Source organism: Aurantiacibacter aquimixticola (assembly GCF_003605475.1).
Classification (GTDB): Bacteria; Pseudomonadota; Alphaproteobacteria; order Sphingomonadales; family Sphingomonadaceae; genus Alteraurantiacibacter; species Alteraurantiacibacter aquimixticola_B.
In genome coordinates, this window is sequence record NZ_RAHX01000001.1 from 111,056 (window position 1) to 223,383 (window position 112,328).

112 protein-coding genes, 2 tRNA genes and 1 other RNA gene (2 of these 115 running past the window's edge) are annotated in these 112,328 nt (G+C 63.0%); 60 read left to right on the forward strand and 55 right to left on the reverse strand.

Going from position 1 to position 112,328, the window contains the following annotated elements; translation table 11 throughout:
• Positions 1-63, forward strand: partial view of a hypothetical protein gene (locus D6201_RS00585; protein WP_120046943.1) — the 3' portion only. The gene continues 471 nt to the left of window position 1, outside the view; only the last 63 of its 534 coding nucleotides appear in the window; its start codon lies off the left edge, out of view; its stop codon occupies positions 61-63.
• On the opposite strand, the gene miaB is transcribed toward D6201_RS00585, so the two are convergent.
• The 8 genes from miaB to D6201_RS00625 all read right to left on the reverse strand — a co-directional run bounded on the left by miaB (position 42) and on the right by D6201_RS00625 (position 5,683).
• Positions 42-1,403 (reverse strand): tRNA (N6-isopentenyl adenosine(37)-C2)-methylthiotransferase MiaB, encoded by a 1,362-nt coding sequence (miaB, locus tag D6201_RS00590; RefSeq protein WP_120046944.1) that lies wholly within the window; start codon positions 1,401-1,403, stop codon positions 42-44. The genes D6201_RS00585 and miaB overlap by 22 nt on opposite strands.
• Before the next feature lie 13 nt (positions 1,404-1,416).
• Positions 1,417-2,193: a lysophospholipid acyltransferase family protein gene (locus tag D6201_RS00595; protein ID WP_120046945.1), complete on the reverse strand. Its 777-nt coding sequence runs from the start codon at positions 2,191-2,193 to the stop codon at positions 1,417-1,419.
• Positions 2,194-2,204: 11 nt separating this feature from the next.
• Positions 2,205-2,627 (reverse strand): Fur family transcriptional regulator, encoded by a 423-nt coding sequence (locus D6201_RS00600; RefSeq protein ID WP_120046946.1) that lies wholly within the window; start codon positions 2,625-2,627, stop codon positions 2,205-2,207.
• A 135-nt stretch (positions 2,628-2,762) separates the two neighbouring features.
• Positions 2,763-3,212, reverse strand: a complete 450-nt coding sequence (locus D6201_RS00605; protein ID WP_120049103.1) for a Ros/MucR family transcriptional regulator — start codon at positions 3,210-3,212, stop codon at positions 2,763-2,765.
• A gap of 142 nt (positions 3,213-3,354) precedes the next feature.
• Entirely contained in the window at positions 3,355-3,810 is a 456-nt protein-coding gene (locus D6201_RS00610) for a GNAT family N-acetyltransferase (protein WP_242447376.1), read from the reverse strand.
• Entirely contained in the window at positions 3,807-4,424 is a 618-nt protein-coding gene (tsaB, locus tag D6201_RS00615) for a tRNA (adenosine(37)-N6)-threonylcarbamoyltransferase complex dimerization subunit type 1 TsaB (RefSeq protein ID WP_120046947.1), read from the reverse strand. The genes D6201_RS00610 and tsaB overlap by 4 nt, the downstream gene beginning before the upstream one ends.
• A gap of 19 nt (positions 4,425-4,443) precedes the next feature.
• Positions 4,444-5,037 (reverse strand): malonic semialdehyde reductase, encoded by a 594-nt coding sequence (locus D6201_RS00620; protein ID WP_120046948.1) that lies wholly within the window; start codon positions 5,035-5,037, stop codon positions 4,444-4,446.
• A 64-nt stretch (positions 5,038-5,101) separates the two neighbouring features.
• The gene (locus D6201_RS00625) at positions 5,102-5,683 is read right to left on the reverse strand and encodes a NifU family protein (RefSeq protein WP_120046949.1); all 582 of its coding nucleotides are present in this window, start codon (positions 5,681-5,683) and stop codon (positions 5,102-5,104) included.
• Between the two features lie 97 nt (positions 5,684-5,780).
• On the opposite strand from D6201_RS00625, the gene D6201_RS00630 reads away from it, so the two are divergent.
• The 8 genes from D6201_RS00630 (at position 5,781) to D6201_RS00665 (ending at position 17,384) form a co-directional block, all read left to right on the forward strand.
• Entirely contained in the window at positions 5,781-8,690 is a 2,910-nt protein-coding gene (locus tag D6201_RS00630; RefSeq protein WP_120046950.1) for a M16 family metallopeptidase, read from the forward strand.
• A 112-nt stretch (positions 8,691-8,802) separates the two neighbouring features.
• Positions 8,803-10,188, forward strand: coding sequence for a class II 3-deoxy-7-phosphoheptulonate synthase (locus D6201_RS00635; RefSeq protein ID WP_120046951.1), 1,386 nt, complete (start codon positions 8,803-8,805; stop codon positions 10,186-10,188).
• A 102-nt stretch (positions 10,189-10,290) separates the two neighbouring features.
• A complete protein-coding gene (locus tag D6201_RS00640) occupies positions 10,291-12,102 on the forward strand; it encodes a sensor domain-containing diguanylate cyclase (RefSeq protein WP_120046952.1) in 1,812 nt (603 codons plus the stop codon).
• A gap of 102 nt (positions 12,103-12,204) precedes the next feature.
• On the forward strand, positions 12,205-13,464 hold the full coding sequence (egtB, locus tag D6201_RS00645) for an ergothioneine biosynthesis protein EgtB (protein WP_120046953.1): 1,260 nt from the start codon (positions 12,205-12,207) through the stop codon (positions 13,462-13,464).
• Positions 13,464-14,450 carry an L-histidine N(alpha)-methyltransferase gene (gene egtD, locus D6201_RS00650; protein WP_120046954.1) on the forward strand — a complete coding sequence of 329 codons (987 nt, stop codon included), beginning with the start codon at positions 13,464-13,466 and terminating at the stop codon, positions 14,448-14,450. Before egtB ends, egtD begins: the two co-directional genes overlap by 1 nt.
• On the forward strand, positions 14,447-15,382 hold the full coding sequence (locus D6201_RS00655) for a DUF5996 family protein (protein ID WP_120046955.1): 936 nt from the start codon (positions 14,447-14,449) through the stop codon (positions 15,380-15,382). Before egtD ends, D6201_RS00655 begins: the two co-directional genes overlap by 4 nt.
• Positions 15,383-15,425: 43 nt before the next feature.
• Entirely contained in the window at positions 15,426-16,100 is a 675-nt protein-coding gene (locus D6201_RS00660; RefSeq protein ID WP_120046956.1) for a retropepsin-like aspartic protease family protein, read from the forward strand.
• A 39-nt stretch (positions 16,101-16,139) separates the two neighbouring features.
• A complete protein-coding gene (locus tag D6201_RS00665; protein ID WP_120046957.1) occupies positions 16,140-17,384 on the forward strand; it encodes a lipopolysaccharide biosynthesis protein in 1,245 nt (414 codons plus the stop codon).
• 6 nt (positions 17,385-17,390) lie between these two features.
• On the opposite strand, the gene D6201_RS00670 is transcribed toward D6201_RS00665, so the two are convergent.
• A tRNA-Gln gene (locus D6201_RS00670) sits at positions 17,391-17,465 on the reverse strand.
• A gap of 46 nt (positions 17,466-17,511) precedes the next feature.
• Positions 17,512-18,357, reverse strand: coding sequence for a glutathione-dependent disulfide-bond oxidoreductase (gene yghU / locus D6201_RS00675; protein ID WP_120046958.1), 846 nt, complete (start codon positions 18,355-18,357; stop codon positions 17,512-17,514).
• A 160-nt stretch (positions 18,358-18,517) separates the two neighbouring features.
• On the opposite strand from yghU, the gene D6201_RS00680 reads away from it, so the two are divergent.
• The gene (locus D6201_RS00680) at positions 18,518-19,534 is read left to right on the forward strand and encodes a DNA topoisomerase IB (protein ID WP_120049105.1); all 1,017 of its coding nucleotides are present in this window, start codon (positions 18,518-18,520) and stop codon (positions 19,532-19,534) included.
• Complete coding sequence (locus D6201_RS00685) at positions 19,534-20,547, forward strand: NADP-dependent oxidoreductase (protein ID WP_120046959.1); 1,014 nt, start codon at positions 19,534-19,536, stop codon at positions 20,545-20,547. Before D6201_RS00680 ends, D6201_RS00685 begins: the two co-directional genes overlap by 1 nt.
• Here the strand turns inward: D6201_RS00685 and D6201_RS00690 are convergent.
• The 3 genes from D6201_RS00690 to D6201_RS00700 form a co-directional block, all read right to left on the reverse strand.
• Positions 20,544-21,629: a branched-chain amino acid aminotransferase gene (locus D6201_RS00690; protein WP_120046960.1), complete on the reverse strand. Its 1,086-nt coding sequence runs from the start codon at positions 21,627-21,629 to the stop codon at positions 20,544-20,546. The genes D6201_RS00685 and D6201_RS00690 overlap by 4 nt on opposite strands.
• A gap of 390 nt (positions 21,630-22,019) precedes the next feature.
• Complete coding sequence (locus D6201_RS00695) at positions 22,020-22,442, reverse strand: hypothetical protein (RefSeq protein ID WP_120046961.1); 423 nt, start codon at positions 22,440-22,442, stop codon at positions 22,020-22,022.
• A gap of 140 nt (positions 22,443-22,582) precedes the next feature.
• Positions 22,583-23,110 (reverse strand): hypothetical protein, encoded by a 528-nt coding sequence (locus D6201_RS00700; RefSeq protein ID WP_133303914.1) that lies wholly within the window; start codon positions 23,108-23,110, stop codon positions 22,583-22,585.
• A gap of 95 nt (positions 23,111-23,205) precedes the next feature.
• Between D6201_RS00700 and D6201_RS00705 the strand changes: the two genes are divergently transcribed.
• The 6 genes from D6201_RS00705 to D6201_RS00730 all read left to right on the forward strand — a co-directional run bounded on the left by D6201_RS00705 (position 23,206) and on the right by D6201_RS00730 (position 27,934).
• Positions 23,206-23,976 (forward strand): TlyA family RNA methyltransferase, encoded by a 771-nt coding sequence (locus D6201_RS00705; RefSeq protein ID WP_120046963.1) that lies wholly within the window; start codon positions 23,206-23,208, stop codon positions 23,974-23,976.
• Positions 23,977-24,070: 94 nt separating this feature from the next.
• Entirely contained in the window at positions 24,071-24,622 is a 552-nt protein-coding gene (locus D6201_RS00710) for a TspO/MBR family protein (RefSeq protein WP_120046964.1), read from the forward strand.
• 169 nt (positions 24,623-24,791) lie between these two features.
• Positions 24,792-25,049, forward strand: a complete 258-nt coding sequence (locus D6201_RS00715) for an accessory factor UbiK family protein (RefSeq protein WP_120046965.1) — start codon at positions 24,792-24,794, stop codon at positions 25,047-25,049.
• Between the two features lie 24 nt (positions 25,050-25,073).
• Positions 25,074-25,673, forward strand: a complete 600-nt coding sequence (recO, locus tag D6201_RS00720) for a DNA repair protein RecO (protein ID WP_120046966.1) — start codon at positions 25,074-25,076, stop codon at positions 25,671-25,673.
• 94 nt (positions 25,674-25,767) lie between these two features.
• Positions 25,768-26,826: a 3-isopropylmalate dehydrogenase gene (gene leuB, locus D6201_RS00725; protein WP_120046967.1), complete on the forward strand. Its 1,059-nt coding sequence runs from the start codon at positions 25,768-25,770 to the stop codon at positions 26,824-26,826.
• Position 26,827: 1 nt separating this feature from the next.
• Complete coding sequence (locus tag D6201_RS00730; protein ID WP_277949471.1) at positions 26,828-27,934, forward strand: glycosyltransferase family 2 protein; 1,107 nt, start codon at positions 26,828-26,830, stop codon at positions 27,932-27,934.
• Between the two features lie 3 nt (positions 27,935-27,937).
• Here D6201_RS00730 and D6201_RS00735 read toward each other — a convergent pair whose 3' ends face one another.
• Complete coding sequence (locus D6201_RS00735) at positions 27,938-29,212, reverse strand: glycosyltransferase family 39 protein (RefSeq protein ID WP_120046969.1); 1,275 nt, start codon at positions 29,210-29,212, stop codon at positions 27,938-27,940.
• Between the two features lie 78 nt (positions 29,213-29,290).
• On the opposite strand from D6201_RS00735, the gene D6201_RS00740 reads away from it, so the two are divergent.
• The 3 genes from D6201_RS00740 (at position 29,291) to apaG (ending at position 33,036) form a co-directional block, all read left to right on the forward strand.
• Positions 29,291-30,499: a trans-sulfuration enzyme family protein gene (locus D6201_RS00740; RefSeq protein ID WP_120046970.1), complete on the forward strand. Its 1,209-nt coding sequence runs from the start codon at positions 29,291-29,293 to the stop codon at positions 30,497-30,499.
• Positions 30,500-30,561: 62 nt separating this feature from the next.
• The gene (locus D6201_RS00745; protein ID WP_120046971.1) at positions 30,562-32,571 is read left to right on the forward strand and encodes a S9 family peptidase; all 2,010 of its coding nucleotides are present in this window, start codon (positions 30,562-30,564) and stop codon (positions 32,569-32,571) included.
• 63 nt (positions 32,572-32,634) lie between these two features.
• Positions 32,635-33,036: a Co2+/Mg2+ efflux protein ApaG gene (gene apaG, locus D6201_RS00750; protein ID WP_120049106.1), complete on the forward strand. Its 402-nt coding sequence runs from the start codon at positions 32,635-32,637 to the stop codon at positions 33,034-33,036.
• 3 nt (positions 33,037-33,039) lie between these two features.
• On the opposite strand, the gene D6201_RS00755 is transcribed toward apaG, so the two are convergent.
• Positions 33,040-35,646: a M14 family metallopeptidase gene (locus D6201_RS00755; protein ID WP_120046972.1), complete on the reverse strand. Its 2,607-nt coding sequence runs from the start codon at positions 35,644-35,646 to the stop codon at positions 33,040-33,042.
• A 113-nt stretch (positions 35,647-35,759) separates the two neighbouring features.
• Here D6201_RS00755 and D6201_RS00760 point away from each other — a divergent pair, with 113 nt between their 5' ends.
• Positions 35,760-36,572: a LysR family transcriptional regulator gene (locus D6201_RS00760; RefSeq protein WP_120046973.1), complete on the forward strand. Its 813-nt coding sequence runs from the start codon at positions 35,760-35,762 to the stop codon at positions 36,570-36,572.
• A gap of 73 nt (positions 36,573-36,645) precedes the next feature.
• The gene (locus tag D6201_RS00765; RefSeq protein WP_120046974.1) at positions 36,646-37,872 is read left to right on the forward strand and encodes a PPC domain-containing protein; all 1,227 of its coding nucleotides are present in this window, start codon (positions 36,646-36,648) and stop codon (positions 37,870-37,872) included.
• A 73-nt stretch (positions 37,873-37,945) separates the two neighbouring features.
• Here the strand turns inward: D6201_RS00765 and D6201_RS00770 are convergent, their stop codons facing one another.
• From D6201_RS00770 to D6201_RS12875, 12 genes are all read right to left on the reverse strand, one after another.
• The gene (locus tag D6201_RS00770; RefSeq protein ID WP_120046975.1) at positions 37,946-38,353 is read right to left on the reverse strand and encodes a SufE family protein; all 408 of its coding nucleotides are present in this window, start codon (positions 38,351-38,353) and stop codon (positions 37,946-37,948) included.
• A gap of 24 nt (positions 38,354-38,377) precedes the next feature.
• Complete coding sequence (locus D6201_RS00775) at positions 38,378-38,614, reverse strand: hypothetical protein (protein ID WP_120046976.1); 237 nt, start codon at positions 38,612-38,614, stop codon at positions 38,378-38,380.
• 37 nt (positions 38,615-38,651) lie between these two features.
• Positions 38,652-38,912: a hypothetical protein gene (locus D6201_RS00780; protein WP_120046977.1), complete on the reverse strand. Its 261-nt coding sequence runs from the start codon at positions 38,910-38,912 to the stop codon at positions 38,652-38,654.
• A complete protein-coding gene (locus D6201_RS00785) occupies positions 38,909-39,208 on the reverse strand; it encodes a hypothetical protein (protein WP_242447377.1) in 300 nt (99 codons plus the stop codon). Before D6201_RS00785 ends, D6201_RS00780 begins: the two co-directional genes overlap by 4 nt.
• Positions 39,205-39,456 carry a hypothetical protein gene (locus D6201_RS00790; RefSeq protein WP_120046978.1) on the reverse strand — a complete coding sequence of 84 codons (252 nt, stop codon included), beginning with the start codon at positions 39,454-39,456 and terminating at the stop codon, positions 39,205-39,207. The genes D6201_RS00785 and D6201_RS00790 overlap by 4 nt, the downstream gene beginning before the upstream one ends.
• Positions 39,456-39,767 (reverse strand): hypothetical protein, encoded by a 312-nt coding sequence (locus tag D6201_RS00795; protein ID WP_120046979.1) that lies wholly within the window; start codon positions 39,765-39,767, stop codon positions 39,456-39,458. Before D6201_RS00795 ends, D6201_RS00790 begins: the two co-directional genes overlap by 1 nt.
• Positions 39,767-40,114 carry a hypothetical protein gene (locus D6201_RS00800; protein ID WP_120046980.1) on the reverse strand — a complete coding sequence of 116 codons (348 nt, stop codon included), beginning with the start codon at positions 40,112-40,114 and terminating at the stop codon, positions 39,767-39,769. Before D6201_RS00800 ends, D6201_RS00795 begins: the two co-directional genes overlap by 1 nt.
• On the reverse strand, positions 40,114-40,425 hold the full coding sequence (locus D6201_RS00805) for a hypothetical protein (RefSeq protein WP_120046981.1): 312 nt from the start codon (positions 40,423-40,425) through the stop codon (positions 40,114-40,116). Before D6201_RS00805 ends, D6201_RS00800 begins: the two co-directional genes overlap by 1 nt.
• A 23-nt stretch (positions 40,426-40,448) precedes the next feature.
• A complete protein-coding gene (gene pspC, locus D6201_RS00810) occupies positions 40,449-40,832 on the reverse strand; it encodes an envelope stress response membrane protein PspC (RefSeq protein ID WP_120046982.1) in 384 nt (127 codons plus the stop codon).
• Positions 40,829-41,131 (reverse strand): envelope stress response membrane protein PspB, encoded by a 303-nt coding sequence (gene pspB / locus D6201_RS00815; RefSeq protein WP_120046983.1) that lies wholly within the window; start codon positions 41,129-41,131, stop codon positions 40,829-40,831. Before pspB ends, pspC begins: the two co-directional genes overlap by 4 nt.
• Before the next feature lie 3 nt (positions 41,132-41,134).
• On the reverse strand, positions 41,135-41,893 hold the full coding sequence (pspA, locus tag D6201_RS00820) for a phage shock protein PspA (protein WP_422664711.1): 759 nt from the start codon (positions 41,891-41,893) through the stop codon (positions 41,135-41,137).
• 71 nt (positions 41,894-41,964) lie between these two features.
• Positions 41,965-42,120: a hypothetical protein gene (locus D6201_RS12875; RefSeq protein WP_165853464.1), complete on the reverse strand. Its 156-nt coding sequence runs from the start codon at positions 42,118-42,120 to the stop codon at positions 41,965-41,967.
• A gap of 155 nt (positions 42,121-42,275) precedes the next feature.
• Here D6201_RS12875 and pspF point away from each other — a divergent pair, with 155 nt between their 5' ends.
• The 9 genes from pspF (at position 42,276) to D6201_RS12880 (ending at position 50,885) form a co-directional block, all read left to right on the forward strand.
• On the forward strand, positions 42,276-43,304 hold the full coding sequence (gene pspF / locus D6201_RS00825; RefSeq protein ID WP_120046984.1) for a phage shock protein operon transcriptional activator: 1,029 nt from the start codon (positions 42,276-42,278) through the stop codon (positions 43,302-43,304).
• 142 nt (positions 43,305-43,446) lie between these two features.
• Entirely contained in the window at positions 43,447-44,004 is a 558-nt protein-coding gene (gene rimP / locus D6201_RS00830) for a ribosome maturation protein RimP (RefSeq protein WP_120046985.1), read from the forward strand.
• The gene (gene nusA, locus D6201_RS00835) at positions 44,004-45,713 is read left to right on the forward strand and encodes a transcription termination factor NusA (RefSeq protein WP_120046986.1); all 1,710 of its coding nucleotides are present in this window, start codon (positions 44,004-44,006) and stop codon (positions 45,711-45,713) included. Before rimP ends, nusA begins: the two co-directional genes overlap by 1 nt.
• Positions 45,694-46,422: a DUF448 domain-containing protein gene (locus D6201_RS00840; RefSeq protein ID WP_120046987.1), complete on the forward strand. Its 729-nt coding sequence runs from the start codon at positions 45,694-45,696 to the stop codon at positions 46,420-46,422. The genes nusA and D6201_RS00840 overlap by 20 nt, the downstream gene beginning before the upstream one ends.
• A 29-nt stretch (positions 46,423-46,451) precedes the next feature.
• Complete coding sequence (infB, locus tag D6201_RS00845; protein WP_120046988.1) at positions 46,452-48,959, forward strand: translation initiation factor IF-2; 2,508 nt, start codon at positions 46,452-46,454, stop codon at positions 48,957-48,959.
• 143 nt (positions 48,960-49,102) lie between these two features.
• The gene (locus tag D6201_RS00850) at positions 49,103-49,525 is read left to right on the forward strand and encodes a PaaI family thioesterase (protein ID WP_120046989.1); all 423 of its coding nucleotides are present in this window, start codon (positions 49,103-49,105) and stop codon (positions 49,523-49,525) included.
• The gene (gene rbfA, locus D6201_RS00855) at positions 49,525-49,917 is read left to right on the forward strand and encodes a 30S ribosome-binding factor RbfA (protein ID WP_120046990.1); all 393 of its coding nucleotides are present in this window, start codon (positions 49,525-49,527) and stop codon (positions 49,915-49,917) included. Before D6201_RS00850 ends, rbfA begins: the two co-directional genes overlap by 1 nt.
• Positions 49,918-50,037: 120 nt before the next feature.
• On the forward strand, positions 50,038-50,619 hold the full coding sequence (locus D6201_RS00860; RefSeq protein WP_120046991.1) for a thymidine kinase: 582 nt from the start codon (positions 50,038-50,040) through the stop codon (positions 50,617-50,619).
• A gap of 20 nt (positions 50,620-50,639) precedes the next feature.
• Positions 50,640-50,885, forward strand: a complete 246-nt coding sequence (locus D6201_RS12880) for a hypothetical protein (protein WP_165853465.1) — start codon at positions 50,640-50,642, stop codon at positions 50,883-50,885.
• A gap of 24 nt (positions 50,886-50,909) precedes the next feature.
• On the opposite strand, the gene D6201_RS00865 is transcribed toward D6201_RS12880, so the two are convergent.
• Genes D6201_RS00865 through D6201_RS00875 form a run of 3 tightly spaced genes read right to left on the reverse strand, consistent with a single transcriptional unit; the run spans position 50,910 to position 54,662 of the window.
• Entirely contained in the window at positions 50,910-51,401 is a 492-nt protein-coding gene (locus D6201_RS00865) for a flavodoxin family protein (RefSeq protein ID WP_120046992.1), read from the reverse strand.
• On the reverse strand, positions 51,398-52,981 hold the full coding sequence (locus D6201_RS00870) for an AbgT family transporter (RefSeq protein WP_120046993.1): 1,584 nt from the start codon (positions 52,979-52,981) through the stop codon (positions 51,398-51,400). The genes D6201_RS00865 and D6201_RS00870 overlap by 4 nt, the downstream gene beginning before the upstream one ends.
• Before the next feature lie 22 nt (positions 52,982-53,003).
• Complete coding sequence (locus tag D6201_RS00875) at positions 53,004-54,662, reverse strand: AbgT family transporter (RefSeq protein WP_120049109.1); 1,659 nt, start codon at positions 54,660-54,662, stop codon at positions 53,004-53,006.
• A gap of 146 nt (positions 54,663-54,808) precedes the next feature.
• Between D6201_RS00875 and truB the strand changes: the two genes are divergently transcribed.
• The 4 genes from truB to D6201_RS00895 all read left to right on the forward strand — a co-directional run bounded on the left by truB (position 54,809) and on the right by D6201_RS00895 (position 59,296).
• Complete coding sequence (gene truB, locus D6201_RS00880) at positions 54,809-55,789, forward strand: tRNA pseudouridine(55) synthase TruB (RefSeq protein ID WP_120046994.1); 981 nt, start codon at positions 54,809-54,811, stop codon at positions 55,787-55,789.
• A 27-nt stretch (positions 55,790-55,816) separates the two neighbouring features.
• Positions 55,817-56,086: a 30S ribosomal protein S15 gene (gene rpsO, locus D6201_RS00885; RefSeq protein WP_120046995.1), complete on the forward strand. Its 270-nt coding sequence runs from the start codon at positions 55,817-55,819 to the stop codon at positions 56,084-56,086.
• 170 nt (positions 56,087-56,256) lie between these two features.
• Positions 56,257-58,545 (forward strand): polyribonucleotide nucleotidyltransferase, encoded by a 2,289-nt coding sequence (pnp, locus tag D6201_RS00890; RefSeq protein WP_120046996.1) that lies wholly within the window; start codon positions 56,257-56,259, stop codon positions 58,543-58,545.
• A 67-nt stretch (positions 58,546-58,612) separates the two neighbouring features.
• Positions 58,613-59,296 (forward strand): polyamine aminopropyltransferase, encoded by a 684-nt coding sequence (locus tag D6201_RS00895; protein WP_120046997.1) that lies wholly within the window; start codon positions 58,613-58,615, stop codon positions 59,294-59,296.
• Positions 59,297-59,299: 3 nt separating this feature from the next.
• Here D6201_RS00895 and D6201_RS00900 read toward each other — a convergent pair whose 3' ends face one another.
• Positions 59,300-59,818, reverse strand: coding sequence for a DUF1993 family protein (locus tag D6201_RS00900; RefSeq protein WP_120046998.1), 519 nt, complete (start codon positions 59,816-59,818; stop codon positions 59,300-59,302).
• Positions 59,819-59,956: 138 nt separating this feature from the next.
• Positions 59,957-60,631, reverse strand: coding sequence for a GcrA family cell cycle regulator (locus tag D6201_RS00905; protein WP_120046999.1), 675 nt, complete (start codon positions 60,629-60,631; stop codon positions 59,957-59,959).
• Between the two features lie 84 nt (positions 60,632-60,715).
• Between D6201_RS00905 and D6201_RS00910 the strand changes: the two genes are divergently transcribed.
• Positions 60,716-61,615 (forward strand): ABC transporter permease, encoded by a 900-nt coding sequence (locus D6201_RS00910; RefSeq protein WP_120047000.1) that lies wholly within the window; start codon positions 60,716-60,718, stop codon positions 61,613-61,615.
• Positions 61,616-61,618: 3 nt separating this feature from the next.
• Here the strand turns inward: D6201_RS00910 and hspQ are convergent, their stop codons facing one another.
• On the reverse strand, positions 61,619-61,999 hold the full coding sequence (gene hspQ, locus D6201_RS00915) for a heat shock protein HspQ (RefSeq protein WP_120047001.1): 381 nt from the start codon (positions 61,997-61,999) through the stop codon (positions 61,619-61,621).
• 163 nt (positions 62,000-62,162) lie between these two features.
• Here hspQ and D6201_RS00920 point away from each other — a divergent pair.
• Positions 62,163-62,253: transfer RNA gene (locus tag D6201_RS00920), tRNA-Ser, on the forward strand.
• Positions 62,254-62,257: 4 nt separating this feature from the next.
• Here the strand turns inward: D6201_RS00920 and D6201_RS00925 are convergent.
• On the reverse strand, positions 62,258-62,530 hold the full coding sequence (locus D6201_RS00925) for a hypothetical protein (protein ID WP_133303915.1): 273 nt from the start codon (positions 62,528-62,530) through the stop codon (positions 62,258-62,260).
• Between the two features lie 107 nt (positions 62,531-62,637).
• On the opposite strand from D6201_RS00925, the gene D6201_RS00930 reads away from it, so the two are divergent.
• The gene (locus D6201_RS00930; RefSeq protein ID WP_120047003.1) at positions 62,638-63,180 is read left to right on the forward strand and encodes a glycosyltransferase family protein; all 543 of its coding nucleotides are present in this window, start codon (positions 62,638-62,640) and stop codon (positions 63,178-63,180) included.
• Here D6201_RS00930 and D6201_RS00935 read toward each other — a convergent pair.
• The 4 genes from D6201_RS00935 to D6201_RS00950 are packed head-to-tail and all read right to left on the reverse strand — an operon-like array spanning position 63,098 to position 67,375.
• On the reverse strand, positions 63,098-64,495 hold the full coding sequence (locus D6201_RS00935) for an efflux transporter outer membrane subunit (protein WP_242447378.1): 1,398 nt from the start codon (positions 64,493-64,495) through the stop codon (positions 63,098-63,100). The genes D6201_RS00930 and D6201_RS00935 overlap by 83 nt on opposite strands.
• Positions 64,492-65,523 carry an efflux RND transporter periplasmic adaptor subunit gene (locus tag D6201_RS00940; protein WP_120047004.1) on the reverse strand — a complete coding sequence of 344 codons (1,032 nt, stop codon included), beginning with the start codon at positions 65,521-65,523 and terminating at the stop codon, positions 64,492-64,494. The genes D6201_RS00935 and D6201_RS00940 overlap by 4 nt, the downstream gene beginning before the upstream one ends.
• Positions 65,523-66,242 carry an ABC transporter ATP-binding protein gene (locus D6201_RS00945; protein WP_199798169.1) on the reverse strand — a complete coding sequence of 240 codons (720 nt, stop codon included), beginning with the start codon at positions 66,240-66,242 and terminating at the stop codon, positions 65,523-65,525. Before D6201_RS00945 ends, D6201_RS00940 begins: the two co-directional genes overlap by 1 nt.
• Positions 66,239-67,375 (reverse strand): ABC transporter permease, encoded by a 1,137-nt coding sequence (locus tag D6201_RS00950; RefSeq protein ID WP_120047005.1) that lies wholly within the window; start codon positions 67,373-67,375, stop codon positions 66,239-66,241. The genes D6201_RS00945 and D6201_RS00950 overlap by 4 nt, the downstream gene beginning before the upstream one ends.
• 96 nt (positions 67,376-67,471) lie before the next feature.
• On the opposite strand from D6201_RS00950, the gene D6201_RS00955 reads away from it, so the two are divergent.
• From D6201_RS00955 to D6201_RS00965, 3 genes are read left to right on the forward strand one after another with little or no spacing between them, the layout of a single operon-like run.
• The gene (locus D6201_RS00955) at positions 67,472-68,098 is read left to right on the forward strand and encodes a TetR/AcrR family transcriptional regulator (RefSeq protein ID WP_120047006.1); all 627 of its coding nucleotides are present in this window, start codon (positions 67,472-67,474) and stop codon (positions 68,096-68,098) included.
• Positions 68,099-68,146: 48 nt separating this feature from the next.
• Positions 68,147-69,166, forward strand: a complete 1,020-nt coding sequence (locus tag D6201_RS00960; protein WP_422664712.1) for a phosphotransferase family protein — start codon at positions 68,147-68,149, stop codon at positions 69,164-69,166.
• 10 nt (positions 69,167-69,176) lie between these two features.
• Positions 69,177-69,962 carry an SDR family oxidoreductase gene (locus tag D6201_RS00965; protein WP_120047008.1) on the forward strand — a complete coding sequence of 262 codons (786 nt, stop codon included), beginning with the start codon at positions 69,177-69,179 and terminating at the stop codon, positions 69,960-69,962.
• On the opposite strand, the gene D6201_RS00970 is transcribed toward D6201_RS00965, so the two are convergent.
• From D6201_RS00970 to D6201_RS00985, 4 genes are all read right to left on the reverse strand, one after another.
• Positions 69,959-71,200: an acyl-CoA dehydrogenase family protein gene (locus tag D6201_RS00970; protein ID WP_120047009.1), complete on the reverse strand. Its 1,242-nt coding sequence runs from the start codon at positions 71,198-71,200 to the stop codon at positions 69,959-69,961. The genes D6201_RS00965 and D6201_RS00970 overlap by 4 nt on opposite strands.
• A gap of 43 nt (positions 71,201-71,243) precedes the next feature.
• Positions 71,244-72,626: an alpha-amylase family glycosyl hydrolase gene (locus tag D6201_RS00975; RefSeq protein ID WP_120047010.1), complete on the reverse strand. Its 1,383-nt coding sequence runs from the start codon at positions 72,624-72,626 to the stop codon at positions 71,244-71,246.
• A complete protein-coding gene (locus tag D6201_RS00980; RefSeq protein WP_422664688.1) occupies positions 72,619-74,190 on the reverse strand; it encodes an MFS transporter in 1,572 nt (523 codons plus the stop codon). Before D6201_RS00980 ends, D6201_RS00975 begins: the two co-directional genes overlap by 8 nt.
• Positions 74,191-74,320: 130 nt before the next feature.
• A complete protein-coding gene (locus D6201_RS00985; RefSeq protein ID WP_120047011.1) occupies positions 74,321-75,355 on the reverse strand; it encodes a LacI family DNA-binding transcriptional regulator in 1,035 nt (344 codons plus the stop codon).
• 296 nt (positions 75,356-75,651) lie between these two features.
• Here D6201_RS00985 and D6201_RS00990 point away from each other — a divergent pair, with 296 nt between their 5' ends.
• From D6201_RS00990 to D6201_RS01040, 11 genes are all read left to right on the forward strand, one after another.
• Positions 75,652-78,420 carry a TonB-dependent receptor gene (locus D6201_RS00990; protein ID WP_120047012.1) on the forward strand — a complete coding sequence of 923 codons (2,769 nt, stop codon included), beginning with the start codon at positions 75,652-75,654 and terminating at the stop codon, positions 78,418-78,420.
• Positions 78,421-78,542: 122 nt separating this feature from the next.
• On the forward strand, positions 78,543-80,057 hold the full coding sequence (locus D6201_RS00995) for a tryptophan halogenase family protein (RefSeq protein ID WP_120047013.1): 1,515 nt from the start codon (positions 78,543-78,545) through the stop codon (positions 80,055-80,057).
• Positions 80,054-81,919 carry an alpha-amylase family glycosyl hydrolase gene (locus tag D6201_RS01000; RefSeq protein ID WP_422664689.1) on the forward strand — a complete coding sequence of 622 codons (1,866 nt, stop codon included), beginning with the start codon at positions 80,054-80,056 and terminating at the stop codon, positions 81,917-81,919. Before D6201_RS00995 ends, D6201_RS01000 begins: the two co-directional genes overlap by 4 nt.
• A complete protein-coding gene (locus D6201_RS01005) occupies positions 81,916-83,505 on the forward strand; it encodes an alpha-amylase family glycosyl hydrolase (RefSeq protein ID WP_120047014.1) in 1,590 nt (529 codons plus the stop codon). The genes D6201_RS01000 and D6201_RS01005 overlap by 4 nt, the downstream gene beginning before the upstream one ends.
• Positions 83,502-85,535, forward strand: a complete 2,034-nt coding sequence (locus D6201_RS01010) for a glycoside hydrolase family 97 protein (protein WP_120047015.1) — start codon at positions 83,502-83,504, stop codon at positions 85,533-85,535. Before D6201_RS01005 ends, D6201_RS01010 begins: the two co-directional genes overlap by 4 nt.
• Complete coding sequence (locus D6201_RS01015; RefSeq protein ID WP_242447379.1) at positions 85,532-86,449, forward strand: alpha/beta hydrolase; 918 nt, start codon at positions 85,532-85,534, stop codon at positions 86,447-86,449. The genes D6201_RS01010 and D6201_RS01015 overlap by 4 nt, the downstream gene beginning before the upstream one ends.
• Positions 86,446-87,936: a tryptophan halogenase family protein gene (locus D6201_RS01020; RefSeq protein ID WP_120047016.1), complete on the forward strand. Its 1,491-nt coding sequence runs from the start codon at positions 86,446-86,448 to the stop codon at positions 87,934-87,936. The genes D6201_RS01015 and D6201_RS01020 overlap by 4 nt, the downstream gene beginning before the upstream one ends.
• 64 nt (positions 87,937-88,000) lie before the next feature.
• The gene (locus tag D6201_RS01025; RefSeq protein WP_120047017.1) at positions 88,001-91,354 is read left to right on the forward strand and encodes an amidohydrolase family protein; all 3,354 of its coding nucleotides are present in this window, start codon (positions 88,001-88,003) and stop codon (positions 91,352-91,354) included.
• An 82-nt stretch (positions 91,355-91,436) separates the two neighbouring features.
• Entirely contained in the window at positions 91,437-91,877 is a 441-nt protein-coding gene (locus tag D6201_RS01030) for a lasso peptide biosynthesis B2 protein (protein ID WP_165853466.1), read from the forward strand.
• Between the two features lie 25 nt (positions 91,878-91,902).
• Positions 91,903-93,639: an ATP-binding cassette domain-containing protein gene (locus tag D6201_RS01035; RefSeq protein ID WP_120047019.1), complete on the forward strand. Its 1,737-nt coding sequence runs from the start codon at positions 91,903-91,905 to the stop codon at positions 93,637-93,639.
• A 64-nt stretch (positions 93,640-93,703) separates the two neighbouring features.
• Entirely contained in the window at positions 93,704-94,324 is a 621-nt protein-coding gene (locus tag D6201_RS01040) for a LuxR C-terminal-related transcriptional regulator (protein WP_242447380.1), read from the forward strand.
• A gap of 166 nt (positions 94,325-94,490) precedes the next feature.
• Here D6201_RS01040 and D6201_RS01045 read toward each other — a convergent pair whose 3' ends face one another.
• The 4 genes from D6201_RS01045 to D6201_RS01060 are packed head-to-tail and all read right to left on the reverse strand — an operon-like array spanning position 94,491 to position 97,278.
• A complete protein-coding gene (locus D6201_RS01045; protein WP_120047021.1) occupies positions 94,491-95,027 on the reverse strand; it encodes an NUDIX hydrolase in 537 nt (178 codons plus the stop codon).
• Between the two features lie 21 nt (positions 95,028-95,048).
• Complete coding sequence (locus D6201_RS01050) at positions 95,049-95,723, reverse strand: TPM domain-containing protein (RefSeq protein ID WP_120047022.1); 675 nt, start codon at positions 95,721-95,723, stop codon at positions 95,049-95,051.
• Positions 95,723-96,589 (reverse strand): TPM domain-containing protein, encoded by an 867-nt coding sequence (locus D6201_RS01055; protein ID WP_242447381.1) that lies wholly within the window; start codon positions 96,587-96,589, stop codon positions 95,723-95,725. Before D6201_RS01055 ends, D6201_RS01050 begins: the two co-directional genes overlap by 1 nt.
• An 8-nt stretch (positions 96,590-96,597) precedes the next feature.
• Positions 96,598-97,278 (reverse strand): LemA family protein, encoded by a 681-nt coding sequence (locus D6201_RS01060; RefSeq protein ID WP_242447382.1) that lies wholly within the window; start codon positions 97,276-97,278, stop codon positions 96,598-96,600.
• A gap of 133 nt (positions 97,279-97,411) precedes the next feature.
• On the opposite strand from D6201_RS01060, the gene mscL reads away from it, so the two are divergent.
• Positions 97,412-97,846 (forward strand): large conductance mechanosensitive channel protein MscL, encoded by a 435-nt coding sequence (gene mscL, locus D6201_RS01065; protein ID WP_120047024.1) that lies wholly within the window; start codon positions 97,412-97,414, stop codon positions 97,844-97,846.
• A gap of 65 nt (positions 97,847-97,911) precedes the next feature.
• Positions 97,912-98,256: a transfer-messenger RNA gene (ssrA, locus tag D6201_RS01070) on the forward strand.
• A 45-nt stretch (positions 98,257-98,301) separates the two neighbouring features.
• Here ssrA and D6201_RS01075 read toward each other — a convergent pair.
• From D6201_RS01075 to D6201_RS01110, 8 genes are all read right to left on the reverse strand, one after another.
• Positions 98,302-98,541: a hypothetical protein gene (locus D6201_RS01075; protein ID WP_120047025.1), complete on the reverse strand. Its 240-nt coding sequence runs from the start codon at positions 98,539-98,541 to the stop codon at positions 98,302-98,304.
• A 116-nt stretch (positions 98,542-98,657) separates the two neighbouring features.
• A complete protein-coding gene (locus D6201_RS01080; protein ID WP_120049116.1) occupies positions 98,658-99,902 on the reverse strand; it encodes an N-succinylarginine dihydrolase in 1,245 nt (414 codons plus the stop codon).
• Complete coding sequence (locus D6201_RS01085) at positions 99,902-100,912, reverse strand: arginine N-succinyltransferase (RefSeq protein ID WP_120047026.1); 1,011 nt, start codon at positions 100,910-100,912, stop codon at positions 99,902-99,904. Before D6201_RS01085 ends, D6201_RS01080 begins: the two co-directional genes overlap by 1 nt.
• Positions 100,909-102,120: a hydrolase gene (locus tag D6201_RS01090; protein ID WP_120047027.1), complete on the reverse strand. Its 1,212-nt coding sequence runs from the start codon at positions 102,118-102,120 to the stop codon at positions 100,909-100,911. The genes D6201_RS01085 and D6201_RS01090 overlap by 4 nt, the downstream gene beginning before the upstream one ends.
• A 33-nt stretch (positions 102,121-102,153) precedes the next feature.
• Positions 102,154-102,984, reverse strand: a complete 831-nt coding sequence (gene rsmA / locus D6201_RS01095; protein WP_120047028.1) for a 16S rRNA (adenine(1518)-N(6)/adenine(1519)-N(6))-dimethyltransferase RsmA — start codon at positions 102,982-102,984, stop codon at positions 102,154-102,156.
• A 10-nt stretch (positions 102,985-102,994) separates the two neighbouring features.
• The gene (pdxA, locus tag D6201_RS01100) at positions 102,995-103,804 is read right to left on the reverse strand and encodes a 4-hydroxythreonine-4-phosphate dehydrogenase PdxA (RefSeq protein WP_242447383.1); all 810 of its coding nucleotides are present in this window, start codon (positions 103,802-103,804) and stop codon (positions 102,995-102,997) included.
• Positions 103,805-103,925: 121 nt separating this feature from the next.
• Positions 103,926-105,299, reverse strand: coding sequence for a peptidylprolyl isomerase (locus tag D6201_RS01105; RefSeq protein ID WP_120047030.1), 1,374 nt, complete (start codon positions 105,297-105,299; stop codon positions 103,926-103,928).
• A gap of 133 nt (positions 105,300-105,432) precedes the next feature.
• A complete protein-coding gene (locus tag D6201_RS01110) occupies positions 105,433-107,733 on the reverse strand; it encodes an LPS-assembly protein LptD (protein ID WP_120047031.1) in 2,301 nt (766 codons plus the stop codon).
• Positions 107,734-107,894: 161 nt separating this feature from the next.
• On the opposite strand from D6201_RS01110, the gene D6201_RS01115 reads away from it, so the two are divergent.
• The 6 genes from D6201_RS01115 to D6201_RS01140 all read left to right on the forward strand — a co-directional run bounded on the left by D6201_RS01115 (position 107,895) and on the right by D6201_RS01140 (position 111,431).
• On the forward strand, positions 107,895-109,358 hold the full coding sequence (locus tag D6201_RS01115) for a leucyl aminopeptidase (RefSeq protein ID WP_120047032.1): 1,464 nt from the start codon (positions 107,895-107,897) through the stop codon (positions 109,356-109,358).
• A 6-nt stretch (positions 109,359-109,364) separates the two neighbouring features.
• Complete coding sequence (locus D6201_RS01120; protein ID WP_120047033.1) at positions 109,365-109,517, forward strand: DUF2256 domain-containing protein; 153 nt, start codon at positions 109,365-109,367, stop codon at positions 109,515-109,517.
• Positions 109,517-109,954 (forward strand): DNA polymerase III subunit chi, encoded by a 438-nt coding sequence (locus tag D6201_RS01125; RefSeq protein ID WP_120047034.1) that lies wholly within the window; start codon positions 109,517-109,519, stop codon positions 109,952-109,954. The genes D6201_RS01120 and D6201_RS01125 overlap by 1 nt, the downstream gene beginning before the upstream one ends.
• Before the next feature lie 90 nt (positions 109,955-110,044).
• Positions 110,045-110,467, forward strand: a complete 423-nt coding sequence (ndk, locus tag D6201_RS01130; RefSeq protein WP_120047035.1) for a nucleoside-diphosphate kinase — start codon at positions 110,045-110,047, stop codon at positions 110,465-110,467.
• Positions 110,468-110,595: 128 nt separating this feature from the next.
• Positions 110,596-111,018, forward strand: coding sequence for a nuclear transport factor 2 family protein (locus D6201_RS01135; RefSeq protein ID WP_165853467.1), 423 nt, complete (start codon positions 110,596-110,598; stop codon positions 111,016-111,018).
• Positions 111,019-111,023: 5 nt separating this feature from the next.
• Positions 111,024-111,431 (forward strand): nuclear transport factor 2 family protein, encoded by a 408-nt coding sequence (locus D6201_RS01140; RefSeq protein ID WP_120047037.1) that lies wholly within the window; start codon positions 111,024-111,026, stop codon positions 111,429-111,431.
• On the opposite strand, the gene D6201_RS01145 is transcribed toward D6201_RS01140, so the two are convergent.
• Positions 111,428-112,328, reverse strand: the 3' portion of a protein-coding gene (locus D6201_RS01145) for a sulfotransferase family protein (RefSeq protein ID WP_242447385.1). Its footprint extends 329 nt past the window's final position; the window shows 901 of its 1,230 coding nt (coding positions 330-1,230); the start codon falls outside the window, past its right edge; it ends in the stop codon at positions 111,428-111,430. The two genes, D6201_RS01140 and D6201_RS01145, sit on opposite strands and share 4 nt — an antisense overlap.

The window sequence follows — 112,328 nt, forward strand, 5'->3', positions numbered from 1 at the left end:
ACCAGTCGTCGCGGCGACGTGCTGATCTCGGAAGATCCGGATTACCGCGAACTCGTTGATTGAGCTGAAACCGGCTCCGAAGCGCGCGCGCCGAGCGAATTGGCACCGGCTTCCACCAGCTCTACGCGGACCATGTCACCGATGGCGGCTTCGGCAGTGAAATGGACCGATTGCAGCCAGGGCGATTTGCCGAGCCATTGCCCGGATAGCTTGCCCTTGCGCTCGACCAGCACATCACAGGCGCGCCCAATGCTTGCTTCGTTAAAGGCCAGCTGATCGCGGTTCAGCGCGGCCTGCAGGCGCTGCAGCCGCTCGTCCATGACCTCGCGCGGAATCTGGCTGTCCATCGCGGCGGCAGGCGTTCCGGGGCGAGGAGAATATTTGAAACTGAACGCCTGCGCGTAACCGACCGTATCGACGAGTTTCAGCGTCTCTTCGAAATCGGCATCCGTTTCGCCAGGAAAACCGACAATGAAATCGCCGCTCAGCGCGATATCGGGGCGCGCGGCGCGTACGCGGTCGAGCAGGTGCAGATAGCTTTCTGCGGTGTGGCTGCGGTTCATGGCTTTCAGCACGCGGTCGGACCCGCTCTGCACCGGCAAATGGAGGAATGGCATAAGCTTCTCCTCCTCGCCGTGACAGCGCACCAGGCCGTCGGTGAAATCGTTCGGATGGCTGGTTGTATAGCGGATGCGCTCCAATGACGGCAGCTTGGCGATCGCTCTGATGAGCCCATCGAGACCCTGCGCGTGGCCAATGGCGTCCTCGCCCGACCACGCATTCACGTTCTGCCCCAGCAGCGTGATTTCGCGCGCACCTTGATCGACCAGCCGCTTTGCCTCGTCCACCAGCTCTGTGAAGGGGCGAGAGATCTCCGCGCCGCGGGTATAAGGCACCACGCAATAGGTGCAGAACTTGTCGCACCCTTCCTGGACGGTGAGAAATGCGGTCGGGGAGCGCGTGCCGCGCGACGGAAGCTCGGCGAACTTTGCATTCTCCGGCATGTCTGTGTCGGTGCTGCGCTCTCCCAAGGCGGCGCGATCGACCATATCGCCGAGGCGATGATAGGCCTGCGGCCCGACCACCATGCCCACGCCCGGCGCGCGCTTCATGATTTCCTCGCCCTCTGCCTGCGCCACACAGCCTGCCACGGCAATCATCGGCGTCTTTCCGGCAAGGCGGCCCGCCTTTTCGATGCGACCGACATCGGAATAGACCTTTTCAGTCGCCTTTTCGCGGATATGGCAGGTGTTCAGCACGACCAGATCGGCATCTTCGTCTTCCCGTGCGGGTGCGATGCCCTTCGCTTCGAGCAGTTCGCCCATGCGTTCGCCATCGTAGACGTTCATCTGGCAGCCGAAGCTCTTGACCCTGTAGGTCCGTGGTTTGTCCGTGCTTTTCATGAGGCCCACGTCTTTAGGATAAATTGCGGCGTGATGAAAGCAGTGCCCGCTCGATCTGCCCACGCGCGGCAGCGGTCATGGTCTTGCGATTGGTCAGTTCCTCACCTTCGAGCGGCTGAAAGAAATGCACATCGATGCGCAACGGTTTAAGCCGCGCGAGGATTCGCTTGAAATTGTCGAGCCCCGGCTCCTCTCCGACCCAGGCGATCTGCGGTGCATCGGCATAGTCGAGCAAGACGGGCTGCACGCTGGCGCCCTCGGGCAGGGGTTCCAGCGCGCCGAGCAGACTGGATTTGAAGGGCAGCAGAACTGTGCCATCCGCCGTGGTGCCTTCGGGGAACAGCGTCAGAGTGCCACCGTGGTCCAACGCGGCGCGGATTTGAACGGCCTGCTTGGAAACCTCGGCGCGGCGATGGCGGGCAACGAAGACCGTTTCGTTCATCTCGCACAGCCATTTCAGGAAGCCGAACCGTGCCAAGCCATCATGGGCGACATAGGCGCTGTTCGCGGCTTGCGAGAGGGCCAGGATGTCCATCCAGCTGACATGGTTGGCCAACAATAATGCGCCCGGCACACGCTTGCCTTGCCGACGGATGCGAAGACCGATGACGAAGCCGACGCCGGTCAGGAACACGCGCGGCCAAGTCCGGTCCAGCCCCAGCATCCGCCACAGATAATGCAGCGGCACGCAGATCAGCAGCAGTGCCAGCATCAGCGGCAACCGGAGCGCGATCAGAAGATAGCCGATGAGTGAGATGTGAGCGGTCTGAGCGGCAACGGCCTTCGACATTGCGGGTGCGCTCAGCCCTTTTTCTCTTCACGATCGAGGCGGACGGCATAAAGCTCCATCCGGTGATCGACGAGGCGGTATCCGAGCCGCTCGGCAATGACTTTCTGAAGCGCTTCAAGTTCCGGATCGACAAATTCGACAACCTTGCCGGTTTCCACGTCGATCAAGTGATCATGATGCGCTTCGGGCGCAGCTTCATAACGCGCACGGCCATCGCCGAAATCGTGGCGATCGAGAATACCCGCCTCTTCGAACAGGCGCACGGTGCGATAGACGGTGGCGATGGAAATCTTCGGATCGATCGCGGAGGCGCGCTCGTGAAGCTTCTCGACATCGGGATGATCATCGCTCTCGGACAGAACTTTCGCAATCGTCCGACGCTGATCGGTGATGCGCAAGCCGCGTTCGGCGCAAAGGGCTTCAAGGTCGATCATCGTGCTGCTTCGTCCACCTTTTCAATTCGATCGGTGCGCGCAAGAGAAAAGCGCCCCGAAGCCTTATCGGCCAGAGGCGCTTCACTCAAGCTCGACCCGGAACGAAGTCCCGGATCGCTGGAAGGGCCGTGGCGATTAGCTCGCCTTCTTCCGTGTGGTGCGCTTGCGCTTCACCTTTTCGCCCGGTTTGCGACCCAGGCCGATTTTCTTGGCGAGTTCACGGCGCTTTTCAGCGTAGTTGGGCGCGACCATCGGATAATCGGCGGGCAGGTTCCACCGCTCGCGATATTCCTCGGGGGTCATGTCGTAATTCGTGCGTAAATAACGCTTCAGCATTTTAAGCTTCTTGCCGTCTTCCAGGCAGACAATGTAGTCCGGCTTTACCGATGCGCGCACGGAAACGGCTGGCTCGGGCCGTTCCTCTTCCTTATCCTGCTCACCCAGACCCGACAGCGCGCCATACACCTGTTGTATCAGGGACGGCACAGAATCGACCTCGACGTCGTTATTCGCGACATGCGCTGTTACGATGTCCGCGGTCAGCGTGATCAGCATTTCGTTCGTATCGTTTTCCATGACTTCCATTTCGTTTTCTATTTGCATCCCGCTTTTCGTTCGGCCTGCAAGTGACCGTGTGCTACGCATTTTGCCGGATAAGTGTTCAAAATTCAATGCCGCTTGAAACTATTGCGCAAATCACGCCAGTTTGGGGCAGAATATTGGCTGGTTACACTTCGCGCGCAAAAGTAATCGCGTCGATCGGGCCGCCGACCGCGCCACGATAGTAGCCACGCCGGGTGCCGACACGAGCAAAGCCGAACTGCGTGTAAAGGTGCTCTGCAGGATTGCCCTCGCGCATTTCCAGGAAAAGCCGGGTGACGCCGTTTGCTGCGGCGCGTGTGGCGAACTCCTCCAGCAGCCTGCGACCGACACCCTGTCCACGAAATTGCGGACGCACGGCGATCAACAGCAATTCCTCTTCGTCGGCCGCCCGCCGCGACAGGACGAAGCCCTTTGCATCTTCTGGAACGACATGTTGCGCCGACCCGCCGGCAATCAGGTAATGCGTGTTCGGAGTGATAAGAGCGTCTGACACCTGCTTGCGCGTCCACGCCTCGCCATAGCGCGGTTCGAACGCGTCATGCATCACCGCCATGATTGTGTCGAGCGCGTCGATGGTCATGGTGCGGCTGGTTTGCGTGCGTCAGGCGCGCGGCCGTAAATCGGTTTGAGGTCGGCGATTGCCAAAGACGGCGGCAGGTTTCCGGCTTCACGCGCGTCGGGAAGAATGTGCAAGGCGTCATGAGACGTGCTCAGCATCGCATCGAGCGCATCGGCTTTGCTACCGGCGATGGTTTCGTTACCGCCGCGTGCGGCAGCATCCGCAGGTGCGAGCGATTGGACATTGCCCGCCGGAAAGCCATTCTCGGCGAAATCCTGGACGAAATACTCGCCATGCCCGCCGCTCATGCACACGGTGACCGGGCCTGGTCGTTTTGCCTGCGCCATGGCTGCGACCAGGGCCAATGTCGGATAGCCCAGAACCTGCGCGCCCCACGCGAGACCCAGCGCACGTGCGGCTGCAATGCCGATGCGTGTGCCGGTGAAGCTGCCAGGGCCGAGCGAGACGAGGATGCGATCCGCCCGGCCACGCCGCGGCAATTCGGCAATCATGGGGACGAGCCGCTCGGCATGACCGCGACCCAGGATTTCCCAGCGCCCATCGAGCAGCATTTCATCCTCGAACAGCGCCGCCGAACAGGCTTCCGTCGCACAATCTATTGCCAGCACTCTCATCGCGAGAGCGCCTAGCGCGTCAGATGACTTTGTTGAAGAGGTCGAATTCAGGACGCGGGCTGCGATCGAAAATGGTGGTGCGATCGCCATAGCCGACCGCACATAGCCAGTCGGCGCGGTAGCGCGGCTGATCGGCAAAGAATTCCTTCGTCGTCTTGTCCTGATCGAAGCCCGACATCGGCCCGCAATCTAGGCCGAGTGCCCGAGCGGCGATCATCAGATAGGCACCTTGCAATGCGGAATTGCGGAACGCGCTTTCCTTGCGGCCTTCCTCGTCGCCCTCGAACCAGCTCTTCGCGTCGGTGTGCGGAAAGAGCCAAGGCAAGTTTTCGTGAAAATCGAGATCGTAGCCTATAATGACGACGGCCGGCGCAGTAAGCACCTTGTCGGTATTGCCGTCGCTCACGCATTCGGAGAGGCGCTTCTTGGCATCGTCGGATGTGCACCAGATGAAGCGACCGGGCTGCTGGTTGGCCGATGTAGGGCCCATCTTCACGAGCTCGTAGATCTGGTGGATCTGCTTTTCGGTTACGGGCTTGTCGTGCCAGCCATTGTAGCTGCGCGCCTCGCGAAAAATCAGATCGAGGGCGTCATCGGAAAGTGTGTCGGTCATTGCTGCTCCGTTGCAGGAAGATAGTTTATCGCCACTACGCAGCGGAAGGGCATTTGTTCACAAGTCAGGCCGCGCGCACTTCTTTCACTTCGGGCACGTAGTGCTTCAGCAAACCTTCGATCCCGTGCTTCAGTGTGGCGGTCGAGCTGGGGCAGCCCGAGCATGCGCCCTGCATCTGGAGAAAGACGACTCCGTCGCGAAAGCCGCGATAGCGAATGTCGCCGCCATCGCTGGCGACAGCCGGGCGCACGCGGGTTTCCAGTAATTCGTTGATCTGGGCAACCACGTCTTCCGTGCCCTCGTCATCGCCAAGATGCTCTTCTTCGGCCTCCAGCGGGACGAAAATTCCGCTCGCATCGCCGCCTGCGAAAAGCGGTGCTTCGGAAACGAAATGATCGAGCAGGACCGCGACGATTTGCGGTTTCAAGTCCGGCCAGGCAACGCCCGGTGCGGCGGTAACGGAAACGAAGTCGTGGCCGAAAAACACGCCGGTGACTTCGCCCGTATCGAACAGGGCCTGCGCCAGCGGGCTCACTTCGGCCTCCTCAGGCGTGGCGAAATCGCGTGTGCCGGACGGCATCACCTGCCGCCCAGGCACGAATTTAAGCGTTGCGGGGTTCGGCGTGGTTTCGGTCTCTATGAACATGCCTTGCGATGTAGGGAGCGCGCCGCGCATGGGCAATGCAGGTTTTCGTGGTAAACATTCACCGGACCTTCATTCCTTTCCCGACAGTTGAGTCCCCATGCACCTTCTCCACCGCGCGCCGATCGCCCTCGTTTCCTTCGCACTCCTCGCTCCGCTTCCCGCGCTGGCGCAGGATTGCGTCATCCAGGCTACGCAGGCCGACCAGCCGGCGTATGCCCGTCCGGACGATCCCTGGATCTATCGCGGTACGGATATCCCGGTCGATGAACAGTGGCTGTTCGGCGAGATGCCGAATGGCGTTCGCTACGCCGTGCGTCAGAACGATGTGCCGCCCTGCCAGATTTCACTTCGGGTTCGCATCGATGCCGGCTCTCTGCACGAGGAAGACGATGAGCGCGGCTTCGCCCACCTGCTGGAGCACATGGTGTTCCGCGAAAGCGCCACTTTCGGCCCGGGTGAGGCAATCCCGCATTTCCAGCGGCTAGGTGCGAGCTTCGGCTTCGACACCAACGCCTCCACCAGCCCGACGGCAACGACCTACAACCTCAATCTGCCCAACGCCAATCGCCAGACGCTGGATGATAGCGTCCGACGGTTTGCGGGAATGGTCACCGCGCCTGTACTTTCGCCGGAAAATCTCGCCCAGGATGTTCCGATCGTGCTGTCTGAGCGGCGCGAGCAGGCGGGCGCACAGCGCCGCGTGGCCGAGGCGACGACGGGTACGTTCTTCGCCGGACAACGCCTTGCAGAGCGCAGCCCGATCGGCACGGTCGAGACTTTGCAGGGCGCAACGGCGGAAGCGGTCGAGGCCTTCCACGCGCGCTGGTATCGACCCGAGAATGCCGTCGTGGTGCTGGTTGGCGATGCCGACCCGCGTGTCCTCGCGGCGACGGTCGAGCGACATTTTGCAGATTGGGAAGGCGAGGGCCCCTTTGTCCCGGCACCGGATTTCGGCGATCCCGTCGCGCCCGCGGGCGCCAATCCGGAAAACCCGGTGGGTGAAGTCGATGTGATCGTCGAACCCGGCCAGCCGCGCGGTTTGACCTATGCCGTGCTTCGCCCGTGGGTCGAGGTCGTCGACAATATCGAATACAATCGCCGCAACCTGCTGGGTCAGGTGGCCGCAGCGGTCGTCAATCGTCGTCTCGAGAACCGTGCGCGTGCCGGGGGTTCCTTCCTTTTCGCCGGTATCGGGCGCGACAAGATCAGTCGTTCGGCCGACGGGACTTTCGTATCGCTTGCGCCGCTGACCGATGACTGGGAAGCAGCATTGGACGATGTGCGCAGCGTCATCGCCGATGCGCTGTCGCAGCCGCCGGCGCAGTCCGAAATTGATCAGGCCGTCGCACAGTTCGATGTGGCCTTTGTCGACATGGTTGAACAATCGCGCATTCAGGCCGGAAGCGATCTCGCTGATCAGATCGTCGGTGCGGTCGACATCAGGGAAGCTGTCGCCAGCCCCGAAACCTTTCTGCAGGTGTTCCGCTCCGTCGCGCCGCGTTTCACGCCGGACGACGTGCTCACCGCGACGCAGGAACTGTTCGAAGGCGACGTTATCCGCGCGATCATGCTGACGCCCGAGCCAGGCGAAGCGACTGCGGCAGAACTGCGCACCACACTGGCCACTCCAGTGGCCGCTAACGGAATCGCCCGCGACGATGCCGAAGCCATCGACTTTGCGGACCTTCCGCCCGTGGGTGAACCCGCCAGCCCGATCTCTCGCGATCAGCTCGGCGTGCTCGACCTCGAACAGGTGGTCTTTCCAAATGGCGTCCGCGCGCTGCTGATGGATCGCAATAATGAACCTGGACGGGTCACCGTGCGAGTACGTTTTGGCGGAGGCTGGCAAGCCATTGGCGAGGACGAGGCTGTCTACGCCGAACTCGGTCCGATGGCCCTCGTCAATTCGGGCATCGGCCCGCTGATGCAGAACGATCTCGATCGCATCGCTGCGGACCGCAAACTCAGCTTTGATTTCAGTATCGAGGATGGTGTGTTTGAATTCGAAGGGCTGACCCGGCAGGAAGACCTGGAGGAACAACTCTATCTGTTCGCGGCAAAGCTCGCCATGCCAAGCTGGGATCCGAATCCGGTGGAGCGCGCCCGCGCTTCTGCCCTAATCGCCTATGACAGCTATAACCGCGATCCGAGCGGTGTGCTCAATCGCGATCTCGATTACCTTCTGCGCGGCGACGATCCGCGCTACGCTACGCCATCGCCCGAGGAAATGCGCACGGCAACGCCGGAACGTTTCCGCGAAGTGTGGGAGCGACTGCTCTCGCAAGGCGATATCGAGGTTGCCGTTTTCGGCGATATCGATCCCGATGCCACCATTGCGGCGCTGGGCCGCACTTTTGGCGCGCTGGAAACGCGCGAGCCCGTGCCTGCCGCCATTCGAGCGCAGCCAATCGGCTTTCCCGAAATCACCGACAGTCCGCAGACGCTCACTCATCTTGGCGACGCGGATCAGGCCGCAGCCGTGGTTGCATGGCAGCTTGGCGGCGGTTCGGAAGGCATCGTGCAGCGGCGCAAGCTCGACCTGCTCTCGCAAATCTTTTCGAACCGCTTGCTCGATGGGCTGCGCGAGCGTGCCGGTGCGGCTTATTCGCCGTTCGTGACCTCCAGCTGGCCCCTCGACGTGAACAGCGGCGGTGTGCTTTTTGGTCTCGTGCAGATCGAGCCGTCACTGCTGCCTGCCTTTTTCGAGGAGGCGGAAGAAATCGCACAGGATCTCGCCACGAATGGCCCCACGCCCGACGAGCTCGAGCGCGTGGTCGAACCCGCGCGCCAGTTCCTGATGCGCGCTCAGACCGGCCACACTTTCTGGCTCAACCAGTTGGAAGGCGCCGCCTTCGATGCCAATCGTCTCGCCTATTTGCCCAGCATCTACGCCGATTACGACGAGGCGACAGTGGCGGAAATGCAGGCTTTGGCGCAGCGTTATCTGTCCTCGCCGGGATGGCAATTGCAGATCGTGCCTGCTGAGAGCCGCGACGCGGGGCGCTGATCCGTTTCGCAAGTAACCTTTGCGTGGGGTGCCCGGCGTAGGTAGTAACCGCCGATCACCCCGCATCGAAGGTTTCGACAACGCGCCCGGCGGGGCGGGCAGGCGATGGATTATGGACGTGGCACAGGATTGGACACCGGCAGGCTGGCAGCAGGATCGCTTTACCGCGAAGCACCTGCCTACCTATGAGGACGCAGAAGCGCTTACCGCAGCGACCGAAACGCTTTCCGGATTTCCGCCGCTTGTCTTCGCCGGAGAAGCGCGGCGCTTGAGGGGCGATCTAGCCGACGTGGCGAGAGGCAAAGCTTTCCTGCTGCAAGGTGGCGATTGCGCGGAAAGCTTCGCCGAGTTCAGCCCGAACAACATCCGCGACACGTTTCGCGTCATCTTGCAGATGGCCGCAGTCCTCACCTTCGCCAGCAAGCTGCCGGTGGTGAAGGTCGGCCGCATGGCGGGGCAATTCGCCAAGCCGCGCAGCGCCGATACTGAGACGAAGGACGGCGTCACCTTGCCGAGTTATTTCGGCGACAATGTGAACGGCATCGAGTTCTCTCACGAAAGCCGATACAACGATCCCGAGCGCATGGTTCGCGCCTACAGCCAAAGCGCCGCGACGCTGAACCTGCTGCGGGCCTTCGCCAGCGGCGGCTATGCCAATTTGCGCGAGGTGCATCGCTGGACTCTCGATTTCATGGGCCGCAGTCCGTGGGCGGACAAGTATCAGGCGATCGCTGACCGCATCGGCGAAGCGCTCGATTTTATGGAGGCTTGCGGTGTCGATATTGAGGACGATCCGCATTTGAAGGGCACCAGTTTCTACACCAGTCACGAAGCCCTGCTGCTGCCTTACGAGCAGGCGATGACGCGGCAGGATTCGATCACCGGCGACTGGTACGACACCTCCGCGCATTTTCTCTGGATTGGCGATCGCACCCGCTTCGAAGGCAGCGCGCACGTCGAATTTCTGCGCGGGGTGAAGAACCCTATCGGGATCAAATGCGGGCCGAGCCTCGATCCCGATGTTCTGCTTGGGCTGCTCGACACGCTTAATCCTGTACGAGAGCCTGGGCGGATCACGCTTATCAGCCGGTTCGGGCACGACAAGGTGGAAGCAGGCCTGCCGCCGCTCGTGCGCGCCATCCAGCGCGAGGGCCAGCCGGTGGTGTGGAGCTGCGATCCAATGCACGGAAATGTCGTCAAGAGCGAAAGCGGCTTCAAGACGCGTCCGTTCGAGCGCATCCTTGCCGAAGTGCGCGGTTTCTTTGCGGTACATCGCGCCGAAGGCAGCCATGCTGGTGGCATCCATCTCGAAATGACCGGACAGGACGTGACTGAATGCACTGGCGGCGCGGCGGCAATCACGGATGAGGGCTTGAACGACCGCTATCGTACGCATTGCGATCCACGTCTCAACGCGGCGCAGTCACTGGAGCTTGCCTTCCTCCTTGCCGAAATGCTCAACATGGAGCTTGGCGAGAGCAATCGCGCGGCAGCCTGAACATTCGTGATTGCCGACTTAGGGCATTGTCCCTAAGCGGCTCTAGAGCGGCTCTTACAGCAATCGCCCTAAACCCGCGGACACCACACCGGGGGGACCATTTTGCTGCACGATATTCGCCGCCACTGCCAGGAGCCGGTGCTTTTCGCGCTCGCCTGGATCGTGGTTGCGGCAGCCAGCATGGCCCTGCGCGCCTATGGCGAGGCCGCGGTGCTATTGTGGCTGCCATCGGGCGTGGCGGCGGCGGCATTCACCGTCGTTCCGGTAAAGCGGTGGTGGATACTCATTCTGACCATGCTCGCCGCCCAAATCTTCCTATCGCTGGTGTTCGGATCCCGCTGGAGCGACGCGCTCTCGTATTCGATAATCGCGATTGTGCAGGCGATAATAGCTGCTGGGTTGGGCCTGCGTGCCCTCGGCGGACAGCACCGTGCACCTGCGCGCTTTGCGGCAGTTCTTGGTATATTTGGGGCCGCCGTGACGGCTGCGCTCATCGGTGCGGCGCTGGCGCTGCCGATCCGGGCAGATCAGACATTGTCGGAATTCTTCTGGTGGTTTTCCGCCAATGTGATCGGCATTCTGGTCGCAACACCCCTAATCCTGCGGGCCCGTCGTCTGCTGCAGGAGAGCGATGAGGCCGACTATGATCGCATTCTGCCGACAATCCTTGCCGTGTTGTGCCTGGCAGTGCTTGGCACGGCGGTGCTTGTGGCTGGCACTGTCGCTCTTGCCCCGGCAGTAGTTACCGCCGCCGTCTTCATTACCTTTCGCTTCGGCCATACGTCCTCAGCACTTTGCGTGCTCGCCTTCGGTGCCATGTCAACGTTTCTAAGCACCGGCGGAAACAGCCCTGCGCCCGGTGCGGATCTGTCCGTTCGCGATGCCACGCTGGCCGTACAAAGCTGGATGCTGCTAATGATGGCGACCACGCTTCCAGTCGCGGCGATGCTGATGAAGCGGGAAGAACTGCAGTTGCAGCTGATTGGCCGCAATGCGGGCATGCACGAAAATTTGATGCTGCTGGATCTTGCGGAGGAGCTCGCCGGGATCGGGCGATGGCGCTTCGACATGGTTACTGGCCAACAGAACTGGACGCCGCGCATGCTGGAACTGTGCGGGCTTTCGCCCGATCTTGCTCCCGATCCGGGCGATGTGCGCGACCTCCTCCCGGATCGCGCGCGCCCGCTTTTCAGCGAGATTACCGCTAATCGAGAGGCGCGGGAGACCTATTCCTTCGATTACCAATTCAGGCTGGCCGGCAATGCGGAGAAAATCCTGCGCATCTCTGTCCTGAATGAATTCGATATCGAAGGGCGCAGGGTGGCGCTTTTCGGCGTTGCGATGGACGTCACCGATCAGGTGCAGCGCGAACAGGCGCTTGATCTTGCCCGAGGCCGTGCCGTGAAGCTGGCAGCGGAAGCGCAGAAGCTTGCCAATACCGACCCGCTCACCAGTCTCCCCAACCGCCGCTGCACCTTTGCGCGGCTGAAGACGATGGTTGATCTCGCTGGACAGCGTAGCACGCCGCTCACAGCGCTGATGTTCGACATCGACCACTTCAAGACCATCAACGACACGTATGGTCACCAGACCGGTGACGAGGTGATCGTGCAGGTGGCGGAACTCGCTCGCAGGCAAGCGCGGCACGGCGACGTCGTCGGACGGATTGGCGGCGAAGAATTCGTCTGGCTCCTGCCGGGTGTCGGTGGCCCGGCGGCGAGACGCCTTGCGGAACGACTGCGCGGTGCAGTGGAAAGCGGGCTCGAGGGCTCTACGCTGCCCAATGTCACGATCAGCATCGGGCTGGCGCAATTTCAGTGCGGCGACACAGGTGATCAACTCCTCGCGCGCGCCGATGCCGCGCTGTATGAAGCGAAGGAGCATGGGCGCAATCAGGTTCGCCGCGCTGCCTGAGCATCATGGTCGGAACGTCCCGAGTTCGCAGGGGGTTACATTCGCGCGCGCCATTTGCCATGCTGATGTGCGACGGATCGTAATCGCCTATAGGAGAGGGCTTTGCCCCACGCCCATCCCCGCCCGGTATCGCAAGAAACAGGCTCGATTGCCGACCGCTATCGTGCCACACGCGCGCTCACGGCGGCGCTGATCGAGCCGCTAAGCGAGGCCGACGCCACGATCCAGTCGATGGAAGATGCGTCGCCCGCCAAGTGGCATGCGGCCCATACGACGTGGTTTTGGGAAACCTTCCTGCTGCGCGATCATGCTCCCGACTACGCGCTGTTCGACGAGCAATTTCCGTTCCTTTTCAACTCCTATTACGAGGCCGAGGGTGATCGCATCCTGCGCGGACGAAGGGGGTTGATAACGAGGCCCACCATGGCTGAGGTCATGGACTGGCGCGCTCACGTCGATGAAGCGATGGCACGGTTGCTGGACGATCCCGCGCATGGCGATCTGATTGCGCTCGGCATCGCTCACGAACAGCAGCATATCGAATTGTTGCTGACCGACATAAAGCACGCTTTTAGCAAGAACCCAATCGGACCGGCGATGTGGCAGGACGCGCAGCGCGCCTCGTCCGGCCAGCAGAGGGGCTGGATCGATCATCCCGGTGGAATCGCCCGCGTGGGCCAGCAATCGGTCGGTTTCGCCTTCGACAATGAAGGTCCGGCGCATCGCGTGCTGCTCGAACCGTTCGCACTTTCCCGGCGTTTGGTGACGAATGGCGAGTGGGGAGAATTCATCGCCGATGGCGGCTATTCGGATCATCGCCTCTGGTTGTCCGACGCATGGGCCTGGCTATCCCGCTGCAATATCTCTCGCCCGCTCTATTGGCGCGAGGAAGAGCATTTCACGCACACGGGCTGGCGCGAGCGTGATGCCGACGCGCCTGTCAGTCACATCTCCTATTACGAGGCGGATGCTTTCGCTACATGGGCGGGGCACCGGTTGCCTACCGAATTCGAATGGGAAGCGATTGCCCGCGGACAGGACGCGCCCGAGGAGAGCCCGCGCTTCGACGCGAACGCGGGGAACCAACTGGACGAGGCTGCGCCGCCAGCGCCCACGGGCACGGGCGAGCTGTTCGGCGATGTCTGGCAGTTTACTCGCTCGGCCTATCTGCCCTATCCGCGTTTCGCGCCCGCACCGGGAGCAGTTGGCGAATACAACGGCAAGTTCATGGCCGGGCAATGGGTGCTCAAGGGCGCAAGCTGTGCCACCGTGCGCGGGCATTCGCGCGCGAGTTACCGGAATTTCTTCTATCCGCAACAGCGCTGGCAGTTCACCGGCTTGCGGCTCGCAAAGGACAATTGATGACCGAAGCCGAAGGTATCCGTCTCGTCGATCTAGACGAGGATGGTGTAGACCGTGCTTTCAGGGCCGATGTTATCGCCGGATTGTCTGAGGAGCAGAAGGCGATTCCGGCGCGCTGGTTCTACGATGAACGTGGCTCGCAGCTGTTCGAGGACATCACCCAGGTCGAGGAGTATTATCCGACCCGCGCCGAGACCGAGATCCTGCGCGAGCAAGGGCAAGACTTTGCGAAGCTTATCGGACCGAGCCGCGCGGTGGTGGAATTCGGCTCTGGTTCCTCGGTGAAAACTCCGCTGCTGCTTTCTGCAATCGAGCCCGGCGCTTACGTGCCGCTCGATATCTCGGGCGAATTCCTTCGGGCCGCCGCCGCCGATTTGGCGCAGAAGTTTCCGGAACTGCCGGTTCATCCGGTGGAAGCCGACTTTACCAAGCCTGTGCAACTGCCGAATCAGGTGGCGGACATGCCCAAGCTCGGTTTTTTCCCTGGTTCCACGATCGGCAACATGGTGCCGCGAACGGCGGTCGACCTGCTTCGCAATATGCGAGAAATATTGGGCGACGGCGCGTCGCTGCTCATCGGCATGGATCTGATCAAGGGCCGCAAGATGCTGGAAGCCGCCTATGACGATGCCGAAGGCGTGACGGCGGCATTCAATCTCAATCTGCTCACGCGCATCAACCGGGAGCTCGGCGCAAATATCCCGGAAGACGCTTTCCGCCACGAAGCGCGCTGGAACGATATGTTCGCGCGTATCGAGATGCATCTGGTGGCAGAGCGGGACGTGAACTTCACAATTTCGGGGCGCGACTTCTCGATCCGCGACGGTGAGAGCATACACACGGAAAACAGCCACAAATTCGGTAAGCGCAGCGCCAACACGCTGCTGCTCGCCGGGCACTGGACGCCGCTTGAACGCTGGACCGACAGCCAGGAGCGCTTCTCGATCCTGCTGGCCGAAGCGACCGTTGCCCGCAGCGCACCATGACAGCCTGGCCGCATCTCGATTACACCGCCGACAGGCCGACAATCGAGAGCTGTCACATGGTATCGCAGCTGGTCGGCAAACTGCCCACCCGCTTGCACCCATGGGTCAATCACGGCTGGCACGTCGCGTTGCGGGTGAGTCCGCGCGGCTTCGTTACGCGATCCATGCCAGCAGGCGACGGTCGGAGTTTCACGGTCGAGATAGACATGCGCGACGGCTGCCTTCGGATCGCCTGCGACAATGGCGGCGCTTGGCAGGTCGGCTTCGTCGGCAAGACGATCGCCGTATTGCAATCGGATCTCCGCAAGACGCTCGAGGACGCGAGCCTGCCCGCGCCACTGCACGGTGGACCGAACGAGGTAATCGACGCCGTGCTCTTCGCCAGAGACGATACCGCGCGGCCTTGGGACGCCGATGCCGCGCTCCGTCTGCATGGTGCCTTCGCGGCGGCAGACCGGGTCTTCAACGCGTTTCGCAGTCTGTATCTCGGCAAATCGTCTCCCAGCCATATGTTCTGGGGAAGCTTCGACTTAGCCGTGACGCGCTTTTCGGGACGGCGCGCTCCGCCGCATCCAGGCGGATTTCCCAATCTGCCGGACCACGTGACACGCGAGGCGTATAGTCACGAAGTGATCAGCGCAGGCTTCTGGCCCGGTGGCGGCGGCGTGGATGAGGCCGCATTCTATGCATACGCTTATCCATCGCCGGATGAATTGGGCGACGCGGCTGCCTCTCCCGAGAGCGCCTATTGGCACGCCGATCTCGGCGAATTCGTCATCACCTACGCCGATGTGGCAGCTTCGAACGATCCCGACGCTGCGCTGATGGCCTTCCTGCAATCGACATACGATGCGGCTGCTGAGCGGCTCGATTGGCCAACCGATTGCGCCGTAAGGCAGCCCAGCTACGGCAGTCCGGCGCAGACGGTCTGATGGGCAGGTCGCAAACCGTGCAATCCCGCCCTATATAGCCCGCATGGACTTCGCGCCCGTCTTCGACCAGCTCGCTCACTCGGTGCGCGAATTGCCGAAATCGGGGCTGCTGCTGGCCGCCGTCGGCGCGATGATCGCTGGCGTGATCGGATCGGCGCTGATGACCCGCGTGCCAGCGCTTGGGCGGATATTGCGCTTGGGCAGTACTCTTTGCCTTGTTGGCGTATTGCTGCTGGTCGTTTTGCAGTTGTCGCGCATGGATCCGCGCTTTTCGCTCGCGGTGCCCGAAATCGGTTTGCCAGAGCAGATTGTCGAGGGGGCGGAGACGCGCATTCCGAGGCATGTCGACGGCCATTATTGGTTGGAGGCGGAGATCAATGGCCACCGCGCCGCATTCCTTGTGGATACCGGCGCGACTTTGACTGCCGTTTCACAGTCTACGGCCGATGCCGCGGGCCTCAAAGAGCGCGATGGCGGCCTGCCGATCCGCCTCAACACCGCCAACGGCACGGTTGCGGCTTACATGACCAATATCGATGAAATGCGTTTCGGAAATGTCGCGGCGCGCGGTCTCGATGCGGTGATTGCACCGGGACTTGGCGAAACGAATGTCATCGGCATGAACTTGCTAAATCGCCTCGCTTCGGTGCGGATCGAGCAGGGCGAACTCATTCTTACTCCGAACAATCCGCAGCCCGCACTGGAAAGCGCACGCTAGGCTCTGGCCTTTGATTACGCGCTGGGGCAGGGCGAAAACATGATCCGCCGCGCTCTCACCAATACCGGTTGGCTGATGGGCGCCCGCGGTATCAATGCGGTCCTCAGCCTCGTCTACCTCGCCATCGCAACCCGAGAGCTGGGGCCGGAACGTTTCGGCATATTCGTCATCGCTTTCACCTTCGCCCAGCTGGTGGTTGGTTTCTGCAGCTTCCAGACCTGGCAGGCCATCATTCGCTGGGGCCAGGACAGCGACGACCGGAAGACGGCGACAGGCTTTGCGCTGGCGCTGGACAGCCTGACGATTGTGGTCGGCGCAATCTTGGCTGCGCTAGTGCTGTTTAATTTCCACGGCGTGCTGCTGCTGCCGGACAAGATGGTGGTGCCGACATACCTGTTTACTCTCGCATCGCTCGTTTCGATCCGCTCCACGCCAACAGGCCTGTTGCGCCTGCACGATCGTTATGACAGGGCCGCCATCGCCGATGCCACGACATCGATCATCCGCGTCGTGGGCGCGGTCATCGTGGTATTCGTAAAGCCGAGCATTCAGAGCTTCCTGATTGTTTGGGGCACCGCCGAAGTCGCAACAGCGGCAATTTACTGGTGGCTCGCTGCGCGGACCGAGCCGATCCACTGGCGCCGCTTCAGCCTGACGCGTCTTCCGCGGGAACAGTCCAGAGACGGCGAGACCGCGTGGAGTTTCGTCGCGGGCACCAGTCTCACCGCCATGCTGACGATAGCCAGCCGCCAATTGATGGTGCTGCTGGTCGGTGTGCTGGGCGGAGCGGCGCTGGCGGGGATATACCGCGTGGCGGCTCAGCTCGGCGAAGGACTGCTCAAGCTCGCACAGGCTTTGCTTCGCTCCGTATATCCAGAACTGGTGCGCCAGCCCGACAAGGCGCGCGAATTGGCGGGGCGTATCACCCGCATCGCCATCTTCACCGGCATTGCCGTCGTGATGCTTGCCATGCTGGCGGGCGAGTGGGTGATCTTAGCCATAGCAGGCAGCGCATTTCTTGCCGCCTACTGGCCCATGATCCTGCTGAGCGCTGCCGCCGCGCTGGAACTGGCCGGGGCGAGCCTTGAGGCGTTACTGGTCGCGCGCGGCAAGGCCATCTTGAATTTCGCGCTGCGCGCGGCGCCTACTGCGGCGGCGCTGCTCGCGCTGCCTTGGCTGGTGGGTAACTTCGGCGCCGCAGGGGCGGCGATGGCTGTGCTGATTGCAAGCGCGCTCAGCGTTACCGGCTTCGTACTCGCAAACCGCGCGGTACGTAAGAACTGAAAGAAGTGGCTGGGGTGGCAGGGATCGAACCTGCGAATGGCGATACCAAAAACCGCTGCCTTACCACTTGGCTACACCCCAGCAGGTGCGGGCCGATATAGCGGCCCGTGCCGACGGCGCAAGAGCACTAGAGCTTGCCGTCGAAGTCGCTGGTTGAATGCCTTTCGCGAAGCTGCGCGTCCTCCTCGCCCCATGTGCGATTGACCATCCGACCACGTTTCACTGCCGGGCGTTCAAGCAGTTCTTGTGCCCAGCGCGCGACGTTTTTGTATTGATGGATCGAGAGGAATTTCTGCGCGTCGCCATAGATATCGCCGGTCACGAAGGGCGCGAACCAAGGGAGTGTGGCAATGTCGGCGATGGTATAGTCCTCGCCGCCGAGATAGCGCGTTTCGGCAAGCCGCTTGTCCGCGACATCGAACAACCGCCTGGTTTCCATCGCATAGCGGTTGATGGGATACTCATACTTCTCCGGAGCATAGGCGTAGAAATGTCCGAACCCGCCACCGATGAAAGGTGCGCTGCCGATCTGCCAGAACAGCCAGCTCAGCACTTCGGCGCGGGTGTGGTCGGTCGGCAGGAATGCGCCGAACTTTTCCGCCAGGTGCATCAGGATCGCTCCGCTTTCGAAGACACGGACCTCTGTGTCGCCGCTGCGATCGAGCAAGGCGGGGATCTTGCCGTTGGGATTGAGCGCGGTGAAGCCGCTTGAGAATTGGTCGCCTTCGGAAATGTCGATCAGCCAGGCATCGTATTCGGCATCCGCATGGCCCGCCTCGAGCAATTCCTCGAACATGACCGTCGCCTTGACCCCGTTTGGCGTCGCCAGCGAATAAAGCTGGAAGGGGTGCTCGCCCTGCGGCAGCTCCTTGTCGAAACGCGCGCCAGCCGTGGGTCGGTTGATGTTGGCGAATTTGCCGCCGCTCTCCGTCGGTTGCCAGACTTCGGGCGGGGTGTAGGTCGGATCGGCCATGCGCGGTGTGCTCCTTTAATGTGGTCGTGCGATGCATGAAATGGAGCGACGCGCGCGCGCCTGCAACCGCCAGCATTTCTTGCCCAAAGCGAAGCTGAACTTGGTAGGCAGAGCATTCCGGCAGGAACTCCAATGCCTTGTCGGCGGTTTGACAGCCACCATGGCTTCCGCCCCGCACCAGCTGATCTATGTCGACGACACCCAGCCCGGAATCACGCGCAAGGGTGCGGGGAAGGGGTGGGCCTATTACATGCCCGATGGTAGCCTGATCGGCGATAGGACGGAGCGCGAGCGGCTCAACGCCATCGCCCTTCCGCCCGCCTACAGCAACGCCTGGTTTTGCCTGAATTGCAACGGCCATATCCTTGCCACCGGCATGGATGCGCGTGGGCGCAAGCAATATCGCTACCATCCCGAATTTCGGGTGTGGCGCGAAAGCGAGAAATTCGATCGCTGCGCGGAGTTCGGGCGTGCGCTTCCCGCGCTGCGGGAGAAGGTCATCAAGGACATGCGTTCCCCGAAACTGGGGCGGGATCGTGCAGTCGCGGCGCTGGTCAAGCTCCTGGACCTGGGTGCGATCCGCGTGGGCAACACGCAATATGCGAAACACAACAAGAGTTACGGCGCGACGACATTGCAGCACCGCCATGCGGAGGTCACCGGCCGAACGCTGCGTTTGCGCTTCACCGGCAAGGGCGGAAAGGAGCGCGACGTGAAGCTCTCCGATGCCTCGCTCGCCCGCGTAGTGAAGCGCATGCAGGACTTGAACGGGCAGGAATTGTTCGCTTGGGTCGGTGACGACGGCACACCGCAGGACGTCAATTCCGGCCATGTGAACGAATATCTGCGCACCGCAATGGGAGAGACTTTCAGCGCCAAGAACTTCCGCACCTGGCATGCCAGCGTCATGGCGCTGCGTCTTCTGGGCGAGGCGAAAGAGAAGCTGACGATCAAGGCCGTGCTGGAGCAGGTAGCCGACCATCTCGGCAATACGCCCGCGGTGACCCGCAAGAGCTACGTTCACCCGGCCGTGATCGAGCTGATCGGCCGACAGGAAGAATGGCGGGCCGGCTTGAAATTGCCGCGTGCTTTGCCGCATGCCAATGAGTGGGAGCGCGCATTGCTCGAATTGCTTGACATGTCCCCGAGCGCGCAGGAATTGCTGGAGGCCGCCTGATGCGCGCATTCGTCCTGACCGGGTACGGTGGACCTGAGAATACCGAATTGCGCGACATGCCGAAACCTATGCCCGGCGCGGGCGAGGTTCTGGTCAGAGTCGCTGCCGCTGGGCTTAATCCGGTCGATTGGAAGATTCGCGAAGGACAATTGCGCACGGTGCTGCGGCCTGATCTACCCGCCACCGCCGGCAACGAGCTTGCTGGAACGGTGGAAGCGGTAGGCAGCGCTGCCAAGAAGTTCGTCGTCGGTGACAAGGTCTATGCTCGAACCGGCAAGGATGCGCTGGGCGCATTTGCGGAATATGCCGTGGTGGATGAAGACCATCTCGCCGCCATGCCGGAATCTCTCGATTTCGTTGAGGCCGCTGCCATTCCGCTCGCCGCTTTGACGGCGCTGCAGGCGATCCGCGATGAATTGCAGGTGGGACAGGGCTTCCGTCTCCTGATCACGGGCGGCGCTGGCGGCGTCGGCACGTTCGCAATCCAGATCGCGAAGGCGCTTGGCGCGCACGTGATCACCACCGCTTCACCGCGGGGGCGCGAACTGGTCGAGAGCCTCGGTGCGGACGAGGTCGTCAATTACGAGAATGTCCAGTTTGAGGATGAGATCGCACCGGTCGATGGCGCATTCGACCTTGTAGGCGGCACGACGCTCAGCCGCTGTTTCGAAATCGTGAAGAAGGGTGGTCGCGTCGTTTCTGTCGCCGGAATGCCCGAGCCGCGCACCGCAAGACAGGACATGGATGGCGGCTCCGCGCTCGTAGCTCTGTTCTGGGTCGCCAGCGCGAAATACCGAATGCAGGCGCGGCTGGCGGGCGTCGATTATCGCTACCTCTTCATGCATCCCGGCGGAAGCGAGCTCGCCGAGCTGGCGCGCATGGTCGAATGTGGCAAGCTTCGCCCGGTGATAGACAGCACCTATGCCTTCGCAGAAATCGCCGACGCGATGGCAGAACTCGAACGCGGCCACGCGAAGGGCAAGATCGTCGTGACGATGGGCGGCGAGAGTTAGTCCAGTTTCATCACCCAGCCGTGGCGATCCTCGATCGCGCCGCGCTGGATACCGACTAGCTCTTCGCGAAGGCGATTGGTCAGCTGCCCAGGCCCCCCGCCACCGATAGTGAATTCGCCGTCGCGGCTGGCCACCTTGCCGACCGCGGTGACGACCGCAGCGGTTCCGCAAGCGAAAGTTTCCAGCAGCTTGCCGCTTTCCGCATCAGCGCGCCACTGGTCGAGCGAATACATCTCCTCGCGCACGTCGAGGCCCTGTTCCCTGGCAAGCGTCAGGATGGAATCACGCGTGATGCCGGGCAGGATCGTGCCGCGCAAAGGCGGGGTAATGAGGCGACCGTCGTCGAGGGCGAAGAAAAGGTTCATGCCGCCGAGCTCCTCGATCCATTTCCGCTCTGCGGCATCGAGAAAAACGACCTGGTCGTGCCCGCGTTCGAACGCTTCGCCCGTGGGCACAAGGCTGGCAGCATAATTGCCGCCGCACTTGGCCTCGCCCGTACCGCCCGGCGCTGCGCGGGTATATTCGCTGACCCACACGCTGACGGCGGGCGCGCCCGATTTGAAGTAGTTGCCGGCGGGGCTGAGGATGACGAGAAATTTGTATTTCTTCGCCGGACGCACGCCCAAGAAATGCTCGTTCGCGAACATGAAGGGGCGGATATAGAGCGAACCGCCCTCGACGCCGGGAAACCAATCCTTGTCCGCCAGCACCACCTGCCGGATCGCCTCGACGAAGACGTCCTCCGGCAGATCGGGCATGGCGAGGCGCGCGGCGGAGCGGTTGAAGCGGGCGGCATTGGCTTGCGGACGAAACAACGCCATCGTGCCGTCCGCCAGGCGATAGGCTTTCAGCCCTTCGAAGATTTCCTGCGCGTAATGAAGCACACTAGCGGCAGGATCGAGCTTGATCGGTCCGCGCGGGCCTAACGTCGCCGAATGCCAGCCCCTGTGGGCGTCGTACTCGATCGACACCATGTGATCGGTGAACACCGTGCCGAAACCCGGATCGGCGATCGCCTGATCGCGTGTCGCGCCCGGGACAGGCGCGGGATGGGGCAGGCGGGTGAACTCGAATTCGGCCATTGTTTTGCTCTCTCCTCCGGGGCGCGATTAGGCCGCGGCGAAAGGAGAGGCAAGAGGTGGCGGACCCCACAAATGAGAAGGGCGGGCCTCGCATTTGCGAGACACCGCCCTCCGCATGGTCAGCGGTCAGTTAGACCGCCCACGAAGCCTTACTCGGCGAATTGGAAATTACCGAATATGCTCCGCATGGGTCATCACCGACCTCCCTGCTGAACCATGAGACATCGGATCACCTCCTTTCGCGCTTTGAGAGCCAGGACCGCTCGTATCACCGGGGTCCAAGACCTGCGTGCTTCGCGGGTCTTGAGGGCATATGTGAATCGGGTTCGAGCGTTAGACAAGCCCCTATTTTCTCTTTTTCACAGAGGTGGGGTGAGCGGTGCTTCTGTTTCACCTTCGGCAATCCTCGATCACCCGCGTGATTTCGGGATAGGCGGGCAGATAGACGGGAAGCGTTGCGCCGGTTTCGACGGCGAAGCGGCCCTTGGAAAAGGCGATGGCGTCGAGCAGATTGTCGTTGGGCGATAGCTCCGCGACCAGAAGATCGGCCGCGCCTCTGGTGGGGCTCGCTGTCAGGAGGCGATCCTGCGTTTCGGTTCGGACGAGCATTTCAACCTGGCCTTGCGCTATACCGGCGCGGGCGAGTGAGATGCGCCGTGCGGCAAGATTGCAGCGCACGATGAATTCGGTCGTGTCCGCCGCGCGGCCCACGGCGAAGATTGCCAGCGTCTCGCTTGGATCGGCGACATAGTTCCAATTGCCCGGCGTGGCGGGCGCGTCCTGCCAATTATCGTAGGTCGGCGTCACGACCATCGGCGGTGCGGCGGCGGGCTGAGGTTGAGCGGCAGGGGTCGGGGAAGGTGCAGGTGTCGGCTCGGGAGCGGGCGGGATGCACGCCGCAACTGCCAGCGCGCCAGAAATTGTGGCAGCGGCGGATAAGAGGCGGATTCGGCTTAGGTGCATGCGGCAATAACCCTTCTGATGCCCGGATGTGTCGGGAACTGGCGGCGCTGGCCGTCGGGCGATGTCAGCGCGAATGTCTGGCCCGATGCGCCCAGCGCATTGATGATAGCGAGGCCTTGATCGACATAGGCCTCAAGCTGAGGAAGCTCCCCGTCGGATGGCTCCAGGTCGATCCGCGCCGCTTCGCCCCCGGCGTCGAGACGCCAGGACTGCGGCTCGCTGGCATCAGATTCAAGCGCGAAGCGAACCTGGCTTGCGCCGTATGCGCAGCTTAGGATCATTTTGCCGTCGCTACGCGGCGCACCGAACAGGGCCCGCGCGCCTTCGGCATCCTCGGTGACGAACCACTGGCCCGGCTCGATCGGCGTGCCGTCCGCCGCTGCTATGGGCGTGGGAGCGCTCGTCATGACAGGCTGTGGCGCTTCGACGACGGCCCGCTGCGGTTCGGGTTCTTCGCTTTCCGAACCGCATGCCGCCAGCGCCATAGCAAGCGCTGAAATGGCGAGAGTGTTTCGCATGAGCGGTAAGGAACCCCTGCCGAGTAATTGCATATCCATCCGATCGGCCAACAAGCGACTGGCCCTGCCGGTTCCGCCGATCTATCGCTGGATCCATGGCCCAGGGCAAGCCTTCGCGCAAACGGATCGATCAGCTGCTCGTCGAGCGCGGGGAGGCGGAAAGCCGCACCCGCGCGCAGGCCTTGGTGATGGCCGGGCTGGTCTTCGCCGGCCCGGGGGACAAGCTGCAGCGGATCGGCAAGTCCGGCCAGCAAGTTACTGACGATTGGGCAATAGAGGTGCGTGGGCGCGATCACCCATGGGTCGGGCGCGGCGGTGTCAAACTCGCCCATGCGATCGAGCATTTCGCGCTCGACCCAAAAGGGGCGGTGGCGATGGATATCGGCAGCTCCACGGGTGGCTTCACCGAAGTGTTGCTGCATCATGGCGCAGCGCATGTCTTCGCTGTCGATGTCGGCACCAACCAGCTGGCGTGGAAATTGCGGCAGGACGATCGCGTCACGGTGCTGGAGCAGACCAACGCCCGCGCGCTAACGTCCGCTCAGATCGACCGCGCGTGCGACTGGGTGGTCTGCGACGCAAGCTTTATCGGGCTGGCAAAAGTGCTCGAAGTGCCGCTGCGATTGGCTGCCGACGATGCGCGGCTCGTGGCGCTTATCAAGCCGCAATTCGAAGTGGCGAAGGGCGAGGTCGGCAAAGGCGGTATCGTCCGCGATCCGGCGCTGCATGCCCGCGTATGCGACGAGGTGACGGCATGGTTGCAGAGTGAGGGTTGGCGCATTGCCGGGCTTACCGAGAGCCCGATCACCGGCACCGAGGGCAATGTCGAATTTCTCGTCTGCGCCATTCGTGGCGATGCGGAGTGAACCGCTTGCGGACAGCGCCAGCGCGCCCGCTTGCCCTTGCGCCGCTGCCTCGCCAGAACGTGGCGTCTTGCGAATCCTCGCCAGTGGAGAGTGAATGACCCGCCTTGCGTCCCCCGGCCAGTTGCGCGCCAGCCTGATCCGCTGGTCGCTGTTTATCGTGCCCGCCGTGATGTTGCTCGGCTTTCTGTCAGGCCAGGTCGGCGGCGATTCGAACAGCGCTTGGTTCCAGTCGCTCACCAAGCCTGCGATCTATCCACCGCCCGCGACTTTCGGGATCGTCTGGACCATTCTCTACGCGATGATCGGCTTTGCCTTTGCCGTCGTCTGCGCGGCCTGGGGTTCGCGCATTCGCGGCTGGGCGATTGTCGCCTTCCTCGTCCACCTGGCGGCGAATCTGGCGTGGACCCCGGTGTTCTTCGGTCAGCAGCAGCTCGAAGCGGCGCTTTATGTTCTGATCGCGGTGGATGTGCTGGCGGTTCTGACCACCATCCTGTTCTTCCGCGTGCGCAAGCTCGCAGGCTGGCTAATGCTGCCCTATCTCGGCTGGATCCTGTTTGCGACTGTGCTCAACTGGCAGTTTCTCCAGCTCAATCCGGATGGCGGCGATGTCGATGAGAGCGGCGCGGTGCAGACTTTCGAACTGTGATAGGAAAACTGCCTCGCAATCGGGCGCGGTAGCGACCGACATAGGCGACCACCCGCCCGGACCGGCCCCGCAGCGCAGCGGAGGGAATCGCCGGGAGGACGAAGCCGCGGAGGCGGCTTCGCAAACGAAAATTCTTGCCAAGCACCGCTGCGCTGCCCACATTCCCTGCATGCAGAGCGAAAACAAAATCATCGCCGACTTCGTGAAAGTCGCCAATTCCGCCGCCGGCACGCTGGCCGGCATGGGTCGGGAGGCGCGCGAGAATGCGCGTGAGCGGATGAAGGAAGCGATGGGCGGCATGGATTTCGTCAGCCGCGAGGAATTCGACGCGGTGAAGGACATGGCCAGCCTTGCTCGCGAAAAGGTCGATGTCCTCGAAGCAAAAATCATGGCGCTCGAAGCGAAGATCGGGTCCGATAAGGACTGACCTTTCCAGAGCGCGCGCGACTTTATGCATCTTCGCGCTCCTGCCATACTCGTCGCCGCGCGCCAGCATGGCGAGACCGCGGTGGTCGCGCGGTTTCTGACCTTCGAATATGGCCTGATCGCCGGCTATGTCGCCGGAGGGCGCGGGCGACAGCTGCGCCCGGTCGTCATCCCCGGCAATCGGATCGACCTGCAGCTATCTGCCAAGTCGGACAGCCAACTGCCCTTCGCGAAAGTGGAGCTGGTGGACAGCCGCGGCCCCTGGCTTGCCGAGCCGCTGCCCGCTGCCGCAATCGGCTGGGCGACGGCGCTCACTGCGACGGCACTGCCTGAACGCCAGCCCTATCCCACCCTTTACGAGGCGCTTGGTGGAGCACTGGACGCCATATGCCATGCGCCCTCGGCCCGCGGCTGGGCCTCCGCGCTTGTCGGTTACGAGGCCCTGATGCTTCGCGAACTCGGTTATGGCGGCGCAGGGGGTAGGCCGCAGGGCGAACTTGCCCAGGTAATCGAAGCGATGGATGCCCTGGCAGAGCCGCTGCATCACTACCTGCTTGCCGACCGTCGCGGCGATGTTATGTCGGCGCGTTCGAGACTAAGAGAGCTTTTGGCACGGATCGCCTAGCTCCCTCGTCATTGCGAGGAGCCGCAGGCGACGTGGCAATCCAGCCAATACGGGACTGGATTGCTTCGCTTCGCTCGCAATGACGAGGCATGAGTTGAAGATAGCTTTATTCGCAGGAGATGGGATCGGCCCCGAGATCATGGCGGAGGCGCGCCGCGTCCTGGATGGACTCGATCTGCCCGGACTCGTGATCTTCGAAGGCGATGTCGGCGGCGCAGCCTATCGACGTCATGGCCATCCTCTGCCGGAAGAGACGCTGGAGATGGCGCGGGCTGCCGAAGCCGTATTGTTCGGCGCGGTCGGAGACCCGTCTTGCGATGGGCTGGAGCGCCACTTGCGGCCCGAACAGGCGATCCTCGGCCTGCGCAGCGAGCTTGGTCTGTTTGCCAATCTGCGCCCCGCGAAGACCTTTGCGGGACTTGAAAATATGTCCGCGCTTCGCCCTGAAATCGCTTCGGAAATCGATCTGTTGATCGTGCGTGAGCTGAATGGCGACGTCTATTTCGGCGACAAGGGAATGCGTGAAACTGTGGACGGACGGCGCGAAGGATGGGACGCGATGTCCTATGCCGAAGACGAAGTTCGGCGCATCGCACATATCGCCTTTCGCGCGGCACAGAGGCGCGGCCATCGCCTGACCAGCGTCGACAAGGCCAATGTGCTCGAGACCAGCCAGCTCTGGCGCGATGTCGTCACGGAGGTCGCGAGCGAGTATCCGGATGTCGCTCTCGATCACATCTATGTCGACAACGCCGCCATGCAGCTGGTCCGCGATCCCGGCCAGTTCGATGTCATGGTGACCGGCAATCTGTTCGGCGATATCCTCTCCGACCAGGCGAGCATGTGCGTCGGATCGATCGGCCTGCTCGCGAGCGCCGCGCTGGGTGAGCGGCGGACCGATTTCGGCACATTCGGCATGTACGAGCCGATCCACGGCAGCGCGCCGGATATTGCCGGGCAGGGCAAAGCCAATCCGATGGCGATGATCCTCTCGCTTGCCATGCTGCTTCGTCATTCGCTCGGCCGCGAGAACGATGCATTGCGAGTCGAGCAGGCCGTGTCCGCAGCGCTTTCGGATGGTATACGCGGTGCCGATCTCGGAGGCACGGCGAGCACGCGGGAAATCGGCGGCGCGGTGGTCGAACGGCTCTGACGTGACCGCGTCCCAGCCGCTCGAACTGGCCATCGTACTGCCAACGCTCAATGAGAGGGAGAATATAGCGCCGATGGTCGACCGATTGCAGGCGGCTCTCGGATCGACAGGTTGGGAAGCCGTCTTCGTCGACGACAATTCGCACGATGGAACAGCCGAGGAAGCGCGCCGCATCGCGCGCTCCGATCCGCGAATAAGGGTGATCGAGCGGATCGGCCGCCGCGGGCTGGCAAGCGCTGCGATCGAGGGCATGTGCGCGACGGCCGCCCCCTTCGTGGCGGTGATGGATGCCGACCACCAGCACGATCCCGCCTTGCTTAAAGACATGATCGCAGCGGTGAAGTCGGGTGACTGCGATCTTGCCTATGCCAGCCGCTTCGCGGTCGGTGGAAATGCCCATGGTCTGCCTTCTGCGCGGCGCGAGAGTGGATCGAAAATTGCCAATGCGCTCGCCCGCAAGCTGACCGGGAGCGAACTGACCGACGCCATGAGCGGGTTCTTCCTGTTGCGCACCGAGCAGGTCCGAAAACAGGCGAGCAGTCTTTCCGGCATCGGTTTCAAGATCATGCTCGACATTCTCGCTACGGCCAGCCCGCCGCTGCGCGTACGCGAATTTCCGCTTGCCTTCGCGCCGCGCCGCGCCGGTGAAAGCAAGCTCGATCATGCCGTCGTGCTCGATTTCCTCGGCGGATTGGTGGAGCGATATTTCGGTCGCTGGATCCCGACCCGCTTCGTGCTGTTCGGCCTTGTCGGCGGGCTCGGCGTCTTTGTACACATGGCGGTGCTGGCGGCGATCTACTGGCCGGAAAGGATCGAGTTCGGCTGGGCACAGGCCATCGCGACCCTGGTGGCGATGACGTTCAATTTCTGGCTCAATAATTTGCTGACCTATCGTGATCGCAAGCTTTCCGGCGCCGCCGAGATGCTGCGCGGATGGCTGAAATTCTGCGGGGCATGTGCCGTGGGTGCATTTGCCAATGTCGCGGTCGCCACCGTGCTCGAAGATCAGGGTCTGGCGTGGTGGATCGCGGCCCTGACCGGCGTCGCCATCGGCTCTGTCTGGAATTACGCCCTGTCGAGCAGGTTCGTCTGGGGGCGATTTCGCTAGGCCCTACCGCCAGCTGTCGAACCACGCCCATTTCAGGAAATCCTGACCATCGCTGAGCGGGGCGGCGGTTAGGATGGGGAACCAGTAGATGAAGCACGCGCTCGCGCCGAGGATCATCGCCCAGGGGATCAGCCGTTCGCCGCGTTCCCAGAGCTGCTCGACACCCAGCGCCAGCGCTGCGGAAACGAACATTCCCGGCAGGAAATAGTGGAAGTAGAACTGCACCGCCTTTGGCGCGACAACCCACAGGGCGAGGCTGGCGACGTAAAGAACGAGCACTGCGGCGCAGTCACGGCGATGCTGGGTCCACGCTGCCCAGCCGCACCAGCTCATCGCAATCAGGCCGAACCACATCGTCACCGGATTGCCGATCAGCATGACGCCGCGCATTGCACCGTCCACGTCCTCGTAGAGATACCAGATGGCGCGGCTGTTCGCGATCCACTGCCACCAGGCGCTTTGATAGGGATGCGGCTCGGGCACCTGCGTCTGCAGCGATAGCATATAGCCGTGCAGCGCGAAGAGACCACGCGCATCGCTGCCTTCCAGATCCCAGTACAGAAAGGGCCAGAAGGTCAAGGCATAGACCGCAAGCGGCAGGAGGCCGAGCCACAGCCCGGCTTCCAGGAGCGAGATGCCAGCCACAGGCCAGCCACGGCGCGAGACGAGGAGCCGCCGCCGCTCCGCCTTCCAGCGCGCCGCCAGGAAGGCGAGGCCTGGCAGGACGGCGAGAGGGATCGCGTTCCACTTGCTCGCCATCGCGCAGCCGAGCGCCACGCCGCAGATGATCAGCCGCCCGCGGCCCGTCTCGTTCTCCCGCACCGCGCCTGCAAGCATCCATAGTGCCAGCATCAGGAAGCCAACCATGAAGACATCCAGCATGGCGATGCGGGCGTGCACGAAAAGCAGAAAATTGGTGCCGACGAAGAGCCCAGTCAGCATACTCGCCAGGCGGGTGCGGTTGACGAACCATATGGCGCGCATCGATGCGAATAGCGCCAGCGTTCCGAACATGACGCTCGGGAAGCGCCAGCCGAACGGCCCGTCGCCGAACAGCCAGATGCCGAGTGCGATGACCTGTTTGGCCAGCGGCGGGTGCTCGACATTCATCGCGACGTCCAGTTCGAGGACTGCGCGCGCGGCGGGTAGGTAATGGATTTCGTCGAAGTAGGGTTCGCCGGGCACGGTCAGGCGAACGAGCGACAGCGCGGCGAAGACGAGTGCGATAACGACATTCCAGCCGAAAGGATCGCGAGGGTGGTCGGGGACGGCGCTCATGGACGGGAGGGAGGCGTAACCGGCGCGGCACTCAAGGGCAATTGGCAAAGCGCGCCTGTCACCCTAACACCGGCCGCGATGAAGAAGGATACAGGCATCGATCCCGCGGCAGTCGCGACATGGCGGCCCGCCACGCAGGCCGTTCGCGCAGGCACTTGGCGCAGCCAGCATGGAGAGACGAGCGAGGCGCTCTACCTCACCAGCGGCTTCACCTATGACAGCGCCGAGGAAGTCGCGGCGCGGTTCGCGGGCGAGGCCGACGGGATGCAATATTCCCGCTTCAAGAACCCCACGGTCGAGATGCTGCAACACCGCATCGCCGCGATGGAGGGCGCGGAGGCATGCCTGGTGCAAGCGAGCGGCATGGCGGCGATGACGAGCTCGCTGCTATGCATGCTGTCGGCGGGAGATCACGTGGTGGCGGGCCGGGCGGCCTTCGGAAGCTGCCGCTGGATTCTCGACAATGTGCTCAATCGCTTCGGCATCACCCACACGGCGATCGACGGGACGGACAATGCCGCTTGGGAAGCGGCATTGCAGGACAACACCAGGGCTTTCTTCTTCGAAACGCCCGCCAATCCGACGATGGACCTGGTCGATCTCGAATTCGTGTGCGGCCTGGCGCGATCGAAGGGGATCACCACCGTGGTCGACAATGCCTTTGCCACGCCCGTGCTGCAGCGACCGATGGACTTCGGCGCGGATGTCATAGCCTATTCGGCGACCAAACTGATGGACGGGCAGGGCCGCGTCATGGCAGGCGCGGTGTGCGCGAGCCGTGACTGGATCGAGGAATTTCTCAGCCCCTTCCAGCGCAACACCGGCCCGATCTGCGCGCCGTTCAATGCCTGGAACGTGCTGAAAGGGCTGGAGACGCTGCCGCTGCGCGCGCCTGCGCAAAGCGAGAGCGCGATGAAGGTCGCCGCCTTCCTGGAAGATAAGGGGCTACGCGTGCTGCACCCCGGCTTGCCAAGCCATCCGCAGCATGATCTCTGCCAACGCCAGATGCGCGCGGCAGGTCCGATCTTTGCCTTCTTCGCGCCGGACGGTCAGCGCCAAGCGATGGCGCTTTGTAATGCGCTCGAGCTTATCGACATCTCCAACAATATCGGCGATTCCAAATCGCTCATCACCCATCCGGCGAGCACGACGCATTACAATATGGGCGAGGAAGGCCGTGCGGAGGCGGGCATTGCGGATGGCATGCTGCGGCTCAATGTCGGGCTCGAAGATACGTTCGACCTGATCGAGGATCTGGAGCGGGCTCTGGGCCGTATCGGTCTGTAAACAAACGTGACTTGCGATTGACGCATTTTGTTGGCAGATTTTGCGCGACAAGGGGGTCAATCATGAAAAATTTTCACGGGAGGGCCTTGGCTCTCGTTTCGCTCGGTGTGCTAACCGCAGTCGCGTTCGCACTTCCATCCGCTGCCATCGCGCAAGAGGAAGACGACGTCGCGCCCGTATCGGCGAGCACCACCGATATTCCCGATGAGATACCCACCGAGGCGTTCGCCGGTCGATCGGAATTCAGTCGCGCGCGCCTGTCTCCGGACGGTAGCCGATTTGCTTTCACCGTGCTGCGGGAAGAAAACCTCTATTTGAGCATTTACGACAGCGAGACGCGCCAGCTCGTCGATGGTCTCAACCTCGGCGATCCGGATGAATTCAAGTGGTTTCGCTGGGTCAATGACGACCGTATGCTGTTTTCGGTCATCGGCCAGGATGACCGCTACGGGCTATATTACAGCAGGCTGCTGTCTTTCGACATCAGCACGCGCCAGTTCCGCGCGCTCGCCCTTGGCCGCATGAGCTTCGACGGCGACAATATCATTCATACCAGCCCGGATGGCAGTTTTGTGTTGGTCTCCATGTCGGAAGGGTGGGGCCGAGAGCCGGACGTCTGGCGCTTCGATCTCAATTCGCAGGAGCGCGATGACGAGATTCGCGGTGAGCGTATGCAAAGTCGGCATCCCAATGTTTCCGCCTGGATCGCCGATGAAACCGGCACGGTGCGCATCGGCCTTGGCGCGCGAGGATATGGTCGCATCGGCATGCGCTATCGCAGCAGCGCCGACGATGAGTGGGAAACGGTCGCAAGGGTCCGCGTCGACGATGAGGATGCGCTCGAAAAGTGGGATTTCATGGGGCTGCGCGCAGGAAGCGATACCGGATATTCCATCACGGTCCCCGAGGGGGGCAACCGCCGGGCGCTGATGCAGTTCGATTTCTCCACCGGCCAACTCGGCGATGTGGTTTTCCAGTCGGCGGATGAGGACGTGTCGTCGGTGGTGTTCGACGCGGATCGCAACCCGATCGCCGTCGGCTACGAAGGTGACAGATATCGGCGCGAATGGCTCGATCCCGAAATCCGCCGCTGGCGCGACCTGCTCGGACAGGCTCTGCCTGGAAGCGCGGTGACGATCCTCGACATCACAGACGATCTCAATCGGATGCTCGTTCTCCAGTCGGGTCCGGCCGATCCAGGCGCCCTCTACGTATTCACGCCGGAAAGTCGCGACCTGTCTCTCTTCGCCGAATATCGCCCGAACATTCCAGCCGCTTCGCTGAGCTCGCCGGAGGCGATGCGCTACGACGCGCGCGATGGCACGTCGATCCATGGGTACCTGACGCTGCCGCGCGGGCGCGAGGCGTCCAACCTGCCGTTGATCGTCTATCCGCATGGCGGGCCATACGGCGTGCGCGATTGGGACGATTACGACGATATGGTGCAGCTTCTGGCAAATCGCGGTTACGCCGTGATCCAGCCGAATTTCCGCGGTTCCGGCGGCTATGGGGAGGATTTCGAGCTGCTGGGCCACGGCCAGATTGGGCGAGCGATGCAGGACGATCTCGACGACGCCGTGGCGCATCTGGTGATGCAGGGCATCGTCGATCCAGCGCGGGTCTGCATGATCGGGACGAGCTATGGCGGGTTCGCCGCCATGTGGGGGGTTATTCGCAATCCGGACATCTACCGCTGCGGCGTGAGTTTTGCCGGCGTCACCCATTTCGAGCGACAGCTGAAACACGATAAGGACTACCTGTTCGGTCGCAATCGGGGGCGTCATTGGGACCGTGTCGATGGCGATCAGACAAATTTCGATCTCGATGACGTTTCGCCGGCGGTACAGGTCCGTCGTCTCGCTCGTCCTCTGCTGCTTGTGCATGGTGAGAAGGATAATCGCGTACCATTCGATCAGTATGAGTTGATGGTTGGCCGCGCCAATCGCGCGGACATTCCGATCGAAACGCTGGTGCTGGAGGATTCGGGACACGGTTTCTGGAATCCCGAGGATGAGCAGGCCTATTACGACGCCGTCGTCTCGTTCCTCGATCGGCACAATCCGGCGGACTAATAGCCATCACCCCTTGCCGGGCGGCGCAGACGCGCTACCTTTGCGGGCATGGCGATCGATGCGATCCAGTCTCTGTTCCAGCACGCCGCGATCACGGCGGGCATCACTGTGCGTGTCTCGGTCAATTTCATGCCGGACCAGTCGCGCACTGGCGCCGGACGGTGGTTCTGGGTCTACCATATCCGTATCGAAAACGGGTCGGATGAGCGCGTCCAGCTGCAAAAGCGTCATTGGCGGATCACCGATGCGAACGGCATGGTGAATATCGTCGATGGCGAAGGCGTGGTCGGCGAAACGCCAGTGCTGTCACCGGGCGACACGCATGACTACGTTTCGGGCTGCGAGTTGACGACAAATATGGGCAACATGGAAGGGTTCTACACCTTCACCCGCGCCGATGGATCTCCCTTCGAGGTGCGCATCCCGCATTTCCCTCTAGCCGCGCCCGCCGAACAGGCACGTTAGAGTTCATCGCACCCGGTTGGGCGCGACGATCACGGCGTTTGCCAGCAGCAGGTCGAGGCCGTCGAGATATCCCCGCACCGCCGGGTCGTGCGCGAAACCGATTGCAAGGCCGCGTCCACTCGGCTGCGCGATCATGTAAGGCTTGAACGCCATCTGGCGGCGGTTCTCGTCCCACACATATCCCGCCGCGACCAGTTCGTCCGCTCCGGCATAGCGCACCACATTCACGCCGTCCGACAATGTCAGCGGCGTCAGGATCAGCGCGCCATCAGCGAAAACCGTCGGCGGCGCTCCGTCATATCCAGCGGCAAGAAAATTTTCGCCGTCGATCACGGTATTGAGCAATGCGCCGGGCAGCGTATCCGGACGACGGCCGTCATCGAGGATCGCAGCGCGGTAATCGGCCAGGCTTTCGATTGCGGTGCCCGGTGCGGTCTCGCCTTCGTCCTCATCCTCCTCGCTCGGTTCGCCGCCGAGCACGGTCTCGCGGCGCGTGGCGAACAGCGCGTCGTCCCCGCTGGCAAGGCTTGCGAGCATATCGCCGTAAGCGAGCAGCACACCGCCACCGCGCACATAGCGGGCAATCGCGCCACGCTCACCATCTCCAAGGCCGGAGCCGTCAGGCGCGATCAGCACGTCGAATTCCGACAGGTCGGCGCGCGCCACGGTGTCGACGCGGATGGGGGCGACGGGCAGACCGAAGCGCTGCTCGATCACATAGCGCGTTGCCCCTGCCGAGAGCGGCGAGACGCGCCCGTCCCACAGCATCGCGATGCGTGGCGTGCGAAGCTGGACGAAACTGTTGGAGCCGAGATTGGGCCCGTCATCGACCCAGCCGGAAGCGAGGGGGCGTGTTTCAGCACCGATCTCCTGCGCCAGTGCTGTCAGGGACGCGAGCGACCCATTGTTATCGGCATTGGTGAAAACCACGGTTCCGCGTGGATAGGTCACGCCTTCGACGGTGAAGGCCGTGTCCGTCGCGCGGCCGCGCAGCCCTGCCTTCATCGCTTCCGCAACCAGTCGGACCTGCCCGCTATCGTGCCATGGGACCGCTAGGCCAAATGCGCCCGGTGCCGAAGCGCGCGCGGGCAGAGGCGCGTCCGGAGCAAGAGCAGTGCCGCCCGAAACCGAACCGCATTCGGCAATATCCAGACCACTCATCTGGCCGACGGACCAGGCGGTCGTGTCGTATATTTCGTGCGGTAGGTCGGACGAACGGCGCGCTTCCTGTTCGGCGATGAAGTCGGCGGGAAGTTCCACATCGCGGTCCAGCAAGCTGCGGATGAGGCGCGCGGACGGCTGCCGCATCGACACAGAAAGATAACCCTCGGGATAATTGCGGCTACAGGCGGATGCCGCGCCGCTTACACGGCCCACGGCAATGCCCTGCGCCGCCAGTCGCCGCCCCAGCGCTTCGGCGTTCCAGCGCCTTTCCGCCAGGTCGATCACGAAATAGCCGCTGCCCACGGCCCCCGAAGCTGCACTGCGCCGGTAATTGGCATAGTCGCGCAGGAATGTGTCGGCGTTGCGCGCCACGGTTTCCGCGGTTGCCAGCGATGTGATGAAGTGATTGCGGACGCCTTCGGCATAGGTCAGCAGGTCGCCCTCGTCCCGCTCCCAGACGAGGCCGCGTGCGCTTGCCTGCTCGAATGTCATGGCGATGGCGCCATTCAGCGTCGGCCAGGTGTCGCCATAGCCGGGGTAAAACGCATCGAAGATTTCGCGCGTGTAATAGGGCACGCCGATGCGATCGAGCGCGGCACCGTTGTTCCGGCCAAGCAGGTTCTGCTTCGCGCGCTGTTCCTGCGTGATGTAGGGATTGAACGGATCGGCGCTGGGTGGGAAGAAATAGGTCTGATCTCCGCCCATCTCATGCGCATCGACCAGCACGACCGGGTTCCACGCGGCCACCGCCGCCACCTTGCCGCGCGTTTCCGGCTGGGTGAGGGCGAACCAGTCGCGATTGAGATCGAAGAGGTAGTGATTGTACCGCCCGCCGGGCCAGGGCTGATCATGCCCGGCGGTGTAGCGATTGGGCGAGGGCGCAATGCCCAATTGCTGATAGTAGCTGCTGGTGAAGCGTGCGCGGCCATCGGGGTTCTGGTTGGGATCGATGATGACAATGCTGTTGCCGAGGATGGCGTCCACCTGCGGATTCCCACGCGCCGCCAGCAGATGATAAGTCATTGCCAGCGCCGCATCGGTGGAACTGATCTCATCCCCGTGAACGCCATAGCTCAGCCATGTCACGGGCAGGCTGTCCGGCCCCGGCGCACCGCCCTGCGCGATGCGCTGCATGTCCGCCTGAATGGCGTCGATCCGCGCCATGTTCTGGGTGCTCGTCAGGATCGCATAGACGAGAGGCCGGCCTTCCCAACTCGTCGCGTAGGGTACGATGCGCATCCGGTCGGGCGCGGCCGCCGCCAGCGCTTCCATATAGCGAAGCGCGACATCGGGCCGCGTGATCTGCTCGCCCGTGCGGTGCCCGGCGACCTCTTCCAGCGTCGGGATGGCGGCATCGAACTCGCCATCCACAAAGCTTTGCGCGCTTGCCGGAACGGCCAGCAGGGCGGTCACGGCGGCAAAGAGGCCCAGTATCGGACGGATCATTCGTATCTCCAGGCGGGAATCCCTCGAACGGCATGTGTGCGCAGGCAGCACGCCGTGGTCAAGCGGCTTGCAGCCCTGCGCGCTCGACCATACAGGCGACAGCAGATTTACCGATGAAACGCACGCACCTGCCTCTCAACGCCTTGCGCGTCTTCGATGCCGCAGCCCGGCATCTCAGCTTCACCCGTGCGGCGGACGAGCTTGCGGTGACGCCGGCCGCGGTCGGCCAGCAGATCCGCGCGCTGGAGGATGTGTTAGGCGTGGTGCTGTTTCGGCGCACATCCAGAGGCCTCGAGCTGACCGGCGAAGCGGCGGCAGGCCTCGATGCGCTTCGCGAAGGCTTTCTTCGCTTCGAGGAAAGTGTGCAGGCGATGCAGGCGGGGCAATCGAGTTCCAATTACGCCATCGCCGCCCCGCGCGAGTTCTATGCGCAATGGCTTGCACCGAGGCTCGCAAGATACCGTGAAGCCAATCCCGACATCCGCATCCAGCTCACTGCAGACGAGAATGCCGATTTCGCCGAGACCAATCTCGATTTCGCGGTGCGGCTGGTGGATGGACCGGGCGACATGGAAGGCGTGCGCCTGACCGATGGCTGCAAGGTCGCCGTTGCGGCGCCCGGTGCGCCGGATAGCTGGATCAGCTGGCCGACATACGAAGCGCCCGAAGGCGCCAAGGTCGGGCTGCAAGTCGGTAATTCCGGGCAGGCTCTGGCATCGACGCTGGCCGGCCTGGGCCGCGTCTGGCTGCCCCTCCCGCTCGTTTCGGACGCGCTCGCCGAAGGGCGGCTCGAAGCGCATAGCGAAGAAGAGGATTGCCGCCGCGCCTATTGGCTGGTCGCGCCGCGCCCGCAATGGCGGCAGGCCAAGGTGAAAACGCTGGTCGCGCACCTCACGAAGGACGGCACGAGCGAAATCGCGGATTAAGCATTTGCGCCCTAGCAAGGGCGATATCGCGGCGGTATCATCCGCTGCACGGTTTTTCACGAAGGGGGAAAAGATGCGTTTCACAATTTCAAAAGCGGCCCTGCTGATCGGTGCCGCCATGCTCATCGCGCCGACCGCAGCGCACGCCCAGTCGCGCGATCTCGGCACGGCCGCGACGGGTGAAGCGAGCTACGATGGCGCGCTCGATAACGCCGCCGCCAGCTATACGCTGACCATTCCCGCCAACAGCGTAACGCAGATCGACGTGATCTCGACCTCCGATCTCGATCCGATGGTGACGATCACCGATGCCGCGACCGAAGAATTCATTGCCGAGGACGACGATGGCGGCGACGAGTTGAATTCGCGTTTGCGCATCCGCGGCGGAGAAAGCGGTCGCCGGGTCAATATCGTGGTCAACAGCTTCGACGCCGACTGGCTCGAAGACGGCGAGACTTATGGCGGCACCTTCCGGCTGGCATTGGACACCGAACCTTTCGTAGCTCCCGTCACCCGTGCGGTGACCTATGGCGCCCGCGAAACGGGCACTGTGGAAGGCGAAGAAAATCTCTTCACCTTCCGGGCCGATGCGGGCGACATGATCGAGGTGGCGCTGCTGTCCGAGGGAGACCTCGATCCTTATCTCGAACTGCGCGACGGCAATGGCGAAACCATCGCCTCGGATGACGATGGCGGGCAGGGCCTCAATTCCCTGCTGGTGCACACTTTCGAAAATGCCGGAACCTACACCATCGCTGCGCAAGGCTTCGGCGAGAGCCAGGGCGAATACACGCTTCGTGTCCGCGATCGCCGCGAGCGCAGCGCGCAACTGCCGCTGCAGGTCATCGGCATAGAGGATGAGGCGAGCGGCGAACTCGGCTCCAGCTGGAACGACACCTCGGCATTCATGCCCTCGCAGATCGACTACCAGCTGAGCGACGCGGCGAAGGCCGCCATTCGCAGGGGCAATGGCGAAGTGACCATTCGCATGAACGCGGTGGAGGCCGCCGATCCGGATTTCGGCGGCGAGATCGATCCCTATGTCGAAGTCGGCTTCGAGACGCCGCTGGGCTTCGCCGTCGCCGCGACCGATGATGATGGGTCGGGCACGCTGGATGCCATGTTGCCGCTGGATCTCGGCACGCTGGCGGACCATCCCGATCTGCTCGACATGCTGCGCATTCGCGTGAGGGCCTTCAGCGGATCCGGAGGCAATTACACGCTGACGCTGAGCGAGGGCATGGAAGCGAGGGCAATTCCGAACGAGGATGCGGGCATCATGCTGGAAGCGCTCGACTGACAGCCAGGACGTCGGCCCGACCTGCAACGAACAAGGGCGGGGGCAACCTCGCCCTTGTTCGCGTCTTGGTGGATCAGCCGGTGGCTATCCGCGCGGCATGATCCTTCACCAGCGCAATCATGTTCGGCACCCCTTGGGTCCGGTTGCTGCTGAGCTGATTCTTGAGATCGAAAGGTGACAGCGCCTCCGCGATGTCCATCTGCGAGACCTCGGGTGCAGGCTTGTCCTGCACGGCGGCAATCACCAGCGCCACGATGCCCTTGGTGATCGCCGCATTGCTGTCGGCCAGGAAGTGCAGCTTTTCCATGTCGCCGGTCGGATAGACCCAGACCTGTGCTGAGCATCCGCGCACCAGCGTGCTCTCCGTCTTGAGCGCATCGGGCATTTCGTCCAGCTCGCGGCCAAGCTCGATCAGCAGGCGATAGCGTTCATCGCCTTCGAGAAAATTGTATTCTTCGTGAATGTCCTGGAGAGTGCGCATGGCTGCGCACTTAGTGTCTCTTCATCAGAGGTCCACCCCGCTGGCGATCGCTTCGAGCTTTCGGATGCGTTCTTTGAGGTCGGCGATCTCGATGCGGGCCATGCCTTCGGGAGATCCGCCTTCAAGCTCTCGCGGCAGGCGATGCATCTCCAGCTCGCGGTTCTTCAGCGCGAGCCAGCCTTGCCAGCCGAGCAGCATGGTGCCTGCCAGCACTACCAGCCCGACCAATGCGGTTGCGGCCAAAATCATGTCGATCTGCATTTTCAGGGCCTCCCTGGCCAGTGTGACGTAAGTGCGCTCAGTCCTTGTCGCGCAGCTTCTCGATTTCCTCCGCGGTGCGGCGCGAGGGATCGGTGGCGATCCGTTCCAGTACCTTCACACGCTCTCGCAACTGCTCGACCTCGTTCTGCAATTCCGCCTCGCGCTCGGTATTGGCAGGTGGCAGCGGATCGCCGCGGCTGTCTCGCACGATTCCCTGCGCGGAATCGTGCCGCCGGGTCCAGATGGAGTAGGCTATCCCGGCAAGCGCCAGCAGGAAAAGCATGGTCCAGAAACTCATCGTGCGGCTTCTCCTTCATTGCTGAGTTCGCGCAAATTCTCGATCTGACGCGAAAGATCGGTGGAGGGGTCGGTGACAATCCGCTCCAGCACGCGCATCCGGTCTTCCAGATGCTGCTGCGTCTCGTTTGGAAGCGCGGCTTGCTGCGCTTTTGCCTCCTCGATCCGTGCCTCGAGTTCGAGCTTGCGCTCGGCGTGCTCCTGGACGCGCTTGTTGACGAGGTAGGCGAAGGGCAAGACAATCGCGGCGGCGATCAGGACGAAGGCGAAGATGCCCATCAGGTTTGGGTCCATCATCTGGTCTCCATCGACTTGCTGCGAAGCGCCTCGATCTCTTCGGCGAGTTCGGTTGGGCGATCCGTAGCGATGCGTTCGAGGACGCGGACCCGTTCTTCCAGCGAGCCGGTCTGTCCTTCATCGATGATCCGCAAATTGCGCGATGCGCGCCGCTTCATCAGCAGCCAGGCACCACCCGCACCTGCCGCTACGGCCAGCGAGGCGATTTGCAGCGCGTCGAAAACAAGGGCGGTGTCCGGGCCGAACATCAGTTGGCGTCCTTGCCGGAGCGCAGGTTCTCGATCTCGTGCGTCAGCTGGTAGCCGCTATCGGTGACGATGCGCTCCACATTGGCGAGGCGATCCTTCATCGATCCGAGCTCGGCGCGCAGCTCTGCATTTTCTTGGGTTAACAGCTTCACCCGCTCGATCGCCTGATCGTTCTTGGGATAGATGGCCTTACCCCAGCTGTTCTCCAGCGGATAGCCATTCTTCACGCGGATCCAGGTAGTGAAAACCCATCCCGCCACACCAGCGATTCCGATGACGGTAAGCAATTCTGTCGTGATGAGATCAGGCATCAGGCGCGTTCCTTCTTGTTCAGCTCAAGCGGTATCCCGCTATCTTCGGCACGGGGGCGCGGCGTATCGCGCAGCGCTTCGATTTCCTCGGCAACGGTGTAACCCTTGTCTGTGACGATGCGTTCGAGCACGACCATGCGGTCCTGCATCTTCTCCATCGTTTCGAGCAGATTGGCGTTCTGTTCTTCCAGGCGCCTGGTCTCCGCACTGTCGGCGCGCTCGGTCTTGCCGCCCCACTCGTCTTCGAGCGAATAGCCGTGCTTCGCGCGGATCCAATTGTTGACCAGCCACCCAACCGTGCTGAGGGCGATGATCGCGATCACGAATGCGGGGCCACCGAAGTCCATTACACCTGCTCCTTCTTGGCGAAGTCCATCGGCACACCGCTGCTGCGGTCCTCGACCGATTTGGTGTCGCGCAGCGCTTCGATCTGCGTCGCAATATCGTAGCCGCGATCGGTGACAATGCGTTCGAGCACCTGGACGCGGTCTTCCAGCGCGGTGATCTGACTTGCATATTGTGCCGCTTTCTCTGCGCTTTGACTGCTGACGGCCTCGAGCCGCTTCTCTTCAAGCTTGCTCCGTTTCGAAATCCATACGATCCCCAGCACCATGATAAACGGCGCAAGCGGGATCATCAGTGCGAGTATACCTTCCATTTAGTCCTCCCTGAATTCGTGTTTCAGCGCAGTTCTTCGATCTGCTGCGTCAGGCGCGGATTGGAGCTGACATAGTAGCTCTCGACCTCGGCCAGGCGGCGATCGACGTCCTTCATCTGTCCGCGGATTTCGCGGGCGGTGCGCTTCGGGTTCTGCCGTACGCGCTGCCAGTACTGCGTCTCCTGCGGATCGGCGGAGTAAAGGTGCGCGGGCTTCTTGTTCAGCAACAGGCCCATCAGGATATAGATCGGGATGATGAGCGGACCGAGGAAGGCAAGAGTGCCGAACACGGTCGCAAGCCTGATCCAGAATGCATTGACGCCGGTATAGTCGGCGATGCCGGAGCACACTCCCATCAGCTTTGCATTCTGCTTGTCGCGGTAAAGCGTGGTGCGCGGGCTGTTCATCGGCGGGCCTCCTTCTTCTCGGCGAGCATGTCCTCAAGCTCGCGCAGCTGGACGTTGTCCGTTTCCTTGTCGTGCTGGATGCGCGGCTTCTGGAATTCGGGATTGTCCATCGCGACCAGCCGCTCCACCGTGTCCATCCGTTCGTCGAGCCGCTTGGCGAGGCCGTAGAGATCTTCAAGCAGGGCCTCATCGTCCGTCGTGATGGTGGCGGCAGTTTTCCATCTGGTCACATAATGCATGATCAACCACGGCAAACCGATGAAAATGGCCGGTACAATAATGATTTCGCTGGGAAACATGCGTTAGCCTTCCTTCTTCGAAGCGTCGCTGCCCTTACCGAGCGCGCGCTTCATTTCCTCCAATTCCTCGTCCACCTTGTCGCCGCCTTCGAGGGCAGCGAATTCGTCGGCGAGGCTGTTGCCACCGGTCCCATCGGCGATCTTTAGCGAGTCGGCGCGCCCTTCGGCGTAGTCGACCCGGCGTTCGAGCTGGTCGAAGCGGGTCAGCGCCTCGTCCACGCGTTCATTCGTCATCAGGCTGCGCAGCTTCACGCGGTTTTCCGCGCTTTCCAGGCGAGCCGCGATCTGGCTCTGCCGGCTGCGGGCTTCGCGCAGGCGATGCTGCAGCTTGGCGATGTCCTGCTCGTAAGCGCGCAGCGCATCGTCGAGAACCGCCATCTCCTGCTTCAGCTGGTCGATCATGTCGGTCGCCTTGCGCTTTTCCAGAAGCGCGGCGCGGGCGAGATCTTCGCGATCCTTGCTCAGCGCCAGCTGGGCCTTGTCCGCCCAGTCCAGCTGCAGCCTGTCCAGCTTGGCAGCGTGACGCTGCATTTCCTTCTGATCGGCAATGGTACGCGCGGCGCTCGCCCGGACCTCGACCAGCGTTTCCTCCATTTCGAGGATGATCATGCGGATCATCTTCGCGGGATCGTCCGCCTGATCGAGCAGTTCGTTGAAATTGGCAGCGATGATATCGCGGGTACGCGAGAAAATGCCCATCCAGTTACCTCCGGTATTAAGAGCGCGCGCGGTGGGGGTGGGGCTGGTGCGCAGGCGGTCGATCTCCTGATCGAGCTTCGATCCCACGCGCTTCAGCCCGTCGCCCACCGGCGTGAGGGGGTTCTTGTTATCGCTCACGCCAGTGCCACCGAAGCGGTAGCGCTCAGCATGGTGTCGGCTCCCGCGACATCCTGCTGAATCTGCGCGAACACGGTGAATGCGATCATCGCGACGACACTGACCAGTGCGGCATGGCCGACTTTGCTGGTGAAGAAACTGCCATCGAACATCGTCTTGGTCCTCCTGAAACCCTTGCTGTCTCATGGTTTGCAACGGGTGTGCCAGTTTGCAGGATTGGCGGATTTCCGGGGTTTTTTGCTCGACAGCGAAAATGCGTCGTGGTTTCTGTTGCCAAGATGTGGGAAATTTCGCTACATCTTAGGTCGTGGAGCAGAAAAGCCAATTCATCGGCCAGTCCGGCGCCTTTCTCGACGCGGTCGAGCGGGCCAGTCGCGCGGCGCCGATGGCGCGCCCCGTACTGGTAATCGGGGAGCGCGGGACGGGCAAGGAACTGATCGCCGAACGTCTTCACCGCCTCTCCGATCGCTGGGAAGAACCGCTCGTCATCATGAATTGCGCGGCGCTGCCCGAAACCCTGATCGAGGCCGAACTGTTCGGCCATGAGCAGGGCGCTTTCACCGGTGCTACCAGAGCGCGGGAGGGCAGGTTCGAGGAAGCCGACCGGGGCACATTATTTCTCGACGAACTGGGCACACTCTCGATGGGCGCGCAGGAGCGGCTGCTGAGGGCCGTCGAATATGGCGAGGTGACGCGCATCGGCTCCAGCCGCCCGACCCGCGTCGATGTCCGTATCGTCGCGGCAACAAACGAGGATTTGCAGGCCAAGGCCGAGCGTGGCGAATTCCGCGCCGACCTGCTCGACCGGCTGAGTTTCGAAGTCATCACTCTTCCGCCGCTGCGCGTGCGGGAGGGCGACATAGAAGTGCTCGCCGATTATTTCGGTCGGCGGATGGCGGCGGAGCTCGGCTGGGAGCAGTGGCCCGGGTTTGCCGATCATATCGCGAAAGACATGGAGCAACATCCCTGGCCCGGAAACGTGCGCGAACTGCGCAATGTGGTGGAGCGCGCGGTCTATCGCTGGGACAATTGGGAACACCCCATCGGTGAGGTGGTGTTCGACCCGTTCGACAGCCCGTGGAAGCCGCTGACCTCGCCCGCGCAGAGACCGCAGCAAAGCGAACCCACGTCCCCCGCGCCGACGCCACCCACGCCGCGCCTCGACAAGATCGACGACCTGCGCGGCGCGGTCGACGCGCATGAGCGGACTATCGTAGAGCACGCACTTGGCGCCAATCGCTGGAACCAGCGCCAGACGGCCAAGGCGCTGGGCCTCAGCTACGATCAGCTGCGCCATTGCATCAAGAAACACGGGCTTATGCAGGACGATGGCTGAGGCAGTGTAATTGCTGTTGCGTTTGCGCGCACCGGCTCCTACATAGCGCTCATCCCGGCATTGTCGTGACACTGAAGGGCTGGCGCCGAGAGGGGCCGGCACCGGAAAGCTGTTCCCGCAATGCCAACCGAACGGAGACCGAGTGGCCGATATTGCGCGCCTGACAGAAGTGATCGGACCCGAAGCCGAAGCGCTCGGCTTCGAACTCGTGCGCGTGAAGATGACCGGCTCCAGCGATGAGCGCACTCTCCAGGTGATGGCGGAAGATTCGGCGACCGGGCAGTTGGTGGTCGAACAATGCGCGCAGCTTTCGCGCCGCATTTCGGAAAAGCTGGACGCACTTGAAGAGGAGGGCATCGTCCTCGTCGAAGGTGCCTACAATCTCGAAGTGAGCAGCCCGGGTATCGATCGTCCGCTGACCCGCGCGAAGGATTTCGCCGATTGGGCGGGGCACGACGCCAAGCTTTCGCTTTCCGAGAAAGTGCACGGCCACCGCAAGCTTTCCGGTAAGCTGATCGGCATCGAAGGCGAAACGGTTACGATAGAGGACAAGAGTGCCGGCCGTGTAGACGTGCCGCGCAAACACATTCATTCGGCGCAGCTTATCCTGACGGACAAGTTGATCGCCGCTACGCAGCCGCTCGACCTGTCGGGCGTCGAAGATATCGAAGAAACAGACGAAGAAGAGGTCCAGGACTGATGGCCAGCCCCATTTCGGCAAACAAGGCGGAACTCCTCGCCATTGCGAATGCCGTCGCATCGGAAAAGATGATCGACAAGAGCATCGTGATCGAAGCGATGGAAGAAGCGATCCAGAAGGCCGCCCGCGCGCGCTTCGGCCAGGAAAACGACATCCGCGCCAAGCTCGACCCCGTCAACGGCGATCTGCGCCTGTGGCGCGTCGTCGAGGTGGTCGAAGAGGTCGAGGACTATTTCAAGCAGGTCGATCTGGAGCAGGCGCAGAAGCTGGAAGACGGCGCGAGCGTCGGCGATTTCATCGTCGATCCGCTGCCTGCGATGGACGATCTCGGTCGCATCGATGCACAGAGTGCCAAGCAGGTGATCTTTCAGAAGGTCCGCGATGCCGAGCGTGAGCGCCAGTTCGAGGAATTCAAGGATCGCGGCGGCGAAGTCATCACCGGCGTGATCAAGTCGGTCGAATTCGGCCATGTGATCGTCAATCTCGGCCGCGCCGAGGGCGTCATCCGCCGTGACCAGCAGATCCCGCGCGAAGCCGCCCGTGTCGGCGAACGTATCCGCGCGCTGATCATGAAGGTGGAGCGCAACAATCGTGGTCCGCAGATCTTCCTCAGCCGCGCGCATCCCGATTTCATGCGCAAGCTGTTCGCGCAGGAAGTGCCCGAAATCTACGATGGCATCATCGAGATCAAGGCCGCAGCCCGTGATCCGGGCAGCCGCGCCAAGATCGGCGTCATCAGCCACGACTCCAGTATCGACCCCGTCGGTGCCTGCGTCGGCATGAAGGGCAGCCGCGTCCAGGCCGTCGTGCAGGAAATGCAGGGCGAGAAGATCGACATCATTCCCTGGAGCGAGGATACGGCGACCTTCGTCGTCAACGCGCTCCAGCCCGCGACCGTCAGCCGCGTGGTACTTGATGAGGAAGAAGGCCGCATCGAAGTGGTTGTTCCCGACGATCAGCTGTCGCTTGCCATCGGTCGCCGCGGCCAGAACGTGCGCCTCGCCAGCCAGCTGACGGACAGCCAGATCGACATCATGACCGAGGAAGAAGCTTCGGAGAAGCGCAGCAAGGAATTTGCCGAGCGTTCCAAGATGTTTGAGGAAGAGCTGGACGTCGATGAAACGCTTTCGCAGCTGCTCGTCGCCGAAGGCTTCGTGGAGCTGGAAGAGGTCGCTTACGTCGAGCTCGACGAGCTTGCCGCGATCGAAGGCTTTGACGACGAACTGGCGGAAGAGTTGCAGAGCCGCGCCAAGGAAGCGCTCGACCGTCAGGAAGAAGAGCACCGTGCCGCTCGCCGCGAGCTGGGCGTCGACGATGCGCTGGCGGATATTCCGCACCTGACCGAGGAAATGCTCGTCGTGCTGGGCAAGGCCGGGATCAAGGATCTCGACGATCTGGCCGATCTCGCGACCGACGAGCTGATCGCAAAGAAGCGCGAAGCGCCGCGCCGCCGGCAGTCGCCGGATGCCGGCCCGCCCATGCGCCGCGATCGCCCGATGCGAGAGCAGGACAAGGGCGGCGTGCTCGGCGCCTACGGTCTTTCCGAAGAGCAGGGCAACGAGATCATCATGGCCGCCCGCGCGCATTGGTTCGAAGACGAGGAGCCGCAGGCGGCTCCTGGGGGGTCCGAGGACGAGGAAGAGGCCGCTCCGGCTGCCGCTTCCGAGACCCAAGCAGAGGAGGCCGCAGATGCGGAATCCTCCAAATGATCCATTAGGTTCGCCTAAAGCCGACGACGCGCGCTCTTCCGAAAAGGGGAGCGAGCGGCGCTGCGTGCTGACCGGGAACAACGGGTCGCGCGACGAGCTCGTGCGCCTGGCGCTCTCGCCCGATGGCGATGTGCTGCCCGATCCGCTGGCCAAGGCGCCGGGGCGGGGGGCATGGATCGGCGTCACCAAGGCCGAACTGGCCGAGGCGATCGCCAGCGGAAAGCTGCGCGGTGCACTTTCGCGTGCATTCAAGACAGGGCAGCTTTCCATCCCGGAAACGCTCGCGGAACTGACCGAGCAAGGCCTGACCAAGGCGTTTCTTCAGCGGTTAGGGCTGGAAATGCGCTCGGGACGTATCATCTTGGGATCCGACAGGATCCGGGACGACGCGCGGATGGGCAAGGTCGCCGCGCTTTTTCACGCAAGCGATGCGAGCGAGGACGGCCGGCGCAAGCTGGACCAGGCCTGGCGGGTAGGGCGCGATGAAGAAGGTTCCGGCCTTCGCGGCACCGTCCTGCCACTGGACCGGGAGGCCCTGTCTGTGGCATTGGGCCGCGACAATGTCGTCCACCTGGCGCTGGTCGATGCGAAATCGGCCGGACGGGTCGCGATCCCGCTGGGACGCTTGCAGACCTTTCTGGGGGCCGCTCTGGCGGCAGGGACTAGCGATGGTGCTGGTGGCGATGATGCTGCCCGCGCCGAAGCATGAATTGATATTTGTAGGAACTTGAAGAGCTTATGAGCGAAGAGAACGACACACCGAAACGCACTCGCAAGCCCCTGGGGCTGAAGCGTTCGGTCGATGGTGGCGAGGTCAAGCAGACCTTCAGCCATGGCCGCACCAACAAGGTCGCGGTGGAAGTGAAGCGTCGCCGCAAGCTCGTGAAGCCGGGCGAAGCCGCACCGCCGCCGCCCCCGCCGCCGCCTCCCCCGCCGCCCCCTCCGGCAGCGGCGAAGCCTGCGCCGAAGAAGCCCGCCGCCTCCGACGAGACGCCGCAGGAGCGCGTCGCTCGCCTCCAGCGCGAAGCCGAGGAAGAGCGGCTGCGTCTGGCCGAAGAAGCGCGCAAGCGCGACGACCAGCAGGCCAAGAAGGCTGCCGAGGACGAGAAGAAGCGCGCCGAGGACAACGCCAAGGCCAAGGAACAGGCCGAAAAGCAGGCCGAGGTCGATGCCAAGGCGGAGGCGAAGGCCGAGGCCGCTGCGGCGAACGAGGCTGCCGATGCGTCTGCCGCGCCTGCCGATGATGCGAAGGCACCCGCCGCGCGCAGGTTCACGCCCGTTGCCCGGCCGGAGCCAAAGCGTCCGCCCAAGCGCGAAGAGAAACCCAAGCGTGGCGGCCCGGCAGAACGTCCGGACAAGCGCCGTTCCGGCAAGCTGACCGTCAACAAGGCGCTGAACGAGGACGAAGGCCGCCGTGCCCGCAGTCTCGCCGCGCTCAAGCGTGCGCGTGAAAAGGAGCGCCGTGCACAGGGCGGCGGCTCCAGCCAGCCGCGCGAGAAGCAGGTTCGCGACGTGATCGTGCCCGAAGCCATCACTGTGGGCGAGCTCGCCAAGCGGATGGGCGAGAAGGGCGCGGACCTCGTGAAGGAGCTGTTCAATCTCGACATGATGGTCACCGTCAACCAGACGATCGACCAGGACACGGCGGAGCTGCTGGTCGAACAGTTCGGCCACAATATTCAAAAGGTCTCCGAAGCCGATGTCGATATCGACACGACGGTGGACGAGGATCCCGAAGAGACGAAAAAGGCGCGTCCGCCGGTCGTGGCCGTCATGGGCCATGTCGATCACGGCAAGACCAGCCTGCTCGACGCGCTGCGCAAGACCAATGTGACGCGCGGCGAGGCGGGTGGCATCACTCAGCATATCGGCGCTTATCAGGTGACGACGAAGGACAAGTCAAAGATCACCTTCCTCGACACGCCGGGCCACGCCGCCTTCACCGAAATGCGCGCGCGCGGTGCCAATGTCACCGACATCGTCGTGCTGGTGGTGGCCGCGGATGACGGCATCATGCCGCAGACGATCGAGGCCATCAATCACGCCAAGTCGGCCAATGTCCCGATCATCGTGGCGATCAACAAGATCGACAAGCCGGAAGCCGATGCGCAGAACATTCGCACCCGCCTGCTCGAACACGAGGTGATCGTGGAAGAAATGTCCGGCGATGTGCTGGACGTGGAAGTCTCCGCGACCAAGGGCACGGGTCTCGACGATCTGATCGAGAAGATCGCGCTGCAGGCCGAACTGCTCGAACTGAAGGCGCGGCCCGATCGCGATGCCGAGGCCACCGTGGTCGAAGCGCAGCTGGACAAGGGCCGCGGGCCCGTGGCCACCGTGCTCGTCAATCGCGGCACCTTGCGGCGCGGCGACACCTTCGTCGTCGGCACGGAAAGCGGCAAGGTCCGCGCGCTGGTCAATGATGCCGGCAAGCAGATCAAGGAAGCCGGGCCGTCGACACCTGTCGAGGTTCTGGGCCTTGGCGGCGTTCCTGCCGCAGGCGAAACGCTCGCCGTGGTCGAGAACGAGCAGCGTGCCCGCGAAGTGGCGCAATATCGCCAGGAAAAGGCGACAGAAAAGCGCACCGCTCTCGCGCCGACCAGCTTCGACACGATGTTCAACACCGCCAAGGTCATCGAATGGCCGGTCGTGGTGAAGGCCGACGTGCAAGGCAGCGTGGAGGCGATTACCAACGCGCTGCACAATCTTTCCAATGACGACATCAAGGTCCGCGTGCTGCATGCGGGCGTGGGTGCCATCACGGAAAGCGATGTAACGCTGGCGGCGGCTTCCAAGGCTCCGATCATCGGCTTCAACGTGCGCCCGAACGCGAAGGCGCGCGAACTGGTGAAGCGCGACGGCGTGCGGATGATGTATCACGATGTGATCTATCACCTCACCGACGAGATCACGAAGGACCTGCTGGGCGAGCTTGGCCCGCTCAAGGTCGAAAACGTGGTCGGCCGTGCCGAGGTCAAGGAGGTCTTCAAGTCCGGCAAGCGCGACAAGGCCGCCGGTCTGCTGGTGGAGGAAGGTGTCATCCGCAAGGGCCTGCACGCCCGCCTCACGCGCGAGGACGTCATTGTCTCCGCCACCACCATCGCGAGCCTTCGCCGTTTCAAGGACGATGTCGACGAAGTGCGCGCCGGCCTCGAATGCGGCGTGGTTCTCGAGGATACGAACGACATCAAGGCTGGCGACCAGCTCGAGGTGTTCGAGGTGAACGAGGAAGAGCGGACGCTTTGATGGAAACTCCCCTCCCGCTTGCGGGAGGGGCCGGGGGTGGGCCAGTCCCGAGCCGTCCGAACCCACCCCGCTGCGACTAGGCACCGCTTCGCGGCACCAAGTCTCACTGCCCCTCCCGTTCATGGGAGGGGATGGAGTTAGTTATGGAAAGCCCGGCAAATATTCTGCAATGGCCCTCGGCAAAGCTGATGGGCGCCGAGTTCGTCTCATTGGACGAACAGAGCGGCACGGTGGAAATGGCGTTCACGCCGCCCGCCGAGTTCGCAAACATGCGCGGATCGGTGCAGGGCGGCCTGCTGGCAGGTCCGATGGACGAAGCGATGGGCGCGGCTGTCTATGCGGCGACCAATGGCGGGTTGCAGCTGACGCTCGACATCAATCTTTCCCTGATGCGCCCCGTGCCGATGGAGCGCATCACGGTGAAGGCGAAGGCGGTGAAGACCGGTCGCCGCGTGACCTTCGTCGAGGCCGAACTGTTCGACCACGAAGGCAAGCTCTGCGCCCGCGCCACGGCTACCACGATGATGACCGGCTGGCCGGGAGCTGAAAAGGGGCCGGACGCCTGATGCCCCGCCATACCGCCCCCGAAGACCAGTCCGTTCGCCTCCTCAAGGTGGGAGAGCGTGTGCGGCACATTCTGTCCGAATTGCTCGCGCGTGGGGAAGCGCATGACGATGTGCTGCGCGCTTCCAACATATCGGTCACCGAAGTGCGCATGTCGCCCGATCTGCGCAATGCGAAGGTCTATGTGAAGCCGCTGCTGGGCGAGGACGAGGCGACGGTGGTAAAGGCGCTGCGCGGCAATACGGCGTTCTTCCAGCGCGAGGTCGCCCAGCGCCTCGGCCTGAAATTCGCGCCCAAGCTGCAATTCCGCGCAGACGAAAGCTTCGACGAGGCGAGCCGCATCGATCAGCTGCTCGACGATCCGAAAGTGCGGCGGGATTTGGAGGAAGGCTAGAGAGCCGTCTTTGCGAGCGACCGTAGGTCGCGCGGCAATCCAGTCCCATGCGCTACAAAACTCTGGATTGCCGCGTCGCTTCGCTCCTCGCAATGACGCAAGGCAGCTATGCCTCCGCATATGGCAAAGCTCTACTTTTACTATGCCAGCATGAATGCGGGCAAATCGACCACGTTGCTGCAGGCCGATTTCAATTATCGCGAGCGTGGCATGAGTACGATGCTGTGGACCGCCGCGATCGACAATCGATCCGAGCAGCCCATCGCAAGCCGGATCGGCCTTTCCGCCGATGCCCGCCGCTTCACCCCCGGCACCAACCTGTGGCGCGAAGTCACCGCCCGGCACGAGGACGACCCGCTCGCCTGCGTGCTGATCGACGAAGCGCAGTTCCTCACAGCCTTGCAGGCTTGGCAATGCGCGCGGCTGGCGGATGAGGCGGGCATCCCGGTGCTATGCTACGGCCTTCGCACCGATTTTCGTGGCGATCTCTTCCCCGGCTCCGCCGTGCTGCTGGGGATTGCTGACTCGCTCGTCGAGCTGAAGGCGGTCTGCCATTGCGGGCGCAAGGCGACGATGAATCTGCGCGTCGATGAGAGCGGCGATGCCGTGGGCGAGGGCAGGCAGACCGAAATCGGCGGAAATGAGCGCTATGTCGCTTTGTGCCGCCGCCATTTCGCAGAGCAACTCGGCATGTATCGCTAGAAAAGACAAAGGCGCCGCCCGTGGGCAGCGCCTTCGCTATGCTGTTCCGGCCAGTGGCGGCTTCAGCAATTGCCTTCCACGCCATCGGCGCAGTCACCGACGGATTCGACGTCTTCCACAGCGCCGTCGATGGTGTTGCAGGCGGGCAGGAACGCAGCGGTTCCGGCAAGGGCAAGGGCGGTAAGAATTTTCTTCATATGCTCTCTCCTATGCGCCGATCTTTCGCGCTCGACGCGCGGGATCGGCGTGAATTTAATGTTTCGTGAGAGTGGCGGTTCCGCTGCGGCGCGTCAGAACATGCCCATTTCCAGCCCGGCCGCGAGCGTTTGGCCGAGTTCGTGCGCAGATGAAAGGTCCGCCTTGTCGATTGTCTTGTCCGCCAGGATCGCCTCTTTCGTCTGCGCGCCGACATTGACGATCTTCGTGTCGGCCACGCGTTTCAGTCGCCAGCCGGTGGCGATCCGTTCCAGCTGTGCCTGGGCGTTGCTGCCATCCGATCCGGCGCAGATCATGGCGGCGTAGGGTCGGCCTTCGATGTGGCCAAGCACCTCGTAATAGGTCCGGTCGAAGAACGCCTTCATCACTCCGGCGATGGCGGCGAGGTTTTCGGGGCAGGCAAAGATGTAGCCATCGGCCTCTAGCAGGTCAGCGGACTGTGCGTCCTCCGCCTCGAGAAAGCGCACATCGACACCGCTAGCCTCGTTTGCGCCATCTCGCGCTGCCTCAGCCAGTTGGCGGGAGCCGCCGGTGTGGCTGTACCAGACGATCAGGAGCGTTTTCATCCGCTTCCGGGAAGGGCATCCAGGAACACGCCGACACCCGGGCCGAGAGGCAGATCGAACACCACCCACGTGACGGTGACCGCAACGCCCGCCGCCATGATGCCGATGAAATAGGGCATCATCATCGCGGTCAGGCTGCCCAGGCCGAAATGGCGATTCCAGCGCTGGCAGAATATCAGGATCAGCGGAAAATAGACCATCAGCGGCGTGACGATGTTTGTCGCGCTGTCTCCCACCCGGTAGGCCGCGGTAGTCATTTCCGGCGAGATGCCGACCAGCATCAGCATCGGCACCAGCACCGGGGCGAGCACGCTCCACTTGGCGCTGGCAGAGCCGATCAGCAGGTTGAGTGCCGCGCCGAAGAACAGGATCGCGACCAGCATCGCCCACATCGGCAGGCCGCTGGCCTTCAACGCGTCCGCCCCCGTCACCGCCAGCACCAGCCCCATGTTCGACCAGTCGAACATCGCGACGAAATGCGCCGCCACGAAGCTGAGCACGAGGTAATAGGCCATGTCCTTCATCGCACCCGACATCATCTCGATCAGGTCGCGATGATCGCCGATCGTTCCCGCCGCGCGGCCGTAGACATAGCCAGGCACCAGAAAGACCAGCAGGAAAAAGGGCAGCAGGCTGCGGTAAAGCGGGTTGAGCTGCGCTTCTGCCGGAGCGTCGGGATCGACCAGCGGCGCGACCGGCCCGATGGTGAGAAACACCCACAACGCCGAGAGCGCGAGAGCAGCCAATGCGGCATTTCGCAGGCCGCGCTTCTGCCCGGCAGTGATGTCCTCCGGCCCATCCTCGGTCGGCGCATCGTCCCCGGCCAGCGCGCTATCATAGGTGCCCAGCCGCGGCTCGACCACGCGGTCCGTTACATACCAGATCACCGGCAGGTAAGCGCACAGCATCGCCGCGATAAAATACCAGTTGCCCGCGATGTTGACCGTGTAGTCGCCGAACACGGTCTGCACCGCCGCCTCGGTAATGCCCAGCAACAGCGCGTCGAGCTGGCCCGGCATCAAATTCGCGCTGAACGCGCCCGACACGGCGGCGAAGCTCACTCCGATGCCGACCAGCGGGTGCCTGCCCGCGGCATGGTAGATGATCGCAGCCAGCGGGATCATCACGACGAAGGCCGCATCCGCTGCGTGGTTCGCCATCATGCAGGCGAAAGCGACAGCCGGAGTGAGCCAGAACCGCGGTGCCTTGGCGACGCTCGCCTGCATCGCCGCGGCGAACAGGCCGGAACGCTCCGCCACGCCAGCGCCAAGCATCACGGTCAGCACCATGCCGAGCGGCGGGAAGTGGGTGAAGGTTTCGGGAACGAGAGTGAGCAGGCGGCGCAGGTTCTCGGTCGAGAGCAGGCTCTCCACAATTACGATGCGGTTGGTGCCGGTTTCCGGGTCGATCTCGGCAGGGTGGGCTGCGGACCATCCGGCGAGGCTGGCGATCACGGACAGCGCCACCAGCACGCCGATGAAATAGACGAAGAGCAGCACCGGGTCGGGCAGGCGGTTGCCCGTCCGCTCGACCCACCCGAGAAAGCCTTGCTGCGCTGTTGGCGCGGTCGTGCTGCTCACCTGTCCGCCCCCGCGCCGCCGGTTACTGCGCCGGAGCCGGTTCCAGCACGGCGTTCAGCTCGTAGCCCACCGGCGCATCGGGCCCCAGCGGTATGCCAAGATAGAACCACGCGACGATCAGGGCCACGCCCGAAATCAGCAACCAGATCGAATAAGGCAGCATCATCGCCGTCAGGCTGCCGAGGCCGAAATCCTTCTGCCAGCGCTGGGCGAAGACTAAGATCAGTGGAAAGTAGACCATCAGCGGGGTGATGATATTGGTCGCGCTGTCCCCCACGCGGTAGGCCGCCGTCGCGCCTTCCGGGCTGATGCCGAGCAGCATGAGCATGGGCACGAGGATCGGCGCGAGCAGCGCCCATTTGGCGCTCGCCGAGCCGATGAAGAGATTGAGCAGCGCCGCGAACAGCACCATCAGCCCGATCACCAGCGGCAGCGGCAGCCCAGTCGACTGGATCGCGTCCGCACCGTGAACGGCGGAGATGAGGCCGAGATTTGACCACTCGAACATTTCAACAAAATGCGCGGCGGCGAAGGCGAGGACGAGGTAATATCCCATGTCCTTCATCGCCTCGGCCATCATGGCGACCAGATGGCGGTGGGTCTCGATCGTGCCCGCCGCCTTGCCATAGGCCCAGCCGGTGGCGAGGAAGAGGACGAAGAACGCCGCGACCAGCGATTTGTAGAACGGATCGAGTTCGGTGTGGATCGAGCAATCCGGCACGGCGGCGCCGGTATCGGCGAGGCAGGCCGCCTCGTCGATAAGCGGCGTACCGGGCGCGAAGACCATGACCGCCCACAGCGCCACCACGGCCAGCGCGGCGAGGCCGGCCCAGCGCAAGCCCTTCTTCGCGGCGGGACCGGTGTGCTCGTCGGGATCGGGGCTGGTATCGTCCGCAGCACCCGCACCGGCGGACGCGACGCCTTTCCACGCGCCAAGGCGCGGCTCGATGATCTTGTCGGTGACATACCAGATGATCGGCAGGTAGATGAACGTCATCATGCTGATGAAATACCAGTTGCCCGCGATATTTGTCGTGAAGGTCGGATCCAGCATGCTCGCGCCGACGGCTTCCTCAGTGATGCCGAACAGCAATGCGTCGAGCTGGCCGGGAGAGATGTTCGCCGAGAAACCGCCCGAAACACCGGCGAATGCGGCTGCGATACCGGCGAGCGGATGACGCCCGGCGGCGGCGAAGAGGATGCCTGCCAGCGGAATGAGGACCACATATCCGGCATCCGCCGCGTGATTGCCGAGCATGGCGACGAGCGCCACCACCGGCGTCAGCAGCGATTTCGGCGCGCTCTTGACCGCAGCGGACATGCCCGCCGCGAAAAAGCCCGACCGCTCCGCCACGCCCGCTCCCAGCATCACGACGAGCACGTAACCCAGCGGGTGGAAGTGCGTGAAGGTCGTCGGCATCTCCACCCACAGGCGCTGGATATTCTCCGCCGACAGCAGGCTGGTGGCCTGGATGACGCTGGCGGTGCCCGTTTCCTCGTCCACCGTTGTGGGGTGCAGGGCAGAGACGCCTGCCAGCGCGCAGATCACCGAAATCGCGACCAGCGCCAGGATGAGGTAGAAAAAGATGAAAACCGGATCGGGCAGCTTGTTGCCGGTCCGCTCCACCCAGCCGAGAAATCCGGTCTGAGTCTGCGTGCTCGCGTCAGCCGTTGTCGCCATGATCGATCCTGTCCCTCCACTCGATTCGCCGTCCGGCGTAACATGCGCAGCGCGGCAGGTCTTTACCCGCGGCGTCGCCTTCCCCATCTGGCCCTTGTGCCGCATTCTCCGCAAGCCCGCCTGACACTCGCCTTAACGGCCATCGCATGACCGACGGCGGGAAACCGCATGGCTGGCTGGTGCTGGACAAGCCGCGCGGGCTCGGCTCGACGCAGGCGGTGGGTGCGGTGAAGCGCAATTTGCGTGAAGGCGGCTATGCGAAGACGAAGGTCGGCCATGGTGGTACGCTCGATCCGCTGGCCGAAGGCGTGCTGCCGATCGCATTGGGCGAGGCGACCAAGCTCAGCGGTCGGATGCTGGATGCGGACAAGGTGTACGAATTCACCATCCAGTTCGGCGAGGAAACCGATACGCTCGATACCGAAGGCGAAGTGGTCGCCCGGTCGGACCGTCGACCGCCGCGCGCTGCCATTGCCGCTATCTGCGAGCATTTCACCGGCGAGATAGATCAGGTGCCGCCCAAATATTCGGCGCTGAAAGTCGATGGAAAGCGCGCCTACGATCTGGCGCGGGCGGGGCAGGAGGTCGAGCTGGAGACGCGGCGGGTCACGATCCATTCGCTGGAGATGCTGGGCGGCGGACCTGCCATGCGGGTGGATTCGACCTTCGCCACCACGCTCGGCCGACCCGACCCCTACGACCCGCAAGCGCCGCTCGAACTGGCCGACAGTGTCACGCTCATCGCCAAGGTCAGCAAGGGTACGTATATCCGCTCTCTTGCACGGGATATCGCGCACGCGCTTGGAACGGTCGGCCACGTTACCTATCTGCGTCGCACGAAGGCCGGGCCGTTTCTTGAGGAACAGGCGATTTCGCTGGACAATCTCAACGAAATCGGCAAGGGCGCGCCACTTCAAGACCACCTCCTGTCGCTGGAGGCGGGGCTGGACGGTATCCCGGCTCTCGCTCTCGATCAGAACAGTGCGCAGGCGGCCAGACAAGGCCGGGTCGTTTCTGATCTGCCCCACCCCGACGGGCTGTACTTTGCCAAGCTGGAGGACACTCCGGTGGCGCTGGTGGAACTCGACGGGGGCATGATGAAAGTCGTGCGGGGGTTCAATTTCTAAGCGATACTGCAGATAAGGTAGAAAGACATGTCGGTAACCGCCGAAAAGAAAACCGAAATCATCAAGGACAACGCCGTCGGAAAGGGCGACACCGGTTCGCCGGAAGTACAGGTCGCCATCCTGACAGAGCGTATCCGCAACCTGACCGAGCACTTCAAGGATCACCACAAGGACAACCATTCCCGTCGTGGTCTGCTCAAGATGGTCAACAAGCGTCGCAGTTTGCTGGCCTATCTGAAGAAGAAGGATCTGGGCCGCTACAACGACCTGATCCAGAAGCTGGGTCTTCGTAAGTAAGAGTTTCGTGAAGGGCGGCTCGATGGGCCGCCCTTCGCACATCTGGCATCCTTCGCAATTCGGTGAAGGGGCTTGGGGGCTAGACAGGCCCCGCACCGGACCGGGCCGGATTTCCCGGATAATGCAGGCCCCGCATCGCAATCAGGCGTCGCGGGTTCAGAAGGATAAATATGTTCGACAAGAAAACCGTATCGATCGAGTGGGGCGGAAAGACCCTCACCCTCGAAACCGGCCAGATCGCCCGTCAGGCAGACGGCGCCGTGCTGGCCACCTATGGCGAAACCGTGGTGCTGTGCGCCGTGACCGCCGCCAAGAGTGTTCGCGAAGGGCAGGACTTCTTCCCGCTGACCGTGCACTACCAGGAAAAATTCTCCGCCGCGGGCCGTATCCCGGGCGGCTTCTTCAAGCGCGAAGGCCGCGCGACGGAGAAGGAAACGCTGACCTCCCGCCTGATCGACCGCCCGGTGCGGCCGCTCTTCCCGGAAGGTTTTTACAACGAAATCAACGTAATCGCACAGGTTCTTTCCTACGACGGTGAGACCGAGCCCGATATCGTCGCCATGATCGCCGCTTCTGCCGCGCTCACGATTTCCGGCCTGCCTTTCATGGGCCCGATCGGCGCAGCACGTGTTGGATTCAGCGACGGCGAATACGTTCTCAATCCTTCAGTCGCGGATGCACTTGGTGAACAAGGTCGCCTCGACCTCGTCGTCGCCGCCACGCAGGACGCGGTCATGATGGTCGAGTCCGAAGCCAAGGAGCTGACCGAAGAGGAAATGCTCGGCGCCGTCATGTTCGCGCATGAGGAAAGCCGCAAGGTCATCGGTGCCATCATCGATCTGGCCGAACAGGCTGCCAAGGATCCGTGGGAAATCGAGCAGGCCGACGACCTGTCCGGCATGAAGGACGATATCCGAGCCCTCATCGGCGACGATATCGCCGCTGCCTACAAGATCACCGACAAGTCGGAGCGTCGCGATCGTATCGATGCCGCTCGCGAAAAGGTGAAGGCGAAGTACGAAGATGAGGATGGCCAGACGCAATCTGCCGCCAACAAGATCATCAAGAAGCTGGAATCGGAAATCGTCCGCGGCGCAATCATCAAGGACGGCACCCGCATCGACGGGCGTAAGCTCGATCAGGTTCGCCCGATCGAAGCGATGGTCGGCCTCTTGCCGCGCACGCATGGTTCGGCCCTGTTCACCCGCGGTGAGACGCAGGCGATCTGCACCACCACGCTGGGCACCAAGGATGCCGAGCAGATGATCGACGGTCTGGAAGGACTGTCGTACAACCACTTCATGCTGCACTATAACTTCCCGCCCTATTCGGTCGGCGAAGTGGGCCGCTTCGGCTTCACCAGCCGACGCGAAACCGGCCACGGCAAGCTTGCCTGGCGCGCGCTGCACCCGGTGCTGCCGACGCATGAAGATTTTCCGTACACGATCCGCATCCTGTCGGACATCACCGAGTCCAACGGCTCGTCCTCAATGGCGACGGTGTGCGGTGGCTGTCTGTCGATGATGGATGCCGGCGTTCCGATCGAGCGCCCGGTTTCGGGCATCGCCATGGGCCTGATCCTCGAAGGCGACGACTTCGCCGTTCTGTCGGACATTCTGGGTGACGAGGATCACCTGGGCGACATGGACTTCAAGGTCGCGGGTTCCGAGGCGGGTATCACCTCGCTGCAGATGGACATCAAGGTTGCCGGCATCACGCAGGAAATCATGACCAAGGCGCTCGAGCAGGCGAAGGCCGGCCGCGCGCATATCCTTGGCGAAATGACCAAGGCGCTGTCCGGTGCCCGCGGTGAAGTGTCCAAGCACGCTCCGCGCATTGAGACGATGCAGATCGACAAGTCGAAGATCCGCGATGTCATCGGAACGGGCGGCAAGGTGATCCGCGAGATCGTCGCCGAAACCGGTGCCAAGGTCGATATCGATGACGAAGGCACGATCAAGATCAGCTCTTCCAATTCCGACGAGATCGAGGCCGCGAAGAAGTGGATCGAAGGCATCGTCGAAGAGGCGGAAGTTGGCAAGATCTACAACGGCAAGGTCGTTAACATCGTCGACTTCGGTGCATTCGTGAACTTCATGGGCGGCAAGGACGGCCTCGTCCACGTCTCTGAAATGAAGAACGAGCGCGTGGAGAAGCCGACCGACGTGGTGTCCGAAGGACAGGAAGTTAAGGTCAAGGTCCTTGAGATCGACCAGCGCGGCAAGGTCCGTCTGTCGATGCGCGTTGTCGACCAGGAAACCGGTGAAGAGCTGGAGGACACCCGTCCCCCGCGTGAGCCGCGCTCCGGTAGCGGCGGCGGCCGTGGCGGTGATCGTCGTGGCCCGCGCGGTGGCGGCGGTGGTCGTGGTCGCGGTGGCGATCGCGGTGGCCGTGGCGGCGACCGTGACGGAGGAAACGGTGGCGGCGGCAACGACCTTCCCGACTTCCTGAAGGACTGATCCTTCCAAATCTGCTAATCGAGAGGGCCGCGAGCAATCGCGGCCCTTTTGTCTTGGAGCGAAGACGATGCTTCCACGCGAAACGCTGGCAACGGCGAAAATTCCCGGCGGCGACACGCTGACGCTGGTCAGCCACGGGCGCGACTTCATCATCATGCTCGGCCGGGACGAGCTGATGGGCACGCGCATGCAGTTCAGCGAAGAGCAGCTCGCGCGCCTGACGCTGCAACGTCTGGAAGCGCCGACACCGCGCGTTCTGATCGGTGGCTACGGCATGGGCTTTACCTTCCGCGCGGCATTATCCGGCCTGCCCGATGGCGGCGAAGTCGTGGTTGCCGAAGTGGTACCTGAAATCCTCGATTGGGCGAGGGGTCCGCTAACCCATTTGACCGGCGATACGTTGGATGATCCCCGTGGCCGGGTCGTGCTGGCAGATGTCGCGGCGCTGGTGGACGATGCGGTCGACGGCACCACGCCGCGCTACGATGCAATCCTGATGGACGTAGACAACGGGCCCGATGGCATCGTGCGCGACGGGAACGAGCGGCTCTACACCCGCACTGGCATCGCCCGCATGCGCGATGCGCTGAATGTCGGCGGGGTGCTGTCGATCTGGTCCGCAGCGCCGGATCACAAATTCACGGGGCGGTTGAAGGATGCGGGGCTCAAGGTCGATGTGCAGACCGTCCGGGCGAGACCCAACAATAAGGGCCCGCATCACACGATCTGGTTCGCTCGCCGGGTCAGATAGCGCCTATTGCGGCAATGCGCGCGACTGGCCGAGGAAATCGCCCTTCCCCAGCTTCACTCCCTTGCTTCGCAAGATGGCGTAGGCCGTTGTCGCATGGAAAAAGAAATTGGGCTGGCTGAAACTCAGCAGAAAATCTTCGCTGGCATAGGGCCGATCGATCTTTGCCTTCTCGAAAACGAAGCGCGTTTCGCCTCCCACGAAGCTGTCGATCTCTCCCTTGGAGAGCGCGCGGAGCGTGTTTTCGGCAGCACCGAGATTGAGCCGCATCTGTTCTAGCTTGTCCGCCCACGGGTCGAGATCGGGCGAGAACAGACCCTTGCGAACCCCCTCCACAGCACCGACCGAGTGCGCGATCATGCTTTTGATCTGATAACCGAAGGGAAGCATGTCCTCGATCAGCCGACTGTCCGCCAGTTCCTCTTCGGAAATTCCGCACTCCTTCGCCTTCTCCACCCAGCCTTGGCCTGCCTGGAGGATCTGGATCATCGTCGGGATCGTGGCTTCGTAGAGCGAGACGGACATGGCGGGTTGGCTCCTGCATATGCGTGCGACCGCGGCAATTGTGCTGCCAGCGTATCGCACTTGGTTCAAGCGCCGGGGCGCGCCACTTCGAATGAAAAAGGCCCGCGCCTTTCGACACGGGCCTTTCCAATGCAATTATCAGCGAACGCGCGGCCCGCCAAAGGGAAGGGGGGGAGGGGGGCGGCGCGCACCGCGAGGCAGCTGCGCCTGGTAAGCCCGGCCGCAGTGCTCGACACAATAAGGGAAGCCCGGGTTCACCTTCTCGCCGCAGAAATGGAAGTCGGGCTCACCCGGATGACCCATCGGCCAGCGACACACCCGGTCGTTCAGGTCTAGCAGGCTGGTCTTGTCGGCGATGTCAGGGCTCGGCTTGGCGGGAACCAGCCGGCGCGGCGGAGCGGGCGGGATCGGCGGCTGCTGATCGCCCGGACCCTGCCGCAGGAACCCACCGGGGCCGTAAGATACGATTTTGGGCAGCCCTTCCTGCCTGTTTGGAATCGGCTGGCTGGCATTCGCGCCCCCTGTCGGCGCGGCAGGCTTGGGGCTCGGCGCGGGCGCCGGCTTGGGCGCAGCGGGCTTGGCCGCCTTCTTCGCAACTGGCCTGGGCGGCGCTGCCACCTTTTTCTTGGCGGGTGTCTTTGTCTTTTCCTTCGCTTTCACCGGGCTCGGCCGGGCTTTCAGCCCGAGGCGATGCGCCTTTCCGATGACGGCATTGCGAGAGACACCTCCGAGCTCTTCCGCGATCTGGCTGGCGGTCGATCCGCCTTCCCACATCTTCTTCAATGTCGCGATGCGTTCGTCGGTCCAGCTCATTTGCGTTTTCGTGCCCTATTCTGCGATGCGCGGGATGCGCCGATATTCTTGCCAGCCCGCTCCGCTCCAGATAGGCGCGCCCGTATGGCAGAACAAGCGAATGATCCAGCCGCCGGGGCGCGTGGTCCCGCCGATTTCGTCGATACCGACGCGAAGGCCGGTCGCATTTTCCCGCCAAAGGGAGAGCCCCAGATCACCGGCTTCAACCGGATCGGACTGTGGAGTCTTTATATTAAGGAGATCCGCCGCTTTCTCAAGGTGCAGACGCAGACGATCTGGGCACCTGCGGTTACCACGCTCCTGTTTCTGGTTATTTTCACCGTCGCACTAGGGCGAGAGGGGCGCGAAGTGCTGGGCGTTCCATTCGGCACATTTGTCGCGCCGGGCCTCATTATGATGGGGATGATGCAGAACGCTTTCGCCAATTCCAGCTTCAGCCTGCTGGCGGGCAAGATGCAGGGCACTATCATCGATCTGCTGATGCCGCCGCTTTCAAATGCCGAACTCATGCTGGGCATTGTCGCCGCGGCGATGACCCGCGCCGTGCTTGTCGGCGGAGCGGTCGCTCTTGCCATGTGGCTCTATCCCGGAGTCACGCTGAACATCGTGCATCCCTGGGCAATCGTCTGGTTCGGCTTGATGGGGGCGCTGATGCTGGCGCTGTTCGGCTTTCTGGCCAGCATCTGGGCGGAGAAATTCGATCATAACGCCGCCATCACCAACTTCATTGTCGCGCCGTTAAGCCTGCTTTCGGGGACGTTCTATGTCATCTCGAACCTCGCACCATTTTTTCAGGCGATCAGCCGAGCAAACCCGTTCTTCTACATGATCTCCGGGTTCCGATACGGATTCCTGGGCGAAAGCGATATCGGCAACACCAACGAAGCCGTTCTGGGCGCGGCCGTCGGAGTGGGCGCTCTCAACATCGTGCTCGCCTTCGTGACCTACCGCGTTCTGCGCAGCGGCTGGAAGATCAAGAGTTGAGTATCAGTGCGTGAGGGCGCGCCGAAGTCGATACCGCCCGCCACGGAATTCTTCGAACAGCTGCGCGACCTGTGGGTGATCGATCGGACCTCCGTCGCGGTCCATCAGCAGGTTCTGCTGGCTGACATATGCGACGTAGGAACTCTCGTCGTTTTCGGCGAGAAGGTGATAAAACGGCTGATCCCGTCGCGGCCGCTGGCCTTCGGGGATTTGCTCGTACCATTCTTCCGAATTGGCGTAGACCGGGTCGATATCGAAAACCACGCCGCGAAAATCGTGACGCTTGTGCGTCACCACATCCCCGATGGCGAAACGTGCGCGCGAGCTACGCGGGGCATCGACGATGCGGCCCGCCTGGGATGAATAGAACTCGGTGCGATCCATAGGTGAAATATAGGCACCCGACGCACTTCAACAAGCTGAACGTCTAGCAAATCACCGGTTTTCGTCCTAGTTCGCGCAAACAGGGTCTTGGCAACGCAAAAGCCATCCGCTAACCGCCGCGCTCCCAACAGGCCAAGCGGGCTTGCCCGCACGCTCATCTCGCGGAGAGGTGCCGGAGTGGTCGAACGGGGCGGTCTCGAAAACCGTTGAGCCCTTCTGGGGTTCCGAGGGTTCGAATCCCTCCCTCTCCGCCACTCATCAAGTTAGTGATTGCGAAAGATAAGGATTTGATCCCCTTTCGCGTGGTTCAGCGCCCATTGCCGCAAATATCCCGATCGCGTCGTTCTCAATTTCCAGCCCGAACATCCCGGCGGCATTGCCGGTCGGGTCAACAACATCACCAACCTGTCGTCCTGCGAGTGTGATTATGTCGCCCTGCTGGACGGGGACGATGTTTGGATCGATCCGCTCAAACTGCAGCGCCAGGCGGACTTTCTCTACGCCAATCCCGCATATGCGGGAACAGCGCATGACGCCTTCCTGATGTCTGCCGACGGGGAGCGTGTGCAACCCCTGACGAAGGCGCAATACAGTCCGGCCGGAAAGCGGATGCGCCGGTCGATCTCGATGCGCGCACCATGCTGGACAACAATTACGTCCAAGGCTCGAGCTTCTGTTTCCGGCGTGAAGCGCTGCTGTTTCCCAGCTGGTTCGACACGGTTCATGCAGGCGATCAGGGGATCTTTCTGCTGGTGTCTCAGCATGGCGCCATCCGGTTCGATCCGCGCGTCATGTCCGGCTATCGCATTCACGCGAATTCCATCAGCTGCGGACCGCGATCGAAACAGAGACGTGCACGTGAATTCCTGGTCGATCGTGATGTCTTCGCGCGGTTCGAGGGCATTCCCGGTCCGATCGAGGCGCAGCGTATAGCGGTGCATGCGAAGCTCGCCGACGAGCCGGTAAAGGCGGGCGAGGCAAATCCCGCAATCGCCTTCCACGCCAAGCGCGCGCGTGATTACGCTCTACGAAAGCTCTTCGACACCGGGATGCTCAGCCGCGTGGACGAACGGCTCGTCGCGCTGAATGAGCGGGCACTTACCCACCCCCCAGAGCACGCCACAGAAGTACGCGAGCCCGGGCCGAGCGGCCTCGGGCGGCGGCGGCGCGTTCGCCGCTAGCGTCGGCAGACCGGCGCGCTTCCAAGACGGTGAGGAAATCGGAGAGACCTGCGCGGTAGCGCGTATCGGCGAGCCGCGCGGCACGCTCGGCAGTCTCGAATTCGCGCTCTGCCGCCGCAAGTTCACGATCGGCGGCGGCGACCAAGCCATAAGCGGTCTCCGCATCGCCGAGTGCGGTGAAGACGGCATCGCGATATTGCGCGAAAGCCAGCCGCTTCTCTGCTGCTGCGCCATCGATTTCGGCTTCGATACGCCCGAAATCGAGGAGGGGCGCAAGTAGGCTGCCGCCTACGGAGCCGACAATCGCGTCCTCATCGAACAAATCGCCTAGATCGAAGGACAGCAGGCCGAGCACGGCGGACAGCGTGAAACGCGGGAAACGCTGCGCAGCGGTGGCTGCGAGCTCTGCATCCTCGGCGGCGAGACTGGCTGCGGCGGCGAGTACGTCCGGCCTGTCGGACAGCAAGGTGCTCGGCAGGGCCGCAGGTGGCGCAGGCTGGGCGGGCAGCGGGGCGGGCTGGCGCAATGTGTCGAGCACGCGGTGCGCGGGTAGAGCGGTCAGCGTGACGAGGCGTCCAGTCAGCCGGGCGCGCTCGCTCGCAAGTGCGGCAATGCGGCTCCGGCTGGCTTCGGCGGCACTTTCTGCGCGCACACGGTCGAAGCCGGGTGAAATGCCCGCGTCTTCGCGCACGCCCGCCAGTCGGGTGAGTTCTTCGGCAGCAGCAAGGTCCTCCTCCAGCGCGGCCTGTCGCTCGGCCAACGTACGCCAGTCGATGACGGATGTAGCTATCTCGGCCAGCAGCGCATTGCGCACGGCTTCTGCGTCGAAAGTGGCGGCAGTTACGCGCGCGAGTGCGGCTTCCTCCTGCGCGCGAATGCGACCGAACAGGTCGGGATCCCAGCTTGCCGAGATATTTGCGGCATATTGCACGCGCTCCGTGTCGATGGAGATGCCGGGCGGCAGGCCGCCGCCGAATTGGTCGGGATTGGTTCGCGATCCGACAATGGATGCATCGGCGGTGACGTTCGGTAGACGCTCCGCCCCGGCACGGCGTGCTCCGGCGCGGGCCGCTTCGATCCGCGCGACGGCCTGCGCCAGCGTCGGTGCATCGGATAGGGCCAGCGCGGCGAGATCCTCATATGCAGGGTCGCCTGTCGGCAGCAGCGCGGCGAGCGCGGTACCCGTTGCGGCATCCGGCGCATAAGCGAAGCTTTCCGGCAGCACCGGCGTCGGCGTTGCGATTTCGGGCGGGGGCCCGGCGACACAGGCGCCAAGCGCCAGCGCGGGCAACAGGGACGCGGCGCGCCGCATCATTCGTCCGCCCCGTTCGTGGCGGGAATGAAGGCGTCGACCTGCTGGCCGACCCGGAACAGCCCATCGGCCTCGGGGAGCTCATAAATGATCTGAAGCACGCGGACGTCGACCCGCTCGCTGGCGCTGTTAGTAAGAGACGTCTTGGGCACGACCTGCGGTTCGGCCCGCACGAATGTTGCGCGCACCTGCCGCTCTGCCGCGCCGCGTGGGGAGACTAGCGCTGGCTCGCCAAGGTCGACGCGGGGGGCTTGCTCCTCATCGACATCGATGCGGATATAGAGCGGCCGCGTCTGCCCCATCTCGATGAAGCTTTCGGCATTGCCACCGCCACCGCCCGTGGAAAGAAATTCGCCCGGGCGGATATTCACTGCGAGAATTTCACCCGTGATCGGTGCCCGCACCGTTGCGCGTCCGAGCTCGGTCTGAGCGGTTCCGACCTGTGCCTGAGCGCTTTCGAGACGGGCCCGGGCAGCCGACAGACGGGACTCGGCCAACTGGCGGCGTTCGCGCGCGGCGCTGGCATCGCCTTCTGCGCGGATGACCTCGGCACGGCTTACGGCGGCCGGATCATCGACGTCGCGATAGAGCGCGAGCTGGCGCGAGGCGGTGTTCTCGGCAGCCCGCGCTTCGGCGATGGACGCCTGGGCTTCGGCCAAGGCAGCGCGCGCTTCCTGTACCGCCGCACCGGTTTCGCGAATGCGGCTGCGGATGGCGCGCTGGTCGACGGTGAAGAGCGGCTGACCTCGCTCGACATAATCGCCCGGCTGCACGAACACTTCTGTCACCAGCCCCGCCAGCGCAGTGCCGACCTCGATCGTCTCGCTGGACGGTTCGACCACGCCCGCACCGGCCACACGCGGTTCATCGGCAAGATCGCCGGTTGCCCGCGGTGGATCGCGCTCCGGCTCTTCCAGGTCGCGCTCCGGCATGCCGAAGAAGATGAAAAGCGCAGCGGCGACGAGGCCGACAATCGCCAGGATCGGCAGCCCCTTGCGAGCGAAGCTGAAATTTTCTGGGAGCAAAGACATTAGTGGTCCTCCGGCATCTGCTTGCCGTCATGGGTGATCTTGCCGTCTTCGAGCACGAGGATACGGTCGGCGAGATCGAAAACGCGGTTGTCATGGGTGACGATGATGCAGGCGCGGTCTTCCGCCACGGCGACTTCGCGCAGCAGGTCCATCACCCTGCGGCCGGAATTGGCATCCAGCGCGGCGGTCGGCTCGTCGCAGACCACTAGGCGCGGTTCGTGGACGAGCGCGCGCGAAATAGCGACGCGCTGCTGCTGGCCGCCCGAAAGCTGGCTCGGAAGCTTGTCGACCTGATCGCCGATATTGAGCTTCTCCATCATCGCGACCGCGCGTTCTCGCGCTTCGCCGCGATCCATCCCGCGCGCGATCAGCGGAACGGCCGCGTTGCTGGCCGCATCGATGGAGGGGATGAGATTGTACTGCTGGAAGATGAAACCGATATTCTGGAGCCGGAATTCGACCAGTTCCGTGTCGGACAAGTCGTATATGTCGGTTCCAAACACTTCGACTTCGCCTTCGGTCGGCCAGAGAATGCCGCACATAATCGAAATCAGCGTTGTCTTGCCCGAACCGCTCTCGCCCACGAGATAGGTCAGCTCGCCCGCACGAATATCCAGATCGATGCCGTGCAGCACGGTGATGGTCTGCTGGCCCGCCTGGAAATCGCGCGTAACCCCGCGCGTGGTGATGGCGGCCCCGTTGCCGTTCATGCCGTTCATCGGAACACCGCCGCAGGCTCGGTCTTCAGGACGTTGCGCAGCGCCAGCCAGCCCGTCAGCGCGAGGATCAGCGTCACCGCGATCAGGCTGATCAGCGGAACCTGCCACGGGATGTAGAAGCCCTTGAACGTCGGATCGCTTGAAAAGCCCCAGATGAAGAATACCGTGCCGAGCACGCCGAGGCCGTAGCCGATCAAGCCGACCAGTCCGGCTTGCGAGGCGACCATGCCGCGGATCTTGGAATTGGTGACGCCGATCGCTTTGAGCGCACCGAACTGCTTGATATTGTCACGGATGAAGAGGCTGAAAGTCAGCCCTACGATAGCGATGCCGACAATGAAGCCGAGCGCCACGGTGATCCCGAAATTGAGCGGAATGCCCGTATTCTGGATGATGAAATCGACCCCGTCACGAGCGAACTGATCCCGCGTGCGAGCGCGCAGTCCCGTCTGATCCTCGATGCGCTGCGTCAGCTCCTCCGCCGTAACGCCATCCGATGCGCCGACCAGCACGAAGCTCATCCTGTTGCGGGTGCCCGGCACATAATTCAGCGCGCGCGAATATTTGGTGTAGAGGGTCACCTGGCTGGTGAAGCTGGGGATGGCGTCCGAAATACCACGGATGACCGCGCGCTGATCGTTCAGCTCAAGCCGTTCGCCGATCGGGTCCGCCCCGTTTTCGAACATTCGAAGCGCACCGACATCGTCGATGATAACGCTGTCCGGCATGGAAAGGACGCTGGTGTCGCCCTCCAGCATCCGGCTGGGCAGGCCGATCAGCGTCGCATCGTCAACGCCGATCACACTGACGCCTTCGAGGTCGCCATCCTGCGTACGCACGCTCGCCCCGGCGCGCAGATGCGGCACCGCCCACTCGACGCCGGGCACGGAGCGCACCGCGTCCAGCGCGGTTGAGGGCATGGGGAAGTTCACATCGGTCGTACGGCTGACCTCGTCCATCACCCAGACTTCGGCGCTCGGTACGTTGTAGACCGCGCTTGCCCCGCGTTCGATCAGATTGACGAAGATCGTCAGCTGCTGGGTGATGAGCAGGGTTGAAAACGCGATACCGAACACCAGCCCGTAAAACTTCTGTTTGTCGCCGGTTAGCATCCGGATCGCGATCCATTGCATTGGTGGGGGAACCTTCTGCTGCCGGGAGGACTTGCACTTTCGAGTCGCAAGCGCCATTCTTGAACGGTATCGTTTAATTGAACGGAGCCGTTCACTTTGTCAACCCCATCCGCCTCGCGCCCCGGTCGCCCCGCCGATACGGCGAAGCGTGCGGCAATCGTCGCGGCAGCGGTGCGCAGCTTTTTCGAGCATGGCTATGCCGCCTCCTCGATCGAGCAGATCGCGTCGGCAGCGGGTGTGTCCAAGGTGACGATCTACAACCATTTCGGTGGCAAGCCGGAGCTCTTTGCAGCTGCGGTCGAAGCTGAATGCGAGCGGATGCGCGGGCATTTCAGCATCGAGAATCTCGAAGGTGCGAACCTTCGCGACAGGCTGACCGCCATCGGGGAGGCCATGTCCGCTTTTCTCTCTCGCCCGGAAATGGTGCAATTCGAACGCCGTATCGCCGCCGAGACTGAGCGCGATCCTGCTATTGGCGAGGCGTTTCTCGCCGCCGGGCCGCATCGCATGAAGCGCGGCTTTACCGAATTGCTGAAAGCCATGAACGATGCGGGCGAAATCGCGGTCGACGATCCCGAACTCGCGGCCGAGCAATTTGCCGCGATGTGCAAGGGCATGGGCGATCTGGACCGCCGCTTCGGCATGCCGAGGGACGAGAAGCGCGATGCCGAGCGGATCGCGGGGGCGGTTAAAGTGTTCTGCCGCGCCTATGGCAATGCGTGAGCTTGCCATCGCGCGGCGCTTCCAACATGGTCGCAGGCGATGAGTGACATTCCCGATTTCGACACCGCGAAGTTCGCCGAATGGCTGGCCACGGAAGCCCCCGAGCATCGCGACATCGCGCGCGTGGAGAAGTTCAAGGGCGGCCAGTCAAACCCTACCTATCGCGTCACCACGGGGAAGGGCGACATCGTGCTGCGCCGCAAGCCCTTCGGCCCGACCTTGCCATCGGCCCATGCTGTCGACCGCGAATATCGGGTCATCTCGGCGCTGGAGCAAACGCCGGTTCCGGTGCCGAAAACGCTGGCGCTTTGTGAGGACGATGCCGTCATCGGCGCGCCGTTCTACGTCATGGAGATGGTAGAAGGCCGCACATTCTGGAACGGTGGCCTGCCCGAATGCACCCGCGAAGAGCGCAGGGGTATTTATCGCAGCATGATCGATGCGCTCGCGGATCTGCATTCGGTCGATCCGGACAGCGTCGGCCTTTCCGATTACGGCGCGCCGGGCAATTATTTCGAGCGGCAGGTGAGGCGCTGGACCAAGCAGTACCGTGCGGCGCAGACCGGCGAGCTCGCGGAGGTCGAGCGGCTGATTGAATGGTTGCCCGAAACGCTGCCGCCGCAACAGGGCGTCTCCGTCATTCATGGTGACTACCGCATCGACAATTTGATTTTTGCGAAGGACGACACCGACGCCCTCGCCATTATCGATTGGGAGCTGTCGACGCTCGGCGATCCGCTCGCCGACTTTGCCTATCTCGCGATGAACTGGGCGATGCCGAAAGAATATGGCGGTGCGCAATTGGGCGGTTACGACTTGGCCGAGCTCGGCATTCCGACGCTCGAGGAGATTTCGGCCCGCTATTGCGAGCGTATGGGGCGCAGCGACCTGCCCGATCTCAACTGGTATTTCGCTTACAATCTGTTCAGGTTGGTCGGCATTCTCCAGGGCATTCGCAAGCGCATCGCGGACGGCAACGCTTCCGGTGCGGATGCGGAGCAGAAGGCCGCTCTTGTCGAGCCGCTTGCGCAGGCCGCCTGGGGCTTCGCCAAGCGGGCAGGCGCATAGGAGGCTTAGGATGTCCGACCTGTTCGATCTCACCGACAGAGTGGCCGTGATCACCGGCTCGTCTCGCGGGATCGGCCGCGCGATTGCGGAGGAAATGGCAGCACGCGGCGCGCGCGTCGTAATCTCCAGTCGCAAGCAGAAGAGCTGCGAGGAAGTCGCCGAAGCCATCAATGCCGAGCATGGCGAAGGCAGCGCCATCGCAGTCGCCGCGAGCATTTCAGACAAGGCGGCCCTGGAGGATCTCGTCAACCGGACGTGTGACCAGCTCGGACCTATCGACATTCTCGTCTGCAATGCGGGCAGCAACCCCTATTACGGCTCGATGGACGGCATCGATGACGAAGCCTTCCGCAAGATCCTCGATAACAATGTCCTCTCCAATCACTGGCTGATTCAGATGACGCTGCCAGACATGCGGGCGAGGAAAGATGGCGCGATCATCATCGTTTCGTCCATCGGGGGGCTTCGCGGTTCGACCACGATCGGGGCCTACAACATTTCCAAGGCGGCGGATTTCCAGCTCGTGCGGAATTACGCGCTGGAGGCGGGGCCGGACAATATCCGCGTCAACGCCATCGCGCCGGGCGTGGTGAAGACGGATTTCGCCAAGGCTCTCTGGGAAAATCCCAAGCTGCACGAAGCGACCGCTGCCGCGACGCCTCTGAAGCGGTTGGGCGAACCGCGCGACATTGCGGGTGCTGCCGTCTATCTCGCCAGCCCGGCCGGCGCATGGATGACGGGGCAGATGATGGTGGTCGATGGCGGCATGACGACCGGCATAGGCGGCGTTTTCTAGCCTTCGAGATATTTCCCGAATTCGTGGCGCGCGATGGTGCGGGCATGGACCTCGTCCGGACCGTCGGCCAGCCGCAGCGTTCTGAGGCTTGCCCACGCCCCGGCAAGAAACGTGTCCTGGCTCACGCCCGCGCCGCCATGCGCCTGGATGGCATCGTCGATGATCGTGAGCGCCATGCTCGGTGCCTGCACCTTGATCATCGCGATCTCGGTCTTTGCGGCCTTGTTGCCTGCACGGTCCATCACGTCGGCGGCCTTCAGGCAGAGCAGGCGACACATCTCAATCTCGATCCTGGCGTGCGCGACGCGCTCTTCCCAGACGGAATGCTTGTAGATCGGCTTGCCGAAGGCGCTGCGGCTGGTGAGGCGGCGGCACATCGCTTCGAGCGCTTCCTCCGCCACCCCGATCGTGCGCATGCAGTGATGGATCCGTCCCGGACCGAGCCGTCCCTGCGCGATCTCGAACCCGCGCCCTTCGCCGAGCAGGATGTTCGATGCTGGCAGGCGCACCTTTTCGAGCGTGAACTCGGCATGGCCATGCGGCGCATGATCGTAACCGTAAACAGTGAGCATCCGCTCTTTCGTAACGCCCTCGGCATCGAGCGGGACGAGGATCATCGATTGGCTACCGTGGCGCGAGCCTTCGGGATCGGACTTTCCCATCACGATGGCGAGCTTGCAGCGCGGATCGCCCGCGCCGGTGCTCCACCACTTGCGCCCATCGACCACATATTCATTGCCGTCGCGCAGAATAGAGCATGAAATGTTTGTCGCATCGGAGGAGGCGATATCGGGCTCCGTCATAAGGAAGGCGGAGCGGATCTCGCCGCGCATCAGCGGGGCGAGCCATTGCTCCTTCTGCTCGCGCGAGCCGTAGCGCAGCAGCACTTCCATATTGCCGGTGTCGGGCGCGGAGCAGTTGAAGACCTCGCTCGCCCATTCGACGCGGCCCATCTCTTCCGCGCAGAGCGCATATTCGAGATTGGTGAGCTGCTCGCCTTCGAATTCGAAACCGTCATCGGACGGATCGTCCCCGTCCCAGGGCGGCATGAACAGGTTCCACAGGCCTTCGCTGCGGGCTTTATCCTTCAACTCGTCGATCAGAGGAAGCGCATCCCAGCGGTCGCCTTCGGCAACTTGCGCGTGGAAATCATCTTGCCGCGGCCGGACCTCGCGCTCCATGAACGCCTTGACCCGGTCGCGCATCGCGCGCTGCTTTTCGCTGAGTTCGAAATTCACGTTCGCGTGATGGCATCGTGGCCGGGCAAAGGCAATCGGCGCGCTATTCGCCGCCCGCGGATAGAAGGCGGAAGCCCCAGGCGGGCAAGGTGACTTTGTCGCCCGTTGCCAGCGTCACCGGCGCATCGCTGCGAAATTCGCTATAGCTTCCGGCTGCAAGGCCATCGCTGAGCGTCGCTGTTACCGGTTCGGCGGAGAAGTTGAACAGGCCGACCACCTTGTTGCCTTCCTCCTGCCGCACCCAGGCAAACATCTGCTGCGGCTGGTCGGTCACCACCTGCTGCATCACCGCGCCCCACTGGCCGTTTTCCAGCGCGGGATTGGCTTTTCGGAAATCGATCAGGTCCACGAGCAGTTCGCCATAGCGGCAGTCTGGGTTCTGGTCCCAGTCGATTGGATCGCGCTCGAAAAATTCGAGGCGCTTTGCATTGCACGCTTCCATCCCGTTATGGATCAGCGGCAGGCCTTCGCCGGTGAAGCTGAGGGCCGTCATCGCATCGAGCGCGGGCCCGTAGTTCTCGTATATCGTGCCTTCCCACGCATTGCTGTCGTGGTTCTCGATATAGGTCATGCGCATGGCTTCGCGCGGCCACAGGCTCTCATTCTCGGCGTAATAGCCATACCAGCTGGTGGCATTGCCATTGCCCTGCGCGATGTTCTTGGAGGTGTTGTGCCAGTCCCAGGCATAGGTTGCGTCGAAGGCGGCGCGGTGGAAGGCGGTTTCCTGCACTTCGCCGAGCATGAAAACGGGGCGGATCGCGTCGAGTCTGGCGCGCATCGTCTCCCAGAAATCGACCGGGACATAGCCGGCAACGTCGGCGCGATATCCGTCCACGCCAAATTCGCGAACCCAGTATTCCATCGCCTCGCCCACATGCTGGCGCACGCCCGGCTTCGTCCAGTCGAGATCGATGATGTCGGACCAGTCCCACCACGGCGTGGGGCGGAAATTGCCATCCCACGTTTTCTCGTACCAATCGGGATGCTCGCTCGCGAGGGCATTGTCCCAGGCAGTGTGGTTGGCGACGAGATCGAGGATGACCTTGAAGCCCTGCGCGTGCGCCGCTTCCATGAAGCTGCGGAAGTCGGCCTCTGTGCCGAATTCCGGGTTCACCGCATAATAGTCCTGCACCGAATACGGACTGCCGAGCGTGCCTTTGCGATTGACCTCGCCGATCGGGTGGATCGGCATCAGCCACAAGATGTCGACGCCCAATTCGCGCAGGCGCGGGAGCTCTTCTTCAGCGGCAGCGAAAGTACCCTCCGGCGTGAAATGGCGCGTGTTGATCTGGTAGAGCACGGCATCGCGGCTCCAGTCCGGATGCTCGATCTGGACGTAAGGCTGCGGCTGCCATGGATCGCTCTGCGCGGCAGCGGGCGCGGCGAGCAGGGCGGCGGCGAGGGCGGTCAGGGCAAGGTTACGCATTGGCAGTCTCCGTGGCTTCGCCGGGCACCGTCACGCGCAGCATGGCGAAAGCGGCAAGGGTCCAGGCGGCGGCAGCGAACAGCATCGTCCAGATCGGTTCGCCGGGGAAAAAGGCATTCATCACACTGCCCATCACCGTGGCGACGAGCAGCTGCGGAACGACGATAAAGACGTTGAACAGCCCCATGAAAATGCCGAGCTTTTTCTGCGGCAGACTGCTGGCGAGAATGGCGTATGGCATGGCGAGGATGGAGGCCCACGCGATGCCTTTCAGTATCTCGCAAACGATCAGTAGGTTCGGATCGCGCAGCAAGAAATAGCCGAGAAAGCCCGCCGCACCGAGCAGCAGGCAGGTCATGTGCGTGCGCGCCTTGCCGATCTTCTTCGACATCAGGGGAAGCAGCAACAATGCGGCAACGGCAGCGACACCGTTCTGCACCGTGTAGATCAGGTTCCACCAATTCGCGCCTTCATTGTAGGCGGACGTGGTAGGGTCGGCGCTGCCGTAGAAATATTGCGAGACGATCGGGCCGGAATAGATCCACATAATGAAGAGCGCGGACCAGCTGAAGAACTGCACCAGCGCCAGCCGCTTCATCGTGTCCGGCATGCCGGAGAAGTCGCCCACGATGCTGGAGAGCATGTTCGCTTTCCTGCCCTGCTTCGCCATGGAAATCCCCAGCGCGGAGAGGACACCGTAAGTTGCCAGCAATCCGCCAAGCAGATAGATTTCCTTTTCCAGGCCCAGCGGCTCGACGCTCAGCGCCACCAGCAAGCCTGCGGCAAGCCAGGCGATCGGGCCGGCGTATGATTTGGCCGCCAGCGCATCGACACCTGCCGATTGCTCGACCTCGCGCTCGGCTTCGAACGCAGCCATCTGCTCGGGCGAATATTCCTTCGTGGTCAACACTGTCCAGCCGATGGCGCAGAACAACGCCACCGCGCCTGCCCAGAAGCTCCAGCGCACGGTCGCGGGGATTTCCCCTGCGGCGGCGACATTGCTGACGCCGAACTGTTCGAGCAGCCACGGGAAGATCGCCGCCACGACCGCGCCCGCGCCGATAAAGGCGGTCTGCACCGCATAACCCGTCGAGTGTTGCGATTTGTCGAGCATGTCGCCCACGAATGCGCGAAACGGCTCCATCGCGATGTTGAGACTGGCATCGAGCACCCACAGCAGCGCGGCGGCAAAAAGCAGCGGCGCGGCGAAGGTCGGGGCGAGCGGCATCAGGATGAGCGAAATCGCGGCGAGCAGCGCTCCGGTCATGAAATAGGGGCGTCGGCGACCGAAGCGATTCCAGGTGTTGTCGGAAAGGTGGCCGATGATCGGCTGAACGATCAGGCCGGTCAGCGGTGCTGCGACCCAAAGAATCGCAAGATCGCCCATCTCCGCGCCCAGCGTCTGGAAAATGCGGCTCATATTGCCGTTCTGGAGCACGAAGCCGATCTGGATGCCGAAAAAGCCGAAGCTGATATTGGCAAGACCGCCCGCGCCCATATGCGGCTTGCGCGCCGGAGTGCCGACAGGTGTATTTGCGGGCGCTACGCCCTGAACCGATGCCATAGAAAGTCCTCTGCCCAACAATCCCGACGCGCGGAGGATCTTCGCCTTCTCACGCTCAAGATCGAAGGCTGGCACGATTGGTGCAGCCTCACAAGTTGCATACGAATACGTGAGGGTCGCTTCGTCGCTGTCAGAGGCCTGTGCTGGCCCGCTTGATCAGCCGGGTGGGCAGGCGATTGTCCGGCGCGTCGCGCCCCTCGACCTTGGCCAGCAGCGTTTCCACCAACCGGTCTCCGGCACCTTTGATGTCCTGCATGATCGTGGTGAGCGGCGGATTGGTGAAGCTGGCGGCGGGGATATCGTCGAAGCCGATCACGGCGACGTCTCCCGGTATGCTCAGGCCAGCCTCCGCCAGCGCACGCATCGCGCCGATGGCGATTAGATCGCTGGCTGCGAAAAGCGCGTCGAATTCGGCGTCGCTGGCGATCAGGTCCGCCATTGCGGCGTGGCCCGCCTCCTCGGTCGTAATGGCATCGCGCTGGAGCGTGGTGTCGATCGAAAGGCCCGCTTCGCCAAGCGCCTTTCGCAAACCACGATAGCGCTGGTGAAATTCGGGGTAATGCCCGTCGGCATGGCCGAGGAAAGCGATCTTGCGCCGACCCTGCGCGATCAGATGTTCGCCCGCCAGGCAGCCCGCCCCGTAATTGTCCGATCCGATGGTGGAGCCGGAATGGTCGCTCGTGACCGATCCCCAGCGCGCGAAATGCGTGCCTTGCCGCTGCAATTCCTTCAGCCGCGCTTCGTAGAGCGTGTAATCACCATAGCCGAGAAGGATGAGTCCGTCGGCGCGGTGACTGTCCTGATATTGCGTGTGCCAGTCGTCCTCCATCCGCTGGAAGGAAATCAGCAGGTCCAGCCCGCGCGCGGCGCACGCACGGGTGATACTGCCCAGCATGGAAAGAAAGAACGGATTGATCATGCTTTCGTCGGGCGTGGGATCCTCGAAGAAGAGCAGGGCAATGGTGTTCGAGCGCTGGGAGCGCAGCGAGGAGGCGTTCTTATCGACGGTGTAGTTGAGGTCGCGGGCGATTTGCTTGATGCGTTCGCGCGTCTTTTCGCTAACGGATTTGTCCCCGCGAAGGGCGCGGCTGACGGTCGGCTGGGACACACCAGCCTTGTAGGCAATGTCGAAACTGGTCGGCCGACCGCTCGGGGCGCGTCCCATATCATCTCCCGCCGCCCGGGCTCCTCATCCGAGCGGCTTACACTTGTGTAAAGATGCAGGGAGCGCTTGCCAACACGGGCCGAAGGGCGGGTTTGAAAGTGTGACATTTCCTCACCACGCGGTCGCTGAGCGGCATTTGCGTATACGTATGCTCTCTTCCGCGTCGGCAAATATGACAGGTAGATGAATGCACGCGAGGCGCAGGGTCCGACCTGTCAGCCCGTGAGTTTTGGACGAGGACATAGTTGCTTGGGACCGTATCGGGCCCGGCAGCGCCTGATCGGGGACACCACCGTATGACATTCCGCAATACGCTGCGCGCCGGTGCCAGCACCACCGCATTCGCCATCGCCGCCATCGCCCTGCCGGGCATAGCCTTTGCACAGGCCCAGCCTGTCGAGGTCGAGCAGGATGACGAAGCCAACAATGATGGCGAAGTCGATCCACAGGACGAGAACGTCATCATCGTCTCCGGCTTCCGCGGCGCGCTTGATGCCGCGATCGACGAAAAGCGCGAAAGCGACCTGATCCTCGAATCCGTTACGGCGGAAGATATCGGCAAGCTGCCCGACGACTCGATCGGCGAAAGCATCGCCCGCCTGCCCGGCGTCACCTCGCAGCGCCTGAACGGCCGCGCGAACGTGATCGCCATTCGCGGCCTCGGCCCTGACTTCTCGCAGACGCTTTTGAATGGCCGCGAGCAAACCTCTACCGGTGACAACCGCGCCGTCGAGTTCGACCAGTATCCTTCGGAAGTCGTGAACCAGGTCGTGGTCTACAAGAGCCCGTCCGCCAGCCTCGTGGGCCAGGGCCTCGTCGGCACGATCGACATCCGCACGATTCGTCCGCTTGAAGCGGATGAAAGCGTTCTCGCCATCGGTGCGAAGGGTTCGTACGCCGATCTCGGCGCACTGAATGCCGGTTCGAACGAATTCGGCTACCGCGTCAATGCCACCTTCGTCGATCAATTCGCAGACGATCGCATCGGCGTCGCGCTCGCGGCGGCCTATACCAATGAGCCCTACCAGCTGCAGGAATTCAACGCGTGGGGCTATGCCGGAAGCGGGGAGTCCGACAATCCGTTCGTAATCGGCGGCAGCAAGAGCTTCGTTACTTCGACCCAGCTGGAGCGGATCGGTGTGAACGGCACGCTGCAGTTCGAAGTCTCGCCTGCCCTGATGCTGACGGTGGATGGCTTCTATTCCAACTTCGACGATGAATCGACCAAGCGTGGCATTGAGCTTCCGCTTGCCTTCGGTGGCTTCTTCGGCACGACTTTCGACCCCGACACGGCGACCACGATCGAGACGCCCTTCGGAGAATTCGCCACTTCCGGCACCTTCGAGAACGTCGAGGGCGTCGTTCGCAACGACATCTTCCAGCGCAGTGCCGATCTCTATTCGGGCGGCATCAATCTGGCTTGGGATGGCGGCGAAGGCCTGAGTGCTTTCGCGGACTTCGGCTACTCCCGCACCGATCGCAACGAGCTGAGCCTCGAAAGCTATTCGGGCACCGAGTACAACCGTCTCGAAGGCGCGAACGACACGATCCAGTTCTTCTCTGACGACCAAGGCACGAGCTTCTCGCCGACGCTCGATTATTCCGATCCGAGCCTGATCTTCCTGACCGACCCGCTCGGTTGGGGTGGTGACCGCATCCAGGCGGGCTACTTCAACAATCGCATCCTCGAAGACGAGCTGATGCAATATCGTGCCGGCCTTACCTACGAACTGGGCGGCGATGTGTTCGAAGCCATCAGCGTGGGTCTTGCCTACACCGATCGCAGCAAGAGCCTGACGCCGGACGAGTTCTTCATCATCCCGGCCGATGGCGCGGAAGAAATTCCCATTCCCGCCGATCGCCTGCTGACGCCGACGGATCTCGGCTATCTCGGCCTCGGCCCGGTCGTCAGCTATGATGCGCGCGACATCATCAGTGACGGTCTGCTGGTGCTCGAGCGCAATGAATCGAACGATATTCCGGCCAAGGCCTACACGATCGAGGAAAAGCTGCTGACCGGCTACGTGCAGCTCGACATCGAGCGCGATTTCGATGGCGGTGTGGCCACGGGCAATGTCGGCGTCCAGGCTATTCGCACCGATCAGGAATCCTCGGGCATCGCCTTCCCGAACGGTGTGCAGACGCCGGTCGTGCTTGGCGATACGTTCTGGGATGTGCTGCCGAGCGCGAACATCTCGCTGCGTTTCGATAGCGACTGGGTGTTCCGCTTCGCCTTCTCGCGCCAGATTCAGCGTCCGCAGCTGGACGATCTGCGTGCTGCGATCGGATACGGCATCAACAACAATCGCGGTGAAAGCCCGACCGGCCTCATTCCATTCATCAGCGGCGGTGGCGGCAACCCGCTCCTGCGTCCCTATCGCGCCAATGCTCTCGACCTGAATGTCGAGAAGTATTTTGCCAACGGGTCGGGCGTGATTGCGCTGCAGCTCTTCGCCAAGGACATCGTCAGCTACATCGACGGCGACCGTGCAATCTTCGATTATGACGGGCTGCCGGTTCCGGCCGGATTGCCGCCCGCCACCACGATCGGCTTCCTCGATTCCGAAGTGAACACCGGCGGCGGCGGCTTCTACGGTGCGGAGCTTTCGGCAACGATCCCGTTTGATATCGTGACCCCCGCCCTTGAGGGCTTCGGCTTTACCGGCGGTGTGGGTTATACCGAAACCGAGGTCGAGGATGCGAACGGGAACGCCGATCAGATTCCCGGCTATTCGAAGTGGGTTGCCAACGGCACCGTCTATTTCGAGCGCGCAGGTTTCAACGCCCGCTCCAGCGTCCGGTACCGTTCGCAGTTCCTGGCCGACTTCACCGGCTTCGGCGGATCGCCCACGCGCCGTATCGCGCGAGGTGAAACGATCGTCGACGCGCAGATCGGTTACGACTGGGATGCCGGTGCGCTGGAAGGCCTCTCGGTCTATCTGCAGGGCCAGAACCTGACGAACCAGCCGTTCGTTTCGCAATTCGACGTTCCCGTGGACGAGGCAGTGATCGACAATCAGGAATACGGTCGCCGTTTCCTGGCCGGGTTCACCTACCGCTTCTGACGGGCCTTGCCGGCGGGGAGCAGCTCCTCCCTTTTGCTTCCCGCCGGTTTGACTTGCCGCCCGGACCTGCTTGACCTGTTCCGGGCGGCAATCGGCCGCCCGGCAGGCAAACAGGCGATATTATGACGGAGAGTTCTCCAACCCGCTATGTAATCGCCGGTGGTGGCACCGCCGGGTGGATGAGTGCAGCTGCGCTCGCGCGCTTCGCTCCACCGGGCACGTCGATCACGCTGGTCGAAAGCGATGCCATCGGCACGGTCGGCGTGGGCGAGGCGACCATTCCGCAGATCCACCTGTTCAATCGGGCGCTCGGCCTAGACGAAGGCGATTTCCTGCGCGCCACGAAGGGCAGTTTCAAGCTCGGCATCGAATTCGACGGCTGGCTGCGCGAAGGCGAGGCGTACATGCACGCCTTCGGTTCTGTCGGGCGCGGGCATGGGCTCATGCCTTTCCACCAATACTGGCTTCGCGCACAGGCTCTTGGCATTGCCAAGCCGACCGCGGCATATGCGCTGAACGAACAGGCGGCGCGCGCCATCCGCATGCACCGCGGCCCGACGCAGAACGGGCCGCCCATGCCCTACGCCTTCCATTTCGACGCGGGGCTCTACGCCGATTTTCTCCGCGCATTCGCAGAAGGGCGCGGCGTCCGGCGCGTCGAGGGCAAGATCGCCAACGTCGCGCAGCATGGCGAAAGCGGCGATATCGCTGCGCTCGAACTGGACGGCGGAGAGCGGATCGAAGGCGATTTCTTCATCGACTGTACCGGCTTTCGCGGCCTGCTGATCGAGGGCGCGCTGGCAGCGGGCTTCGACGATTGGAGCGAATACCTGCCCTGCGACCGTGCCGTGGCCGTTCCTTGCGAGAATGGCGGAGAGTTTACGCCGTACACCCGCGCCACTGCGCGTGCGGCGGGCTGGCAATGGCGCATCCCGCTCCAGCACCGCATCGGCAATGGCCTCGTCTATTGCTCGCGTTTCATGGAGGACGATGCAGCGTCCGAAATGCTGCTCGCCAATCTCGATGGCAAGCCACTCGGCGATCCCCGCCCCATCCGCTTCACCACCGGCACGCGCCGCGCACACTGGAAGGGCAATTGCCTCGCTGTCGGCCTGTCGGCAGGCTTCATGGAGCCGATGGAATCGACCAGCATCCACTTGATCCAGAGCGCGATCAGCCGCTTTCTCTCCGTCTTGCCGAACGGGCGTGGGGGCGCAGCAACGCGGGATTGGTTCAACGCACAGTCCCGCTTCGAGTGGGAGCGCATTCGCGATTTCCTCGTCCTGCATTACACTGCGAATGCGCGCGAGGGTCAGCCTTTCTGGGATCACATGCGCGCCATCGAGCTGCCCGATACGCTGCAGGCCAAGATCGAGGCCTGGCGCGCCAACGGGCACATTCACCGCGAGCATGAAGAGCTCTTTACCGAAGTCGCCTGGTTCCAGGTCTTTGCCGGGCAGGGGGTGGAGGCACAGGGTCGCAATCCCATCGCCGACGCCTTGCCGGAGCCGCAGCTTCGCCAGCTTCTCGAGCAGACCGAAACTGCCATCGCCGCCGAGGTCAGGCCGATGGCGCATCACATCGACGTGATCAAATCGACAATCGGCACCCGCACCCCTCAGGAGTTACCTGCATGAAACCCGCATCGACCATAACCCGCGCGCTCGGCCTGGCACTTGCGGCAGGCATGCTGCCCGGATGCGCAACGGCGCAGGACGCGGCACCGGCGGCTCCCGCTGCCGCGAGCGACACGTCGTATCTCCAGCGCGCGCCCAGCGAAGAGATCATCTATTTCGTCCTGCCCGACCGGTTCGAGAATGGCGATCCGACCAACGACACCGGCGATTTCTCGGGCGATCGGTTGGTCACCGGGTACGATCCCACTGCGCGCGGTTTCTATCAGGGGGGCGATCTGGCGGGCCTGACCCAGCGGCTCGACTACATCCAAGGCCTCGGCGTCACCGCGATCTGGTTCGCGCCGATCTTCCAGAACAAGCCGGTGCAGGGCCCTCCCGGAGACGAGAGCGCGGGCTATCACGGTTACTGGGTGACCGATTTTACACGGCCCGACGGACATTTCGGGACGCTGGCAGAATTCACCGCCTTCGTCGAAGCGGCACATGCGCGCGGCATGAAGGTCTACATGGACATCATCACCAACCACACAGCCGACGTCATCCGTTATGAAGAGGGTGATGCGACAGGCTACGTCTATCGCAACCAGGGCGACTTTCCCTATTCGCGCCGTGGCGGCGTGGATGGCGAGCCCATCAATCCGGGTTTCACCGGGCCGGAGGACAGCAGCGAGGCGAACTTCGCCCGGCTCGTCGATCCGACCTATGCCTACACGCCCGTCGTGCCGGAAGCCGAGCGCAATGTGAAAGTGCCCTCCTGGCTCAACGATCCGATCTATTACCACAATCGCGGCGACACGACCTTTACCGGCGAGAGCAGCCGCTTCGGCGATTTCGTCGGGCTGGACGACCTTTTTACGGAGCATCCCCGCGTGCGTGCCGGGATGATCGAGATCTTCTGCAACTGGGTTACCACCTCGCGCGTCGACGGGTTCCGCATCGATACCGCGCGCCATGTCGATCCCGGTTTCTGGCGCGAATTCGTGCCCGCGCTCGAGCAATGCTCCGAAGCGGCAGACATCCCCAACTTTCATATGTTCGGAGAGGTTTTCGCCGAGGAACCGACCGCCGGTTACATCGCGGAATATACGCGCCGGGACGAGCTACCCGCCGTTCTCGATTTCGCCTTTGCCTCCGCCATGCGCGAGGTGCTCGGACGCGGGCAGGGAACAGCGGTGCTGAACCGCCTGTTCGACGGCGACTGGCTGTACGAGGGCGGGCCGGATGCCGCGCTCAACCTGCCGACCTTTCTCGGCAACCACGATTTCGGGCGCTTCTCGACCCTCATCAAGCAGGACATACCGGAGATTTCGCAGGACGAACTGCTGAGCCGCGTGATGCTCGGCCATGCGATGATGCTGTCGCTGCGCGGTTCGCCGACGATTTATTACGGCGCTGAGCAGGGCTTTGTCGGCGACGGCAACGACCAGATGGCGCGTGAGCCGCTCTTCCCGAGCCGCACCGCCGAATACAATGACAACGACCTCATCGGCACCGATGCGACGACGGCGGATGCGAATTTCGACACGAACCACCCGCTCTATCGCCTGATCGGTGAATTTTCCGCTCTACGACGCGCGCATCCGGCGCTGCTTCGCGGTCTACAGACCCTTCGCCATTATGAGGAGGAGCCGGGTATCTTCGCGGTAAGCAGGTTCGATCCCGGTGACGGCACAGAATATCTCGCCGTGTTCAACACGTCAGGCCAGGCGCGCGATGCGAATGTCATGCTCGGTTATGATGCCCGGTCCTTTGAAACGCTCGCGGGCACTTGCCCCGCCGCCGTCACTGCACCCGGCAGCGCCGCGTTCAGCGTGCCTGCTTTCGGCTGGGCCGTGTGCCGGGTCAGCGAGACTGCCGAATGAGCCGAGCGGGCGAAACCCTGCCCTGGTGGAAGGGCGCGGCGATCTACCAGATCTATCCGCGCAGCTTCATGGACTCCAATGGCGACGGGATCGGCGATCTGCCGGGCATCACCTCGCGCCTGGATCACGTCGCCTCGCTCGGCGTCGATGCAATCTGGATCAGCCCTTTCTTCACCAGCCCGATGAAGGATTTTGGATACGATGTGGCGGACTATCGCGATGTCGATCCCATCTTCGGGACACTGGAAGACTTCGACGCTATGGTCGCGCGGGCGCACGCGCTCGACCTCAAAGTGTTGATCGACCAGGTCTATTCGCACAGTTCGGACGAGCATCCCTGGTTTGCCGAAAGTCGCGCCAGCCGCGACAATGCGAAGGCCGACTGGTATGTCTGGGCCGACCCCAAGCCCGATGGCTCGCCGCCGTCGAACTGGCAGAGCGTCTTCGGCGGACCAGCCTGGACGTGGGACGCGCGGCGCGGCCAGTATTATCTGCACAATTTCCTCGCGAGCCAGCCGCAGCTCAATCTGCACAATCGCGACGTGCAAGATGCGGTGCTGGGTGTCATGCGCTTCTGGCTGGACCGCGGCGTTGACGGATTCCGCATCGACGCGCTCAATTTCGCGATGCATGATCCGCAATTGCGCGATAATCCGCCCGCGCCGGACACCAATCGTCAGCGCACGCGCCCCTTCGATTTCCAGCTGCGCATCCACAACCAGTCGCATCCGGATATCCCGCAATTCATCGAGCGCATTCGCGCGCTGACCGATGAATATGACGGCACCTTCACGGTCGCCGAAGTGGGCGGAGACGATGCCGACCGGGAGATGAAGCTGTTCACAAGCGGCGAGGAGCACCTGAACTCCGCCTATGGCTTCGACTTTCTTTATGCGGAGAAACTGACCCCCGATCTGATTTGCCGCGCGCTCAATCAATGGCCGGACGAGCTGGGCATGGGCTGGCCGAGCTGGGCCTTCGAGAACCACGATGCGCCCCGCGCGCTCAGCCGCTGGTGCGAGCCGCAGGATCGCAAGGCCTTCGCCCGGCTCAAGATGCTCCTGCTGGCCTGCCTTCGCGGGAATATCATCCTCTATCAGGGTGAAGAGCTCGGCCTGACCCAGGTCGAGATTCCGTTCGACCAGCTCCACGATCCCGAAGCGATCGCCAACTGGCCACTCACCCTCAGCCGCGACGGCGCCCGGACCCCGATGCCGTGGGAAGCGGAATGCGGCTGCGGCGGCTTCGGCAGCGATACGCCATGGCTCCCGGTCGGCGAGGAGAACCTCGCCCGCGCGGTCGAAGCGCAGGAGGCCGATAGCGGCTCTTTGCTCGCTCATACCCGCAACATGCTCGCACTTCGCAACGCTCACCCGGCGCTGCATCACGGCGAAGTCGCCAGCTGCGAAGTGCACGGCAACCTGCTCAGCCTCGAACGCCGCGCCAAAGGTAAGACGATCCGCGTTTTCGCCAATCTCGGCGACGAGAACATCGCCATCGACGCGACTGGCGAAACGCTCGCGTCCGTCAACGGTGCTACACTTGAAAAACTTCCCCCCTTCGCAGCCATAGTGGTGAAAACATGACCCTTCTTCGTCCCGCCCTGTCCCTCGCCACCCTTTTGCTGTCCACCACCGCCGCGGCGCAGAGCGTTTCCTCCCCCGATGGCCGCATCGTCGCCACGCTGGAGGCCGATGGAGAGGGCATTCCGGCTTACACCGTGACATTCGACGGGGAGCCGATCATCGAGCGCTCCACCATCGGGTTCAACTTCACTGATGCCGACCCGATGCGGCGCAATTTCGAGGTCGTCGCGCAGGAGACGAACAGCGTCGATACGCAATGGGAGCAGCCCTGGGGCGAGCGACGGCTGATCGACGACGAGCATAACGAGCTCGCCGTCACCTTCCGCCAGCGCGACGACGACGCGCGCGAGATGACCGTCCGCATGCGGGTGTTCGACGATGGCATCGGCTTCCGCACAGAATTTCCCGAGCAGGCCAGCCAGCCCGTCGCGAATATCGCGGAGGAGCTGACCGAATTCCGCATTGCCAGCGATGGCGAGGCATGGTCGATTCCGGCAGGCGACTGGAATCGCTACGAATATCTCTATGAGCGCACACCGATCAGCGCGCTGGGAACGGTGCACACGCCCGTCACGATGGTGCTGGAGAGCGGCACGCACATCTCCTTCCACGAGGCAGCGCTAGTCGATTATTCCGGCATGTGGCTGCGGCGCATGGAAGGCACACGCTTCCGCGCCCAGCTCGCGCCCAGCCCGCGCGGGCCGAAGGTCGTTCGCGAAGGCGCGTTCCATACACCGTGGCGCACGATTCAGATCGCGGACGGGCCGGCTGGTCTCTTCGAAAGCGCCATGATCCTGAATCTTAACGAGCCCAATGCGCTGGGCGATGTGAGCTGGGTAGAGCCGCACAAGTATATCGGCATCTGGTGGGAAATGCATCTCGACACCCACAGTTGGGCGTCGGGTGAGAAGCATGGCGCAACCACCGAGCGTGCGCGCGAAGCGATCGACTTCGCTGCCGAGAACGGTTTTCGGGGCGTCCTGATCGAAGGCTGGAACTTGGGCTGGGACGGCAATTGGTTCGGCAATGGGCGTGAATTCAGCTTCACCCAGGCCTATCCCGATTTCGATATCGAGGCGGTCGCCGAATACGCCGAAGACCGCGGCGTCCACATCATCGGCCACCACGAAACGGGGGGAAATATCGACGTCTATGAACGCCAGCTCGACGCCGCGATGGCCTTCTACGAGAGCCTGGGCATCGATGCGGTCAAGAGCGGCTATGTCGCCGATGCGGGCGGCGTGATCGCGCCCGATGGCGAGGGCGGAGAGACGTTCGTCTGGCACGATGGGCAGGAAATGGTGAACCATCACCTGCGCGTAGTGCAGGAGGCAGCCGAGCACCGCATCGCAGTCAATCCGCACGAGCCGATCAAGGATACGGGCCTTCGCCGCACCTATCCCAATTGGGTGAGCCGCGAGGGCGCACGTGGGGCGGAATACGATGCGTGGGCAGTACCAAAGAACGATCCGGGCCACGTGCCGGAGCTGATCTTCACCCGCATGCTGTCCGGCCCGTTCGACTACACGCCCGGCGTGTTCTCGCTCGAAGGGCGCGGCGCGACCGAGCCGGACCTGCCATCGACCCTAGCGCGGCAGCTGGCCTTCTACATCGCGATCTATTCGCCGATCCAGATGGTCGCGGACTTGCCGGAGAACCTCGCCGCCTATCCGCGTGCGCTCGATTTCGTGCGCCGCGTAGCGGTCGATTGGGAAGACAGCCGTCTGATCGAAGGGAGCGTTGGAGAATACGCCGTGATCGCGCGGCAGGTGCGAGAGGATGACAGCTGGTTCCTTGGCGGCGTCACCGACGAAATGCCGCGCGATGTCACGGTGTCGCTCGACTTCCTGCCGGCGGATACCGACTATGTCGCGACCGTCTGGGAAGACGGCCCCGCTGCCGATGGCCTTGGCGAGGATCGCCACGACATGACGGTGCGCGAAGTGCGTGTGCAGCGCGGCTCCACTCTCGATCTGCATATGGGCCGCGCAGGCGGCTTCGCGGTCGAACTGGTGCCGGCGGGCGAGTGATCGCACGGCTCTTCGCCGCGCTCGGAGCGCTGCTGGTCGCCGCCTGCGCGAGCACCGGCGTTCCAGCGGGTGAGGGGCGCTTCGTGGAACGCGGACCGTTCACGGTCGAGGGACTGCCCGACCAGCGGCTGACGATCTGGCTGCCGCCCGGCTATGACGATGGCGCGCGCCGATATCCGGTGCTCTACATGCATGACGGGCACAACCTCTTCGATCCGGCGGTCAGCAATTTCAACAAGGTCTGGGCTGCGGACAAGGCGATGCTGGAGGCTGCCGCCAGCGGCGTGGCGGAGCCGCATATCATCGTGGGCATGTGGCCGCCGGGCGAAGATCGTTATCGGCAGTATTTGCCCGCTTTTGCGCCCGAAAAGGCGGAAGGGGAGGTTGCGGAAGCAATCGCGGAGCTGGCTGGCGGGCCCGTGGTTTCGCAGCGCTATCTCGAGTGGATCGCTGATGAGTTGAAACCTCAGATCGACGCCGAGTTTCGGACGCTGACCGGACCCGCCGATACCGCCATCGCCGGTTCGAGCATGGGCGGGATCATGTCGTGCTGGGCGATCGTCGAGCGACCGGACCTGTTCGGCCGGGCCGCCTGCGTCAGCTCGCATTGGCCTCTTATCATGCCGGAAGCTGCCGATGCGCGGCGCACGGAGGTCCTCGGCATCTGGAGCGAATATCTCGCCAAAAATCTCGGCACTCCTGCCGGTCGTCGCATCTGGATGGACCACGGCACGGCGACGCTCGATGCCTTCTACCCGCCCTATCAGGCGGCGATCGACGAGGATTTCCGCGCTGAGGGCTGGGTGGAAGGCGAAGACTTCCGTTCGGAGCAATATGACGGTGCAGAGCATGAGGAGAATGCGTGGGCGGCGCGCTTGCCCGAAATCTTCACTTGGCTATTGGCAGAGGAATGACCGAGGCCACGCCGCCGCATATCGTAGTCCTCGGCGGTGGCAGCGCCGGATGGATCACCGCCTGCCTGCTCCACCACCGCTGGCGCGCGCGGGGTGGGCGGGTGACGGTGGTCGAAAGTCCGGACATCGGCATCATCGGCGTGGGCGAGGGATCGACCCCGCAACTCAAGGCCATGTTCGACCATCTCGGCATCGCCGAGGCGGAATGGATGGCAGCCTGCGATGCCACCTACAAGCTGGGCATCCGGTTTACGGGCTGGAGCGAGCGCGAAGGCTTCGACAGCTATTTCCATCCGTTCCCCGGCCCGGTGGACCTGCATTCCGAGCCAAGCTTCACGCATAATTGCATGCTCGCGCGCCGCGGCTTCACCGTGCCTGCGCATCCCGATGACTGGTTCCTTGCGACCACTTTGGCCGAGACTGGACGGGCGCCGCATCCTGGCGAGAACTTCCCGTTCGCGCCAAGCTATGGCTACCATTTCGATGCCTACAAACTGGGCGCGTTCCTGCGCGACTGGGCAGTGGCGCGCGGGGTCGAGCATCTCTCGCTCAAGGTCGAGCAGGTCGAGCTGGCAGGGGTGGGCGAAGTGGCCGCGCTGCTTTGCGAAGGGGGAAAGCGCGTAAACGGCGACCTCTTCGTCGATTGTTCAGGCTTTCGCGCGCTGATCGCGGGCGAGGCATTGGGTGGCGAGTTCCTGAGTTTCGCCGCAAACCTCTTCGCCGATCGAGCCGTGGTGGCACCCACCCCGCGCGTCGAAACCTTCCGCCCACAGACCGAGGCGGTGGCCATGTCGAATGGCTGGCGCTGGCGCATCCCGCTCACCACGCGCACCGGCAATGGCTACGTCTATTCCTCGCGCTATATCTCGGACGAGGATGCTGCTGCGGAACTGTTCGCGGCGGTCGGTCTGTCACCGGACGAGGTGGCACCGCGCTTCCTGCAGATGAAAGTGGGGCGCATGGCAAACAGCTGGCGCGGCAATTGCCTTGCCGCGGGGCTGGCGCAGGGCTTCATAGAGCCGCTCGAAGCGACTGCGCTCCATATCGTCATCGCCACTGCGCTGGAATTCGCCGAAGCGTTCGAGCAGGGTGGGTACACCCCGCAGCATCGGGACACGTTCAATCGCAATATCGCCGCCCGATACGAAGCGATCCGCGATTACATCGTCGGCCATTATCGGCTGAACCAGCGCAGCGATACGCAGTTCTGGCGCGACAATGCGGCCAACCAGAACCTCTCCGACGGGCTGAAGGCGATGTTCACCGCGTGGTTCACGCATCAGGATATCGCCGACGCCAATGCGAAGAATTACAAGGTGCAGGCCTATGCGCCGATGAGCTGGCACGCGCTATTCGCAGGTTACGGCACCTTTCCTCCGCCCACGAAGATGCAGCCGCTGCCGCCCGGTGGCAGTGCGGCCGATCCGGCCATCACGCAGCAGATGTTGGCTGCCTGCGCCACCAATTTCCCGAAGGTCGATTGGTAGCCGCATTGCGCTGCGCCCTTCGCGCGGTATGAAGGCGGTTTCTTTCAGATGAAACGGATTGCCGATGCTCCGCACTTTCTCGCTTCTCGCCGCCTCCAGTCTCCTCGCGCTCGCCAGCACGGCGCAAGCGCAGGTCCAGCCGCCCGCCGATCAGGCGCAGCCGCCGGAAGAGACGGAGGTGACCGAGGACGAGAACACCCGCGTTGCCCCACCCGCTGATCCGGCACCGGGGCAGTCGGCCGAAACCGCACAGGTCGCCAATGCCGATCCGGCCATCGACAGCGGCGACTGGGATGTGAACAATCCGCCCGGCGTTGGGGTAACGCAGGTGCCGATCAGCGTGGACGAGGGCACGTGGATGGATGTCGACGTCTCGCCCGACGGGCGCATGGTCGCATTCTCGCTGCTCGGCGATATCTACACCATGCCAATCACCGGCGGCACGCCGACGCGCATTGCCGAAGGGCTGGCCTGGGAAGTGCAACCGCGCTTCTCCCCCGATGGCAGCCGGATCGCCTTCACCTCGGACCGTGGCGGTGGCGACAATATCTGGCTGATGAATGCCGACGGCACGGACAAGCGCCAGCTGACTGATGAGGATTTCCGACTGCTCAATCAGCCGACCTGGTCACCGGACGGTCAGTTCATCGCGGCAAAGAAGCATTTCACGACCGGTCGCAGCCTCGGCACAGGCGAGGTGTGGCTCTACCACATCAGCGGCGGTGGCGGTGTGCAGCTGGTCGAGCGCCCGAACGAGCAGCACCAGAAGGAGCTGGGCGAACCGACTTACGCGCCCGATGGCAGCGCCATCTACTACACCCGCAACGTCACGCCCGGCGGCACCTTTATCTATGCGCAGGACTCCAATAGCGAGCTATTCAATATCGAGCGCTACGACATAGAGACCGGAGAAATCACCACAGCAGTCGGCGGACTTGGAGGCGCGGTGCGTCCGGCGCCCTCGCCGGACGGCACGATGATCGCTTTCGTGCAGCGCGAGAACATCAATTCCGGCCTTTACGTGCGCGATATTGCGACCGGTGAGGAACGGCGCATCTATGACGATCTGGATCGCGACGTGCAGGAGACCTGGGCCGTCACCGGCGTCTATCCCAATATGGATTGGACGCCCGACAGCCGCTCCATCGTTTTCTGGGCAGGCGGCAAGATCCGGCGCATCGATGCGGACGGCTCAAACCTTGCGGAAATCCCCTTTGCGGTTAGCGATACGCGCGGTATCCTGCCTGCGCCGCATCCACGCATTCCGGTGGCGAGCGACACGGTGGATGTCACCATGCCGCGGTTCGCCGAAGTGTCCCCGGATGGGCGCACGGTCGTTTTCGAAAGCCTCGGCCGTCTCTACACCATGCCCGCAGGCGGCGGCGCAATGCGGCGTCTAACCAGCGACGGCGAGGATGCGCGCGAGCTCTTTCCCAGCTGGTCCCGCGATGGTGAGCGCATCGTCTATGTTCGCTGGACCGATGCCGGGCTCGGCCAGATCCGCACCACCGCGCCGAACGGGCGGAACGATCGCGCAGTGACCAGTCAGCCGGGCCATTACGCTCGCCCCGAATTCTCTCCCGATGGCCGCACCATCGTGTTCGAGAAGGGCGAGGGCGGCTATCTGACTGCGCCGGAATATAGCGACAATTCAGGCGTTTACCGCATGTCTGCCGATGGCGGCGCGATGACGCTGGTGAGCCGCGAGCATGCCCGCCCGCATTTCGGCGCGGCGAATGATCGCATCTACATGACGGGCAGCGAGGGCGGCTCGCAGGTCCTCGTTTCGACCGACCTGAATGGCGAGGCTGTGCGCACCCATGCGACCGGCGAATTGGTCACCAGTTACCACGTGTCGCCCACCGGTCGCCACGTTGCGTTCACCGAGAATTACGACGCCTTCGCCATGCCGCTCATGCCCGGCGGGCAGACGGTGAGCGTATCGGGTTCGGCCAATGCGCTACCGGTGGTCGAGGTTTCGGACTCAGGAGCCGATTTCGTGCACTGGGCGAGCGGCGGGGAGCGACTGCACTGGTCGCTGGGTCCGACGCTCTACACCGCCGCAACATCGCAGCTTCTCCCTTCCGCGCCACCGGCCGAGGGCGAGGATCGCGCGGGCTATGTCCAGCCCACCAACGGCGTTTCCATGCTGCGCCGCGTCGCTGCCGATCAGCATGAGGGCATGCTCGCCATCACCGGTGCGCGCATTGTTACGATGGCGAGCGAGGATGGCGGCATCATCGAGAATGGCACGGTGCTGGTGAATGGCGACACCATCGCCGCCATCGGCCCAGCCTCGCAGATCAGCATCCCGCCTGGCACGCCGACCATCGATGGGAGCGGGCGAACCGTGGTCCCCGGTTTCGTCGACGCCCATGCGCACGGCCCGGTTGATGCCGATGGCGTCGTTCCGCAGCAGAATTGGAGCCTGCAGCAAGTTCTCGCGCTTGGCACGACGACCATCCACGATCCCTCCAGCGACAGCCCGTTTTTCGTGGCCGAGGACATGCAGCGCACGGGCCAGCTGCTCGCGCCGCGCATGTTCTCGACCGGGCGCATCATCTACGGGGCGCGCAATCCCTACGCCTATGCGCAGATCGACAGTCTCGAAGATGCACTCGATCACGTCCGCCGCCTGCGCGCGGAAGGTGCGCCCAGCGTCAAGAATTACAACCAGCCACGGCGCGATCAGCGGCAGATGGTGGTGGAAGCCGCACGGCGCGAAAACATGCTCGTCGTGGCCGAGGGCGGCTCGCTCTACGGCATGGATCTGAACCTCGTTGCCGACGGCAATTCGACCCTCGAGCACAATCTGCCTGTCGAGTATATCTACGAAGACGTCCTGCAGTTCATGGAAGCGGCGGACACGAATTACACGCCGACGCTGGTGGTGGGATATGGCGGCCTGGCAGGCGATCCGTATTGGCGGCAGGCGACCGATGTCTTCGCGCAGCCGCTGCTGATGGCGCACACGCCGCCGCGTATCCTGCGCGCGCAGAACGCCCGCCGTACAACCGCGCCCGAAGGCGATTTCGTCGATGACGATATCGCGCGCGAGGCCGCCAAACTGGCCGAGCGCGGTGTGGAGGTTTCCATCGGCGGCCACGGCCAGCAGGCGGGGATCGACGCGCATTGGGAAATGTGGAGCTTCGCGCGTGGCGGCATGACGCCGCTGCAAGTGCTCGAAGCCGCGACCATCGCCCCGGCGCGCTCGCTCGGCATGGATGCGGAAATCGGCTCGCTTGAAGTCGGCAAGCTCGCCGACATGGTGATCCTCACCGGCAATCCGCTGGAGAATATCCGCAACACCGAAACGGTGCAGACGGTCGTACTCGGCGGGCGCGCATACGACGCGGCGACGTTGAACGAAGTCGTCACCGGAAATACGCGCCGCGCGCCCTATTGGTGGGAGGACTGAGGCGGCGCCGCAGCATCGCCATGTCTTTGGCAGTTCTGGTAGGTGATGCACTCGCATGTCGCCCAGTCGCCGCTTCCAACGATTGATCCTCTTCACCGAGATCACGCTGTCGCTCGCCTGGGCGCGCGTGCTGGTCAGATTCGTGTCGTTCAGACGATGGCGCGGGTTGCTCGGGCCGATCGACGGAGAGGGGCATGCGCAGGACGGCGCCGGCCTGTCGCTGGCGATGCTCGAACAGGCGAGCGACATCGGGCGGCAAGTCGAACGTGTCGGGTCGAGAGTTTGGTTTGAGGCGCTGTGCCTGCCGCGCGCGATGGCGGCTCGCTGGGTGCTGGCGCGGCGTGGCATCCCATCGCGCACCGTCATCGGCACGCGCCCCGCGCAAGGCGATGATCCGCACCGTTTTCATGCCTGGCTGATGGTCGGCGACCGAGTCGTCACCGGCGGAGCCGTGAAGGACGATCACCTTGCGTTCGCGCGCCGGCTTTCACCTGAGGCACGGGGCCCACACGATCGACACTGACGCCACTCTCGCGCCGGGGGCCGCCATGCGGCAGCTGATGCGCGCCATCGGGCAATACGCGGGCTGGACGCTGCTGACGACAGGCGCCGTCGTGCTTGCCGCGGCGTTGCTGGAAGGCGTGGGGCTCGTCCTCATCCTGCCGGTGGTCGAAGTTCTTTTCTCCGACGGGACGGCGCAGGATGGGCTGACAGCAAAGCTGGTCGCGCTTCTGGAAAGCTGGGGCTTTCGCAGCGTGACGAGCCAGTTGGCGCTGATCGGTGCGGGGTTCCTGCTTCTGGCGATATTGCGCGCTTTAATCCTGATGCGGCGCGACGTCATGATGGCGGAGCTTTCGCAGGGGTTCGTGGATCATATCAGGCGCGACTTCTTCGCCCTGCTCGCTCGCAGCGATTGGCCCGTCATCAAGACCTATCGCAAGTCGCAGCTGCTCAACACGATGACGATCAATATCGGCCGGTTGGCAATGATCGTTCACGCGCTTTCCATGGGAGCCATCACACTGGCGATGGGCCTGGCCTATCTGGTCGCGGCCTTCGTGATGGACACCATGCTGGGGCTGGCGATGCTGCTGCTTGCGGCAATCGGAATGGTCAGCGCAGTCCTCTGGACTCGCCGAAGCCATCGTCTCGGTCGCCAGCTGACGCGCGCCAACACCGTCGCCATGGATGAAACGACCCGCTTCCTGGACGGGCTGAAAGCGGCAAAGGCTACTCGGGCGGAAGACGAGCTGAGCGCACGCTTCGCCCAATCCATCGCCGAAACGCGCGCGCTCGACGTGCAGTTTGTCGCGCAGCAGGCGCGTTTGCGCAACGCGGTCCAGATTGCGGGCGCATTCGGCGCCATGGCAGTCTTGCTCGGCGGTTACGGCCTGCTCGACCTGTCGGGCGGCGAATTACTCGTAATGGCCGCAATCGTCCTGCGCCTCGCGCCGAGTCTCGTCGGCACTTTCTCGAATCTCCAGCAGATGGCGCATGCCTTGCCCGCATTCGAGGCGATACGCGCCGTTGAGGATGAGCTCGTTGCGCGCATGGCCGTCGCCAGCGGGGACGGCGAGCGCATTCGCGCCTCGATTGCCACGGATGCCGGCCTCACGCTCGAAGAAGCGAGCGTCGAAGTTGTCAACGAGGATGGCGCGCGCATCACGCTCGTCTCGACGCCGCAAATCAAGATCGCGCCGGGCATGCTCGTCCATGTCGGCGGACCTTCGGGGGCGGGCAAATCCTCGCTGGTGGAGCTGGCGGCCGGGCTGCATCTGCCCGCAACCGGATCGCTTTCGCGCGGCGGTGTGGAGCTGACTGCGGACACGCGGCCCGCATGGCAACAGCAGGTCTCATTTGCGCCGCAGGAGCCGTTCCTGTTCGACGGCACGGTGCGAGAAAACCTGACTTGGCCCAATCTCGATACAACCGACGCGGCGATCTGGGATGCACTCGAGCAAGCCGCTGCGGCAGAGCTGGTGCGGCGCCTGCCGACGCAGTTGGATGAGGAGCTTCTCGATGGTGGCGCGCGCCTGTCGGGCGGAGAGCGCCAGCGCCTCTGCATCGCCCGCGCGCTGCTGCGCCCCGCCAGCCTGCTCGTGCTGGACGAAGCGACTTCGGCCATGGATCCGGAGCTTGAGCGGCGCATCATCGGCAACCTGCGCGAGAGCATCGGCCAGCGCATCATCCTGATGGTCTCTCATTCGCTCAACGCCGTGGGCTATGCCGATATGCGCATCGAAGTGGCGGATGGACGGGCGCGACTGCGTGAAGAGCGCGACTGACTGTCCCCATGCGAGCGCGCAAAGGCCTTTGCCTTGCGCGCAGGAGGCCGCTAGACAGCGCTTTGTGGAGCATGGAGACATTTACACGGCGGACCCGGAAGCTCGGGATCTGATCTGTCACAGTCCGATCGCGTCGGTCGTCAGCAATCCGCGCCTGCCGGACAATCCGCTGATTGCATGCAACCAGTCCTTTATCGATCTGACCGGCTATTCAGAGGAAGAGATCATCGGCCGCAATTGCCGTTTTCTGTCCGGCCCCGGCACTGAGCCCTGGCTGACCGAGGCGATCCGCGAAGGTGTGCGTGAGCAGAAGGCGGTCCTGGTCGAAATACTCAATTACAAGAAGGACGGCACGCCTTTCCGCAACGCCGTCGTCGTTGCGCCGGTTTTCGATGACGATGGCGAGCTGGCCTATTTCCATGGCTCTCAGATCGAGCTTGAGGAAGGTGCGGAAAGCCCCATGGTCACGCGCCGCGCACGCGCTGCGGAGAAGCTGAAAGACCTCTCAAAGCGCCAGTTCGAGGTGCTGCAGATGGTTGCCGCAGGCTTGCGCAACAAGCAGATCGCCTACGAACTCGGTCTGTCGGAAAAGACGGTCAAGATGCATCGGGGCCTGGCGATGGAAAAGCTCGGCGCGCAAAGCAGCGCGGACATGATCCGCCTGGCGGTCGAAGCGGGCGTCTGAAGCCGCCACGCGCTCGCACGGCACAAAGCCTATCTTTTGTTTATGCACCAACGGCGTAAGCCGAACCTGCATCGCAGCCGGACGCGCGGGGCTGTTCTCCCCCTCTCGCCTCGCTCCCTCCATCCCACCTCTCCGGCCGCGATGCCCTTCGGGTCGCTTCGAAGAGTCAGCCGAGCAGATGCGGGCCGAGCGCCACGAGCATGCGCGTGTCGATAGCCACGCCCCTATCGCGGAAATCTGCAATAACCCTGGGAAAGTCGGACAGACCGACGCGGTGCGTGGTAATGTCTTCACCGCCCACGCCGCCTCCCGGCCCGACTTTCGATAGGCCGGTCGCCTTCAGCAGCGTGAAGCCCTCATCGATCATTCCTGGCGAGGACACGAAATCGCCGATTTCTTCCCAGCACTCTGCGCGGTAGCCAGTTTCTTCTTCCAGTTCGCGTTTGGCGGCGCTCAGAGGATCGTCGTTCTCTCCCCCATCGTCATCGCCGATCAGCCCGGCGGGGAGTTCCACGGACCGGCAGCCCAGCGGCACGCGATATTGTTCGACCAGCAGGATGTGGCCATCCTCCACGGCAAGGATCACCGCCGCGCGGACGTTTTCATTGCGCGTCGCATATTCCCAGCGGCCCCGCTTTTTCGCGGTGATCCAGTCGCCTTTCCAGACGATCTCTTCGGGCGCATCGGCATCGGGTGTGGGCATTGGTGGGGCGCTATCGGAGGGTCAGAGCTCGATCAAGCGATCGGGCAGTTCGTTCTTGTCCTCGCTGCCACGCGGGAAATGCTCGGACAGCACGACGCCTACGTCGCGAACGCCCGCCGCAATCCCCTCGGCGATGCAGCCCTTGCGGATTTCCGCAAGCATGTCGGCCATCGCCTCTCCCCAGACTTCGGCCTGCACTTTCACCGCGATCGGTTCGTCGGCGACGATTTCGGCGCGGTGCTCGCGCATGGAAAGATACAGCAGCACGCCGGTACGGCCATGCGTGCGGCCCTCCGCGCCCACCTTGAAATGGCGCACGGCTCGGCGGCGAACGCGCTGCGCCTTCAGTGGGGCGGGTGTAAGGGCGAAACGCAGGGCCGGGATCAGGAACAACGCCCATGTTGACACGAAGGCGATCAGGCCGAGCGCGATGGTCATGCTGGCAAGTTCTCCGGTTGACCATTCATGGCCCCAACCGGCGAATGCCCCGTCCCAGAAATCGAGGAAGGGCTGCGGGAAAGCGGCGAACAGACTCATCGCGGTAAAGGCCACCGCCGCCGCCCAGGTCAGCGCCACATCGGTGTAACTGTCGGACGCATCGGCGATAACCGGCACGATCTCACCGCTGGTGGTGCTTTCCGCCTGACTGACCGCACCGGAGACGAGTTTGTGTTTCTCTTCGCTCAGATACGCCATCACCAGCCTCCCGACGCGCCGCCGCCGCCCGACATGCCGCCGCCGAAGCCGCCAAAGCCGCCTCCACCGCCGCCGCCGAAACCGCCGCCTCCGCCCCAGCCGCCACCGCCGCCCCAATCATCGCCATCAGAAAGGCCGCGCGCGATTGCCTTGCCCGCTTCCCACAGAATGATGTCGCCGACGACGCCGCCCATGCCGCCGCGGCGATAGCGCCGCTTGCGACCGCGTCCACCGAGCATGGGCAGGACGAAGAAGAAGAATATGAAGCCAAGCCAGATCAGCGTGCCGATGGGAAAGCCGCCCTCGCTGCGCCGTTGGTTCTGTGCGGCGGCCTCTGCCGCCTCTTCGATGGCGATCGCATCCTGGGGACTGTTGGCGAGGTGATCCAGGATGGCGTCCACACCCTGCGTGACGCCGCCATCGAAATCCCCCGCCTTGAAACGCGGCGTGATGACATTGTTGATGACGCGGCCGGCCATGATGCCGCCGAAATAGGGATGCAGCCCATAGCCGACCTCGATGCGCATCTTGCGGTCATCCCGTGCCACCAGAAGGAGCAGTCCGGTATCGCGCTGCTCGCCGCCAATGCCCCACTCGCCAAACAGCGCCGTCGCATAGGGTTCGATATTTGAGCCGTTCAGAGACGGCACCGTCGCGACGATGATGGCATTGCCCGTTTCGCGATTGTAATCGCTCAGCCGCCGATCGAGATCGGCCTCCGTCGCAGCCGACAGAATATCCGCTCCGTCATAGACAGGGCCATCCGGGCGCTCCGGAAAGTCGTAAGTCTGCCCCGCCGCGGGCAGGGCGATGGCGGCCAGCAGCGCCGCCAGTGTCAGCGCGATGGAGCGTAGTCTAGAGGTCACCGGACTGCTCAGTTGGCAGCCGCGGCGCGGTCCTCTTGCGTGTTGTCGTTGCTGGCGGCAGGCGTGTCGCTGCCCTGACCCTCGTCAATGATGCGCGAGAGATCGACATCGGGATTCTCGCTGTCGCTCGCCTCGAAATATTCCAGCGGCTCGGAGCCGTGAATGATGTTGGCGCCGATGGTGGACGGAAAGGTGCGGATTTCGGTGTTATAGTCCCGCGCCAACTCGTTGTACCGAACGCGCTCGGTGTTCACGAGATTGTTCGCTTCATCGAGGGCCACGCGCAGATCCGACCATGCGGCGCTGCTGCTGATTTCGGGATAGCTTTCGATCACCGTGCGCAGCTGGCCGAGCGCCTGCGTCAGCTGGTTCTGCGAGGCCTGAAAGTTCTGGAACGTCTCGGGATTGGAAAGATCGTCCGTCGTTATGTTGATCGCCGTGGCTCTGGCGCGGGCGTCGATCACTTCGGTCAGGATGTTCCGCTCCGAAATGGCTTCGGCCTGCGCGACTTCGACCAGACCCGGAATCAGATCGCTGCGCCGTTGCAGCGCGCTCTCGACATTACCCCACTGCGCCTTCGCAGCCTCTTCGGCGGCGGGCACGGAATTGATCCCACACGAGGCGATGACAAGACTGCCGATCACGAGGGCCATGAGCCTGGCAAGGGAAGCGAGTGGGCGAGCGAGCATGCGAAGTTCCTCCAATCCGTGGTGTGTTGCCTATATAGCACGGCTGACGTTTGGCACAAGGCAAAGCCGCGTGCTTGCGCCCAGTTTTGGTTTTTGGCAGACATTAACGACAATCAACTCGGGAGGGACGCCGATGCTGAACGATTTCAAGGAATTCATCGCCAAGGGCAATGTCATGGAATTGGCCGTGGCTGTCATCATCGGGGCGGCATTCGGCGCGATCGTCACCTCGCTGACCGACGACATTATAATGCCGGTCGTCGGCGCGATTTTCGGCGGCGCGGATTTCTCCAACTATTTCATCCTGCTCGGCACGCCGGAAGGCTATGCCGGGTCGACCAGCGATTACGCGGCCCTGAAAGAAGCCGGCGCAGCGATGATCGGCTACGGCGCGTTCATCACCGCGATCATCAATTTCCTGATCCTCGCCTTCATCATTTTCCTGCTGGTCCGCTACGCCAAAAAGGTGATGGCGGAATTCGAAGAGAAGAAAACCGAAGAGGAAAGCGGCCCGAGCGAGATCGACCTGCTCAAGGAAATTCGCGACGAGCTGAAAAAGCGGCCCTGATCGGGCGATCTGGGGAGGGCACGGAAGGACATGTGCCCCTTGCTGTCCCTTGCCTGCCCCTTGCGGGACTTCACAAACCGGGTCGGCTCACCTATATCGACATGGCCCGTTTCGGCGGGCTATGGCGATAAATTGCGCCGTGCAATAGGTACAGCGGACCCGGGGGCAGTACCCGGCGGCTCCACCAAAAATGGCGGGTTTTCGCCACTTCTGACGGGGCCGAACCAGGATCGACGTGTGCTGAAAGACGGTGTTTTTGCCCGGGCTGAGTATCCCGCAAAACTGTTCAAAACACACAAGTGCCAACGATAACGAAGCACTCGCTATTGCTGCGTAATGTGATGTCCTAACGGACTGAATTTACAAAGTTAAAGCGCGGTTGGACCCACCGGGCAACAGAAGCGGATTCCGGGGCTCCGAGGGTAGCTAGCAACAGAAACCCTCACCTTACCCTTCTATTCAACTGGCGCGGTTTTCCGCTCTGCCTTTTCGTATCGCAATGCGTCGAGAATTTTCGCGCCTGCGAGGAATACCGCACCGGTGCAGGCCAGGAACAGTGCGTATCCGCCCCAGCCGGGGAACTGCTCGAGATATTGTGCCCCGCGGCTCGTCGCGCCCAAAGCGAGGGCGTAGATGATGAGAAACGCTTCCCAGCGCGTCTTGATTACGAACAGCCGTGCGACCTTGCGAAACATGCGAAACCTTTCTTAACGACCCACAGAGCAAATGGCGTGCCAAGCACGCAGTTCCGCGATTGTGCATGGTTAAGCTGGCTCCGCCTGTAAAGCAAATCGACGCCAAGTGTCGGTTTTCAAAGAAGTCCGGAAAGTTCGAGCGCTTCCAGCAGTTTCGCACGAGCCGTCTGCACGGTGTCGGCAAGCCGATCGTCCCCCACATCCGCCGCAGCGATCTTTTCCGGCCACCATTGCTCGATCACCGCCTCGATCCGGTCGGCCTTCTCGCTATCGAGAACGAAGCGCGGATCCACGGCTAGCGGATCGGCGACAACGCGAAGCCGCAGGCATGCCGGGCCGCCGCCATTGGCCATGCTCTGCCGCACATCGACGACTTCGACGCGCCTGATCGGGCCATGGCCTTCCTGCATCGTCTGCAGCCAGTTCCATACGGCGTCGTTATCTCGGCATTCTTCCGGCACGACCAGCGTCATCGCGCCGTCGGGAGGCGTGATCAGTTGTGCATTGAACAGATACGAGCCGACAGCATCGGCAAGGCTCACGGCTTCGGAAGGTACTTCGACCACCTCGACGCCTGCAAAGCGCTCTCTGATTGCATCGTAGGTGCCTTGCGGATCCACGAAGGCCTGCGCATGGGTGAAAAGCACATGTTCGTTGGCAACTGCCACCACGTCGTTGTGAAATGCGCCGGCGGCGATAGCTTCCGGGTTCTGCTCGATGAAAAGTGAATGCTCCACGCCGTGACGGCGCGCCACGATCCGGCTCGCCTGCTCGTGCTGGCGCGCTGGAAAAGGCCCGCCGCTGCGGCCGTAGACAAACACTTCGAGACCCGCTTCGCCGTGTTGCGAAGCAAACCGCATATGATTTGCGGCACCTTCATCGCCAAAGCAGGGTGGAACCGGCTCGTGCACCGCAAAATGCGCAGTATTTGCAAAAGCGAGCCGAAGCTGCGCCAGCGTGTCCGGCCATTCCTGGCTGCGGTGCGGCATGGTGACGAGGTTGGCGACGGTCAGATGACAACGCCCGTCTGCCGTATCTGCCGCCGGACTCACCGTGGCGGCGTTCGCCGTCCACATCGAACTCGCGGACCACGCGCCGGCGATAAGGGCCGGGTCGGTTGCTTCGTTCGCTGAGAGCGCATCGAGCCAGGCGGCATTCGGGCGTGGCAGGGGCAGGAAAAAGCCCTGCGCAAGCCCCATCGCCATGTTGCGGCGCATTTTCGCAACGCCCTGCAGCGCGGCAGCGCGCGGGTGCGAGACGTCGCCAGCGTTTTTCGTCGCGGCGAGATTGCCGAGACTGAGCCCGGCATAATTGTGGCTTGGCCCGACAATGCCGTCGAAATTGATCTCGACGACGCTCATCACGGGATGCTCCATACGGTGTCGCCTTGTGATACCCGCAAAAGGTCGGCTGCTTGGGCGTCGATGGCGACTCCATCGCCGCGCAGCTCTCTCGCGCCATAGCAACAGCGGAAGTCGGCGAGCCGACCGGCAGCGATCAGCGCTTTCTCACCTTTGTCGAGATCGGTCGCTTCGATGGATCCGCCATGGGCCTCCGATATAGTGTGCACGCGATCGGTCTGGGTCAGCATGGTCGGGCCGCCGTCAAAAATATCGACAAAGCCCTGATAGGCGAAACCTTCATTCTCCAGCATGCGCATCGCGGCCCTTCCGGAAGGGTGAGGCAGGCCGATGACTTTGCGCGCCTCCTCGCCCAGCATTGCGATGTAGACCGGGTGCTTGGGCATCAGGTCGGCGATGAACTGGTTGCCGTGGATCGCGTTGAATTCGTCGGCTTCCTGAAAGGACATGCCGAAGAATTTGCCGCCTATCGCGTCCCAGAAGGGCGATCCGCCGCGCTCGTCGATGATTCCGCGGAGCTCAGCCAAGATGCGGTCCCCAAACCGTTCCCGATGCGCGGCAATGAAGAGGTAGCGGCTGCGTGCGAGCAGCATGCCGAGCCCTCCTGCGCGCTCGCCGGGGTGCAGGAATAGTCCGCCGACTTCACTGCACCCGCCCAGATCGTTGACCAGGCTAAGCAGTTCCGCCTTCACAGTGCGATCGAGCTCCTGCGAGTGCTGCGTCAAGGTCGTGATGCGGTAAGAGTAGAATGGCCATTGGTCACCCACCGCGGTGAAGAGCTGGCACGTGCCACGCACGTCTCCGCTTTCGGTATTTTCGAGCACCAGCACGTAGGTCTCTGCCGAGACATCATCGCCGACACGGGCGAAGGCAGCGTCCGATCCAGCCAGCTTTCCGGTCAACGAGCCGCGATCCGGTGGGAGGTTCGTGAAGCCGCCACCTGTCAACTTCGCCATTTCGTAGAGCGGCTGGAGATCGTCTGCCGTGGCAGCGCGCATCACGAAGCTCACAAAGCCTCTCCTGTGGCCAGGCGATGGAGAACCACAGCGGAGAGCTGCGCGCGTTCAGTCAGGCTCGGGACGATCATGAATTCGTCCGGCGAGTGTATCTTGCCACCACGAACGCCCATCGTGTCGACCACGGGCACGTGGTTGGCTGCAATGTTGTTTCCATCGCAAACGCCGCCCGTGCTCTTCCAGCCGATTGTCTGGCCAAGCGCCGCACCGCTGTCTCGCACCAGATCGAACAGCTTCTGCGCCCGCTCGTCCACCGGTTTCGGTGGCCGCGAAATGCCGCCATGCAAGTGGACTGAGACGCCATGCGCTTTCTCGAGCTCCGCCAGCATCGCTTGCAGGTCCAGCGCGAAACGTTTGCCAGCCTCGATGCTTTTCGGACGAATGTTGAACCGCAAAACGGCATGATCGGGCACGACGTTATTCGCCGCGCCGCCATCGATTTTGGCCGGATTGATGGGCAGCTCTGCATGCTGCATCGCCTTCAGGCGCACGGCGCAATCGGCCGCCGCCACCACAGCGTTGCGCCCGTCCTCCGGATTGCGACCGGCATGGGCGGAGCGTCCGGCGAAGGTCACCGCATAATTGCCACTGCCGCCGCGGGCGTGAGCGAGTGTTCCGTCGGGCAGGGCCGACGGCTCGTAAGTCAGCGCGGCAAGCTTACCGCGCGCGAGCTCGTCGATCAGCGCGGCGGAAGCGAGCGAACCCGTCTCCTCATCCGAATTGATCATGACATCATATCCGACCGAGGCGGCGGCATCGCTGGTCTCGAAAGCTGTCAGCGCTTCGAGTATAATCGCAAGGCCTGCTTTCATGTCGGCGGTGCCGGGACCGTTCAGCGTCTCGTCGTCCAGCCAGGTCTGCTCCTGAAAGGGGTGATCGGCCGGAAAGACGGTGTCCATATGGCCGGTCAGCAACAGGCGGCGCTGCGCGTCCGGTCGGACCGAGCAAACCATGTGCTGCCCATGCGGCTTTTCGACCTCTTTCCCGTCGGCATTCACCACCATTACCCGGGCCGGTTCGCGCAGATTGACGTCTCCGGGCAGGCTCGAAAAGGCATCGGCCAGTCGATCGGCGACCTGCGCCAGGCCATTGAGATTGGAAGTGCCGGAATTGATAGCGGCCCATTCCTGCGTCCGCTCGAGCATGCGCTTCTGATCGATGCCTTCGAGCAGCTGCGTCTCTGTCTTGGAAAGCTGTTTCATCGGCAACCGCACTGACTGCGACAGGGCCAAGTGTCAAATCGTGCCGATTTCACGCGCGACGGAGACGAAATCGTTGACCGACAGCGTCTCCGCGCGGCGGGTTTCATCTATTCCGAGTGTTTCAAGAGCCGCGAGGGCGCCGGATACGCCTTTCAAGCTCTGCCTGAGCATCTTGCGGCGTTGTCCGAAGGCGGCTTCCGTCACACGCTCCAGCGTAGCGATCGCGACGTCATTCGGTTGCTCGGTGGGTAGACAATGAACAATAGCGCTCATCACTTTGGGTGGCGGCGTAAAGGCGCTGCGGTGAACTTTCATCGCCAATTTCGCCTCGGCGCGCCATTGCGAAAGCACGGCGAGCCGACCGTATTCGCCGGACCCGGGCTTCGCGACGACGCGGCGCGCCACTTCCTGCTGAAACATGAGAGTCAGGCTGGTCCAGGCTGGCGGCCATTCGGGCCGTGTGAGCCAGCGTGTGAACAGCAACGTCCCGATATTGTAGGGCAGGTTTGCAACGACTGCAAAGGGTTCGCTCATCAGCTCGGCATGATCGATTGCTAGAGCGTCGCCTTCGATGATGCGAAGCTGGCCCGGGAACGCGGCTTCGAGTTCGGCAAGGGCAGGGAGGCACCTCGCATCGCGCTCGATCGCGGAAACGCGGGCTCCAGCTCTCAGCAGCGCGCGGGTGAGGCCACCGGGACCGGGTCCGATTTCGAGCACCGCCGCATCGGCGAGATCGCCGGGAATGGCGGCAATCCGATCCAGCAATTGCTCGTCGAGCAGGAAGTTCTGTCCCAGCGCCTTCGAGGCGGACAGACCGTGCCGCGCGATGACTTCGCGAAGAGGGGGAAGGTCGGTCCGATCCATTGCCGCGCTGCTAGAGCGCCGCGCGCCTCTCGGCAATCTCTGCGGCCATGCGAATGGCGGCAATCATGGCGTCGGGCCGGGCGATACCCTTGCCGGCGATGTCGAAAGCCGTGCCGTGATCGGGCGATGTGCGCACGATCGGCAGGCCGAGGGTGACATTGACGCCTTCGTCGAAATCGAGCGCCTTCAGCGGCACCAGCGCCTGATCGTGATACATCGCAATGGCGACATCGTAAGTGCCGCGCTTGTGCGGGGCGAACAGCGTGTCGGCAGGATGCGGGCCGCTCGCGTTCACGCCTTCTGTGCGCAATTGCGCGATGGCGGGTGCGATGATCTCGATTTCCTCGCTACCCATCCGCCCGTCCTCGCCAGCATGGGGATTTAAGCCTGCGATGGCGATATGCGGGTCTCGTATGCCGAAATCGACCTGCAACGATCGCGCAACGATCCTGCAACGCTCGACGATCAATTCCACTGTCAGCAGGTCCGGAACGTCCGCAAAGGCACAATGCACCGTCATGGGCACGGTTTTCAGGCTCGGCCCGGCAAGCATCATCACCGATGCGTGGTGATCCAGACCGCAGGCATCGGCAAAGAATTCGGTCTGGCCGATGAAGCCGGGATCGATCTGCGCAATATTCGCTTTAGACACGGGAGCCGTCACGAGCGCGCTGCAATAGCCTGACTTCACGAGGTCGGTCGCGAGCTTGAGCGAATCCGATGCAATCGCGGCGCCATCGCGGTCCGGTTGGCCGGGGCGATAGGCGCCGTCCGGTCCGTCGAGGCAGGGCGGCCCATCGCTCACGATGACGGTCGCCATGATCCGACCGCCGCCGGCAACTACGAAATCGGGCAGATCGAGCTCTTCGCGCCGCAGCCAGGCGGCGGCGATGATCTCCGGCCCGATCCCCGCCGGATCGCCCAGCGAGACGACGAGCGGCTTAGTTATACTCTATCACCGCGTCGCGGCGCAGGTCGCGCAGATAACGCTGGGCGCGGCGGTTGATCCGCTCGTCTTCCAACTGCGCCATGATCTGCTCTACGCTCGGTCCGGCCGTTTCTTCCGGATCGTCCCGACCGCACAGCATCAGCACGCGAATGCCTTCCTGCAGATCGCCGAAAGGCGGAGTAACCTGCCCGACATTGAGCTGCAGCAACACGCTCTGCAACGCCTCGGGCAACTGGCGTACCTGGATCTCGTCATTGTTGACTGTCGTCGCGCCGATAGCGGCGGCGCGGGCGTCGGCATCGCCGCACCCATTCATCGATTCCACCGCCGCAACGAATTCGGCGCCGCGTGCTTCGGCTTCGGCGGCCGTGGTGCCTGCGGGAAAACCGATGGCGATTTGCTTGAGGCTGAGCACCGCATCGCGCGGATCGGCCATGCCGATCTGGCGTTGGTCGATCATCAACAGGATGGAAAAACCACCCGGGATTTCGAGCGGGCCAACCAGCTGCCCGGGGACCATCTGCGCGGCGGCCGCTTCAAGCTGGGGCTGCTGCAATTGCTGCAACTGGATCCAGCCGAGATCGCCGCCGACGACGCGGCTCGACGCTTCGGAGAACTGCCGGGCGTAGGCAACGAAGCTGCCGCCTTCGCGCAGCTGTGAAATGATCTCGTTGGCGTTCGCGCGGACCTGTTCGCGGTTGGCGGTGTTTGCCGACAGGAAAATTTCGCCGAGGCGATATTCGGCCGTGCCGCGCGATTCCTGCAGACGAGTCCACAAATCGGTCACTTCGCCTTCGGAGACGTTCACGAAGGGCGCGACATTGCGGCGAAGCAGATTGGTCCACGCCAATTCTCCGCGGATCTGCCGCTTGATGGAATTGGGCGAAGACCCGATCGAAGCGAGGTAGGCGTCCATCTCGGAAACGCTCATCCCGCGCGCTTCGACGGCGAAGCGTTCGTAGGATTGCTGCACTTCCTGATCGGTGACGGCGATGTCCAGATTCTCCGCCTCCTGCACCTGCAGCGTTTCGTCGATGAGGTTGCGCAGCACCTGCAAGCGAAGTCTTGCCACTTCCTCGGCCGGCAGTTCGCGTTCCTGCGCGGCCACGATCAACGCCACGCGGTGATCGACATCGGTACCGGTGATGATGCTGCCATTGACGCGCGCGGTCGCGCGGCGCTCATTCGGATTGGCAGGTGTCGAGATGAAGGAAATGTCGTCCGGCAAGTTGAAAGCATCGCTGCCCCCCGCCTGGGCTTGGGCGTGCACCGCGACGCTGGTGAGCGAGCCCGCGATGAGGGCGGCGCCAACACCGACGAGTGTAGAGCGAAAGGCTTTGGTGGCGAAAGATTTCACGGTTGTCATGATCCTATTGTCGGCGCGTTTATCGCGCGCCCGATTTTGCGGTGTTCTTGAAGTGTCTCTTGGGAAATCGCGGCTTAACGATAGCTGAGCCATCCGCTCTCGCCAAGTGTGCCGCAAGGCTTGTGCCGCTATCTTAAAGTCCGAGATTGCGCAGCGCGAAATAGACCCGGAAACTGTTGCCGCTCTGTGCGTCCGCGAGTTCGATATAGTCCCGCCGCCAGGTGAAGCCGAATTCGAGGCAATCGTCCGCATAAGCGATGCCGAGGCGCGTGCGCAGCGGTTCGAAACCGTCTGCAGTGAAACTCGGATCCTCGTCGCGGTCGGTCAGATTGATGACCGCGGAACCGAAAATGGACCAATATTGCGCAAAGCCTACGCGGCCCGCGGCGCGCAATTCCTCGCGATCCTGCAAATCCTCGAAATTCAAATCGATATCGCGGTTCAGCCGCAGATATCCGATTTCCGCATAAGTGGCATCGGTGCCGACAGTCGCGTCGATTTCATTCCTGCGGACGGCGAAATTGTCCTTGTCCAGTCGAAAGCGATGCGTGAACTTGACGAAATCGTTGTAGCGCACCTGTGTGCGGCCGACGAAATCGGAGAATTGCTCTGACAAACCGGTCCCGTCCGGGAACAGGTTGAACTCGTCATCCAGCCGATAGGACTGGCCGATCGTGCTCTCGATCCGCCAGCCCGGCATCGTGAGCTGCCAGTCCGCGCCATAGGTCAGGCGAACGCCATCCTCGACGCGGTCGTAACCGGGAAAGCGGTTGAGCGAGAAGAGATTTGAGTCCTCCAGATCGATTGCGCGCGCGTCTTCGTTCGGAATGTCGAGATTGCGGATGTCGGGCGCGGCAACCAGCTGCAGGCGCGGTGTGAGCACCTGCGTGCCGCCGAACGCTTCCCCGATGAATGGCCATTTCACGTCGACCGCCGCTATGGCGACGCCGCGTGTCTGCCAGCCCTCTTCCCCGCGATAAAGCGGTGTTTCGGTGCGGAAATTCTCATCCGAATGGTAGACGTCGCCGCGCACCAGAGCCGTTAACGTCACCTCCTGCCCCATAGGCGTGATGCGGCGCATATCCCATTGCGCGCGAGCGAAGGCGCGCTGCGTATCCTGCCCTTCAGACCGCGTGATGGCGAGCGTGTTCGCCTGCACTTCGACCTGCCCGCCAAGGACGGGTTCCTCAAGCCGATAGCGCGCGTCAATCAGCGGCAGGGCGAGTGGCACTTGGCCTTGATCGGTGCTGACCAACAGGGCCTGCGTCGCCCAACCGGCGATGGAGACGTAGGAATTGTCGTCAATCCGCTCGAGCTCGACCACCGAGCGGATGCGATCCTCCCGGCTGATATCGTAGCGGCGCAGGAAGGTGCGGTCACTGGCAACGCGCACAGATCCGGTCGCGCTCCAGTTCTCGTCGAGCTGGAAGCGGCCGTTGGCAAAGATGTATCCGCGAAAATCCGTCTCGCTTACCGGCTCGGTTGCATTCAGAGGAATCCGCGATCCGTAGGTGGCGTAGCCAGTGACCTGGTAGGCCCCGCGCTCGGTCAGCTGGCGATACTGGGCAGACACCATCGGCGCCGCTTCGGTGTAGAGATAACCGCTTAGCAAGAGGTCGCGATTTTCGGCGAGCCGCAGGTAATAGCTGTCGGTCAGCTCGAAACCGTTTGACGCAGTGATGCCGATATCGGGAATGAAAAATCCGCTGCTTGCGCCGCCATCGGCCCGCACCGTGAGGCCTGGCAATGGAAGAATGCGTGCGCCGAACAATTCGAGATAGGCGCCGGTGAACCGGATGCGCTCCCGATCGCTGTCATAGTAAACGCGATCGGCCGTAATCCGCCAGCTAGGGATGCGCTCGCAACCGTCGCTGTCGATCACCGGGCATGAGGAATAGACCGCGCGGTCGAGCACGATATCGCCATCTTCGGCGCGGGTGGCATTGGCCGCTGCAAGGCGCGCGCCCTGTCGGAAGGCGAGCAGCAGATTGTTCATCGCGCCCGCTTGCAGTTCGTCGGTCAGTGTGACTCGCTCGGTGAAGAGCTGGTTGCCGTTTTCATCCACCAGCCGCACCGATCCCTCAACGACGATTTCCCCGGTGAAGCGGTTCCATGACACGGCATCGGCGCGCAAAGACTGATCGCCGGAGCGGAGGATGACATTTCCCGACGCAGTGACGGTGTCGCTGTCCTGATCATATTGCAGGGTGTTTGCTTCGAAGCCGATCTGGCGCTGCCCATCTATATCGACTTCGGGTATGACGAGGCCGCTGGGCCCGTCCGGATCGGGGTCCGACGTTTCCTGCTCTGGATCGAACGGATCGGGTTCATCCTGCGCCAGTTCCTGCGCCGTCAGCACACCGGGGGCCTCGCCGTTCTGGGCGAGGGCGGGTGAGGTAAGACAGGTCAGCGACAACGCCGCAAAGCTGCTCATCGTCAGACGCCCGGAAAGCGGGCACAGCGGGCGGTGCGACGCGTGAGGCGGGCCGGGCAGCATGGCTTGCCTATCGCACCGGTCGCTCCTAACTGCAACGCTCGCTTTGCAGGCGGCTTCGGCCCGATCGCAAGACATCAGAATTCTCTTCGGGAGCCTCCATGGATATCCAGTTTCGCGACAGTTTCGACAGCAATTCCCCGCGTCTCGTGGCGCGCGTCATCGAGCCGGGAGCGCTGGGCGAGGACGTGCCGAAGACGGTCAGGGAAGGGGCGGAAGCGTCCCGCTTTACCGGCAAGGCGGGCCAGGTCTTCGATGGCTTTTACGAGGCGGGCGGCAAGGTCGTGCGGCTTGCTTTGGTGGGCGCGGGCAAGGCTGGCGATGCCGGACGGATGGCGGCGCTGGAAAAAGCCGGTGCGGCGCTGACGGCGAAATATCTCACCAGCGGCGAGACGGCGTTGGCGATCGACGTCGCGAAGAGCGGTCTTTCGGCAGAGGAAACTGCTGCCGTACTTATGGGCGCGCGGCTCAGGGCATGGCGCTGGGACGAATATCGCACCAAGCTGCGCGACGAGCAGAAGCGCACCCTAGATACGATCCACGCGGTCGGCGCGCCGAATGGCACCCAGGATGCCTGGGCGGATGCCAAGGCCGTGGCCGAGGGCGTCGAATTCACGCGGGAGCTGGTCGCCGAACCCGCCAATGTGATTTATCCCGAAAGCTTCGTCGCCCGCTGCCGCAAAAGGTATGAGGGCACCGGCCTTAATATCCGCGTGCTCGGCGAGAAGGAGATGCTGGAGCTTGGTATGGGCGCGCTGATGGGCGTCAGCCAGGGGTCGGTGCGCGAGGGGCAATTGCTAATCGTCGAATGGATGGGCGGCAAGGATGGCGAAACCCCCACCGTGTTCGTCGGCAAGGGCGTCACTTTCGATACTGGCGGTATCTCGATGAAGCCGCCTGCGGGCATGGAAGACATGAAATGGGACATGGGCGGCGCAGGGGCTGTCGCCGGCGCGATGCTTGCGCTGGCCGGGCGCAAGGCAAAGGCGAACGTCGTGGGTGTTTGCGGGCTGGTCGAGAACATGCCGGATGGCAATGCGCAGCGCCCCGGCGACGTAGTCACCTCAATGAGCGGGCAGACCGTCGAGGTCATCAACACGGATGCCGAGGGGCGTCTGGTGCTGTGCGATGCGATGACCTGGGTGCAGCGTGAATACACGCCGAAGACGCTGGTCGATCTTGCCACGCTGACGGGGGCGATGCTCGTCGCTCTCGGCAACGAGCATGCGGGTGTCTTTTCCAACGACGATGAACTCGCCGACAGTCTGCTGGCCGCGGGCAAGGCGAGTGGCGACCGGCTATGGCGCATGCCGCTCGGCCCCGAATACGACAAGCTGATCGACAGCCCGATCGCCGATATGAAGAATGTCGGTCCACGCTGGGCCGGATCGATTACCGCCGCGCAATATCTCCAGCGTTTTGTCGAAGACGGGGTGAATTGGGCGCATTGCGACATTGCTGGCATGGTCTGGGCCGACAAGCCTGGCGCAACCTGGGACAAGGGCGCCACCGGCTATGGCGTGCGCCTGATCGACCGCTTCATCCGCGACGCGGTGGAGGGCTGAGCGATCATGGGGCGGATGCGGAAAAAGTCCGATCTGCCCAGCAAGATCTGCGAGACCTGTGGTTTGCCTTTCACCTGGCGCAAGAAGTGGGAGCGGGACTGGGAGAGCGTCCGCTACTGCTCCGAACGGTGCCGCCGCTCTAAAAGCAAGGAGAGTTGATGCGCGTCGATTTCTATCAGCTTTCCCGCGATCCCGCGCCCGTCGCCATCGCCCTTCTCGCGCGCAAAACCATCGAGGCTGGGGAGCGGCTGCTGGTCGTAGCCGACGATCTCGACATGCTCGAAAGCATCTCGAAGACGCTGTGGGAAGCTTCGCCAGAGGCATTTCTCGCCAATGGCATCGCCGGAGACGAGCACGATGCGCGCCAGCCCATTCTGCTGTCGGGCGAGGTCGACCCGGCAAATAGCGCGAAATTCCTGCTCCTCGCCGATGGCGAATGGCGCGATCCGGGAGACACTTTCACGCGCACCATGCTGCTTTTCGACGCTGCGACGATCGAGGCCGCCCGCCAGACGTGGAAAGCGCTGGGTGAACGCAACGAAATCGAGCGAAAGTTCTGGAAGCAAGATGGTGGACGCTGGGTCGAAGGGCCTTAGCGTCGATGCGGCGCATTGGGCTTGCCCGCCCATCGCCTTGGCGCTAGGGGCGCGCGCAATCTCCAGATACCCAATTCGAAGGATTCTCTTATGGCGGTCACCCGCACGTTCTCGATCATCAAGCCCGATGCCACGCGCCGCAATCTCACCGGTGCCGTCACCAAGATGCTGGAAGATGCCGGCCTGCGCGTCGTCGCGTCCAAGCGCATCCACATGACTAAGGATCAGGCCGAAGGCTTCTACGCCGTCCACAAGGAGCGCCCCTTTTTCGGTGAGCTCGTCGAATTCATGACCAGCGGCCCAGTGGTCGTCCAGGTTCTCGAGGGCGAAGACGCTGTCGTTCGCAACCGCACGATCATGGGCGCGACCAACCCGGCCGACGCCGATGACGGCACGATCCGCAAGACCTATGCAGAAAGCATAGAGGCCAACACCGTCCACGGTTCGGACAGCGAAGAGAATGCCAAGATCGAAATCGATTTCTTCTTCGATGAGAATGAGATCGTCGGTTGATTTCGAGAGAAATCAAGATTTCCCGGACTTTTCAGGCAGATTGATGTAACTCCTCCATGGGGGTAATGCGACTCGCGCATTCGTCGCGATCGCAACCTCCATCGGGGAGGCCGAATTTGTTCTGGCAGATGCGTAACAAGGCGGAAAACGTGGTGCGGCGCTATGTCGCAGCCGTCAACGCGCGCGATGCCGACGCGATCATCGCCTTGCTGCACCCGGATTGCCGCTTCATCGACAGCCACGGCTTTGGTATCGATGGTATCGATGACTGCACGGATGCCGTCCGCGCCTTCATGGCACTCGGCAGCAATTTCCGCATGCATGTCGAGGGCATCTCCAACAATCACGGCGACATTCTGTTGCGCGGCCATACGGAGGCTGAGGATGCCTCCCTGGCGACGGATACCCTCTGGCTGGCCCGCGTCGAAGATGGCCGTCTGCTGTACTGGCAGAGTTTCGGTGAAAGCAGCGCACCGGCGCTGGCGCACCGCCTCATGCCCGATAAGGCAGAACCGCTGGAAGACACGCCCAGCATCCGAATTGCGAATTGAGCGCGATGTTCGGGCGAAATCGCAAGAAATCCATCGCCATCGTCCGCCGCTATATCGATGCGCTCAACCGGCATGATGCGGGCGCGATGATCCATATGCATCATCCTGAGTTTTCCTTCATTGACGCGCGGGGAGACGCGATCGAAGGCAAGGCGCGATGCGCCAAGGCTGTGCATGCTCTGATGGATATGGACGAGGATTTCGGCCTAGAGATAAAAGACGCGACGGTGCGCGGCGGCCAAGTGCTGTTGCGCGGCCGCACGCGGGCATCCGACCCGCGGCTGGAGCATGACATGCTATGGGCGGTACGCGTCGAAAACGGTCTGTTGAAGGACTGGCAGAGCTTCGGGGACCGCGACGCGAACCCCATGGCGCATCTGCTTCTCCATCGAACGCTGCAGCCTGCCGGCTAGCGGCTGGCTTCGGCCTGAAAGCCCGGATGGTTCTGCTGCGCAAACGCTCGCAGCTGTGCCGAATGTGCGGAGTGCGAAGATTCCGCCGCGCGGTTCTGCTCTTCGCGCATGGCCTCTATGGCTTCGGTAGAGAGGACAAGGCCCAGCGCCTCGTAAACGCGGTCGATTTCCGCTTCCCAATCCGCTCCCAGCGCATCGAAATCCACAATCGCAAGCGGACCTTCGAAACCGTCCAGCGCCTGCTCGACGCGCGATCTGCGTAACTCGATCTTGCGCCGCGTTTCGGCGTGGATCCAATCGAGATCGACGTCATCGGACTGGATCGTCATCTGGTTGGCAACGAGCGAGGCGGAGCTGGTCGCGGTATCGTCCTGGCAACGCCGCGTCATTACCACGGCAGCGTCGGGAAATTGTTGTAATAACGTGCCCAGGTCTTCCGCAAATTGCGGAACTTTGAGCACACGGCGTTTGCTGGCATTGCCATGAAAATGGGCATCGGTTCGCAGGATCCGAGCAAACTCGCGATAGACAGGTGCGGGATCGCGCGCTTCGGAAAAAGCGGTGTAGGACGGAATGCGCCACTGCGCTTCATAAGCACAATGATCGAGGGCGCAAGCCAGCCATCCAAGCTCTTCGTCCGGGCGCGTGACACCCATCGGGTGGATGCTGTCGATCCACGGATCGAGCGTTCGCGCGCACATCAGCGTGAGGGCGGACCAGAGCGGCCGCGTATCGGGCGATCGCGGCACCGGGTTCCAGCTGTCGCAGAAGCGCGTGGCCGCATGCGCCGGGTCTGCCGCGAGCAAGCGATGTATCCGCGTCGTGCCGCTGCGCATCTGCCCGACCACGATGATCGGTGGCTGGATATCGGTCACCAATATTTCCGGATCGCGCGAC

What these genes read in the sequence shown, in the direction of transcription:
- miaB (WP_120046944.1), bottom strand. Translation starts at nt 1,403, where the DNA reads ATGAAAAGCACGGACAAACCACGGACCTACAGGGTCAAGAGCTTCGGC.
- D6201_RS00595 (WP_120046945.1), bottom strand. Translation starts at nt 2,193, where the DNA reads ATGTCGAAGGCCGTTGCCGCTCAGACCGCTCACATCTCACTCATCGGC.
- D6201_RS00600 (WP_120046946.1), bottom strand. Translation starts at nt 2,627, where the DNA reads ATGATCGACCTTGAAGCCCTTTGCGCCGAACGCGGCTTGCGCATCACC.
- D6201_RS00605 (WP_120049103.1), bottom strand. Translation starts at nt 3,212, where the DNA reads ATGGAAGTCATGGAAAACGATACGAACGAAATGCTGATCACGCTGACC.
- D6201_RS00610 (WP_242447376.1), bottom strand. Translation starts at nt 3,810, where the DNA reads ATGACCATCGACGCGCTCGACACAATCATGGCGGTGATGCATGACGCG.
- tsaB (WP_120046947.1), bottom strand. Translation starts at nt 4,424, where the DNA reads ATGAGAGTGCTGGCAATAGATTGTGCGACGGAAGCCTGTTCGGCGGCG.
- D6201_RS00620 (WP_120046948.1), bottom strand. Translation starts at nt 5,037, where the DNA reads ATGACCGACACACTTTCCGATGACGCCCTCGATCTGATTTTTCGCGAG.
- D6201_RS00625 (WP_120046949.1), bottom strand. Translation starts at nt 5,683, where the DNA reads ATGTTCATAGAGACCGAAACCACGCCGAACCCCGCAACGCTTAAATTC.
- D6201_RS00630 (WP_120046950.1), top strand. Translation starts at nt 5,781, where the DNA reads ATGCACCTTCTCCACCGCGCGCCGATCGCCCTCGTTTCCTTCGCACTC.
- D6201_RS00635 (WP_120046951.1), top strand. Translation starts at nt 8,803, where the DNA reads ATGGACGTGGCACAGGATTGGACACCGGCAGGCTGGCAGCAGGATCGC.
- egtD (WP_120046954.1), top strand. Translation starts at nt 13,464, where the DNA reads ATGACCGAAGCCGAAGGTATCCGTCTCGTCGATCTAGACGAGGATGGT.
- D6201_RS00655 (WP_120046955.1), top strand. Translation starts at nt 14,447, where the DNA reads ATGACAGCCTGGCCGCATCTCGATTACACCGCCGACAGGCCGACAATC.
- D6201_RS00660 (WP_120046956.1), top strand. Translation starts at nt 15,426, where the DNA reads ATGGACTTCGCGCCCGTCTTCGACCAGCTCGCTCACTCGGTGCGCGAA.
- D6201_RS00665 (WP_120046957.1), top strand. Translation starts at nt 16,140, where the DNA reads ATGATCCGCCGCGCTCTCACCAATACCGGTTGGCTGATGGGCGCCCGC.
- yghU (WP_120046958.1), bottom strand. Translation starts at nt 18,357, where the DNA reads ATGGCCGATCCGACCTACACCCCGCCCGAAGTCTGGCAACCGACGGAG.
- D6201_RS00680 (WP_120049105.1), top strand. Translation starts at nt 18,518, where the DNA reads ATGGCTTCCGCCCCGCACCAGCTGATCTATGTCGACGACACCCAGCCC.
- D6201_RS00685 (WP_120046959.1), top strand. Translation starts at nt 19,534, where the DNA reads ATGCGCGCATTCGTCCTGACCGGGTACGGTGGACCTGAGAATACCGAA.
- D6201_RS00690 (WP_120046960.1), bottom strand. Translation starts at nt 21,629, where the DNA reads ATGGCCGAATTCGAGTTCACCCGCCTGCCCCATCCCGCGCCTGTCCCG.
- D6201_RS00695 (WP_120046961.1), bottom strand. Translation starts at nt 22,442, where the DNA reads ATGGTCGTGACGCCGACCTACGATAATTGGCAGGACGCGCCCGCCACG.
- D6201_RS00700 (WP_133303914.1), bottom strand. Translation starts at nt 23,110, where the DNA reads ATGCGAAACACTCTCGCCATTTCAGCGCTTGCTATGGCGCTGGCGGCA.
- D6201_RS00705 (WP_120046963.1), top strand. Translation starts at nt 23,206, where the DNA reads ATGGCCCAGGGCAAGCCTTCGCGCAAACGGATCGATCAGCTGCTCGTC.
- D6201_RS00710 (WP_120046964.1), top strand. Translation starts at nt 24,071, where the DNA reads ATGACCCGCCTTGCGTCCCCCGGCCAGTTGCGCGCCAGCCTGATCCGC.
- D6201_RS00715 (WP_120046965.1), top strand. Translation starts at nt 24,792, where the DNA reads ATGCAGAGCGAAAACAAAATCATCGCCGACTTCGTGAAAGTCGCCAAT.
- recO (WP_120046966.1), top strand. Translation starts at nt 25,074, where the DNA reads ATGCATCTTCGCGCTCCTGCCATACTCGTCGCCGCGCGCCAGCATGGC.
- D6201_RS00735 (WP_120046969.1), bottom strand. Translation starts at nt 29,212, where the DNA reads ATGAGCGCCGTCCCCGACCACCCTCGCGATCCTTTCGGCTGGAATGTC.
- D6201_RS00740 (WP_120046970.1), top strand. Translation starts at nt 29,291, where the DNA reads ATGAAGAAGGATACAGGCATCGATCCCGCGGCAGTCGCGACATGGCGG.
- D6201_RS00745 (WP_120046971.1), top strand. Translation starts at nt 30,562, where the DNA reads ATGAAAAATTTTCACGGGAGGGCCTTGGCTCTCGTTTCGCTCGGTGTG.
- D6201_RS00755 (WP_120046972.1), bottom strand. Translation starts at nt 35,646, where the DNA reads ATGATCCGTCCGATACTGGGCCTCTTTGCCGCCGTGACCGCCCTGCTG.
- D6201_RS00760 (WP_120046973.1), top strand. Translation starts at nt 35,760, where the DNA reads ATGAAACGCACGCACCTGCCTCTCAACGCCTTGCGCGTCTTCGATGCC.
- D6201_RS00765 (WP_120046974.1), top strand. Translation starts at nt 36,646, where the DNA reads ATGCGTTTCACAATTTCAAAAGCGGCCCTGCTGATCGGTGCCGCCATG.
- D6201_RS00770 (WP_120046975.1), bottom strand. Translation starts at nt 38,353, where the DNA reads ATGCGCACTCTCCAGGACATTCACGAAGAATACAATTTTCTCGAAGGC.
- D6201_RS00775 (WP_120046976.1), bottom strand. Translation starts at nt 38,614, where the DNA reads ATGCAGATCGACATGATTTTGGCCGCAACCGCATTGGTCGGGCTGGTA.
- D6201_RS00780 (WP_120046977.1), bottom strand. Translation starts at nt 38,912, where the DNA reads ATGAGTTTCTGGACCATGCTTTTCCTGCTGGCGCTTGCCGGGATAGCC.
- D6201_RS00785 (WP_242447377.1), bottom strand. Translation starts at nt 39,208, where the DNA reads ATGATGGACCCAAACCTGATGGGCATCTTCGCCTTCGTCCTGATCGCC.
- D6201_RS00790 (WP_120046978.1), bottom strand. Translation starts at nt 39,456, where the DNA reads ATGTTCGGCCCGGACACCGCCCTTGTTTTCGACGCGCTGCAAATCGCC.
- D6201_RS00795 (WP_120046979.1), bottom strand. Translation starts at nt 39,767, where the DNA reads ATGCCTGATCTCATCACGACAGAATTGCTTACCGTCATCGGAATCGCT.
- D6201_RS00800 (WP_120046980.1), bottom strand. Translation starts at nt 40,114, where the DNA reads ATGGACTTCGGTGGCCCCGCATTCGTGATCGCGATCATCGCCCTCAGC.
- D6201_RS00805 (WP_120046981.1), bottom strand. Translation starts at nt 40,425, where the DNA reads ATGGAAGGTATACTCGCACTGATGATCCCGCTTGCGCCGTTTATCATG.
- pspC (WP_120046982.1), bottom strand. Translation starts at nt 40,832, where the DNA reads ATGAACAGCCCGCGCACCACGCTTTACCGCGACAAGCAGAATGCAAAG.
- pspB (WP_120046983.1), bottom strand. Translation starts at nt 41,131, where the DNA reads ATGTTTCCCAGCGAAATCATTATTGTACCGGCCATTTTCATCGGTTTG.
- D6201_RS12875 (WP_165853464.1), bottom strand. Translation starts at nt 42,120, where the DNA reads ATGTTCGATGGCAGTTTCTTCACCAGCAAAGTCGGCCATGCCGCACTG.
- nusA (WP_120046986.1), top strand. Translation starts at nt 44,004, where the DNA reads ATGGCCAGCCCCATTTCGGCAAACAAGGCGGAACTCCTCGCCATTGCG.
- D6201_RS00840 (WP_120046987.1), top strand. Translation starts at nt 45,694, where the DNA reads ATGCGGAATCCTCCAAATGATCCATTAGGTTCGCCTAAAGCCGACGAC.
- infB (WP_120046988.1), top strand. Translation starts at nt 46,452, where the DNA reads ATGAGCGAAGAGAACGACACACCGAAACGCACTCGCAAGCCCCTGGGG.
- D6201_RS00850 (WP_120046989.1), top strand. Translation starts at nt 49,103, where the DNA reads ATGGAAAGCCCGGCAAATATTCTGCAATGGCCCTCGGCAAAGCTGATG.
- rbfA (WP_120046990.1), top strand. Translation starts at nt 49,525, where the DNA reads ATGCCCCGCCATACCGCCCCCGAAGACCAGTCCGTTCGCCTCCTCAAG.
- D6201_RS00860 (WP_120046991.1), top strand. Translation starts at nt 50,038, where the DNA reads ATGGCAAAGCTCTACTTTTACTATGCCAGCATGAATGCGGGCAAATCG.
- D6201_RS00865 (WP_120046992.1), bottom strand. Translation starts at nt 51,401, where the DNA reads ATGAAAACGCTCCTGATCGTCTGGTACAGCCACACCGGCGGCTCCCGC.
- D6201_RS00875 (WP_120049109.1), bottom strand. Translation starts at nt 54,662, where the DNA reads ATGGCGACAACGGCTGACGCGAGCACGCAGACTCAGACCGGATTTCTC.
- truB (WP_120046994.1), top strand. Translation starts at nt 54,809, where the DNA reads ATGACCGACGGCGGGAAACCGCATGGCTGGCTGGTGCTGGACAAGCCG.
- rpsO (WP_120046995.1), top strand. Translation starts at nt 55,817, where the DNA reads ATGTCGGTAACCGCCGAAAAGAAAACCGAAATCATCAAGGACAACGCC.
- pnp (WP_120046996.1), top strand. Translation starts at nt 56,257, where the DNA reads ATGTTCGACAAGAAAACCGTATCGATCGAGTGGGGCGGAAAGACCCTC.
- D6201_RS00895 (WP_120046997.1), top strand. Translation starts at nt 58,613, where the DNA reads ATGCTTCCACGCGAAACGCTGGCAACGGCGAAAATTCCCGGCGGCGAC.
- D6201_RS00900 (WP_120046998.1), bottom strand. Translation starts at nt 59,818, where the DNA reads ATGTCCGTCTCGCTCTACGAAGCCACGATCCCGACGATGATCCAGATC.
- D6201_RS00905 (WP_120046999.1), bottom strand. Translation starts at nt 60,631, where the DNA reads ATGAGCTGGACCGACGAACGCATCGCGACATTGAAGAAGATGTGGGAA.
- D6201_RS00910 (WP_120047000.1), top strand. Translation starts at nt 60,716, where the DNA reads ATGGCAGAACAAGCGAATGATCCAGCCGCCGGGGCGCGTGGTCCCGCC.
- hspQ (WP_120047001.1), bottom strand. Translation starts at nt 61,999, where the DNA reads ATGGATCGCACCGAGTTCTATTCATCCCAGGCGGGCCGCATCGTCGAT.
- D6201_RS00925 (WP_133303915.1), bottom strand. Translation starts at nt 62,530, where the DNA reads ATGCGCTGTTCCCGCATATGCGGGATTGGCGTAGAGAAAGTCCGCCTG.
- D6201_RS00930 (WP_120047003.1), top strand. Translation starts at nt 62,638, where the DNA reads ATGCTGGACAACAATTACGTCCAAGGCTCGAGCTTCTGTTTCCGGCGT.
- D6201_RS00935 (WP_242447378.1), bottom strand. Translation starts at nt 64,495, where the DNA reads ATGATGCGGCGCGCCGCGTCCCTGTTGCCCGCGCTGGCGCTTGGCGCC.
- D6201_RS00940 (WP_120047004.1), bottom strand. Translation starts at nt 65,523, where the DNA reads ATGTCTTTGCTCCCAGAAAATTTCAGCTTCGCTCGCAAGGGGCTGCCG.
- D6201_RS00945 (WP_199798169.1), bottom strand. Translation starts at nt 66,242, where the DNA reads ATGAACGGCATGAACGGCAACGGGGCCGCCATCACCACGCGCGGGGTT.
- D6201_RS00950 (WP_120047005.1), bottom strand. Translation starts at nt 67,375, where the DNA reads ATGCAATGGATCGCGATCCGGATGCTAACCGGCGACAAACAGAAGTTT.
- D6201_RS00965 (WP_120047008.1), top strand. Translation starts at nt 69,177, where the DNA reads ATGTCCGACCTGTTCGATCTCACCGACAGAGTGGCCGTGATCACCGGC.
- D6201_RS00975 (WP_120047010.1), bottom strand. Translation starts at nt 72,626, where the DNA reads ATGCGTAACCTTGCCCTGACCGCCCTCGCCGCCGCCCTGCTCGCCGCG.
- D6201_RS00980 (WP_422664688.1), bottom strand. Translation starts at nt 74,190, where the DNA reads ATGGCATCGGTTCAGGGCGTAGCGCCCGCAAATACACCTGTCGGCACT.
- D6201_RS00985 (WP_120047011.1), bottom strand. Translation starts at nt 75,355, where the DNA reads ATGGGACGCGCCCCGAGCGGTCGGCCGACCAGTTTCGACATTGCCTAC.
- D6201_RS00990 (WP_120047012.1), top strand. Translation starts at nt 75,652, where the DNA reads ATGACATTCCGCAATACGCTGCGCGCCGGTGCCAGCACCACCGCATTC.
- D6201_RS00995 (WP_120047013.1), top strand. Translation starts at nt 78,543, where the DNA reads ATGACGGAGAGTTCTCCAACCCGCTATGTAATCGCCGGTGGTGGCACC.
- D6201_RS01000 (WP_422664689.1), top strand. Translation starts at nt 80,054, where the DNA reads ATGAAACCCGCATCGACCATAACCCGCGCGCTCGGCCTGGCACTTGCG.
- D6201_RS01005 (WP_120047014.1), top strand. Translation starts at nt 81,916, where the DNA reads ATGAGCCGAGCGGGCGAAACCCTGCCCTGGTGGAAGGGCGCGGCGATC.
- D6201_RS01010 (WP_120047015.1), top strand. Translation starts at nt 83,502, where the DNA reads ATGACCCTTCTTCGTCCCGCCCTGTCCCTCGCCACCCTTTTGCTGTCC.
- D6201_RS01020 (WP_120047016.1), top strand. Translation starts at nt 86,446, where the DNA reads ATGACCGAGGCCACGCCGCCGCATATCGTAGTCCTCGGCGGTGGCAGC.
- D6201_RS01025 (WP_120047017.1), top strand. Translation starts at nt 88,001, where the DNA reads ATGCTCCGCACTTTCTCGCTTCTCGCCGCCTCCAGTCTCCTCGCGCTC.
- D6201_RS01035 (WP_120047019.1), top strand. Translation starts at nt 91,903, where the DNA reads ATGCGGCAGCTGATGCGCGCCATCGGGCAATACGCGGGCTGGACGCTG.
- D6201_RS01045 (WP_120047021.1), bottom strand. Translation starts at nt 95,027, where the DNA reads ATGCCCACACCCGATGCCGATGCGCCCGAAGAGATCGTCTGGAAAGGC.
- D6201_RS01050 (WP_120047022.1), bottom strand. Translation starts at nt 95,723, where the DNA reads ATGGCGTATCTGAGCGAAGAGAAACACAAACTCGTCTCCGGTGCGGTC.
- D6201_RS01060 (WP_242447382.1), bottom strand. Translation starts at nt 97,278, where the DNA reads ATGCTCGCTCGCCCACTCGCTTCCCTTGCCAGGCTCATGGCCCTCGTG.
- mscL (WP_120047024.1), top strand. Translation starts at nt 97,412, where the DNA reads ATGCTGAACGATTTCAAGGAATTCATCGCCAAGGGCAATGTCATGGAA.
- D6201_RS01075 (WP_120047025.1), bottom strand. Translation starts at nt 98,541, where the DNA reads ATGTTTCGCAAGGTCGCACGGCTGTTCGTAATCAAGACGCGCTGGGAA.
- D6201_RS01080 (WP_120049116.1), bottom strand. Translation starts at nt 99,902, where the DNA reads ATGAGCGTCGTCGAGATCAATTTCGACGGCATTGTCGGGCCAAGCCAC.
- D6201_RS01090 (WP_120047027.1), bottom strand. Translation starts at nt 102,120, where the DNA reads ATGAAACAGCTTTCCAAGACAGAGACGCAGCTGCTCGAAGGCATCGAT.
- rsmA (WP_120047028.1), bottom strand. Translation starts at nt 102,984, where the DNA reads ATGGATCGGACCGACCTTCCCCCTCTTCGCGAAGTCATCGCGCGGCAC.
- pdxA (WP_242447383.1), bottom strand. Translation starts at nt 103,804, where the DNA reads ATGGCGACCGTCATCGTGAGCGATGGGCCGCCCTGCCTCGACGGACCG.
- D6201_RS01105 (WP_120047030.1), bottom strand. Translation starts at nt 105,299, where the DNA reads ATGACAACCGTGAAATCTTTCGCCACCAAAGCCTTTCGCTCTACACTC.
- D6201_RS01110 (WP_120047031.1), bottom strand. Translation starts at nt 107,733, where the DNA reads ATGAGCAGCTTTGCGGCGTTGTCGCTGACCTGTCTTACCTCACCCGCC.
- D6201_RS01115 (WP_120047032.1), top strand. Translation starts at nt 107,895, where the DNA reads ATGGATATCCAGTTTCGCGACAGTTTCGACAGCAATTCCCCGCGTCTC.
- D6201_RS01120 (WP_120047033.1), top strand. Translation starts at nt 109,365, where the DNA reads ATGGGGCGGATGCGGAAAAAGTCCGATCTGCCCAGCAAGATCTGCGAG.
- D6201_RS01125 (WP_120047034.1), top strand. Translation starts at nt 109,517, where the DNA reads ATGCGCGTCGATTTCTATCAGCTTTCCCGCGATCCCGCGCCCGTCGCC.
- ndk (WP_120047035.1), top strand. Translation starts at nt 110,045, where the DNA reads ATGGCGGTCACCCGCACGTTCTCGATCATCAAGCCCGATGCCACGCGC.
- D6201_RS01135 (WP_165853467.1), top strand. Translation starts at nt 110,596, where the DNA reads ATGCGTAACAAGGCGGAAAACGTGGTGCGGCGCTATGTCGCAGCCGTC.
- D6201_RS01140 (WP_120047037.1), top strand. Translation starts at nt 111,024, where the DNA reads ATGTTCGGGCGAAATCGCAAGAAATCCATCGCCATCGTCCGCCGCTAT.